The sequence below is a fragment of the Streptomyces sp. NPDC007164 genome (assembly GCF_040634135.1).
GTDB classification, from domain to species: Bacteria; Actinomycetota; Actinomycetes; order Streptomycetales; family Streptomycetaceae; genus Streptomyces; species Streptomyces sanglieri.
In genome coordinates, this window is sequence record NZ_JBEYFB010000001.1 from 480,414 (window position 1) to 591,364 (window position 110,951).

Genomic DNA, 110,951 nt, shown 5'->3' on the forward strand with positions numbered 1-110,951 from the left:
GCCGGCGGCGGTGCCCCTGGTCCCGCCGTTGCTCCCGCCGTTGGTCTCTGCGCTGTCGTTCGGTGCCATCTGTGCCCTACCTCCGTGGTCGGCGGCTTCCGTCCGGTTGCACTCGTCCACTCCGTGCCGCCATTCTCACCCGGTTTGGTCAGGAGTGGTTGTTCTCCATCTGACCAAACCGGTGGCTCGGAAGCGTCAGCCCCCGGGAGCAACTCCGCGTACCTCTTCGGTATGACACCGCGGGACGGGCCCTACCCCGTTCGTCAGGGGTGGCCACTACGGGGCTCAGCCCGCGCGGTGCACCACCGCGTCGCACAGCTCGCGCAGCGCGGACTTGGCGTAGCCCTCGGGCAGCGGGGTCAGCGTGGCGCGCGCCTCCTCCGCGTAGCGGACGGTGTCCCGCTTGGCCTGCTCCAGCGCCGGGTGGGCGCGCAGCCTGCGCAGCGCCTCGGCGTGCCGGGCGTCGTCGCTGAGGTCGCCGTCGAGCAGTTCGACGAGCTCCAGGTCGTCCGGCTTCCCCTCGGCCAGCGCCTGCGCCCGCAGGTGGAGCACGGGGAGCGTCGGGATGCCCTCGCGCAGGTCGGTGCCCGGGGTCTTGCCGGACTCGTGGGAGTCGGAGGCGATGTCGAGCACGTCGTCGGCGAGCTGGAAGGCGACGCCGAGCCGCTCCCCGTACTGGGTGAGGATGTCGACCGCGGTCTCGTCGGCCCCGGCCATCATCGCGCCGAACCGGCAGGCCACCGCGACCAGCGAGCCGGTCTTGCCACGCAGCACCTCCAGGTAGTGCTCGACCGGGGCGACGCCCTCGGCCGGCCCCGCGGTCTCCAGGATCTGACCGGTGACCAGCCGCTCGAACGCCTCCGCCTGGATGCGTACGGCCTCCGGGCCGAGGTCGGCCAGTATGTGCGAGGCGCGGGCGAAGACGAAGTCGCCGGTCAGCACGGCCACCGAGTTGCCCCAGCGGCTGTTGGCGCTGTCCACGCCGCGGCGCACGTCCGCCTCGTCCATCACGTCGTCGTGGTAGAGCGTCGCGAGATGCGTCAGCTCGACGACGACGGCCGCGGGCACGACGCCCGGCGCGTCCGGGTCGCCGAACTGGGCGGCCAGCATCGCCAGCAGCGGCCGGAATCGCTTGCCCCCGGCGCGTACGAGATGCTGCGCGGCCTCCGTGATGAAGGGCACGCCGCTCTTGGTCGCATCGAGCAGCCCGGACTCGACAGCAGCCAACCCGGCCTGGACATCGGCCTCAAGTGCCTGGTCCCGCGCGCTCAGCCCGAACGGCTCGACGACGGTCACGAGGGGATCTCCTGTCTGCTGACGATCACACGGAATGTCGATGTGTCGCTGTCATCACTCAACTCAGCGTATCCGGTCCCCTTTGGATCACCGTGGGCGCCTTCCCGCCACCGCCGGTATGTTCGGGATCAGCTCATACGATCAGGAGTTCTCCCTTTGTCCCACACGGCCACCGACACCGAACCGAGTCAGCCGCCACCCGAAGACGACCATGCCTTTTTCGGCCAGCCGCGGGGGCTGATGACCCTGTCCGGCCTGGAGGTCTGGGAACGGTTCTCGTTCCTCGGCATGCAGGCGATCCTGGTTCTCTACTTCGCAGACACCGTCGCCCGCGGCGGCATGGGCATGGAGCCGGGCACCGCGGCCTCCGTCTCGGCCGCCTACGGCACCCTGGTCTACCTGGTCTCCGTCGCCGGCGGCTGGCTGGCCGACCGGATCCTCGGCTCCTACCGCGCCGTCCTGTACGGCGGAATCCTCATCGCCTGCGGGCATTACGCCATGGCGGTGCCCACCGACACCATGACGTGGGTCGGCCTCGGTCTGATCAGCGCCGGAACCGGTCTGCTCAAGCCCAATGTGGCCACCATGGTCGGCAAGCTCTACCGCACCGACGACGAGCGCCGCGACGCCGGCTTCGCCCTCTACTACATGGGCATCAACATCGGCGCGTTCCTCGGCCCGCTGGTCACCGGCTGGCTCGGGGACCACGCGAGCTGGCACTGGGGCTTCTCGGCCGCCGCCTTCGGCATGACGCTCGGTCTGATCCAGTACGTACTGGGCCGGCGTCACCTGGCCGGGCGAAAGCACAGCGCCGAATTCGCCCTCGCACCGGCACCCATGCGCCGCGCCATTCGGCTGATCGCCCTCGGCGCCGTCGTGGTCGCCGCCGTCGCCACCGCGCTCGCCCTGGCGGGCTGGCTGACCATGGACCGCTTCGTCGACCTGCTCACCCTGATCTCGGTGATCGCACCGGTCGTCTACTTCGCGGTGATGTTCCGCAGCCCGCAGGTCACCTCGGAGGAGCGCGGCAGGCTGCGCCCGTACGTGGTGCTGTTCCTGGCCTCCGTCGTCTTCAACTTCATCCTCTTCCAGGCGTACTCGACGATGATGCTGCTCGCGTCGACCAACGCCCGTACCGAGATCTTCGGTTTCCATTTCCCGGCGAGCTGGTACGCCTCCGCGCTCGGTGCCTTCGAGGTGGCGCTCGCCCCGGTGGTCGCCACCGTCTGGGCCCGGATGGGCCCGCGCCAGCCGCACGCCTCCAACAAGATCGCGATCGGGGTGATCCTCGGTGGGCTGTCCTTCCTGCTGATGGTGCTGCCGACCTCCGGGCACTCCGGAGACACCTACAAGATGGCCGCCTGGTGGATCGTCGGCTCGTACCTGCTGCTCGGTCTCGGCGACATCCTGCTGGAGACCTCCGGCATGTCCGCGACCACCAAGCTCGCCCCGAAGGCGTTCGCCAGCCAGACGATGGCGCTCTGGTTCCTCTCGCTGGCCCTCGCCAACGGCATCCAGGCCCAGGTCGTGAAGCTGTACGGCGAGGTCTCCAACCCCGCCTACTTCGGTGTCAATGGCGCGATCGCGGTGGTGGCCGGTGTGGCCGTCATCGCCGCCGCACCCTGGCTCAAACGCACCATGCACCCCGTCCACTGAGGTACCCCCATGCACATCCGCACCGCATTCCCGTACGAAACCACCCATGAGGACGTACGCATCCCGCTGCCGGACGGCACCCGGCTGTACGCCCGGATCTGGCGGCCCGTCACCGACGAGCCGGTGCCCGCGCTCCTCGAATACCTGCCCTACCGGCTGAGCGACTGGACGGCGCCGCGGGACTGGCAGCGCCACCCCTGGTACGCGGGCCACGGCTACGCCTCCGTCCGGGTGGACGTGCGCGGACACGGCAACAGCGAGGGCCTTCCGGGTGACGAGTACGACGCGACGGAGCTGGCGGACGGCGTCGCCGTCGTCCACTGGCTGGCCCAGCAGCCCTGGTGCTCCGGCCGGGTCGGCATGTTCGGCATCTCGTGGGGCGGCTTCAACTCGCTCCAGATCGCCGCGCTGGCCCCGGAGCCGCTGAAGGCCGTCGTCACCGTCTGCTCGACCGACGACCGCTACGACAACGACGTCCACTACATGGGCGGCTCGGTGCTCGGCGTCGACATGCACGCCTGGGCGGCCACCATGCTCGCCTTCGTCTCCCGGCCGCCGGACCCGGCGCAGGTCGGCGACAGCTGGAAGGACATGTGGCTGGAGCGGCTGGAGACCGTGGACCCCTTCATCCACACCTGGCTGGCGCACCAGACCCGCGACGACTACTGGAAGCACGGCAGTGTCTGCGAGGACTACTCCGCGATCCGGGCGAACGTCCTCGCGGTGGGCGGCTGGCACGACCCGTACCGCGACACCGTCCTTCGGCTGGTCGAGCACCTGGACCCCGGAAAGGTACGCGGGCTGATCGGGCCGTGGTCGCATCAGTACCCGGACCGCGGGCTGCCGCCGGGGCCGTCGATCGGCTTCCTCCAGGAGACGCTGCGCTGGTGGGACCAGCACCTGAAGGACAAGGACACCGGGGTCATGGCCGAGCCGCTGCTGCGGGCCTGGATCAGCGAGTCGCACCGTCCCGCGACGGTGTACGAGACGCTGCCGGGCCGCTGGGCCGGCGAGAACAGCTGGCCCTCCCCGGACATCGCGCCGGTCGCGTACGCCCTCGGCGGCGGCCCGCAGATCGTCGACTCGCCGCAGCAGACCGGGCTGGACGCCGGCCGGTTCTTCCCGTTCGGCAACGACGCCGACCTGCCGCCCGACCAGCGCGACGAGGACGCCAAGTCGGTCTGCTTCGAGTTCCCGGTCGAGGGCGCGCCCATCGAGATCCTGGGCCGCCCCCGGGTGAAGCTGCGGATCCGGATGGACGTACCGCGCGGCCAGGCGATCGCCCGGCTCTGCGACGTGGCACCGGACGGCTCCTCCACCCTGGTCACCCGGGGCGCGCTCAACCTGTCCGCCCGCCATGGCCGCGACCGCGCGGAGGACTGGCCGGTGGGCGCCACCGAGGACGTGGCCTTCGAGCTGAACGGCATCGGGCACACCTTCCCGCCCGGCCACCGGATCAGGCTCGCGATCTCCTCCTCGTACTGGCCGTGGATCTGGCCGCAGGCCGGTTCGGTGGGCTTCACCCTGGACGCCGACGGCAGCCTCGTCGAACTGCCGGTGCGCCGGCCCGTCCAGGATCCGGCGATCCGGTTCGAGGAGCCGGAGCAGTCGGAGCCGCTCGGCGTCGTGTACCCGGTGACGCTCGACGAACAGCGCCCGGAACGGCTGGTGGTCCGCGATGTCGCCAAGGGCGAATGGCGGCTGGAGGTCGACCCGCGCTATGGCGGCACCCGCGTCTACCCGGACGGCCTGGAGTTCACCGAGGACGCCCTGGAGACGTACACGATCCAGGAGAACGACCCGCTCTCCGCACGCACCCGCTCCGACTGGGCGATCCGGCTGCACCGGCCGGAGATGGCGTGGGACGTACGGGTGGAGACCCGCTCGGAGATCGGTGCGGACGACACCGACTTCATCACCTCCAACGAGGTGGTCTGCAAGGAGGGCGGCGAGGTCGTCTTCCACCGCACCTGGGAGAAGCGGATCCCGCGCACGGCGGGCTGACGACACCCCGCCTCCGCCCACCGCCGTGCCCCGACACCGGGGCACGGCGGAACTTTCCGGGCATCACGGGCAGTTGGGGCTCTCCCGCGAGCAGGCGGCGCCGACGTAACGTGTCCCCCAAGCGACCTGGAAAGCGAGGCAGCAACACATGCCCGAGCAGAGCAGCCCGCTCGATCTGGCCGAGGGCGACCCCTTCGGTCCGCACAACCTTCCCTACGGAGTGTTCTCCACCCCCGATCACCCCGAGGACCGCCGGGTCGGCGTCCGCATCGGCAACCACGTACTGGACGCCGGAGCGGCGGCGTACGCACTCGGCTCGCCCTACGCGCAGCTCCTCGCGCAGCCGGACCTCACCGCGCTGCTGTCGGCCGGCCGCACCGCCTGGCGGGACGTCCGGCGGGCGCTGACCGCGTGGGTGACGGTCCCCGCCCACCGCGCGGACGTCGAACCCCTGCTGCACCCCATCGACGCCGTGACGCTCCACCTGCCGTACGCGGTCGCGGACTACGTCGACTTCTACGCGAGCGAGAACCACGCCACCAACGTCGGACAGATCTTCCGGCCGAACGCCGAGGCGCTGACGCCCAACTGGAAGCACCTCCCGATCGGTTACCACGGCCGGTCCGGCACCGTCGTGGTCTCCGGCACCGACGTGGTGCGCCCGTCCGGCCAGCGCAAGGCACCGGCCGACCCGGCCCCGGTCTTCGGTCCCTCCGTGAAGCTGGACATCGAGGCCGAGGTCGGCTTCGTCGTCGGCGTGGGCTCCGAGCAGGGCCGCCCGGTCCCGCTCGGCGACTTCCGCGACCACGTCTTCGGGCTCTGCCTGCTCAACGACTGGTCGGCGCGGGACATCCAGGCCTGGGAGTACGTGCCGCTCGGCCCGTTCCTCGGCAAGTCCTTCGCCACCTCCGTATCGGCCTGGGTGACACCGCTGGAGGCCCTGGAGTCGGCCCGCATCGCGCCCCCGGCCCGCGACTTCCCGCTGCTCCCCTATCTGGAGGACGCCGACGAGGACGAGGCCGGCGGCCTCGACCTGCGGATCTCCGTCGCGATCAACGGACAGGTGGTCGCCGAGCCGCCGTTCGCCACGATGTACTGGACGGCGGCCCAGATGCTGGCCCAGATGACGGTGAACGGGGCTTCGCTGCGCACCGGCGATCTGTACGGCTCCGGCACGGTCAGCGGCGCCGAGCCCGGACAGCGCGGCTCTCTCCTGGAACTGACCTGGAACGGCCGCGACCCGCTGGACCTCCCGGACGGCAAGCGCACCTTCCTGGAGGACGGCGACACGGTGACGATGACCGCCTGGGCGCCGGGGCCGGACGGCACCCGGGTGGGCCTCGGCGAGGTCACGGGGCGGATCGTGCCCGCGTCATGACCCAGCCCGCCCCGGAACTCACGCTCCCCGAGGAACTGCTGCTGCTCGCCCTGGACCCGCTGCGCGGCAAGCCGCGGTGCTCCGGTCGTTTCCTGGAGTACGGGACGGCCGGCGCGGTCCTGAAGGAACTGGAGTTGCAGGGCCGGGTCACCGGGCAGGGTGGCCGGATACGGGTGCTGAACCCGCTCGCTCCCGCGGACCCGCTGCTCGCCCAGGTCCTGGGGAGCCTGTCGGCCCCGGGCACGGGCTGGCCCGCGGGCGACACCGACACCCGGCGGTGGGTCCGGCAGACCGGCCGGTACGTCCAGGAACTGTGCCTGGAACACCTGGTGCACCGCTCGGTCCTGCGCAGGGAGACCCACCGCTTCCTCGGCCTGCTGCCGTACCACCGGCACCCGGCGGCGGACCCGGCCCTGCCGCTCACCGTCCGCGACCGCTTCACGTCCGCCGAGGCCGCCGGCTTCCCGGACCCGCGCAGCCGCACCCTGGCCGCCCTGGTCTCGGCGATCGGCCTGTCGGGCGAGGTGGCCCGGGGCGGCCTGCGGCAGCGTTGGGCGATGTACAACCTGGTGACCGAGGAGTGGACCGCGGAAGCGGTGCACCGGAACGTCCGCCAGGACCGGGCGAACCGGAGACGCAGAAGCCACCTCAGCAGCGGGGGCGGGTCCTCCGGGGGCGACTGAGGGGGACCGGCGGGCCTGGGATCGCCCCCGGAAACCCGCTGGTCAGCGGCGTGAGGGTCGTTCACACGTTCGGGTGAGCCCGGTCCCGTTCCGGCGGTGGCGCCGGAGAGTCCCGCGAGGCTCGGCGGTGTGAAAGAACCGATGAGCGTCGAGCCCGAGGCCCCCGAGCCCCGGTGGGCGGTCCCGCCCGTGGGCGGCTGGACCGCCGATGACCTGGACACACTCCCGAATCTGCCTCCGCACACGGAGCTGCTCGACGCGAGCCTGGTCTTCCAGTGTCCGCAGGCCGTGTTCCACTCACGGGCGATCAGCTTCTTCAGCGGGTGGCTGCAGTCGCTGGTGCCGCACGGCCTTGAGGTGGCGGCCCGGTTCACCATCGACATCGACCGCTACAACCGGCCCGAGCCCGATGTGGTCGTCGTGGACGGTGAGGTCGTCCAGGACCTGGATCAGACCCGCTTCCCCGCCGAGTCCGTGCAACTGGCCATCGAGGTCGTTTCCCCGGAATCCCTGACCCGGGACCGGGAGACCAAGCCCGTGAAGTACGCGCGGGCGAAGATCCCCCACTTCTGGCGGGTGGAGAACCACGACGACCGGGTGGTGGTCTACGTCTTCGAGCTGGAGCCGTCGACCGGGGCCTACACCTCCACCGGCATCTTCCACGACCGGATGAAGGTCTCCGTCCCCTTCCCGGTCGATCTCGACCTCACCGCGATCACCACTCGCCGCCGGGCGGCGGACCCGCGCAGTAGGTCCGGCCGCCCCAACCCGTACTCACTCGTACTCGGGCGGCTCCTCGTCCCAGCCGAATTCGGGGTCGGCTTCGGGGGCCGCCGGAGCCGGTACGACTTTCAGGGCCGGGGCCGCCGGGGTCTTCTGGGCCGGTGCGGGGCCGGCTTCGGGGGCCGGGGTCTCCGCCACCGGGCCCGCCTCCCCGAGCGAAGCCAGCACCTCCAGCACCCCCTCCCCGTACGTCGCCAGCTTCTTCTCGCCCAGGCCGCTGATCCCGCCCAGCCCGGACACCGAGTCCGGCCGGACCGTGGCGATCTCGCGCAGGGTCGCGTCGTGGAAGATGACGTACGCCGGGACGCCCTGCTCCTTCGCCTGGGCGCCCCGCCAGGCCCGCAGCGCCTCGAAGACCGGGACGGCCTCGGGGGTCAGCTCGGCGACTGCCGCCTGCGACTTCGACTTGCGTTCGGCCTTCGTGGCACGCGACGCGGGCTTCGGCGCCTCCTTGCGCAGCAGCACCTCGCGCTGCCGGCCGAGCACGGAGCCGCTCTCCTCGGTGAGCACCAGCGTGCCGTACTCGCCCTCGACCGCGATCAGCCCCTGGGCGAGCAACTGTCGTACGACGCCCCGCCATTCAGCCTCGGCCAGCTCCTCGCCGATGCCGAAGACCGAGAGCTGGTCGTGGTCGAACTGGATGACCTTGGCCGTCTTGCGGCCGAGCAGGATGTCGATGATCTGGCCCGCGCCGAACTTCTGCCCGCGCTCCCGCTTCAGCCGCACCACGGTCGACAGCAGCTTCTGCGCGGCCACCGTGCCGTCCCAGCTCTCGGGCGGGGTGAGGCAGGTGTCGCAGTTGCCGCAGTCCGTCGTGGCGGGCTCCTGGCCGAAGTACGTCAGGAGCTGGGCGCGGCGGCAGCGCACCGTCTCGCACAGGGCAAGCATCGAGTCCAGGTGGGAGGCGGCGCGGCGGCGGAACGCCTCGTCGCCCTCGCCGCCCTGGATGAGCTTGCGCTGCTGGACGACGTCCTGGAGTCCGTAAGCCATCCAGGCCGTGGACGGCTGCCCGTCACGGCCGGCGCGGCCGGTCTCCTGGTAGTAGCCCTCGACGGACTTCGGCAGGTCGAGGTGGGCGACAAAGCGTACGTCGGGCTTGTCGATGCCCATGCCGAAGGCGATGGTCGCGACGACGACCAGGCCCTCCTCGCGCAGGAACCGGGACTGGTGGACGGCGCGGGTGCCCGCGTCGAGCCCCGCATGGTACGGGACGGCCTCGATGCCGTTGCGGCAGAGGTACTCGGCGGTCTTCTCCGTCGAGTTGCGCGAGAGGCAGTAGACGATGCCCGCGTCCCCGGCGTGCTCGTCCTTGAGGAAGGAGAGCAGCTGCTTCTTCGGGTCGGCCTTCGGCACGATCCGGTACTGGATGTTGGGCCGGTCGAAACTGGCGACGAAGTGCTTGGCGTCGGGCATGCCCAGACGCTGGGTGATCTCCTGGTGCGTCGCGTCGGTCGCGGTCGCCGTCAGGGCGATGCGCGGCACGTCGGGCCAGCGCTCGCCGAGGACGGAGAGGGTCAGATAGTCCGGGCGGAAGTCGTGGCCCCACTGGGCGACACAGTGCGCCTCGTCGATCGCGAAGACGGAGATCTCGGCGCGCGAGAGCAGTGCGAGCGTGGAGTCCAGGCGGAGCCGCTCCGGGGCCAGGTAGAGCAGGTCGAGCTCACCGGCGACGAACTGGGCCTCCATCGAGCGGCGCTCGTCGAAGTCCTGCGTGGAGTTGATGAAGCCGGCCCGGACGCCGAGCGCCCGCAGCGCGTCCACCTGGTCCTGCATCAGGGCGATCAGGGGCGAGACGACGATGCCCGTACCCGCTCTGACCAGGGCGGGGATCTGGTAGCAGAGGGACTTGCCGCCGCCGGTCGGCATGAGCACGACGGCGTCGCCGCCGGCCACCACATGGTCGACGATCGCTTCCTGCTCGCCGCGGAACGCGTCGTACCCGAATACCTTGTGCAGCGTCCGCCGTGCGTCGCTCTCGGTCACATCCATGGTCCCGCCCGTCGTGCCCATCTGCTCTGTCCCCCGGGTCCGTCCCGCTCTGGTCCGTGTTGCCGCCGTCCCCTGCCACGATAGGCGCCGCGTACGACAACGCCGGACGGGCTTGACTTCTCAAGCCCGTCCGGCGGCGGTCGCTGCTGTGCGTCAGTGCGCTACCTCACAAAGACTCCCGCCTGGCTCGCCAGGTCCAGGAAGTACTGCGGGGCCAGCCCCAGCACCAGCGTGACCGCGACACCCACCGCGATCGTCGTCATCGTCAGCGGCGACGGGACGGCGACCGTGGGGCCGTCCGCCTTCGGCTCGCTGAAGAACATCAGCACGATGACCCGGATGTAGAAGAACGCGGCGATCGCCGAGGAGATCACACCGACCACGACCAGTCCGCCCGCGCCGCCGTCCGCCGCCGCCTTGAACACGGCGAACTTTCCGGAGAACCCGGAGGTGAGCGGGATACCGGCGAAGGCCAGCAGGAACACCGCGAAGACCGCGGCGACCAGCGGCGAGCGCCGGCCGAGTCCGGCCCACTTCGACAGATGCGTCGCCTCGCCGCCCGCGTCGCGCACCAGGGTGACGACGGCGAACGCGCCGACCGTCACGAAGGAGTACGCGCCCAGGTAGAAGAGGACCGACGAGATGCCGTCCGGGGTCGTGGCGATCACACCGGCGAGGATGAATCCGGCGTGGGCGATCGAGGAGTAGGCCAGCAGCCGCTTGATGTCGGTCTGGGTGATGGCGACGATCGCACCGCCCAGCATCGTGACGATCGCGACGGCCCACATGACCGGACGCCAGTCCCAGGCGAGGCCCGGCAGCACCACGTACAGCAGACGCAGCAGCGCGCCGAACGCGGCGACCTTGGTGGCCGCGGCCATGAAGCCGGTGACCGGGGTCGGGGCGCCCTGGTAGACGTCCGGGGTCCACATGTGGAACGGGACGGCGCCGACCTTGAAGAGCAGCCCGGTCAGGATCATCGCGCCGCCGATCAGGAGCAGCGCGTCGTTGCCCATGGTGTCGGCGAGCGCGGGATCGATCTTCGTGACGGCGCCGTCGACCACGTCGGCGATGGCCGCGTACGAGACGGAGCCCGCGTACCCGTAGAGCAGGGCGATCCCGAAGAGCAGGAACGCCGAGGAGAAGGCACCGAGCAGGAAGTACTTCACCGCGGCCTCCTGCGACATCAGCCGCTTGCGGCGGGCGACGGCGCACAGGAGGTAGAGCGGGAGGGAGAAGACCTCCAGGGCCACGAAGAGCGTCAGCAGATCGTTGGCCGCGGGGAAGACCAGCATGCCGGCCACCGAGAAGAGGACCAGCGGAAAGACCTCGGTGGTGGTGAAGCCGGCCTTGACCGCGGCCTTCTCGCTGTCGCTGCCGGGGACCGAGGCGGCCTGGGCGGCGAAGGAGTCGACATGCTTGCCGTGCGCGGCGGGGTCGAGCCGACGTTCGGCGAAAGTGAAGACAGCGACCAGTGAGGTCAGCAGGATGGTGCCCTGCAGGAAGAGCGTCGGCCCGTCGATCGCGATGGCGCCCATCGCGGCGATGTGCGCCTTCGTCGTGCCGTATCCGCCGGCCGCCAGTCCGACGACTGCGGCGAACGCGGCGGCCAGGGCGACGACCGTGAGGAAGACCTGCGTGTAATAACGGGCCCGGCGCGGCACGAAGGCCTCGACGAGTACGCCCACGACGGCGACACCGATCACAATGAGGACCGGGGCCAGCTGGGTGTACTCGATGACCGGTGCCTTGAACTTCTCGACCGGGGCGGCCGATGTCACCCCGCCCGCCATTGTCCACAGGCTGTGGACAGCTGTTGCGCTCACTTGGCGGCCTCCACCTCAGGCTGGGGGTCCTTCTTCTGGACGTCCGACATGGTGTGCTGCACCGCCGGGTTGACGATCTCCGTCAGCGGCTTCGGATAGACCCCCAGGAAGAGCAGCAGCGCGATCAGCGGGAGGACCACCACCAGCTCCCGGACCTTGAGGTCCGCCATGCCCTGGACCTCGGCCTTCACCGGGCCGGTCATCGTCCGCTGGTAGAGGACGAGGACGTAGAGCGCGGCGAGCACGATGCCGGTCGTGGCGACGATGCCCGCCGCCGGGTACGCGCTGAACGCGCCGACCAGGACCAGGAACTCACTGACGAACGGGGCGAGTCCGGGCAGCGACAGGGTGGCCAGACCGCCGATCAGGAAGGTGCCGGCCAGGATCGGCGCCACCTTCTGCACCCCGCCGTAGTCGGCGATGAGCCGCGAACCGCGCCGGGTGATCAGGAAGCCCGCCACCAGCATCAGCGCGGCGGTCGAGATCCCGTGGTTGACCATGTAGAGCGTGGCGCCGGACTGGCCCTGGCTGGTCATCGCGAAGATGCCCAGGATGATGAAGCCGAAGTGCGAGATCGACGCGTAGGCGATCAGGCGCTTGATGTCGCGCTGGCCGACGGCGAGCAGCGCCCCGTACACGATGCTGATCAGCGCCAGGACGATGATCACCGGCGTCGCCCACTTGCTGGCCTCCGGGAAGAGCTGGAGGCAGAAGCGGAGCATCGCGAACGTGCCGACCTTGTCGACGACCGCGGTGATCAGGACGGCGACCGGGGAGGTCGCCTCGCCCATCGCGTTGGGCAGCCAGGTGTGCAGCGGCCACAGCGGGGCCTTCACCGCGAAGGCGAAGAAGAACCCGAGGAATAGCCAGCGCTCGGTGCCGGTCGCCATGGAGAGCGAGCCGTTGGCGCGGGCCTCGGCGATCTCGGAGAGCGAGAACGTCCCCGCGACCACATAGAGCCCGATCACTGCGGCCAGCATGATGAGCCCGCCGACCAGGTTGTAGAGCAGGAACTTCACCGCGGCGTAGGAGCGTTGCGCCGCCGCGTTCTCGTCGCTGCCGGCGTGCGCCCGGTCCCCGAAGCCGCCGATGAGGAAGTACATCGGGATGAGCATGGCTTCGAAGAGGATGTAGAAGAGGAAGACGTCGGTGGCCTCGAAGGAGAGGATCACCATCGCCTCGACCATCAGGATCAGGGCGAAGAAGCCCTGGGTCGGGCGCCAGCGCGAGGACTTCGTCTCCAGGGGGTCGGCGTCGTGCCAGCCGGCCAGGATGACGAAGGGGATCAGCAGGGCGGTGAGCGCCATGAGCGCCACCCCGATGCCGTCCACGCCCAGTTCGTACCGGACGCCGAAGTCCTTGATCCAGGCGTGCGATTCGGTGAGCTGGTAGCGGTCGCCGCCGGGCTCGAAGCGGGCGAGCGCGATGCCCGCCAGGACGAGGGTGGCGAGCGAGAAGACCAGCGCCAGCCATTTGGCGGTGGTGCGCCGGGCGGCCGGGACGGCGGCGGTGGCGACCGCGCCGATCGCCGGGAGCGCCGCCGTCGCTGTCAGGAGGGGAAAGGACATGGTGATCAGACCGCCCTCATCAGCAGGGTCGCGGCGATGACAATCGCTGTACCGCCGAACATCGAGACCGCGTAGGAGCGGGCGTAGCCGTTCTGCAGCTTGCGCAGCCGGCCGGAGAGTCCGCCCATCGAGGCCGCCGTGCCGTTGACGACGCCGTCGACCAGGGTGTGGTCGACGTACACCAGGGAGCGGGTGAGGTGCTCGCCGCCGCGGACCAGGACCACGTGGTTGAAGTCGTCCTGGAGGAGATCGCGGCGGGCGGCCCGGGTGAGCAGCGAGCCGCGCGGGGCGACGACGGGCACGGGCTTGCGTCCGTACATCGCCCAGGCGATGGCGACGCCGATGACGAGCACCACCATGGTGGCGGCGGTGACGGTCGTGGCGCTGACCGGGGCGTGTCCGTGGCTGTGGCCGGTGACCGGCTCCAGCCAGTTGAGGAAGCGGTCACCGATGGAGAAGAAGCCTCCGGCGAAGACCGAACCGAACGCCAGGATGATCATGGGGATGGTCATCGACTTCGGGGACTCGTGCGGATGCGGCTCGTGGCCCGACCCCGCGGCGGAGCCGCTATCAGACGCTGTGGGCTGCCAGCGCTTCTCGCCGAAGAACGTCAGCAGCATCACCCGCGTCATGTAGAACGCGGTGATCGCGGCGCCCAGCAGGGCCACCGAGCCGAGGATCCAGCCCTCGGTGCCGCCCTTGGCGAAGGCCGCCTCGATGATCTTGTCCTTGGAGAAGAAGCCGGACAGACCGGGGAAGCCGATGATCGCCAGGTAGCCGAGGCCGAAGGTGATGAAGGTGACCGGCATGTACTTCCGCAGGCCGCCGAACTTCCGCATGTCGACCTCGTCGTTCATGCCGTGCATGACCGAACCGGCGCCGAGGAAGAGCCCGGCCTTGAAGAAGCCGTGCGTCACCAGGTGCATGATCGCGAAGACATAGCCGATCGGGCCGAGCCCGGCGGCCAGGATCATGTAGCCGATCTGCGACATCGTCGACCCGGCGAGGGCCTTCTTGATGTCGTCCTTCGCGCAACCGACGATCGCACCGAAGAGCAGTGTGACCGCTCCGACGATCACGACGACCAGTTGCGCGTCCGGCGCGGCGTTGAAGATCGCGCCGGACCTGACGATGAGGTAGACGCCCGCGGTCACCATGGTCGCGGCGTGGATGAGGGCCGAGACCGGGGTCGGGCCCTCCATCGCGTCACCGAGCCAGGACTGCAGCGGCACCTGGGCCGACTTGCCGCAGGCCGCGAGCAGCAGCATCAGGCCGATCGCCGTCAGCTTGCCCTCGCTCGTCTCCCCCGTCGCTTCGAGGACCGGGCCGAAGGCGAAGGTGCCGAAGGTGGTGAACATCAGCATGATCGCGATCGACAGGCCCATGTCGCCGACGCGGTTGACCAGGAACGCCTTCTTGGCGGCGGTGGCCGCGCTGGGCTTGTGCTGCCAGAAGCCGATGAGCAGGTACGACGCCAGACCGACGCCCTCCCACCCGACGTACAGCAGCAGGTAGTTGTCGGCGATGACCAGGATCAGCATCGCCGCGAGGAACAGGTTCAGATAGCCGAAGAAACGGCGCCGGCGCTCGTCGTGCTCCATGTAGCCGATCGAGTAGATGTGGATCAGGGTGCCCACACCGGTGATCAGCAGCACGAACGTCATCGACAACTGGTCCAGTTGGAAGGCCACATCGGCCTGGAAGCCCTCGACCGGGATCCAGCTGAACAGCTTCTGGTGCAGCGCCCGGTCCTCCGCGCCCTTCCCCAGCATGTCGAGGAAGAGCACGACACCGATGACGAACGACGCGGCGGCGAGCAGGGTGCCGACCCAGTGTCCGGCGCGGTCCAGCCGTCGGCCGCCGCAGAGCAGGACCGCCGCTCCGAGCAGGGGCGCCGCGACGAGCAGCGCGATCAGGTTCTCCACGATTCAACGTCCCCTTACAGCTTCATCAGGCTGGCGTCGTCGACCGAGGCCGAGTGGCGGGAACGGAACACCGACACGATGATCGCGAGCCCGACCACGACCTCCGCCGCGGCGACGACCATCGTGAAGAAGGCGATGATCTGGCCGTCGAGATTGCCGTGCATCCGGGAGAAGGTCACGAACGCGAGGTTGCAGGCGTTGAGCATCAGCTCCACGCACATGAACACCACGATCGCGTTCCGCCGGATCAGCACCCCGGCCGCGCCGATGGTGAACAGCAGGGCTGCGAGATAGAGGTAGTTGACCGGATTCACTTGGCGACCTCCTCTTCTTCGTTGTCACGGCCGAGCCGTTCCCCGGAGCGCTGCTCCAGCGCCTTGAGCTGGTCCAGCGACTCGTTCGAGACATCGCGGATCTGACCGCGGTTGCGCAGCGTCTGCATGACGGTGAGCTCGGAAGGCGTGCCGTCCGGGAGCAGACCCGGGATGTCCACGGCGTTGTGCCGGGCGTAGACACCGGGCGCGGGCAGCGGCGGGAGCTGCTTGCCGCGTACGCGCTCCTCGGACATCTCCCGCTGGTTCTTGGCCCGTTCGGTGCGCTCCCGGTGGGTGAGCACCATCGCGCCGACCGTCGCCGTGATCAGCAGGGCGCCGGTGATCTCGAAGGCGAAGACGTACTTGGTGAAGATGAGGCTGGCCAGCCCCTCCACGTTTCCGCCGTGCTCGGTGTTGGCGGTGCCGAGCCCGTTGAAGCTGGTGAGCGAGGCGTTGCCGATGCCGGCGATCAACAGGACGCCGAAGCCGAGCCCGCAGCCCGCGGCCAGCCAGCGCTGGCCCTTCAGGGTCTCCTTCAGCGAGTCGGCCGCGGTGACACCGACGAGCATGACCACGAAGAGGAACAGCATCATGATCGCGCCGGTGTAGACGACGATCTGGACGATGCCCAGGAAATAGGCGCCGTTGGCGAGGTAGAACACCGCCAGGACGATCATGGTCCCGGCGAGGCTCAGCGCGCTGTGCACGGCCTTCTTCATCAGTACGGTGGACAGCGCGCCGATCACGGCGACGATGCCGAGCACCCAGAACTGGACGGCCTCGCCGGTCGAGGTCTGGAAGGCCGCGGCGGCCAGGCCGGTCATGCGCCCACCTCCTGCGCCGAGCCGTTGTTCTCGCTGTGCCCGTCGGCCGGCTTCTCACCCTTGGAGACGGCGATCTGGGGCTCCGTACCGGGCGCCGCCTCGGTGACGAGGCCCCGGTAGTAGTCCTGTTCGTCCATCCCGGGGAAGATCGCGTGCGGGGTGTCGACCATGCCCTCCTCCAGGCCCGCGAGCAGCTCGTCCTTGGTGTAGATGAGGCTCTCGCGAGTGGTGTTGGCGAGCTCGAACTCATTGGTCATCGTCAGCGCCCGGGTCGGGCAGGCCTCGATGCACAGTCCGCAGAGAATGCAGCGCGCGTAGTTGATCTGGTAGACGCGGCCGTAGCGCTCACCCGGGGAGTAGCGCTCCTCCTCGGTGTTGTCCGCGCCCTCGACGTAGATCGCGTCCGCCGGGCAGGCCCAGGCGCACAGCTCGCAGCCGACGCACTTCTCCAGACCGTCCGGGTGACGGTTGAGCTGGTGCCGGCCGTGGAAGCGCGGCGCCGTCACCTTCGGCGTTTCCGGATACTGCTCGGTCAGCCGCTTCTTGAACATGGCCTTGAAGGTCACGCCGAAGCCGGCGACGGGGTTCTGGAACTTCTCCTCCGAGGACCCCGAGGACCCCGAGGCTCCCGAAGTCCCCGAGGACTCTGGTGACTCAGACACCGTCGGCCTCCTTTCCGTCACTCGAATTTCCGTCACTCTGAGTATCCGACCCGCCACTGACAACGAGCTCCCGCTCGCCCCGCGGCCTGCGGCGCGGCACCGGCGGCAGGGTCTGTCCGGGCAGCGGCGGCACCGGGAATCCGCCCGCCATCGGGTCGAACGCCGGCTCCGGTCCGGCCTCCGCCTCGACGGCCCGGCCCTTCTTGTCGCGGAAGATGTCGACGACGAAGGAGATCAGCAGGATCGCGATCACGGCCCCGGCCACGTACAGCACGATCTTCGAGAAGTCGTAGCCCTCGTTGCGCAGCGCCCGCACCGTCGCGACCAGCATCAGCCAGACCACGGAGACCGGGATCAGGACCTTCCAGCCGAGCTTCATCAGCTGGTCGTAACGGACCCGGGGCAGCGTGCCGCGCAGCCAGATGAAGAAGAACAGCAGCAGCTGGACCTTGACGACGAACCAGAGCATCGGCCACCAGCCGTGGTTCGCGCCCTCCCAGAAGGTGCTGATCGGCCACGGGGCCCGCCAGCCGCCCAGGAACAGGGTCGTGGCGACCGCGGAGACGGTGACCATGTTGACGTACTCGGCGAGCATGAACATCGCGAACTTGATCGAGGAGTACTCGGTGTTGAAGCCGCCGACCAGGTCGCCCTCGGACTCCGGCATGTCGAACGGGGCGCGGTTGGTCTCGCCGACCATCGTGACGATGTAGATGATGAACGAGACCGGCAGCAGCAGGATGAACCAGCGGTCCTGCTGCGCCTCCACGATCTTCGATGTCGACATCGACCCGGAGTAGAGGAAGACCGAGGCGAACGCGGCGCCCATGGCGATCTCGTAGCTGATCATCTGCGCGCAGGAGCGCAGACCGCCCAGGAGCGGGTACGTCGATCCGGACGACCAGCCGGCCAGCACGATGCCGTAGATCCCGACCGAGGCGACCGCGAGGATGTAGAGCATCGCGATCGGCAGGTCGGTGAGCTGCATCGTGGTGCGGTGGCCGAAGATCGAGACCTCGTTGCCGGACGGGCCGAACGGGATCACGGCGATCGCCATGAAGGCCGGGATGGCCGCGACGATCGGCGCGAGCACGTACACGACCTTGTCGGCCCGCTTGACGACCAGGTCCTCCTTCAGCATCAGCTTGATGCCGTCGGCGAGCGACTGGAGCATGCCCCAGGGACCGTGCCGGTTGGGTCCGATGCGCAGCTGCATCCAGGCGACGACCTTGCGCTCCCACACGATGGAGAAGAGCACGGTCACCATCAGGAACGCGAAACAGAACACCGCCTTGATGACGACGAGCCACCACGGGTCGGTGCCGAACATCGACAGATCCTCGGCGGCGAGTACGGCACTGTGCGGTGCCGCGGCCAGTTGAGCGAAGGCAGTCACGCCCCCACCTCCGGTGTGACGTCGGGAGTACCCGGTGCGGCGGGGCCGATCCGGACCAGACCGCCGGGCCGGGCACCGGTGTCGGCCGGCACTCCCCGCCCGGCGGAGTTCAGCGGCACCCAGACCACCCGGTCCGGCATGTCCGTGACCTTCAGCGGGAATGCGGCGCTGCCCGCCGGGCCGGTGACGGCCAGCAGATCGCCGTCCTTCACACCCGTCTCGGCGGCGGTCGCGGCGGACAGCCGGGCGACCGCGGCGTGCCGGGTGCCGGCCAGCGCCTCGTCGCCCTCCTGGAGCCGGCCCAGGTCGAGCAGCATCCGGTGGCCCGCGAGGACCGCCTCGCCGTCGCCGGGCCTGGGCAGCGGCCGGGCCGGCTCGTTCGGGTCGGTGGCGTGCGTACCGCTCCAGCCGCCGAGCCGGTCCAGCTCACGCCGTACGGACTTCAGGTCCGGCAGCGCGAAGTGGACGTCCATGGTGTCGGCCAGCATGTGCAGCACCCGGGCGTCGCCCGGCGCGAGCGCGCGCGTCATCTGCTCGGGCTTCAGCGCGGCCTCGAACATCCGCGCCCGGCCCTCCCAGTTGAGGAAGGTGCCGGACTTCTCGGCCACCGCGGCGACCGGGAACACCACGTCGGCGCGCTCGGTGACCTCGTTGGGCCGCTGCTCCAGGGAGACCAGGAAGCCGACCTGGTCCAGGGCCTCCAGGGCCCGTGCCGGGTCCGGCAGGTCCACGGTCTGGACCCCGGCGACGACCAGCGCGGCCAGTTCGCCGGTGGCCGCGGCCTCGACCATCTGGTCGGTGTCGCGGCCGAAGCGGGACGGGAGTTCGGCGACGCCCCAGACAGCCGCCACCTCGTCCCTGGCCCGCGGGTCGGTCGCCGGACGGCCGCCGGGCAGCAGCGACGGGAGCGCGCCCGCCTCCACCGCGCCGCGCTCGCCGGCCCGGCGCGGGATCCACACCAGCGCGGCCCCGGTCGCGGTGGCCGTGCGTACCGCGGCGGTGAGCCCGCCCGGCACCGCGGCCAGCCGCTCACCGACCACGATCACGGCGCCCTCGCTCCGCAGCGCCTCGGCCGCCGCGGCGCCGTCGCCGTCGAGGCCGACACCGCCCGCGATCGCGTCCAGCCACTCGGTCTCGGTGCCGGGGGCAGCGGGCAGCAGCGTGCCGCCCGCCTTGTCGAGACCGCGGGTGGCGTGCGAGGCGACGGCGAACGTGCGCTGCCCGTGCTTGCGGTTGGCCTTGCGCAGCCGCAGGAAGACGCCGGGCGCCTCCTCCTCCGACTCGAACCCGACCAGCAGCACCGTCGGGGCCTTCTCCAGCGAGGTGTACGTGACTCCCGTGCCGTCCAGGTCCCGGCCGCGCCCGGCCACGCGGGCGGCCAGGAAGTCGGCCTCCTCGCTGCTGTGGACCCGGGCCCGGAAGTCGATGTCGTTGGTGTCCAGGGCGATCCGGGCGAACTTGCTGTACGCGTAGGCGTCCTCGACGGTCAGCCGGCCGCCGGTGAGCACCCCGGTCCGGCCGCGCGCGGCGGACAGACCCGCGGCCGCGGCGGCCAGCGCCTCGGGCCAGCCCGCGGGCTCCAGGACGCCGTCCGCGTTGCGTACCAGAGGAGTGGTGAGCCGGTCCCGCTGCTGCGCGTAACGGAAGCCGAAGCGGCCCTTGTCGCAGACCCACTCCTCGTTGACCTCGGGGTCGTCGGCGGCGAGCCGCCGCATGACCTTGCCGCGCCGGTGGTCGGTGCGGGTCGCGCAGCCGCCCGCGCAGTGCTCGCACACCGACGGCGACGAGACCAGGTCGAAGGGGCGGGAGCGGAATCGGTACGCCGCCGAGGTCAGCGCCCCGACCGGGCAGATCTGGATGGTGTTCCCGGAGAAGTACGACTCGAACGGGTCGCCCTCGCCGGTACCGACCTGCTGGAGCGCGCCGCGCTCGATCAGCTCGATCATCGGGTCGCCCGCCACCTGGTTGGAGAACCGGGTGCAGCGCGCGCAGAGCACGCAGCGCTCACGGTCCAGCAGCACCTGGGTGGAGATCGCGACGGGCTTCTCGTAGGTCCGCTTCTTGCCGTCGAAACGGGAGTCCGCGTCGCCGTGCGACATCGCCTGGTTCTGCAGCGGGCACTCGCCGCCCTTGTCGCAGACCGGGCAGTCCAGCGGGTGGTTGATGAGCAGCAGCTCCATCACACCCTTCTGGGCCTTCTCGGCGACCGGCGAGGTGAGCTGCGACCTGACGACCATGCCGTCGGTGCAGGTGATGGTGCAGGACGCCATCGGCTTGCGCTGGCCCTCGACCTCGACGATGCACTGGCGGCAGGCGCCGGCCGGGTCGAGGAGCGGGTGGTCGCAGAAGCGCGGGATCTCGATGCCGAGGAGTTCGGCGGCCCGGATGACCAGGGTGCCCTTGGGCACGCTGATCTCGATGCCGTCGATGGTCAGCGTGACCAGGTCCTCGGGCGGGATGGCCGCCTCGCCGCCCCCGGAGGGCGCACTCGTGGTGACTGTCATGCGTTCACCCCCTGGTGAGCGTTCTTGTCGTCGGCCCAGACGGTCGACCTGGCGGGATCGAAGGGGCAGCCCTTGCCCGTGATGTGCTGCTCGTACTCCTCGCGGAAGTACTTCAGCGAGGAGAAGATCGGCGAGGCGGCGCCGTCGCCGAGGGCGCAGAAGGACTTGCCGTTGATGTTGTCGGCGATGTCGTTCAGCTTGTCGAGGTCGGACATCTGTCCCTTGCCCGCCTCGATGTCGCGGAGCAACTGGACGAGCCAGTAGGTGCCTTCACGGCAGGGCGTGCACTTGCCGCAGGACTCGTGGGCGTAGAACTCGGTCCAGCGGGTGACGGCCCGCACCACGCAGGTGGTCTCGTCGAAGCACTGGAGCGCCTTGGTGCCGAGCATGGATCCGGCGGCGCCGACGCCCTCGTAGTCGAGCGGTACGTCGAGGTGCTCGTCGGTGAACATCGGGGTCGACGAGCCGCCCGGGGTCCAGAACTTCAGCCGGTGGCCGGGGCGCATGCCGCCGCTCATGTCGAGCAGCTGGCGCAGGGTGATGCCGAGCGGCGCCTCGTACTGGCCGGGGCCGGCGACGTGCCCGCTGAGCGAATACAGCGTGAAGCCCGGGGACTTCTCGCTGCCCATCGACTTGAACCAGTCCTTGCCCCGGTTCAGGATCGCGGGAACCGAGGCGATGGACTCGACGTTGTTCACCACAGTGGGGCAGGCGTACAGACCGGCGACCGCGGGGAAGGGAGGTCGCAGCCGGGGCTGGCCACGCCGTCCTTCGAGAGAGTCGAGCAGCGCGGTTTCCTCACCACAGATGTACGCGCCGGCACCGGCGTGCACCGTGAGTTCCAGATCGAGCCCCGAGCCCAGGATGTTCGTCCCCAGATAGCCCGCCTCGTACGCCTCTCGTACGGCCTCGTGCAGACGTCGCAGCACGGGGACGACCTCACCGCGCAAGTAGATGAACGCGTGCGACGAACGGATCGCGTAACAGGCGATCACGATGCCCTCGATGAGGCTGTGCGGGTTGGCGAACAGGAGCGGGATGTCCTTGCAGGTGCCCGGTTCCGATTCGTCGGCGTTGACAACCAGATAGTGCGGTTTGCCGTCGCCCTGCGGGATGAACTGCCACTTCATCCCGGTGGGGAAGCCCGCGCCGCCGCGGCCGCGCAGGCCGGAGTCCTTGACGTAGGCGATGAGGTCGTCCGGAGCCATGGCGAGGGCCTTGCGCAGGCCCTCGTATCCGTCGTGGCGGCGGTAGGTGTCCAGGGTCCAGGATTCCGGCTCGTCCCAGAAGGCGGAGAGGACGGGGGCGAGCAGCTTCTCGGGGCTGCCCCCGTTCCCGTTGCCGCTTCCGTTGTCGTTGATCTCGGTCGCCAACGTCATCACTCCCCCTCCTCGGCTGTCGGGCCGGCCGGGTGGTCCGGGTCGGAGGCCGAGGTCTGCTGCGGTGCGTCGTGCGAGCTGAGGTGCTCGGACGGCGACGGGTCGTGGGGCTGGGAGCCGCCAGGGCGCTCGCCGCGCGGGGCGACGACGCGCGGGTGCGGCTCCTCGCCCTTGGCGAGGCGGAGGCCGATCAGCGAGGCGGGGCCCGCGCCGCCGGACGCCTCGACGGCGCCGGGGCGCTCGTCGGGGAAGCCGGCCAGGATCCGGGCGGTCTCCTTGTACGAGCAGATCGGGGCGCCGCGGGTGGGTTCGACGGTGCGCCCGGCGATCAGGTCGTCGACCATGCGGGTCGCGCTCTCGGGCGTCTGGTTGTCGAAGAACTCCCAGTTGACCATCACCACGGGGGCGAAGTCGCAGGCCGCGTTGCACTCGATGTGTTCGAGGGTGATCTTGCCGTCCTCGGTCGTCTCGTCGTTGCCGACGCCGAGGTGCTCCTTGAGCCGGTCGAAGATCGCGTCGCCGCCCATCACCGCGCACAGCGTGTTGGTGCAGACGCCGACCTGGTATTCACCGCTCGGCCTGCGCCGGTACATCGTGTAGAAGGTGGCGACCGCGGTGACCTCGGCGGTGGTGAGGCCGAGCAGCTCGGCGCAGAACGCCATGCCGGTACGGGATACGTAGCCCTCCTCGGACTGCACCAGGTGCAGCAGGGGAAGCAGGGCGGAGCGGCTGCCGGGGTAGCGGGCGATCACCTCCTTCGCGTCCGCTTCGAGCCTGGCGCGCACCTCGGCCGGGTAGGCGGGGGCGGGGAGCTGCGGCATCCCCAGACTGACTTCCTGACGTGCTTCGGTCACCGGTCGACGCCTCCCATCACGGGGTCGATGGACGCGACGGCGACGATGACGTCGGCGACCTGGCCGCCCTCGCACATCGCCGCCATGGCCTGGAGGTTGGTGAAGGACGGGTCGCGGAAGTGGACCCGGTAGGGGCGGGTGCCGCCGTCCGAGACGACGTGCACGCCGAGTTCGCCCTTGGGCGACTCGACCGCGGTGTACACCTGCCCGGCCGGGACCCGGAAGCCCTCGGTCACCAGCTTGAAGTGGTGGATCAGGGCCTCCATGGAGGTGCCCATGATCTTCTTGATGTGGTCGAGCGAGTTGCCGAGTCCGTCCGGGCCGAGCGCGAGCTGGGCCGGCCAGGCGATCTTCTTGTCGGCGACCATCACGGGACCGGGGGCGAGCCGGTCGATGCACTGCTCGACGATCCGCAGCGACTGGCGCATCTCTTCCAGGCGGACGAGGAAGCGGCCGTAGGCGTCGCAGCTGTCGGCGGTGGGGACGTCGAACTCGTAGTTCTCGTACCCGCAGTAGGGATCGGTCTTGCGCAGGTCGTGCGGGAGTCCGGCGGAGCGCAGCATCGGGCCGGTGACACCGAGTGCCATGCAGCCGGTCAGGTCGAGATAGCCGACGTCCTGCATGCGGGCCTTGAAGATGGGGTTGCCGGTGGCGAGCTTGTCGTACTCCGGCAGGTTCTTCTTCATGGTCTTCACGAACTCGCGGAGCTGGTCGATCGCGCCGGGCGGCAGGTCCTGGGCGAGTCCGCCGGGGCGGATGAACGCGTGGTTCATGCGCAGGCCGGTGATCAGCTCGAAGAGGTCGAGAACGAGTTCACGATCGCGGAAGCCGTAGATCATGATCGTGGTGGCGCCGAGCTCCATGCCGCCGGTGGCGATGCACACCAGGTGCGAGGAGATCCGGTTGAGCTCCATCAGGAGCACGCGCAGGACGCTGGCCCGGTCGGGGATCTGGTCCTCGATGCCGAGGAGCTTCTCGACGCCCAGGCAGTACGCCGCCTCGTTGAAGAAGGGCGTCAGGTAGTCCATGCGCGTGACGAAGGTGGTGCCCTGCGTCCAGTTCCGGAATTCGAGGTTCTTCTCGATGCCGGTGTGGAGGTAGCCGATGCCGCAGCGGGCCTCGGTGACGGTCTCGCCGTCGATCTCCAGGATCAGCCGCAGAACACCGTGCGTGGACGGGTGCTGGGGGCCCATATTGACAATGATGCGCTCGTCGTCGGACTTGACGGCGGACTCGACGACCTCGTCCCAGTCGCCGCCGGTGACTGTATATACAGTCCCCTCGGTCGTGGCCCGGGGCGTTGCGTGGGGAGTAGACATCAGGAGTACGACCTCCGCTGGTCCGGAGCCGGGATCTGGGCGCCCTTGTACTCGACGGCGATGCCGCCGAGCGGGTAGTCCTTGCGCTGCGGGAAGCCCTGCCAGTCGTCCGGCATCATGATCCGGGTGAGAGCGGGGTGCCCGTCGAAGACGAGCCCGAAGAAGTCGTAGGCCTCGCGCTCGTGCCAGTCGTTGGTCGGGTAGACCTCGACGAGGGACGGGATGTGCGGATCGCTGTCCGGGGCCGACACCTCCAGCCGGATGAGCCGGCCGTGCGTGATCGAGCGCAGGTGGTAGACGGCGTGCAGCTCGCGGCCCTTGTCGCCGAGGAAGTGGACGCCGCTCACCCCCGTGCAGAGCTCGAAGCGCAGCGCCGGGTCGTCGCGCAGGGTGCGGGCGACCCGGACGAGGTGTTCGCGGGCGATGTGGAAGGTGAGCTCGCCGCGGTCGACGACGGTCTTCTCGATGGCGTTCCCGGGAAGCAGGTCCTGCTCCTCCAGGGCCCCTTCGAGCTCGTCGGCGACTTCGTCGAACCAGCCGCCGTACGGGCGGGAGGTGGCGCCCGGCAGGGTCACGGTGCGGACGAGGCCGCCGTAGCCGGAGGTGTCACCGCCGTTGTCGGCGCCGAACATGCCCTTGCGTACGCCGATGGCCTCGCCGGTGTCCGCGCGCGGCGCGGGCACACCGTTGTTGTCGCTCTGTTCGTCGTGGTTGTCGTTCCCGCTCATCGCAGCAGCCCCTTCATCTCGATCAGGGGCAGTGCCTTGAGTGCCGCGTCCTCCGCCTCGCGGGCGGCCTCCTCCGCGTTGACCCCGAGCTTGGAGCCCTGGATCTTCTGGTGGAGCTTGAGGATCGCGTCCATCAGCATCTCGGGCCGCGGCGGGCAGCCCGGCAAATAGATATCAACCGGGACAATGTGATCAACACCCTGAACAATGGCGTAATTGTTGAACATCCCGCCCGATGATGCGCAAACCCCCATGGAGATCACCCACTTGGGGTTGGGCATCTGGTCGTAGACCTGACGCAGGACGGGAGCCATCTTCTGGCTGACCCGTCCTGCGACGATCATCAGATCCGCCTGTCGCGGCGATCCGCGGAAGACCTCCATGCCGAAACGGGCCAGGTCGTAGCGCCCGGCCCCGGTCGTCATCATCTCGATGGCGCAACAGGCGAGGCCGAAGGTGGCGGGGAAGACGGAGGACTTCCGCACCCAGCCGGCGGCCTGCTCGACAGTGGTCAGCACGAAGCCGCTGGGCAGCTTCTCTTCGAGTCCCATGGTGTGCCCCTCAGCCCCTCAGTCCCATTCCAGGCCGCCGCGACGCCACACATACGCGTAGGCGACGAAGACGGTGAGCACGAAGAGCAGCATCTCCACGAGCCCGAAGATCCCCAGGGCGTCGAAGGTGACCGCCCAGGGATAGAGGAAGACGATCTCGATGTCGAAGACGATGAAGAGCATCGCCGTCAGGTAGTACTTGATGGGGAAGCGGCCGCCTCCGGCCGGCGTGGGTGTGGGTTCGATACCGCACTCGTACGCTTCGAGCTTTGCCCGGTTGTAGCGCTTGGGGCCGATAAGCGTGGCCATGACCACGGAGAAGATCGCAAACCCTGCCCCGAGGGCGCCGAGCACGAGGATGGGCGCGTAGGCATTCACGCTCCTCGCTCCTTCCAGTCGTCCTTGACCGTTGGACCGCATCGGGCGACCGGCTCACCGCCTCACCAAGATCGTGCACATGTGAGGCAGTTCACAAGCCCGACTGCCCCGCATCCTATGCCCGCCATCCTGTGATCTGCGACACGGGGTACGACAACGCCTTTGTGATCTCCACCACCTGACGAAGGATCATGAAGTCGGATGAGCGGTGATCTTCACACGCGAAGCGGCCGAGTGATCACGAGACGTGACATCTGATGCTGTTACCGCTGGTCAAACGGCTGCCGCCCTATCAAGAGATGGCCGTGCCAAGCAAATTGGCGATGGACAATCCGGGGTGATAGAGGAATCCACTCGATCTTGATCCCTCCGGGCCGGCCCCCTGCGGATTCCACCCCTCCCCCGACGGACCCGCGCCCTCCCGGCCGCTCGAACCTCACCCGGGAGAGGGAGCCGAGGGGCGCAAAGTGGACGCACATGACCATTTCTGGTCTTCGTTACGAACGAGACATCTCCCTTCACCCGGCGCCACTTTGAGCGCGTGGCGCATATCCGCCCCTCACCCCGCAGCCACGCTGTGACCTGCGTCACTCCGTCAAGGTCCCGACAAAAGCGGGCTTGGCCATCGGTGTGAACGGATGGTAAGTGGCGGGCAATTCGGGCGTATTGCCGAAAGCCCGTGATCACAGCCATGATCAGGTGTGCCCGCTTTGCCCGTTACGGCGTCAATAAGGGCCCACGGAAAGCGGATTCACAGATTCCGTACGTAACTGTGTCGCAACACACGTTTCTTGATGGGAGCCCCAAGGCCCTGATAGCGCTAGTACTCATGTCCCACACCGCTCACATACCCAGCCACCGGAAGCCCCGCCGAAACGCCTCGAAGACGGCGCTGCGGGCCGGAGTTGCCGGTGGCGTCCTCAGCACCATCGCGGTCGCAGGCGCTGCCGGTCCGGCCCAGGCCGAGCCGGTGACCCAGACCATCGAGATGCCCACCATCACCTCCGGGCTCTCCACCGCCGTCGCCGCGTCCGCCCAGGCCACGCAGCAGGTCGCCCAGGACCTGCAGACGCAGGCCCAGGAGGACGCCGCAGCCGCCACCGCGGCCAAGACCGCCAAGAAGGCCAAGGCCGAGGCGGTCCGCAAGGCAGAGGCCAAGAAGAAGGCCGAGGCGGCCGCCAAGGCCAAGGCGGAGGCCGCCGAGCGCGCCTCCCGCTCCACCGCCCGCACGACGCTCAGCGCGACCTCCGGCTCCAACACCGGTACCGCCGCGTCCACGTCGTCCTCTTCCTCCTCGTCCTCCTCGTCGAACGCGACCGGCTCCGCCGCCGCTGTCATCGCCTTCGCGCAGGCCCAGGTCGGCGACGCGTACGTGCCGGGCGGCACCGGCCCCAACTCGTGGGACTGCTCCGGCCTCGTCCAGGCCGCGTTCCGCTCGGTCAACATCGACCTGCCGCGCGTCTCGCAGTCCCAGTCCACCGCCGGCACCCAGGTCTCGCTGAGCAACCTCCAGCCGGGCGACATCCTGTACTGGGGCGGCGCGGGCAGCGCGTACCACGTCGGGATCTACGTGGGCAACGGCCAGTTCGTCGGCGCGCAGAACTCCAGCACCGGTGTGGTGCAGCGTCCGCTGTCCTACGACCCGCCGTCGGGCGCGGTCCGCGTTCTCTGATTCGGCGCGACCTTCTGGGTTCACGGATTCACAAGCGCCTGCGCGGTGCGCGGTGAAGGGCCGTCACTCCCCCGCTCGGGAGCGACGGCCCTCACCGTTTCCGCCCTCCGGCGAGAAGTGCCCGGCCACCAGCGCCCAGCTTCCAACACCCGGCCACCAGCGCCCGGCCTCCAGCGCCTGGCCTCCAGCGAAAAACCGACGTCGACCCCGGCCGACGCCGTTGACGTCGCGAACCTGCCGGACACCGTCCACCGCCGCTTGTGAACTGGGGCGAACAGCCCCCGCGTCACCGAGCACAGGACGGCACCCGCCATGCCCCCCACCGCGGCCACCACCCCCTCCGAAAACACCGCCCCCTCCGAACAGACCGCCACCCCGGCCCGCACCCCTTTACGCGGCCGGCTCGCCGTCCTCTCCGTCATGCTGGGCATCTTCGCGATCGTCACCACCGAGATCCTGCCCATCGGCCTGCTCACGTCGATCGGGTCCGACTTCGCCGTCTCGGACGGCACGGCGGGCCTGATGATGACCGTGCCCGGACTCCTCGCCGCCGTCTCCGCGCCCTTGGTCACGGTGGCGACGGCGCGCGTCGACCGGCGCCTGATGCTCGGTGCCTTCATGCTCCTGCTGGCCCTGGCCGACTTCCTCGTCGCCGCCGCGACCGACTACCGCCTCGTCCTGGTCTCCCGGGTGCTGGTCGGGATCACCATCGGCGGCTTCTGGTCCATCGGGGCCGGACTGGCGGGCCGGCTGGTCCGCCCGGCGTCGGCCGGCCGCGCGACAGCGGTGATCTTCTCGGCCGTCCCGCTGGGCTCCGTACTCGGTGTCCCCGCCGGTACGTTCGTCGGCGGCCTGGCCGGCTGGCGGACGGCCTTCGTGGTCCTGGGGGCGCTCGGCGTGGGCGTACTGGCCCTGATGCTCCTGGTAGTTCCGCCCTTGCCGCCGGTACGGGTCACCCGTGCGAGCCTGCTGCGCGCCGTGCTCGCCCGCCCCGGCACCCGGTTCGCCCTGCTCCTCACCTTTCTCATGGTTCTGTCCCACTTCGCGACGTACACCTATGTCACCCCCTTCCTGGAACGGGTCACGCACGCCGGTCCGGCGCTGATCACGGTGTTCCTGTTGATCTACGGCGCCGCCGGGATCGTCGGCAACTTCGTCGGCGGCGCACTCGTGACGCGCCGCCCGCGCCTCGCGGTCTCCCTCGCCGCGGGCCTGATCGCCACCGCGACCGCGCTGCTCCCGGTCCTGGGCAGGTGGGAGGCCGGAGCCGTCGCGCTGCTGATCGTCTGGGGTGTCGCCTACGGTGCGGTGCCGGTCTGCTCGCAGGCCTGGTACGCCGGGGCCGCCCCCGACGCCCCCGAAGCGGCGTCCGTCCTGTTCACCGCGTCCTTCCAGGCGACCTTCGCCCTCGGCGCCCTGGCGGGCGGAGCCGTCCTCGACCGCGTGTCCGTGTCGGCGGTCATGGTGCTCGGCGGCGCGGTCGCGGCTCTCGCGGTTGTCACGGTGGCCGTAGCGGGACCACGCTCCGAGAGCCTCGGTGTCCGGGAGTGGCGATGAACGCACCGTCCTCAAGCGGAGGCCGTGCGCCGTACGTGGTAGGGAGAACCCCACCACCGCGTGCAGTGCTGGCACCCCGATGGATTCGGGGGGCCGCTTTACTGTGCGTATCACCCGCTGACGCCACGATGTTTACATGCAGCAAACCCACGCTCATTCGCCCGGTCGCGGTCGCGATTCATTCATAGACGTCATCAGAGCGCTATGCGTGCTGGCCGTGATTTCCCAGCACTGGCTCATGCCCGTACTGGCCTATGAGAATGGGCATTTGAGCACCGGGAATGCGCTGGCGAGCCCCGGCTGGTGGATTGTCACCTGGCTGACGCAGGTCATGCCGATGGTGTTCTTCGCCGGCGGCGCCGCCAATTTCTTCTCGTTCCGATCTGTGAAATCGGTGAACACCTGGCTCCGGAGCAGAATTGCGCGGCTCCTGGTGCCGGTCGTCCCCCTGGCAGCCGTGTGGCTGTTGCTGCCCCACGTGTTGATCGGAGCGGGGTTGCCGGAGCAGCCGGTGCTGATGGCGGGCAAGATAGCCGGCCAACTGCTCTGGTTCCTCGCCGTCTATGTGCTCGTGGTCGCGCTCACCCCGGTGATGTTCAAGTTGTACGGCCGGTACGGCTGGCGCGTGATCGCAGTCCTCGGCGCCTGCGCCCTGCTCGTCGATGTGCTGCGCTTCGAGTTCAGCCCCGCGATCGGTTTCCTGAACGCCCTGTTCGTCTGGCTGGCGGCCCACCAGTTCGGGTTCCACTACGCCGACGGCGGCCTGCGCATGCGGAACGCGTGGGTGTCGTCGGGTCTGGCCGCGGTCGGCTTCGGACTCACCGCGGCCGCCGTGTTCTTCGGCCCGTACCCGGCGTCCATGATCGGGATGCCCGGGGCCCCGGTCTCCAACATGAGCCCGCCGACCGCGTTGATGATGTCGCTGACCATCGGCCAGCTCGGACTCTGGCTGACGCTCAAGCCGGCGATAACCCGATTCGCGGAACGCCCCATGGCCACCGCCGTACTTCAGTGGTGCGGAGCCCGTTTCATGACGCTGTATCTCTGGCACATGCCCGCGCTCGTGATGACGGCGGGAATCGCAATTGTCGGACTCGGATTCGCGACGCCGACGCCCGGCAGCCCGATGTGGTTCGCGGTGGCACCGCTGTGGGTCGGCGTTTCGGGATTCTTCCTGGTCAGCTTCACTCGAATTTTCGGCCGGTTCGAATTCCGTCGCCCCTCCGGTGTGGCATCGGAAATGAACCTCGGCAAGGTCATTCTCGCGGCCGTGCTTTCCGCCGGCGGTCTCCTCGGACTTGCCGCGCAGGGGTTCATTTCCCCCGGAAACCCGCTCGGCCCGGTGCTCTGCGTGGCGCTGGTGCTGACCGGACTGCTCGTCGTACGGGAGAAGAGCGCCCCGAAGGCCGTTGTCGCGCAGGGCTCCCGCACCGTCCCCGTTCAGTTGGCGGTGCGCCATGAAGGTGCCCGGGTTCTCTCCCGGCAGGGCAGCTGATGAGGGCCGCCTCGCGTACGGCGCCCGCCCGCCCCGTACGCGAGGCGGCCCTCGCGCTTCCGCGTCTCATGAGCCGTCGGCTGCGAGCTGCTGCCGGACCAGGCCGACCAGTCCCTCGATGAGGGGACCGGGCTCGACGGACGGGTCGAGCGACCGCTGGAGCAGATAACCGTCGATCGCCGCCGTGAGGGTGACGGCGACAGTGAGCGGGCGCGCGACCCCCCGCTCCGCGAACCAGTCGCACAACCGCTGCCGCAACTCGGCCAGCAAGCCGGCGATTTCGGCGCGCAGCTCGTCATCCCGGCTCGCGGCGACGAGGGACTCGTACAGCAGCAGCAGTTCCGGATCACGGGGATCATTGGCGGACAGCGCACGGAGCATGGTTTCCACGGCCACGGCCGGATCCGTCTGCGACAGGGCTTCCTCGATCCGGTCGAGGAAGAAGGTGCGGATCTTCCGTACCGCGGCGATGCGCCGGAGTTCACCGATGCTCCCCACGTGGTAGTGGATCACTCCGGTGTTCACCCCCGCGCGCTCCGCCACCCGCCGACTGCTCACATCGCCCCAGCCCAGCTCGGGAATGAGGGAAGCGGCGGCTTCGATGATCTTCTCGCGCGTATCCGTCCGTCGCGAAGCGCCCGTGGCCTCGTCGCTCACAGCCCTACCCCCTGGATCGCGACCACGGCGATCACACCGGCCGAGGCCAGCGCGATCGCTTCGAGGACGAGCAGCTGCACCGGCAGGGGGTCGGGCACGACAGGGAAGACCGCGCCGAGGTCGGCCGCGAATACCGCGATGTAGCCGAGGCTCAGCACCAGCGCCGCCACGAAGGCCCAGTGCTGCCCGGCCATGGCGAACCCGGCCACCACGAAGCTGGCGAGCCCGAGGGAAGTCAGATACACGTTGAAGCTGTTGTACTGCCACCGCGGAAGCGGGAAGAAGTCCCTCGTGTCGATCAGCTTCCCCGGAACCATGGGAATCAGCAGAAGCGCCTCCCAGACCAGCAGTGCCGCGATCACGGTCCCCAACAAGGATTGGTTCATCACGCTCTCCGATACGTGTACGTGCGGAAATCGACCGCCTATTTGGACGATAGTCCTGGACGGTCGTCCAAATCAGTGGAGAGGTGAGCCACGCTCGCGGGTCACCCCGCTCCGGCCCCACCCCCGGGCACCTCAGCGTCCGGCGGCGGAGAGGGTGAACCACACGGTCTTCGAGTGCGGTGACCGTGCCCCGTACGCGGTGGTCCCCCACCGGGCGGCGAGAGTGTCGACAAGGAGCAGCCCCCGCCCGCCCTCGTCCGCGCCGGCGTCCGCGCCGGGGGTGCTCGGGGGCGGCACAGGCAGGCGGCCGGGTTCGTCGTCCGTCACGTACACCGTCACCTGCCGGTGGTTGACGGTGACCTCCACCCGGACCTGCGGCGAGTCCGTATGGCAGTACGTGTTGGAGACGACCTCGCTCACACAGAGCCGGGCGTCGTCGACGAGGGGGGCGTGCCCGACGGCCCACAGCACCGTCCCTACGAAGTCCCGCACGATCCTGGGGGCGGTGGGGGCGTTCGGTGCGACGAGCCGGTAGCGCTCGCCGCGCTGGGGGAGGTAGGAGGCGGGTGACGGAGGAGCGGTTACGGGGGTCATGGCGCGGTCTCCCTGTGTGAGGCGGTCTCCGGGGCGTCGTGCGGTGGGCGTGGTCCGTGGCATTGGCCGATCCCGGGGGCGTTCAACTCGCTTGCCGGTGGCTGCACTTCGGACGATGACGCCTTTGAGCGTCGCCCACTGGGACCATAGGGCGCCAGAATGCCCCGTAGCAAGGTTGCCCCTGTCACTTCACGCGATCGGGTGGACCGGAACAGTCGCACCGCGCGAGACTGCGCGGAAGCGAAGGATGGTGACATGCCACAGAGGGACAACCCGACCGCACGCCAAGCACGCTTGGGCTGCGAACTGAGGAAGCTCCGCGAGCAGGCCGGCCGAACCGCTCGCGAGGCCGCCGGACTCATCTCGACCGACCAGGCGAAGATCAGCCACATGGAAGCGGGCCGCATCGGCGTCAGCGAGGCACGAATCCGCCGCCTGGCCAGCTTCTACGCATGCGACGACGCCGCGTTGATCGATGCGCTGTGCGCCATATCGCGGGAGCACCGGGGCCAGTTTTGGTGGGACGAGTACCGAGGCGTCCTCGCGCCGGGCTTCCTGAACATCGCGGAGCTCGAACACCACGCGGGTTACATGCGCTGCCTCCAGTCCGTGACGCTGCCCGGGCTGATCCAGACGCCGGAGTACGCGCGGGCGCTGTTCGAGGGAGTACTGCCCAAACTGCCCGAGGACGAGGTGGAGGCGAGGGTCGAGCACCGCATGCGCAGGCAGGCCGTGCTCGACCGCGAGGAGCCGCCGAAGTTCGACGTCATCATCCACGAGGCCGGTCTCCGCATGCGGGTCGGCGGCCGTGAGGTCGCGCGGGGTCAGTTGCTGCGCCTCCTGGAGGCGACCGACAGGCCGGACGTGTCCGTACGCGTGATCCCGTTCGCCAGCGAGAGGTTCGTCGAGGTGACACAGACCGTGCTGTACGCGGGCGGGGTCGTGCCACAGCTGGACACCGTCCACATCGACGCTCCATTCGGAGGCGTTCAGCTGGATTCGGTGGCCGACCTGAACCGGTACCGCATGCAACTCGACTTCGCCCAGCGAGTCAGCCTCGCCCCTGAGGAGTCACGGAGCTTCATTCACCACCTCGCACGAGACCTGTGATAATCCGCAGCATGAGCGCAGACATCGAGTGGCAGAAGTCGTCGTTCTCCGGCGGTGGCGGAGAGCAGTGTGTCGAGGTGGCGCGGCAGGCCGAGGACATCCTGGTGCGCGAGAGCGACGACCCGAGCACGGTGACCAGGACGAGCCGCAGCAAGTTCGCGGCGTTCATCCAGGGCGTCAAGGCCGGCGAGTTCGACCACTTCGTCCAGTAGCGCCTTCCAGTCCTCCGCAGGAGAGCCTCCGCCCGGCCCGGGCGGAGGCTCTCCTGTTTCAGCGACAACCCTGCCCCGGGGCATGGTTGCGCCACACCCTTTCGTAACGCTACCGTCGCTCTACGTTGCCATGACAGGCGGGGCCACCCACCCCCGCCTCCCGTGCCGCGCAACAACTACCCCCTGCCCGCACGCCATTTGGCGCGCCCGCTTGCGATCGGACGGTCGACGATGCGTACGCCCCTCACCCCCTTACAGCCGGTCGTCGAGCACGGTTACCGGTTCGAGGTCCTCCGCCACGGCCCCGCCACCGGCTTCGTCCCCGAGCCGGTCGACCTGCGCATCATGGCCACGCCCCAGGAGGCCGTCCGCGCCGTCCGCGTACAGCTCCGGGCGAACCACCTCTTCGGCCTCCCCCCGCGCGAACTGATCCGCGCCCACCACTGGGCGGACCAGGGCGGCTGGGTGCAGGCGCTGGGGGCGCTCCATCGCGGCGAACCCTGCGGGTTCACGCTCCTGCTGCGGGGTGGTCGGCACATCGAGTGGCACATCCGCCCACTGACGTACGTATCGCTCGACGCCCGCACCCACCACCGCCCCGCCCCACGCCCCGTCGCACAGAAATCCGCATGAGTTAGGCTCGCCGGGGCGCAGCGAGGGCATCGATCGGGCTCAGGTATCGGCCCGCTGGGCCGGATTGTGAGGCCGCCCGTGCGGGACTACTTGCTGATGCTGTTCGTCACGGCGGCCGTGACCCATATCCTGACCGGCCCCGTAAGAAAGTTCGCGATCTCCATCGGGGTGGTCCCCGAGGTCCGGGCGCGCGACGTCCACCGCGAGCCCACTCCGCGTCTGGGCGGCATGGCCATGTTCGGCGGTCTGCTGGCCGGACTGCTGGTCGCCTCGCACCTGCCGCATCTGGAAGAGATCTTCACCGAGAGCTCGACGCCACGGGCGCTGCTGTCCGGCGCGGCACTGATCTGCCTGCTCGGCGTGCTCGACGACAAATGGGGTGTCGACGCGCTGGTCAAGCTCGGCGGCCAGGTGCTCGCCGCCGGAGTGATGGTCTTCCAGGGGCTGACGATCCTCTGGCTCCCGGTGCCGGGCACCGACGGGATCTACCTCTCCGACTGGCAGGGCACGCTGCTGACCGTGGGACTGATCGTCGTCTCCATCAACGCGGTCAACTTCGTCGACGGCCTCGACGGACTGGCCGCCGGCACGGTGGGCATCGCGGCGACGGCGTTCTTCCTGTACGCGTACCGGCTCTGGTATGGCTACGGCATCGAGGCCGCCGCGTCCACCACGCTGATCTCCGCGATCCTGGCGGGCATGTGCCTGGGGTTCCTGGTCCACAACTCCCACCCGGCCCGGATCTTCATGGGCGACTCGGGCTCGATGCTGCTCGGTCTGCTCATAGCCGGATGCGCGGTCTCGGTGACGGGTGAGGTCGACCCGAGCCTCCTCAACCAGTCGGTGGACGGCAGGTCCGGTTCGGCCGCGATGGTTCCGGTCTACATTCCGTTGCTGCTGCCGCTGTCCGTCATCGCGCTGCCGCTCGCGGACCTGGTGCTGGCCGTCATCAGGCGCACCTGGAACGGGATGTCCCCCTTCGCCGCCGACAAGGGGCACCTCCACCACCGCCTGCTCCAGCTCGGCCACTCGCACCGTCGGGCCGTGCTGCTCATGTACTTCTGGTCGGCGCTGTTCTCGTTCGGGATCGTGGCCTACTCGGCGCGGGGCGCCAAGTCCTGGATGCTCTTCGGCGTCGCGTTCGTCTGCGCGGTGGGCCTGGTCCTGCTGCTCCAGCCCCGCTACGAGTCCCGCCTCATCCGCCGGCTGCTGCCGCGCGGGTCCAGGGGGCGCGTGGTCGCCTCCGGCGGAAGGCGCGCCGAGGCCGACGAGGAACGCCGGGTGCCGACCAGGTGACCGGGTGACCGGGTGCTCCGCTTTCCGCCCGGGCGAAACCCCCTGGCAAGACAGGGCACTTAGCGGCGAGCATGGGGCACATGAGTGATCAACCCGCACGATGGACCCAGGCCACCGTCCACCCCGACATGTGGGCCGACCCGGACGACGACCCCCGCAACAGCGAGGGAACCGGTCCGGACGGTGAGCTCGCGACGCTCCAGGGCTTTCTGACGGACTACCGCCTGACCCTGCGGATGAAGTGCGAGGGCCTGGACGCGGAGCAACTGGCCCGTCGTTCGGTTCCGCCGTCGACGATGTCGCTGCTCGGCCTGGTCCGGCACCTCGCCATGGCGGAACGGGACTGGCGCAACTGGATCAGCGACGACGAGCCGCTGCCGAGGCTGTACGGCAGGCGCGACGCGGACTTCGACGAAGCCGTCGCCGATCCGGCCCTGGTCGACGCCGCGTACGCCGACCTGGAGCGCGAGCAGGCCGCGACCGACGCCGCGCTGGCCGAGCACCCGGACCTGGGCGAGCGGCTCGGGACGGACCGGACCTCAGTCCGGGAGCTGATGGTGCACCGGGTCGAGGAGTACGCCCGCCACTGCGGGCACGCCGACCTGCTGCGCGAGTGCGTCGACGGAAGAGTGGGCCAGTGACGAGCCCCGGACTCCCGCGGCGGGCGGTGCGCGAGACCGGTCCGTCGACCTGAGAGATTCCGCGGGTAGAGGACAAGGCGTCGTGGTCGGCGGGCTGGCCGTGTGTCCCAGCGTTGGTTGGTCCAGGCTTCGCGGATGAGGCGTCGGATCACGATGATCGCGGTCATCATCAACACGAGCAGTGCGTTGATGACGACCGCTCGACGTTCCGTGCAGGACAGGGTGAAGTTGAAGCCGCGGCTGTACCAGGAGTTGGTGCGCTCGACGACCCAGCGGCGAGTGTGGTTGATCGGGATCACGGTGCCCTTGGGCTGGATCCGCCACTCACAGCCGAGATCGGTCAGCAGTCTGCGGGTGACCGTGGAGTCGTAGCCCGCGTCAAGGTGCACCGTGATCTGCTCAGGCAACGCGAGCTCGAAACGCCCGAGCTTCTCCAGCGTCGGGCACAGCAACGGGGAGTCGTGCCGGTTCGCGCCCGTCACGACACAGCCCAGCGGGACCCCGCGTCCGTCGGTCATCCGCGACCACTTGATCCCGAGTTTTCCTCGGTCAATCGGTGATTTCCCGGCGACCTCGCCACCGCAGGGCGATTTGGTGATCTGCCCGTCGACGGTGATGTCGGCCAGGTCCAGGCCCACGACACGGTCGTAGGTCTCCAGCACGATCTGCTCCAGCCCTGCGAAGACACCGGCCGCGATCCACTCGTTGCGTCGGGTTCTCATCGTGGTTGCCGAGCACGATTGATCGGCGTGCTTCTCGTACGAGCCGCCGAAGACGAGTTTCGCGACGAGCTTGTCGAACACGATCCGGTCCGGGATCCGTGGGTTGTGGCAGCCCCACGGATGTGTCTCGAGATGCGGTGGCAGGAGGGCCTCGAACTGGACCCACAAGGGCTCGATCGCCCATGCTTCGACGGCGGGCACCGGTGCTCCGTTTTCAGATGTGGAAATGTAGGAGTACGTCAAAACGGATCCCGGTGCCTGCGTCACATCACCTGACGCCTCTACCCGCGAAATCTCTTACCGATTGACCAACTCAGGAGCAGTTGGGGGACGTCAGCTACTTCGGTGACCACGGCCACGTTCCGCTGCGCGTGGCCCTGCTGCTGGCCGCGGTGGCGGGCATCCTGCTCACCGCGCCGGCGGGCAGCGCGCAGATCATGCAGTTGCGCGCGACCGCCCGCAAGTACCGCCGGGCCCACCACAGGGCTGTGAAGGCCGAGGCCAAGGACTCGTCGAAGGCCGGCGGTAGCCCGGACTACCGGGAGCCCGCCACAGGGCGCGACTTGTAGAAGGACTCCTCCAGGTAGGCGACCTCGTGCGGCTGGTAGGGCTCCTCCAAGTAGGCGGCCTCGTCCTCGTCGAGTGCGACGTCCACCGCAGCGAGCGCGTCGGCCAACTGGGCCGGCTTGGTGACTCCGACGACGGGCGAGGTCACCGCCGGGTTGCGCACGACCCAGGCCAGGGCGACCTGGGCCGGGGACAGACCCCGCTTGCCCGCGATCTCGTGGACGCGCTCGGCCACCGCCTGGTCCCCGTCGCGGTAGAGGATCTTGCCGCCCTCGTCGGTATCGGCACGCGCCGTGGCGGTGTCCCGGACCCGCGTCAGCCTGCCCCGCGCCAGCGGGCTCCACGGGATCACGCCGATGCCCTGGTCGGCGCAGAGCGGGAGCATCTCCCGCTCTGCTTCTCGGTGGATGAGGTTGTAGTGGTCCTGCATCGACACGAACCGGGTCCAGCCGTTCAGATCGGCCAGGTACAGGGCCTTGGCGAACTGCCAGGCGTACATGGAAGAGGCTCCGATGTAGCGGACCTTCCCGGACTTGACCGCGTCGTGCAGCGCCTCGAGGGTTTCCTCGATCGGGGTGTCGTAGTCCCAGCGGTGGATCTGGTACAGGTCGATGTAGTCGGTCCCCAGCCGCTTCAGGGAGGCGTCGAGCTCGGCGAAGATCGCCTTGCGGGACAGCCCGGCGCCGTTCGGGCCGGGACGCATCCGCATCCAGACCTTGGTGGAGAGAACGACCTCCTCGCGCCGGGTGAAGTCCTTGACCGCCTGGCCGACGATCTCCTCGCTGCTTCCGGCGCTGTACCCATTGGCCGTGTCGAGGAAGTTGACGCCGCCCTCGAGGGCCTGCTTGATGATGTCCCGGCCGGCGTCCGCGTCCAGCGACCAGGGCTCGCCGCCCCGGTCCGGCTCGCCGAAGCTCATGCAGCCGAGGGCGATGGCGGAGACTTCCAGTCCCGTCGTTCCGAGTTTGATGTATCGCATGCGCCGAAACTAGGAGTTGGAGTGCGCTCCAACGCAAACTCGGAGGCGTAGGGCATGCTCCGCTGGTCCGGGCGGCGGAATCGCAGCACTCGCGACCGCGCCCCTACTCGCGAAATCCCTAAGTCGCTGTTTCGGGCGCGCGGTTCATCCCTTGGTCGCGCGCCCGGAGACTTTCGGCGGACGCCCGCCCCCGTACCCGCTCGGCAGACTGGCGGCGACACGTGAACCGCCGAACATCCGGGGAGTCAGGGTGCATCGCGACGTACGCAGTGAGGGAATCAGCCGGGCAAGGTTTCTGGCCGGGGCGGGGGCGATCGGGGCCACGGCAGGCCGACGGAGCGAGCGCGGGAAGGGGCGCGGGAACGGAAGCGGCAAGGGGCTGACGCATCGAGGGGTCTGCTACACGGTCGGTGCGGGCGAGACCCCCGGCGCCGCGTGGAGCACCGCCCGTATGCGCCGGGACCTCCGCGCCATCCGCCACAACATGCACGCCACGTCGATCGAGGTGACGGGCGACGGCGTCGACCGTCTCAACGCCACTGCGTCGGAAGCCGCCGAGCTGGGCCTGCACATCTGGCTCCAGCCGACCCTGGGCGACCGCCCCGCGTCGGAGATCCTCGATCACCTCGCGGAGACCGGCAGGCACTTGGAGCGGCTGCGCCGCCAGGGGGCGCGGGCCGATCTGAGTGTGGGGTGCGAGTTCTGGCTGTTCGTACCGGGCATCGTGCCCGGCGACAACGCGCAGGAGCGGATCCGCAACCTGATGGAGGGCAACTTCGACGCGGAGCAGATGATGCGCCGCCTGTCCGAGTTCACGGCGCGGGCCGCCGCGGTCGGACGGTCGGTCTTCGGCGGCAAGCTCTCGTACGCGGCCGCGCAGGACGACGAGGTCGACTGGAACCTCTTCGACATCGTGGGCATCGACTACTACTCGTACTTCCCCGACCGCGCGGACTACGTGCGCGAGCTGCGCCGCTATCTGCGCTGGGGCAAGCCGCTCGCGATCACGGAGTTCGGCACGTGCACGTACGCGGGGGCACCCGAGCAGGGCGGCATGGGATGGGACACCATCGACTACAGCAAGCAACCGCCCGAGATCAAGGGCGATCTGGTACGCAGCGAACGCACCCAGGCCGCCTATCTCACCGAACTCCTGGGCGTCTTCGAGGAGATGGGCCTGTACGCCGCGATGGCCTTCGAGTTCGTCACCGCCGACGCCCCGCACTCCCCCGTCCCGCGCTACGACCTGGACATGGCGAGCTACTCGGTCGTGAAGCCGGTCAAGGACCGGTTCGAGGACCCGGAGTCCGACTGGCACTGGGAGCCGAAGCAGGCATTCCACGCCCTGGCGCGGTGCTACGGGCGGGCGGGGCGCCGCTGAGGGGCGTCGGCGGGCGGGACGCCCTGGCGACGGGTCACGTCCGGGAAGAGGGAGCGCTCTTCGCAGACCAGAAATCCGACTTGACGTCAGGGAAAGGGATCCTCTTTTCCGCATAGTTCGGGCCAACCGTCTCCGCCTTCGGCGGAGACACCTTGGAAGGGTTCACACAAGGCGTCGCGACTTCGAAAAAGGCTTGCCCGTTGCTGCCGAAAAGAACACGCACATTGAATTCGTCAGGTGTCCTGTAATACATGGCCGGGCTCTTCGAGTTGTTCACCGAGAGCTGCTTGTACCCCTGACTCTCCCAGTATCGCGCGATCAACCCCAGGAAGCTCCCCCGACGTTCCTCCGAGATGATCGTCATGACCGCCCGGCGCCTCTGCACGTCACAATTACCCTCAGTCGACTGCCCGTGGGTCCAGTGCACTGGCGGCTTGATGGTGGCGAATGTCCCGTCGAGGATTTCGTCCGCACGCACCGCCGCCTCCTGCATGTTCATCTTTACCTCCTGTTCAGCCGGATTACCCGATACCCCACATCCAGCCAGCAACAGCGCTCCAGCCATCAGCACCACGGTCCTCAAAACCCTCATCGAGGCGCCTCCAACTTGATCTCTTCGGACTTCCCAACCACAATCCTGGCAATATTGTCGGCCGAGTCCTGATCTTTCGTCGGGTTGAAATAATTCGAATGTGCCGACAGCTCTCCGCGGTCTTCCAGGACGGTTGCCCCGTCGGCCACCAAGAACCGTGTGGCTCCAAAATCCTTACTTGCAGGGTCGGTGCCGAACCAACGCTCATCGGGGTCGGTTTGTGCGTCTTGGGCTCTGTAACCGACAATGCCTCCGACCAGGGCCCCGGCACCGCCACCGACAAGCGCTCCCGGCGGGCCGGCCATACCTGCTCCCAGAACAAATCCGGTCGACCCTCCGCCGACGGCACCCGAAGCCATGCCAGATGCTTCCTGATGGTTGGGGAGTTTGGTGACGATGTCATTGTCAGCTGCGCCCACGTACACATGGCCTTTGCCCACGTTGAGGTCCTGAGCGTTGTCCGCGCCGGTGCCGGGGCTTCCGACCAGGATGATGTCATCGGCGCCGGGGATGCCACCTTTCTCCTGAGCAGCGAGCCCGACCGTGAGGGATCCGTAGGAGTGTCCAATGGCGGTGACATGCGGGTTGCCACCCTCGTGCGTTGCGGAGATCCCCGCCATGAAGGCGTTGTAGTCAGGGGCTCCCGCCTCGGCATCGTTCGTGAACATCACGCTCTTGCCGCTGGCCAGATCGCCAGGTGTCGTCTGCGGCGCATCGTATCCGAGCCACACGATCGACGAGGTTCTGCTCGACGGGTCGGCTTCACTCGCGCCGAGGGCGGTTTGCATCGCCCGGTTGACTGTTCCACCGGCGAAGTCCGCGTCCAGCTTGGTGTCGAGCCCAGGGACGTACGCCGAGACGTTGTCGGCGGTATCGGGGTTGCCGTAGGCGATGATCGCGCGACCGTTTCCCTCATCGCCGATGCCCAGCAAGTACATCGGCGGCTCACTGCCCTTCCCCAGCTTCTCCTGGATCCCCTTCAGACCACCCAGCATCTCTCGGGAAGCGTCATCGTGCTTCACACCGAGTTGCCCGATGAGCAGCTGAAGATTCTCGCGGTTCGCCTCATCGCGCGCCGGCGCCGGAATCCCGTCCAAGTTCCCGATCACCCCTGGAAACGCAGACAAATACTCCTCACGCTGCTCCTGGCTCAGGTGGTCCCACCACTCCTTGCGTTCCGCAGGAGACTTGTCGAGCGGAAGCTGTTTCTCCAGGTAGTTCTGGGCGGCCTGGCTCACCGCGTCGGTATCCGAGCCCACGTCCGCCCACGTCCTGGTGTCGACCGTGAGGCCCGGAGCCGCCTTGAGCTTGTGGAGTGCCGAGCTGTACCGGGCGTCGATCTCGTGTGCTTCCCGCATGGCATGGGCGAGGCGGTCTGCGACGTCCTGGGCCTTGGCGCGGTGCGGATTGGGACTCTTCAGCGCGGGTGTGCCCGGAGCCAGTGCGGGGTCCAACATGCCGTTGGCGTCGCGGTACAGCCCCGGATTCCCAGCACCGATGAGGCCGTTGTTGCCCACCACGGAGCCGCCGGGGTGCGGGTCGCCGGTCAGGTCGTTCTTACCGCCGGCTGGGTAGTCGATGCTGCCGCTGTCGTTGACGGTGTATCCGAGCGAGGCAGCGTCATCGAGGGCGTCGCGCAACCGGCGCTGTGGGGAGCCGAGTTCGGTGGCGAGCCCGTCGAGGGCGCCTCGGACAAGGCCCGTCTCGGTGCGGATGTAGTGGTAGTTCGCGCTCAGCCGCTTCAGTCTCTTGACCGCTGCTCGGGCGGACTCGCTGTCCTGGGTCTTGGTGAGCCTGCCGCTCATGTCGCCGTCGACGCGTTCGCGAGCGGCATCGGCGAACGCGGATGCGGCACGCCAGCCGTCGGCGGCGTCGGTCAGTTCCGACAGCTTGAGGTCGCGGAACCGCTGCCATGTCAGCCCGGGTTCTGTGGCCATGGTCTACTCCCCCCTCCTCGTGCCCGGCACCACGACCGCCTTCGTTCTCTCCCCCACCTCGGCGTCCACTCCGGCGAAGTCCACAGCCACCTGTCGCAGTTTCGGCTCCAGAGAACTGCACTCCTCACGGACACGACCGAGGCGTTCGTCCCACGAGGTGAGCACGGACTTGAGTGCCCCGAGGCTGGACAACCCGGCCAAACCGCCGGAAATGCCGTCATGAGCCTTGCGCAGGTCGACCTTCGCAGTGATCGTGCTGGTCTGGAGGCCATCCGCCGTGCCGGCCGCCTTCGTCCACGGGCCGCCCTTGTGCCTGAGCGTTCCGGCACCGCCACCGCCACCGCCGCCGGACGGATCGGCGTGGCCGCCCTCCCCCGGAAGGCTGTTGAGCTGTAACCGAGCGGTGTGCCGCTCGGCCACCTGCGCCTTTACCTGTTCCCACTCGTCCCACGCCATGCACACGCCTTCCCCCGCGACCCGGGCCACCGCCCGGGTGAATTCTCCGGCCGTGTCTGCTGTACTCGCCGGAGGTGGTCGCCATAGAAGTTACCGACGCGGCGCTCAGCGTCACGTCCGTACGGTCACCCAAATGGGCCCTGAGTATCCGTACCTACCAGCCACAGCTACAGGGAGCCATTGGCGCGACACCGCACTCATCCACCCTCACACCAGGGGTTGTTGAGGCTTCCGCAGAATATTGAACAATGATTCAATCCTTGATGAGCCGGTTGGAGCGCCACCCAGGAGTCGCGGCAGGACCGCGCTTCGTCGCGCCACGGCCGCGACGGGATGTGGAGAATCCTGCAGTGAACCTGACGTGGATGCTGGAGAAGTCGGCTCGTACCTCTGGCGCGAAGCCCGCCGTGGTCTCCGACCTGGGCTCGATGACCTACGCCGAGTTGCTCTCGGCCTCGAAGCGCGCGGCTGCCGTACTGCGTGACCGCGGTGTGCGGCCGGGCGACCGCGTGGGCGTGATGATGTACAACACTCCCGCCTTCGCCGTGGCGGCGTTCGGCATCTGGCGGGCCGGTGCGGCCCTGGTGCCCATCAACCACAAGCTCACCGCGCACGAGGTGGCGTACGTCGTCGGGCACGCGAAGGTGCGCGTGGCGGTCGTGGCGGAGGAACTGGCCGGGCGCATGGGCGAAGGGGCCCCCGACGTCGTCGCTCTCACCACGAGCGACACCGGCGGTGGTGAGTTCGACCTGGGGGTCGCGCAGGCCCAGGAGTGGCACGGCGTGGACGTCGGACCCGACGACGTCGCACAGGTGCTGTACACCTCCGGGACGACCAGTGCGCCCAAGGGATGTCTCCACTCGCACCGCGGCCTGTCCAGTGTGCCCGCGTACACCACCGCGGCCACGGGTCTGCGCCGCGACGACCGGTTCCTCATCGCGATGCCGATCTGGCACGCGGCGCCCTTGAACAACTGGTTCCTGTCCATGATCTACCTGGGCGGCACCGCGGTCCTGCTCAAGGAGTACCAGCCCGTCGCCTTCCTCGAAGCCGTCCAGAAGCACCGGGCCACGGCGTTCTTCGGCGCCCCCATCGCCTACCTCGCCCCGCTGAAGACACTGGAGGCGGCGGGACGTGACCTGTCCGGCTTCGATCTGTCGAGCATGCGGCTGTGGGCCTACGGCGGTGCGCCGCTGGGAGCGCGGACCGTACGCATGCTCCAGGACGCCTACGGATCCGACCGCTTCTACCAGGTGTACGGGATGACCGAGATGGGCCCCGTCGGTTCCGCTCTCTACCCCGAGGATCAGGTCACCAAGGCCGGGTCCATCGGCGCGGGGGGAATGCCCGGCGTGGACATCCGTGTGGTCGGGGCCGACGGCTCCGATGCCCGCGCCGGCCAGACCGGGGAGCTGTGGCTGCGTTCGGGCACGCGGATGATCGGCTACCTCGACGACCCGGTGGCGACGGAGCGCGCGTTCGACGGCGACTGGTACAGGTCCGGGGATCTGGCACGCGTCGACGAGGACGGTTACCTGTTCATCGTCGACCGGCTCAAGGATGTCGTCATCACCGGCGGCGAGAACGTCTTCTCCCCCGAGGTGGAGGAGGCGCTGCGCCAGCATCCGGCGGTCCAGGACTGCGCCGTCATCGGCCGGCCCCACGAGGAGTGGGGAGAGACCGTCGTGGCCGTCGTGGAGGCGAACGCGGCCGTGACACTCGATGAGTTGCGCGGGTTCCTCGCCACGACACTGGCCAAGTACAAGATCCCGCGGGAACTGGTGGTGCTGCCGTCCCTCCCCCGCACACCCTCCGGCAAGGTGATGAAACACGTCCTGCGCGAGCAGGCGCTACCGGGTGCGCACTGACCGCACTGCTCAGCACCGCACAGCAACGCGCAGCACCGCACGCAGGTGCGCAGGGCGGCCCCTGACGCGAGGACGGAGATCCTCTCGCCAGGGGCCTCTCAAGTGGGCCTTGCAAGTGGCCTCGCCAGGGGCCGGGGAGACGGCGGTGGCCAGCCGTCCGCCGTCAGCCCTGCTGCGCCGGGCGCTCGCCCGCCGTCACGATCGTCCCTTGCGCCACAGCGACCAGGCGCTCGGCCCCCTCCGAGGACGTGACATAGATGGAGCACTGGCACACGGCCTGCCGCCGGGTGGTGGCCGTTGCCTGCGCACGGGCGATGACGATGTCACCGACCGCCGGCTTGATGTAGTTGATCTTGTATTCGGCGGTGAGCGCATCGCCCCCGAGGGCGAGTCCTCCCGCGAAGGTCAGCGCGTTGTCCGCGAGGTAGCTGAGGACGCCTCCGTGCACGAAGCCGTGCTGCTGCTGGATCTCGGGCCGGTTGGAGATGCGGATCTCGGCCGAGCCGGGCCCCACCGAGGTGAGTTCGGCGCCCAGGAACATGCTGAAGGGCTGGGCCTTGAAGATGCCGTGCGCGAAATCGCTGATGTCCGTGGTCATGAGTGCTGTCCTGTCGTCGCGCGGGTGGCGGCCGGGGCACCGGTGGCCTCGCCCGGGCCGGTGAGCCGCTCATCTATGTTGCTCTGGAATATCGCGAGCAGCCCCTCCGCGAGTCCCAGGACGTGGTGATCGCTGCCGCCGTGGCGGAGGTGGCGCTGCACGTCCTCGGCAATGGCGAAGTCCTCCTGGTCGAACACGGTGTCATTGGTGAACCGGAACCGCTTCTCCAGGGAGCTCTGCCCGGCGGAACCGGCGAAGTCCTCGGCCCGGTAGAGCATCTCGTGGGTCCAGATCGTCCGGTCGGGGCTCAGCGGCCAGAACGTGTTGATGGACACGTAGTCGGGATGCAGGATGAAGAAGGTGTTGGGGAAGAGCGTGTAGTACACGGAGGCGTAGTCGAGGATGCGCCACTCCTCCTCCGGCTTGAGGGCGGCCTCGGCGACGTTGGTCCGCGCCGCGGACAGCCGGATGTGCGGCCCGTCGCTGTCGTGGGCGATCACGCCCCTCTTGAAGGCGGCCGCGAGCGTCTCCCGGTGGAGGTAGGGGACGTGGTAGCCCTCCAGGTACGTCTTGATCAGCAGCTTCCAGTTGGCTTCCTTGACGACCTTCGTCTTCTTGTACTGGACCAGCGAGGCCACGTCGAAGTTCACAAGGTCCTCGAAGAACGTCCCCAGGAAGCCAGGGATGTCGAGCTCCGCCCCGGGCGTCCGGCCCACCCAGACCAGGCCTCCCGCCTCCGTGGCCGGCAGCTCCACCAGCCCGTAGTCGCACGGGTTCACGCCCGGAAAGTCGTGTGCCCGGGTGATGCCCTTCAGCGCGCCGTCGAGCCCGTAGACCCAGCCGTGGAAGGGGCAGACGAAGTTCTTCACCGTGCCGGCGGGCGCCTCTGCGATCCGGGCGCCGCGATGGCGGCACTGGTTGTAGAAGGCGCGCACCCGGCCGTCCTCACCCTTGACGACGAAGTACGGGAACTGGTCCCAGTCACTGGTCAGATAGGCCCCGGGCTCGGCCAGCGCCGACGCGTGACCCGCGATCAGCGGGTACTGGGAGAAGGCCGAGGCGATCTCCTGCTCCAGGAGCCCCTCGTCCGTGTACTTGGTGACCGGAAGCCTGACGACCTCATCGAGCATCTTCTCGTCGCGGCGCGTCTCGCGCAGCGCGAGAAGGCGCTTGAGCATGTCTACCTGTTCCCCGTGTTGCATCTGTCCCCCACGTCCAGATCAAGCCATGAATCAACGTTCAAATCATGGTACGGACGATACAGAAGCGGGGCAACGATCCTCCGAGGCAGGTCCGGACGGTCCGCCCGGCGCATAACCCAGCGCCCGGAAGCAGAAGTTGCGGATCTCGGCCAACAGCTGCCCGTCCGGAAGATCCGTGCCCGCCCCGCCGGAGACGACCGGCGAGAGCCGCCCGACCAGTGCTTCGGCGATGGCACCGATCGCGGCAGAGGCCGCGACATAGGCGTTCTGCTGTGCGAACAGCTTCGCCGCGACACCCTCGCCGATGACGCTCTCCCCCAGCGCGACATACTCCCGCCGGTAGCGAAGCCGCTCCGCCTCGACCAACGGGGAGACCGGCTCGAAGAGCAATGACCACGCCAGCCGGCGCCCCAGCAGCGCCCGCCGCGTGAAGGTGCTGACGAGCGCGTCCAGACGCGCCGGCGCAGTGGCAGGAGCTTCGGACACCGCGGCCCGTACAGCGGCCAGTTCACGGTCGGCAGCGCGCCGGAAGACCTGGGCGAGCAGTTCGTCCCGGCTGCCGAAGTACGAGTAGAGGGAGCCGACACTCGCTCCGCAGGCACCGGCCACCGCGGTCACTTTCGCCCCGGCGAAGCCGTGGCGGGCCACCAGGTCGTGCGCCGCGCGCAGGAATGCCTCCTCCTTCTCCTGGGCATTGCGCCTCGTACGTTCCGTATGCCGATACACCATCGCTGCAGCCCCGGGCCTTCCCATGTCCTGGTCGAACACCACTCAGTGAACCAGGACCACAGGCAGGCACCGCGCCGGCGACGTCGATCGGGAACGGGACGGAGCGACCGCGGGCCCGGGGTAGCCGCCCGTCGCGGAGGGTCAGGCCTTCGGGGCCACCTTGGACAGCCCGGCCAGACCGACGGCAGTCCCGTCATGAGCCCTGCGCAGGCCAACCCTTTGCGGTGCCCGTGCCGGCCCGGAAACCATCCGCCGTGCCGGCTGCCTTCGTTCTTCCGGGTCAGCGCACCTCACCTACCGGGTAGGCGATCACACACCCAGGAAGGCCACGCGAGAACCTCAGCCTCCCAAGGCGTCAGTGCGCGGTGGAGAGGTCGGTTCCGTCGGGTGCTCTGTAGCAGCGAGAACCGACATCGATACTGATCAACTGCTTCAGGTCGCCGGACCTGTTCTTGGCCCACTCGATCGTCACGGTGTGATGGCTCTTGGTGTCGACAGCCACGATCTCAGGGTTCTTGGCGATCGACTTCGTCTCACCATCCTTCGTGATCTTCCACCCCATCTTGGGGAGTTGATCCCGCAGGTTCTGCATGGCCTCTTCGAACGTCCCCTCCTTGAGGTCGTAGATCGACCAGGGGTGAGCCACCGTGTAGTACTTCTCCATGTCGGGGTCGACGGCTTCGCACTGGGCGATCATGGCTCCCGACCCCTTTGTCTTTCCCTTTACGTTCATCGCGTCAAGCAGCCTGCTGGAAATGTCGTTCACCTCCTGCTCCGCCGCCTCGACGTCTCGCACCTGGGGCTTGTAACCGAGCTTCTCGTCGTCAGTCTTCATGGATGAACAACCTGCCAAGGGAAGAGCGAGGGCAACTGCGCACAGGAGCAAAGGAACCCGTCGAAGGTTCGACAGTGACGTCGATTGAGCACTAGTCAAGGGTCACACTTTCATAGTCGCCGACGATTACACGGGCCTGATTCTTCAGGCTGACCGACGGCTTCGAGCCGTCGTCGCTGCCATTCCAGTACGCGCCGTGGTCAGCAGCATCCGATTGCATGATATTTGCACCGAAATCAGGGTCCGTCGGGATAGTCCAATTGTCCCCGAGTCCGACAACTCTTCCTCCACCCGTCACGAAGTTGTCACTGCCGCCGCCCTGCTCCGCCCACATGTGGCCGTGTTTGATGCCAAGGTCTGCGGCGCGGTCGGCTTGCATACCCGGACTGCCAACGACGACCACGTCATCAGCGGCCAAGGGACCATCGTGGAAGGTTCCGGACTTGGCAGCGTCACCAATGACGGTGCTGCCGTAGCTGTGTCCGATCAGCGTCGTGTGACCGAGGTTGCCTGCTCCGGATTCGCCCTGGTGGGCGACGCGGTTCCCGTCCATGAACTCTCGCAGGGTCGGACCGGCTTTCTCGGCGTACCGATCGTGCATCGCTTCGGGGATGGCGTCGCCCTTGTCACCTGGGTAAGCAGAACGTGGGGCGTCGTAGTCGAACCAAGTGATCGTCGAGATGTTCTGTCCGGGAGCGAGCTTGTCACTCGTCGCCCACAGGATGTCGCCGCGGTGGAGGTCCTTGCCGATGCCTTCCAGATTCGAGCCTGTTCCGGGGACGTAGACGCCTGTGTGGTCAGCTGTGTCAGGATTCCCGTTTGCCAGGATGACCTTGCCGTCTCCCTCGCCGACAGGGTCGAAGCCGAGCAGGTAGGCCTCGGGCAGCCCGTTCTCGCCGGTTCTGTCGAAGCGCCCCTGGATGGCAGCCATACCCCTCATAGCGCCCTGTAGTTGAGACCTCTGGTCGCCGTACTTCTCGTTCCACGCCTTCCACTCGTCGGAATGCACTTGAAAGGGACCGTTGATGGTGTTGATCGTCTTGAACTTGTTGGCCGGCTCGGCAGGGATGGAGTCGAGATCCATCTGATACTTGGCCTTGGTCTCGGAGAAGAGCGTGCGGTTTGCCTCGTCGCGCACCTCTGCCGGAAGGCCATCGAGAGCACCGACTACGCCGGGGTGAAGCGAGAGGTATGCTTCACGCTCCTGCGGGCTGAGGTCCTTCCACCATTGAGCGTTGTCCTCTGAATCTCCCTCCTCGGGCGGATGCTTGATGCTGTCGAGGTAGTACTCAGCGGCCTTGCTCACACCGGCCATGTCCGACTTTGCGTCGGCCCAATCGTGGTCCGAAACCGTCAGGTCATCGTCAGCTTTCAGCGCACGCAGCTTTGGGGCCCACTTCTCGTCCGCCTCGGTGGCTTCCTTGACTGCCTCGGCAATGCGGTCCGCACACTCCTGCGCGGCTCGGTGATGAGGATTGGGGTCGAGGTTCGCGGCCTGACGTCCCACTCCCCGGGCGCTGGAATCCGTCAGCCCACTCGCAGTACCGCCTTCCGGGACCTTGCCGTCGACTTCGTCTCCGCCGGCCGGGTAGCTGACCGATCCGTCCGAGTTGACCGTGCACTTCGCACCCCCCGCATCGGCGACTGCGGCGTCCAGTTTCTTCTTGGCCGACTCGACGTCGTAGGCGAATCCGTTGAGCGCGGTACTGATCAGACCGCACTCCGTCCGGACGTAGTGGAAGTTGTCGGACAACGCCTTGAGTGCGCCCTGCGCAGAGTCGGCTGCTTCTCCTTCGAGGATCTTGCGCATGCCGACGGCCACACGGTTGTCGATGTCGTCCTTGGATGTGCTGGCACTGTCGCTCAACGACCGGTAGCCGTCGGCGGCCTCCGTGAACTCGGACAACTTGAGTGCCCTGAGGGTCGCGTAGTCCATGGCGCCCGATCACCGTCCCTCTGCCTGGCCACCCGCGGCGGGGGTGTCCTGGTACTTGGTCTTGAGCTTGATCAACTCGTCCTTGACCGCCTCGTCGGCGGTATGGAGCTCGTGGCCGGTCTTCTCCAAGATCTGTTGCAGTCCCTGGCACTTCTCGTCCAGCGTCTTGACGTAGGTGTGCCAGGAGGTGTGCACAGTGCCCTGGGCCGCAGCGGTCTTGCAGCCTTCGTTCCCACCGATCCCCTTCTGCCCGGTGGCCAGCGCGGTGAGTGCTTTGCCCAAGCGCTTGCGCTGATCGGCGACGCCTTCACCGGCGGCAACCCAGGCCGCCTTCTCGGACTTGAGATCGCCGGTGGCAGTGGCGCCGCCCGCTGCTTCGGAATAGCCGCCATCGGGCGACGCACTGTTGATCTGCATGTGCGTGGTGTGACGCTGGACCGCGTCGGCTTTCAGCTGTTCCCACTCGTCCCACGCCATGTGCGTTCGACCTCTCCGTGTCCCGAGCCCGGCTCGGGAGAGCCCTGTACAGTTTCTGGTTGCGCTATGTAAGGCTGCCGCGACAGACGTTACGAGAACAGTGCGATAGCGGCGTCCGCGAGGCTGCTCAGACCGGCCTGAATTTGCGTGTCTGGGCCCCCTGTGTCCGAGCCCACCACAAGGCACGACCTGAAGCGATCGCCGGGTACCCTGCGGATTCTGGACCGGTGCGCTGGGTGTTGCCGAAGAATTGGGCGAGCCGAAGGCCGGGGCTGACAAGGAAATTGGCTTGAAGAGCCGGTTGGCGCGGGCGGCGTTGCTGCAACTCGGCGTCGCCTTGGCGATCACCTCATCGCTTCGGCACCGGCAAGCTCGTCGACTCGCGGCAGCCGTGCGGAATGGCTCTTCGCCTCAGGGGCCGGTACCGATGTCAGCGAACGAATCGTTGCCCGCCTCCGGTCCCTCCTGCGGTCTCGCCACCCGACGCCTCCACCCACGATGTGCTGCTCTGCCCATCTTGCCGACGACCGCCTGCTGCTTGGGCAGGTGAAGTGCGTACTGCCCACCCAAGCTCTTCGTAGTCTCGGCGCTGATGGCGTGCAGCCCGGTCGCGGACATCGGCGTCAACGCTCTCGTAGCCCTTGTTCGAGGCGAGCACCGCCAACCCCATGCCCTCGATCGAGTCGGACAGCAGCTTGGACAGCTTCTCCATATCGCCGATCACCTTCTTGTGCGCGGAACTGAGAGCATCGGCCAAACCCCACGCACCCTCACCACCACCGAAATGCCCACAGGCGGCTGGTCCGTCCCGACCTGGTGCATGTCGGGAGGCGACTGTTTCGAGGTCATGGACGAGTGCGTCGATACGCTGCTGGAACTTCGTGAACGAGGCAGGCTCCGTCATCACGTCCGCGGCAGCGTTCATGTACGACGACTCGACAGGCCGTAGCAACGCTGTGGGGTAACCCCCGAACGCAGCATGCCTACGGAACAACGCTTGTTGTTCCGTAGGCACAAAGTCCATCGGTGCTGGGCAGCTCAGCGAAGCACGGCCAGGACCGGGAGCAGGGAGACTTGAATCATCAGGCCTTCGGGGCCACCTTGGACAGCCCGTTGATGATGCGGTCCATCGCGTCGCCGCCCGTGGGGTCGGTCAGGTTGGCGAGCATCTTCAGGGTGAACTTCATCAGCAGCGGGTGGGTCAGGCCGCGCTGGGTGGCGACCTTCATGACCTTCGGGTTGCCGATCAGCTTCACGAAGGCGCGGCCCATCGTGTAGTAGCCGCCGTAGGTCTCCTTGAGCACCTTCGGGTAGTTGTTCAGGGCCAGTTCGCGCTGGGCGGGGGTCGAGCGGGCGTGGGCCTGGACGATGACGTCCGCGGCGATCTGGCCCGACTCCATGGCGTACGCGATGCCTTCGCCGTTGAACGGGTTGACCATGCCGCCCGCGTCACCGACGAGCAGCAGGCCCTTGGTGTAGTGCGGCTGGCGGTTGAAAGCCATCGGGAGGGCGGCACCGCGGATCGGCGTCGTCATGTTCTCGGGGGTGTAGCCCCAGTCCTCCGGCATTGAGGCGCACCATGCCTTGAGGACCTCGCGCCAGTCCAGCTCCTTGAACGCGGAGGAGGAGTTGAGGATGCCGAGGCCGACGTTGGACGTGCCGTCGCCCATGCCGAAGATCCAGCCGTAGCCGGGCAGCAGCCGGTCCTGGGGGCCGCGGCGGTCCCACAGCTCCAGCCAGGACTCCAGGTAGTCGTCGTCGTGGCGGGGCGAGGTGAAGTACGTACGGACGGCGACGCCCATCGGGCGGTCCTCGCGGCGGTGCAGGCCCATGGCGAGCGACAGCCGGGTGGAGTTGCCGTCGGCGGCGACGACAAGGGGGGCGTGGAAGGTGACTTCGCGCTTCTCCTCGCCGAGCTTCGCGTTGACGCCGGTGATGCGGCCGGTGCGGTCGTCGACGATCGGGGCGCCGACGTTGCAGCGCTCGTACAGCCGCGCGCCCGCCTTCTGCGCCTGGCGGGCCAGTTGCTCGTCGAAGTCGTCGCGCTTGCGGACCAGTCCGTAGTCCGGGTACGAGGCGAGGTCGGGCCAGTCCAGCTGGAGGCGGACGCCGCCGCCGATGATGCGCAGGCCCTTGTTGCGCAGCCAGCCGGCCTCTTCGGAGATGTCGATGCCCATGGAGACGAGCTGCTTGGTGGCGCGCGGGGTGAGGCCGTCGCCGCAGACCTTCTCGCGGGGGAAGGCCGTCTTCTCCAGGAGCAGGACGTCCAGTCCGGCCTTGGCCAGGTAGTACGCGGTGGTGGAGCCGGCCGGGCCTGCCCCGACGACGATCACATCCGCGCTGTGCTCGGAGAGGGGCTGCTCGGTCACGGTCGGATCTCCCGAGGACTCGAAATCACGTGCCGCGCGGCACCTGTCCCATGCAGTCTATTGGGGTCCGCCGATCAACGTTCCGAAGGGCTCCCAGATGTCGACCGTGCTTCCCGGTGCTCCCTCCGTACAACTGCGCGTTCCGATCGACGAGGACGCGCTGTCCTGGCATCGCGCGTTCGACGATCCCGAAGTGATGGAGTTCTTCGGCGGTACGTCGGAGGAGCTCTCGATGTACGAGGAGTGGACCGCCCGGCAGCGCAGGTTCGACGCCGAACTCGGCTACTGCCTGTGGACGGTGCTGGACGAAGGCGGCGAGGTGGCCGGCTTCACGGGCGCGCAGCCCTGGCCGCGCCCCGATTGCGGGCCGGTCGGCGAGATCGAGATCGGCTGGCGGCTGGCCCGGAGCGCCTGGGGCCGGGGTTACGCCACCGCCGCCGCGCGCCTCGCGCTGGAGCGGCTGCGCGCGGCCGGGGTGGCGCGGGTGGTGGCGACGATCGACGCGGGGAACGAGCGGTCCATGGCCGTGGCCCGGCGGCTGGGGATGGAGCGGGCGGAGAGCTTCACGGCGCCGGGGACCGGCCGGGAGGCGGTGTGCTTCCGGCTGGCCCTGGCGCCGTGAACGCGGACGTCAGTCGATGTCGTTGAGCGTCCATGTGGACAGGGCGGTGTCGAAGATCCGCCGGGCGTCCGGCCACTGGGTGTCGCGCTCGGTGGTGTAGACGGCGTACTCGGTGCCGTCGTCCGCGATGTAGCTCTGGTCGATCGCGTGGATCGTCTCGCCGCTCTCCCGGTCCTCGTACGTGTACTCCCAGATCGCGCCGGGCCGCCCCTGGAAGGAATTGGCCGACAGTCCGATGCGTCGGTAGTTCTTCTGGTTGGCGTCGGCGGTCCGCTCCAGCGTCACGAAGTTCTCGTACGAGCTGTACGGGGCGTCGCGGATCACGCCGACCTTGAGCGCGGCCCGGCCGGTGGAACCCGCGTAGGTGATCTGGTGGTTCTTCTCGCTCCGCCGGTCCCAGACCGTGGGGACGGCGAAGGAGAAGCCGGCGGTGTCGGAGACGAGCCGGAAGCCCTCGGGGACGGTGGGAGCGGCGGGGACCGACGGGGTGGCGGAGACCGTGGAGGCGGGCGGGCTGGTGGTGGGGGTGGTGGGGGTCTGTTGCTGCGTCGGCTCGGCCGAGGGTGCCTGGCTGTTCCTGGCCTCGGCGGTGGGCCTGTCGTCCTCGACCGCTCCGGCCCCGGCCCCGCCTCCGCCCCCGCTGTCCGTCAGGGCCAGCACCCCGACCGTCGCGCCACCACCGACGAGCAGCGCCGCGACGAGAGTGCCGGTCCAGACGAGGGCGGAGCGCTTCCGGGAGCCGGGCGGGGCGGTGGTCGCGGGCGAGGCGGCGGTCACGGACAGGGTTGTAGTGGTCGCGGGCGAGGCGGCGGTCACGGACAGGGCTGTGGTCGCGGACGGGGTAGTGGTCGCGGGCGGGGTAGTGGTCGCGGGCGAGGCGGCGGTCGCGGGTGCGGGCGCGGGATCGGTGGGCGGTGCGACGGTCTGCATGTCGTACGAGGTCGGAGTCGGGGGCGGGGGCGGCTCCGCCGCAGAAACGGCGTACGGGACCACCGCCGTCCGGGCCTCCGGCGCCGCACCCGGCAGCGGCGGCACAGGCGTCGGCGCGGGCATGGGTGCGGGCGCGGGCACCGGCACCCGCGGCGCGACCGTAGTCGCCCGTCCCGTCAGCCGCAGCAGATGCGGTGCCACGAGCACCGCGCCGCCCACCCACAACAGGCCGAACAGCAGCGCGTCCGACACACTCGTCGCCAGCTCCGCCGTGCCCTGGCCGCCCATGTCCCCGAAGCCGCCGCCCGACAGCTCGACGGACACTCCGCCGATGCCGCTCAGCACCAGGAACATCGCGAGGAACAGCGCGCCCGCGGTGGCCTGTTCGCGGCGGTCCGCCGAGCGTCGGGCGGCCCAGATCCCCACGGTCAGCGCACAGACGACGCCGATGGCCAGCGCGCCGGTCACCGCCCAGCCGTTCACTTCCCGGCCCAGTTCGGACAGCCCGACGGAGCCGTGCTCCATGCCCGAGCCGAAGAGGTTCACCTGTCCGCGCATGTCGTACTCGACCGGGGCGCCCCAGCTCAGCCCGAGCACCGCCAGGCCGATGTTCGGCAGCAGCGGCAGTGCGATCAGCATGGCCTCGCCGTCCACGCCGTCGGCGTTGGCGTACGTGATGTACCCGACCAGGCCGCAGAGCAGGAGCACCGCGCCCAGGGCCCGTACGGCCGTTCCCAGCGCCCGCGCCGTGGTGAGCGCCGCCGGGCGCGCGGCCAGCCACTGTGCCGCGGCGTCGCGCTGGAGTACGCCGCCGGTGACGAGCAGCGAGATGACCAGCGCCCCGAGCGTGGCGAGGAGTGGCGCGGACGAGACCGACACGCCCGCGACATCGGGCTGGGCGAACAGTCCGAGGACCAGCACGGCGGCGGAGGCCACCAGGCCGATCCTCACCGCCGCCTCCAGTCCGTCGCCCTGCGCACGGGCCCGGCGGGCGCCTAGGATCAGCGCGCCCACCCACAGCACGGTGACCGTCAGCGGGACCACGGACAGCGAGGCGCCGCCCTGCGACATGCCGTCGCCGTCGCCGTCGCCGTAGTAACCGCCGCCCTCGAAACCGCCGCCGACCGGGCCGGCGGACCGCAGGTCGAAGCCGCCGCCGAACGCCTGGAGCAGCATCGCCAGCGCGATCCGCAGCCGGTCGCCCCAGCCGACGACGATGTCGTCGCCCTGCCCGTACGAGGGGATGGCGAGCGCCACCGCGAGGGCCAGGATCAGTCCGGTGGGCCAGGCGGCCGCCTTCGCCGAACCCGCCCAGTCGCCCCGGAAGGTCCGGCCGAAGAACGCGCCGAGGGGCGACGGAACCACCTGGCCCGGCGGGACCGGCGGCGGTGGAGCGGCAGGCATCGGCACATGACCGGGCGGCGGGGGCTGGTGAGGCGGCGGCCCGAGCGGCTCGGGCCTGGGCTGCGATCCGAGCGGCTCGGGCCGGGGCGGTACGTCCGGCATCGCCGACGGTACGTCCGGCATCGCCGGTGGGGCGGCGGCCGGTGCCGTATCGGCGGCCGTCGGGCGTTCGCGCCCGCACTTCATACAGAAGCGCGCCCCGTCCGGGGCCGGTGTTCCACAGAAGGGGCAGTACAGCGGCATGCGGGCTCCGGCGGCAGGAACGGGGAGGGGGACGACGTCGGGGAAGACATGTGCGTTTCAACGGACACGTCTACCCCGCCGCCCGGTTCCCTGCGCCGGAATTCGCCGAAGTGTTGCCTACGGAACCAGCCTCAGGGGCGTACGCCCCGGTGCAGCGCCACCACACCGCCGGTCAGGTTGCGCCAGGCGACCTTCGACCAGCCGGCCCGCTGGAGCGCGGCCGCGAGTCCGGGCTGGTCGGGCCAGGCACGGATGGATTCGGCGAGGTAGACGTACGCGTCGGGGTTGGAGGACACCGCGCGGGCGACCGGCGGCAGCGCCCGCATCAGGTACTCGGTGTAGACCGTGCGGAACGGCGCCCAGGTCGGCTGCGAGAACTCGCAGATCACCACCCGGCCGCCCGGCTTGGTCACCCGGTGCAGCTCGCGCAGCGCCGCGTCCGTGTCCTGGACGTTGCGCAGCCCGAAGGAGATCGTCACCGCGTCGAAGGTCTCGTCGCGGAACGGCAGCCTGGTGGCGTCGCCCGCGGTGAAGGGCAGCCAGGAGTTGCGCTTCTTGCCCTCCTGGAGCATCCCGAGGGAGAAGTCGCACGGCACGACGTACGCGCCCGTCGCGGCGAACGGCAGCGACGACGTCGCCGTACCCGCGGCGAGGTCGAGGATCTTCTCGGCCGGCCGGGCGTGCACCGCCTTCGCGACCTCCTTGCGCCACAGCCGGGCCTGGCCGAGCGACAGCACGTCGTTGGTGAGGTCGTAGTTCGCCGCCACGCCGTCGAACATCGTGGCGACTTCGTGCGGCTGCTTGTCCAGGGATGCTCGGGTCACCCACCCATTCAAGCAGCCCGGTCCCGGCCGCTCCGCGCCGGTCGCAAGTCGTTACCCGAGTGGACTGAACCAATCCGCTCTGCCGACGGTCAGTACTGGAGGGGGCACCGAGCCACCGGGATCCAGGGGGAGCCCAGATGTCCGTACGAGACGCACGCCTCCGGTCACGGCCGGAACGCCGCCGAGGGCGCCTGCTCGTCGCCGCCGCCGTCCCGGTGGCGCTGCTCTGTGCCGCCGCCGTGCTGGGGCCGCGGGAGAGCACCGGCGCCGAGGGGAAGGCGTCCGCGCCGTCCGCGTCCGGGAGTTCGCCGGGCACCGGCACGTTCACCGTCGCCGCTGCTCCCGACGCCGGCGGGCACAAGGGGAAGGGCGCGGGGGCGGGCGGGAGCAAGGACTTGGCGTACCGGGTCGAGGTGGAGGACGGATCGGGCGTCGACCCGGACCGGGCCGCCGCCGAGATCGCCCGGATCCTGGCCGCGCCACGCGGCTGGTCGCACCACGGCGAGCACACCTTCCGCCGGGTCTCCGAAGGACCGGCCGGGCTCGTCGTCCGGATCGCCACGCCGGAGACCACCGACGCCATCTGCGGCAAGAGCGGCCTCGACACCCACGGCGAGGTCAACTGCCGGGTCGGCGCCGACGTCATGGTCAACCTCAAGCGCTGGCAGCGGGGATCGCCCGAGTTCCACGGCCCGCTCGCCGAGTACCGGGCCCTGATCATCAATCACGAGGTCGGCCACTGGCTGGGCCACGGCCACGAGACCTGCCCGGGCAAGGGCCGCCCCGCCCCCGCGATGATGCAGCAGATATACGGGCTGAAGGGGTGCGTCTCCAACGCCTGGCCGTACGACGCCGAGGGCCGATATCTGAGCGGCCCGCAGGTGCCGTGAGCCTGCCAGGTGCCGTGGGTCAGCCAGGTGCCGTGGGTCAGCCAGGTGCCGTGAGCCTGCCAGGTGCCGTGAGCCTGCCAGGTGCCGTGACGCGACCCGCCGTGCGTACGTATCAGCCGTACGCCCCGGCCCTGCGCGCCAGCCGTACGTAACAGCCGTACGTAACAGCCGTACGTAACAGCCGTACGTATCAGCTGCGGCGGAAGACCAGGCGCCCGCCGAGCACCGTCGCCGTGCAGCGCCCGGCGCCCTCGGTCCGCAGCGCCGCCAGGTCCGGTACGTCGAACACCGCCAGGTCCGCGGGCCCGCCGACGGTCAGCGCCGCCGCGAACGCGTCGGCCGGCTCAGGTACGGACGCCAGCGGGTCGAGCGACGCCGCTTCCGGCGCCGGGCCGGGGGCGTGGACGCGCAGCCCCGAGCGGGCGACCGCGGTACGGACGGCGGGGCGGGTGAACGGGCCCCGCACGGCGGTCGTGCCGTGCCGCAGCATCCGTTGCAGTCCGCGCCGGGCGCTCGCGCCCCAGCGGGCGTCGTCCATGCCGAGTGCGGTGAGCGCGTCGCCGGTGAGCGGTTCGGTGCCGTGCTCGTCGGCCTCGCGCGGGTCCGGGTGGTAGGCGGCCTCCAGCAGCGCCGGGGCCGCCGCGTTCAGCAGCCCGGGAGTGATCAGCCCGGACCAGCGCCTGACCCTGGCCCGCGGGCGGGCGGCGGTCAGCTCCGCGTACCGGCCGACGGCGACGACCGCGCCGCCGTCCACGGCCACGGAGTCCGCCCCGTCCGGGGCACCGATGACCGCGTCGGCGGCATGAACCGTCAGCAAGGCGGCCTCAGTTGGTGCTGAGGAGCTTCAGCTCCGGGTGGGCCGTGCCGCCGTCGATCGCCGTGGACGAGATGTGCGAGACCACGCGCTCGTCGACCGGGTCGTTCGCCGGGTCGTCGTGGACGATGAGGTGCTCGTACGTGGTGGCGCGCTGGGCCGGCACCCGGTCCGCCTTGCGGATCAGGTCGATGATCTCCAGGCGGTTGGAGCGGTGCTTGGCACCGGCCGAGGAGACGACGTTCTCCTCCAGCATGATCGAGCCGAGGTCGTCGGCGCCGTAGTGCAGCGACAGCTGGCCGACCTCCTTGCCGGTGGTCAGCCAGGAGCCCTGGATGTGGGCGACGTTGTCCAGGAAGATCCGGGCGATGGCGATCATCCGCAGGTACTCGAAGAGCGTGGCCTGCGTCTGGCCCTTCAGCTTGTTGTTCTCCGGCTGGTACGTGTACGGGATGAACGCGCGGAAGCCGCCCGTCCGGTCCTGTACGTCGCGGATCATCCGCAGGTGCTCGATGCGCTCGGCGTTGGTCTCGCCGGTGCCCATCAGCATGGTGGAGGTGGACTCGACACCGAGGCGGTGCGCCGCCTCCATGATCTCCAGCCAGCGCTCGCCGGACTCCTTGAGCGGGGCGATCGCCTTGCGCGGCCGGGCCGGCAGCAGCTCGGCGCCGGCCCCCGCGAAGGAGTCGAGACCGGCGGTGTGGATGCGCTGGATGGCCTCCTCTGCGGAGACCTTGGAGATCCGGGCCATGTGCTCGATCTCGGAGGCGCCCAGCGAGTGGATGACCAGCTGCGGGAACGCCTTCTTGATCGCGGAGAAGTGCTCCTCGTAGTACTCGACGCCGTAGTCCGGGTGGTGCCCGCCCTGGAACATGATCTGCGTGCCGCCGAGCTCGACGGTCTCCGCGCAGCGGCGCAGGATGTCGTCGAGGTCGCGCGTCCAGCCCTTGGCGGTGTCCTTCGGCGCGGCGTAGAAGGCGCAGAACTTGCAGGCCGTGACACAGACGTTCGTGTAGTTGATGTTGCGCTCGATGATGTACGTCGCGATGTGCTCCGTACCGGCGTAACGGCGTCGGCGTACGGCGTCGGCGGCCGCGCCCAGTGCGTGCAGCGGCGCCGAACGGTAGAGGTCGAGCGCCTCCTCCGGAGAGATCCGACCGCCCTCGGCGGCTCGGTCGAGGATGGGCTGAAGGTCGGCCTTCTCGGTCACCGGGCTGTCACCTTTCGGCGGTTTTTCAACGGATCTACGGACCGGTTCAGCGTACGCCAGCCCCTTCCGGGGTCAGCCGCCGGACCTGGTGAGCGTGGCGTACGGCAGGCCCGCGCCCCGCTCCTCGGACCGGAAACTCAGGGTGCCGTCGGAGGTCAGGGTGAAGTGGACGTCGGTGGTGGTGGAGGTGCACAGGGCCGGGGTGCTGGGCCGGTCCGGGTCGACGCGTTCGTGGAGGGTGAGTTCCTCGGCGGTGCCGGAGGTGAGGCTGGCGACGCTGTTGCAGCTGACGGTGGTTCCGAGGCCGCTGATCTCGGTGTTCATCCGGACCACGTCCGTGCCCTTCTTCCCTGCGGTGAAGACGGCGGTGAGGGTGCCGTGCGGCGCCCCGGTGGTCTTCTCGGTGGCCGGGCCCTTCCAGGTGCCGATGAACTCCTTCGGCAGCTCGGCGATCTGCTCCGGGGCCGCGGTCCCGGAGTCCGCGGGCTGCGACGGCCGGCCGGACCCGGTGGCGGCGGGCGGGGTGCTGCCGACGTTGCCGTGGTCGGCGTTGTTCTGACTGCCGCCGCCCGGCATCAGGTCGAAGATGAACGCACTGCCCACGGTCACCGCGGCGAGCGCGCCCGCCACCGCGAGGGCGACGGTGCAGCTGAGCCGCCGGCCGCGGTTCGCGTCCGGCCGGGCCGGGCCGGAGTCCGCGCTGACGGTGACGGAGAAATGCGGGTCGGACGCGCGTTGCCCCGGCAGCCCGAAGGGCCCGGTCCGCGGCGGCGGTCCGAACGCCCCCGATGTCCTGGCCGACTGGGCCGCGCCGGCGGTCGCGGGCCACGAGGGCAGTACGCCCGGGTGGGACAGCCGGGTCGGGTCGTGCGTGGGGAAGGGCTCGGCCGGTGATCCGAACCCACCGCCCAGGCCCCCGGATCCGCTCGGACCGTTGCCCCCGCCGGCCCCGTCCCCACTCCATTCCGCGCCGCTGAACGGCACCGGCCCCGACTGCACCGGTGCGTCCTGCGGCTCCAGGTCCAGGAGCGCGACCGCGGCCCGGCTGACCTCGCGCACCAGCGGCCCGGGCAGCCAGCCGGCCGCCACCAGCGCGGCGGCCCCGCCCGGCGCCAGCCGCCGGGCCAGCTCCATGGGCGTGGGCCGGTCCTCGGGCTCCTTCGCCAGGCACCCGGCGACCAGCTCCCGCAGGTCCCCCTCCAACTCCCCCAGCTCGGGCTCCTCGTGCACCACCTTGTAGAGGAGTACGGCGGAGGAGTCGCCGAGGAAGGGGGCGGTACCGGTCGCCGCGTACGCGAGCACCGCGCCGAGCGAGAAGACGTCGGCCGCGCCCGAGATGTCGACGCCCCGGATCTGCTCCGGCGCCATGTAGCCGGGCGAACCGACCGAGACCCCGGTGGAGGTGAGCGAGGCGGTGGCGCCGATGGCGTGGGCGATGCCGAAGTCGATCAGCCGGGGGCCGTCCAGGGCCAGCAGCACGTTGGACGGCTTCACATCACGGTGGATGAGGCCCTGTCCGTGCACCGCGGCCAGCGCCTCCCCGAGTCCGGCGCCCAGCGTCCGTACCGCGTTCTCGGGCAGCGGGCCGTGCTCGGCGACGGCGGCGGAGAGCGCGGGGCCGGCCACGTAACCGGTGGCGACCCACGGAATGGGCGCGTCCGGGTCGGCGTCCAGCACCGGGGCCGTCCACTGCGCGCCGATCCGCCGGGCCGCGTCCACCTCCCGCCGGAAACGCGCGCGGAACTGCTCGTCCAGCGCGAAATGGGGGTGCACGACCTTGACCGCGACGGTGCGTCCGCCCGCGCTGCGCCCCAGATAGACCCGGCCCATGCCGCCCGCACCGAGCCTGCCGAGCAATCGGTAGGCACCGATGGTCAGCGGTTCGCCGGCTTCCAGCGGCTGCATATGGACACTCCCCCTGTGGACCGGCCTGACCTCCGACCGAAGCCTAGGGGGCGAAGGTCATCGGGTCACAGAGGAAACCATCCGCCTATTTCGCCCCTATGGGAACGAACAACGGCTTTCGACACAACAAAAGGCGTGAATGCGTCGTTCACCCGAGCGATTCCCGGGCCGGCCGGGATGCCCGGGGGCCCCGTCCAGGAATCGGCTATTCGACGCGTATTAACCCGAATCGAGACCTCCCGGCAGAAGCGCATAGCGAGAAGCCGCGGGAGATACGGCGGGGGGATACGGCGGGGGATACGACGGAAGATACGGCGGGAGAAGGCGCGGGAAGGGATAAGCGATCCCGAAAGGTACGGGATTCACCTATCCCGGTCCATTCCCGCGCCGGGCGCACGCCCGGCGCCAGGCGCCCCCGCGACCCGGGACCGGCGACCCGAGCCCGCGCTCCGCACCCCGCGCTCCGCACCCGACGGGCCTCAGCCGCCGAGCAGTTCGACCTTCACGTCGGCCGGGAAGCCGGTCGTCGGACCGATCCGGCGCGCGAACTCCCGCACGCCCGCCAGCTGGTCCGGTCCGAAGCGGAAGTCCAGGGTCGTGAAGTACCGCTCCAGCACCTCCGAGTCGAAGGCCTCCCAGCGCGCCGCCTGCTCCGCGACCTTGGTGACCTCCTCCAGGGAGAGGTCCCGCGAGGCCAGGAACGCCTCGTGCACCTTGCCCACCCGCTCGGGCTCGGCCGCCAGGTAGTCCTTGCGGGCCGCCCAGACCGCGAAGACGAACGGCAGCCCGGTCCATTCCTTCCACATCTGCCCCAGGTCGTGGACCTGGAGGCCGAGCCGGGGCGCGTCGTGCAGGTTGGCGCGCAGCGCGGCGTCGCCGATCAGCACGGCGGCGTCCGCCTCCTGCATCATCAGGCCGAGGTCCGGCGGGCAGGTGTAGTAGTCCGGGCTGACCCCGTACCGCTCGGCGAGCAGCAGTTGGGCGAGCCGGACGGAGGTGCGCGAGGTCGAGCCGAGGGCCACCCGGGCCCGGTCGAGCTGGTCCAGCGGCACCTGCGACACGATCACGCACGACATGACGGGCCCGTCGCAGCCCACCGCGATGTCGGGGAAGGCGACCAGGTCGTCGGCGTTGCGCAGGTACTCGACCAGGGTGACGGGGCCGATGTCCAGATCGCCCCTGATCAGCTGCTCGCTGAGCTTCTCCGGGGAGTCCTTGGAGAGCTCCAGGTCGAGCAGGGTTCCGGTACGCGCCAGTCCCCAGTAGAGGGGAAGGCAGTTCAGGAACTGGATGTGGCCGACGCGCGGCCGGCTGCGACGGTCGTCGCCTGCGGCGGTTGAGACGATTGAATTGTCCACATCGCGAGGCTAGACCCGTGGCGCGATCCGGAGGGCACCGGGGGCGCGAGGCACATCCGATCTCACTCCCGGGGCGCCCCGGAGGAGCCCTCGGGCCCCCTTCGTACGCCCGGAAGTCACCCCCACGACACCGTCCCGTACGCCCACTTCGTCAGCTCATCAGCGCGGCAATCAAACATCCGAGTGAAGTGATCTTTCCCTCTACCCTTCGATACACGCTGCGTGCTAGGCTCGACGCAAGTTGCAGTTTGGTTTCCCTTGCAGTACAGAGCCTGCGGAGCATGTAACCCGCAGGCTTTTGTAGTTTTCAGACTTCTTTGCAGGTTCTGGAGCAGGGCAACCCTTTGGCCCAAGGAGGGCTTATGGCTACCGGAACCGTCAAGTGGTTCAACGCTGAAAAGGGCTTCGGCTTCATCGCCCAGGACGGCGGCGGCCCGGATGTCTTCGTCCACTACTCCGCGATCAACGCGTCCGGGTTCCGCTCCCTCGAGGAGAACCAGGTCGTGAACTTCGACGTCACTCAGGGACCCAAGGGTCCGCAGGCTGAGAACGTCACCCCGGCCTAGTTGCCCGGGTCGGCCGATCGCGGCCGGCTAGTAGTACCCAAGGAGCCCCGCTCCTCCGCTTCGGCGGGGAACGGGGCTCCTGCCATTTCCACCCCCCTTTCCACCCCCTTTTCCGTTCCTCCCCCTCTCCCCCGCTCCCCTTTTCCTTCCGGTGCCGGCCCGCGGGACGGCGGCGCTTGACCTTGACACCGTGTGAGGCGGTGGGCTGGGAGACATCATGTTCACCATCGGAGACTTCGCCCGGTACGGACGGGTATCGGCCCGGATGCTGCGTCACTACGACGCCATCGGGCTGCTGCGCCCGGACCGTACCGACCCCGCCACCGGCTACCGCTTCTACGGAGCCGCCCAACTCGCCCGCCTCAACCGCGTCATCGCCCTCAAGGATCTCGGCTTCACGCTCCAGCAGGTGCGGGCCATCCTCGACAAGCAGGTGGGGCCGGAGGAGCTGCGCGGGATGCTGCGGCTGCGCCGGGCGGAGTTGGAGGAGGCCATGAGGGCGGCGGCCGCGAGGCTGACGCAGGTCGAGGCGAGGCTCCGGTCGATCGAGAGCGAGGGAAGCATGTCCATGGACGATGTCGTCGTCAAGAATGTCGCCGCGGTACGGGTCGCCGAACTGACCGGCACCGCGGCCGGCTTCGAACCGGAGGACATCACTCCGGTGATCGGCCCACTGTACGACCGGCTGTTCCCGCTGCTGGGCGAGGCGGGTGTCGTTCCGAGCGGTCCCGGGATCGCGCACTACGAGGACGCCCCGGAGGGCGGCGGCTCGGTCGTCGTCCACGCGGGGGTCACGGTGTCCGCCCCGGTGGGCCCGCTGGGCGACACCGGAATCACGGTGGTCGAACTGCCCCCCTTCGAGGCGGCGACCGTCGTCCACCGGGGTTCGATGGACAGCGTGCTGCCGACGGCGCAGACCCTGGCCCGCTGGATCGACGCCAACGGCTACCGGTCCGCGGGGTATGCCCGGGAGATCAGCCTGGAGTGCCCCGAGGACCGGGAGCAGTGGGTGACGGAGCTCCAGGAGCCGGTCGCCCAGGTCTGACCCGCTCCGGACACCCGTGGCCGGCGGAGAACGTGACACCCGATACCTGGAGTGTCACGTTCTCCGCCACCCCTGGGCCGGCAGGCCAGCACACCTAGTGCCCTCCGCCGGGCCCCGCCCACAGCCCGTCGTCCGTCAGCCCCAGCAGGTCGATCGCGTTGCGGCGCACGATCCGGTCCACCACATCGGCGTCCAGATGCCCCATCTGCGCCTCGCCGACCTCGCGCGACTTGGGCCAGGTGGAGTCGGAGTGCGGGTAGTCCGTCTCGTAGAGGACGTTCCCGACACCGATGGAGTCCAGGTTCTTCAGCCCGAAGGCGTCGTCGAAGAAGCAGCCGAAGACATGCTCGGAGAACAGCTCCGACGGCGGGCGGTGGACCTTGTCGGCGACGCCGCCCCAGGCCCGGTTCTCCTCCCACACCACGTCGGCGCGCTCCAGGATGTACGGGATCCAGCCGATCTGTCCCTCCGCGTACATGATCCGGAGGTTCGGGAACCTTTCGAACTTGCCGCTCATCAGCCAGTCGACCATCGAGAAGCAGCAGTTGGCGAAGGTGATGGTGGATCCGACAGCGGGCGGGGCGTCCGCCGAGGTGGACGGCATCTTCGAGGACGAGCCGATGTGCATGGCGATCACCGTCCCGGTCTCGTCACAGGCCCGCAGGAACGGATCCCACTCGTCCGTGTGAATCGAGGGCAGTCCGAGGTGCGGGGGTATCTCGGAGAACGCCACCGCGCGCACCCCGCGCGCCGCGTTGCGCCGCACTTCGGCCGCGGCCAGCTCCGCGTCCCAGAGCGGGATCAGGGTGAGCGGGACGAGCCGGCCGTGCGCCTCGGGGCCGCACCACTCCTCGACCATCCAGTCGTTGTACGCGCGCACTCCGAGCAGCCCCAGCTCGCGGTCCTTCGCTTCGGTGAAGGTCTGGCCGCAGAAGCGCGGGAAGGTGGGGAAGCAGAGCGCGGACTGGACGTGGTTGACGTCCATGTCGGCGAGCCGCTCGGGAACCGAGAACGAACCTGGACGCATCCGCTCGTAGGTGATGATCTCCAGCTTGATCTCGTCCCGGTCGTAGCCGACCGCGGTGTCGAGCCGGGTGAGCGGGCGGTGCAGGTCCTCGTACACCCACCAGTCGCCGATCGGCCCGTCGTCACCCTTCGCACCCATCACGGGCGCGAACTTCCCGCCCATGAAGGTCATTTCCTTGAGCGGTGCGCGGACGATCCGGGGGCCGCGGTCGAGGTACCTGGACGGGAGCCGGTCCCGCCAGACATGAGGGGGCTCCACCGTGTGGTCGTCCACCGAGATGATCTTCGGGAAGGTCTCCATGCATACCACCGTAGCGCCGATCTGACGAACCGTCAGCTATCCGGACCGGACCCCGTTCGGTATTCGTTGTCGAGGGCTTGTGCAGAGAGTCACCCACTGCTGACGTGCCACCCAAGACAAGGCAGACTGTTGAGCGCGATACCAGCGGTACCGACCAATCCGGATCCCCCCGCCCCGGACGGCACATGGGCGGGCAATCCAGGCGGGCAGCATCAAGCACGATGGGCAGCACAGGCGGGGCGAGCAGGGCAGGGGGCGGCAATGGACCGTGACATCGGGCCACACGTGCGTGTTCCGGAGCAGCGCGCTCCACAACAGCGGTCGGCGGACGGCGTCGATCTGCGTTTCTCCGTACTCGGTCCGGTACGGGCATGGCGGGACGGCGAAGCGCTGTCGTCCGGCTCGCCGCAGCAGCGCGCCCTGCTGGCGGCACTCCTGCTGCGCGGTGGCCGCACGGCCACCGCCTCGGAGCTCATCGACGCGATCTGGGGCGACGAACCGCCCTCCCAGGCGCTCGCCACGATACGTACGTATGCCTCCCGGCTGCGCAAGGTGCTCGACCCGCAGACGCTGGTCAGCGACGCCGGCGGGTACGCGATCCGGGCCGGCCGGGACGCGCTGGACGTGACGGTGGCCCAGGAGCTGGCGGCCGACGCGGACAAGGCGCGGGCCTCCGGCGACCGCTGCCAGGCCCGGACCCTCCTCAACAAGGCGCTCGGGCTGTGGGACGGCGAGGCGCTGGCCTCGGTGCCCGGTCCGTACGCCGAGAACCAGCGCACCCGCCTGGAGGAATGGCGGCTCCAGCTCACCGAGACCCGTCTGGACCTGGACCTGGAGGTCGGCTGCCACGCCGAGGCGGTCTCCGAGCTGACCGCGCTCACGGCCGCGCACCCGCTGCGGGAGCGGCTGCGCGAGCTGCTGATGGTCGCCCTGTACCGCAGCGGCCGCCAGGCCGAGGCGCTGGCCGTGTACGCCGACACCCGCCGGCTGCTCGCCGACGAGCTGGGCGTGGACCCGCGCCCCGAGCTCGCCCAGCTCCAGCAGCGCATCCTGCGCGCCGACGAGGAGCTCGCCCGCCCCGCGGACGAACCGGCCCCCGCCCCGGCCCCGATGCGCCCCGCCCAGCTCCCGGCCACCGTGCCGGACTTCACCGGCCGCGCCTCCTTCGTACGCGAACTGGGCGACCGGCTGGCGACCGCCGAGGGGTCGGTGATGGCCGTCTCGGCGCTGGCCGGGATCGGCGGCGTCGGCAAGACGACCCTCGCCGTGCACGTCGCCCACCGGGCGCGCCGGCACTTCCCGGACGGTCAGCTGTACGTGGACCTCCAGGGCGCGGGAGCGCGGGCGGCGGAGCCGGAGACGGTCCTGGGCGCGTTCCTGCGCGCCCTGGGCACCGCGGACTCGGCGATCCCGGACTCCCTGGACGAGCGCGCCGCGCTGTACCGGTCCACGCTGGACGGCCGCCGCATCCTGGTGCTCCTCGACAACGCCCACGACGCGGCCCAGATCCGCCCGCTCCTGCCCGGCACCGCGGGCTGCGCGGCCCTGGTCACCAGCCGCGTCCGCATGGTCGACCTGGCCGGCGCCCATCTCGTCGACCTGGACGTGATGTCCCCCGAGGAGGCGCTCCAGCTCTTCACCCGCATCGTGGGCGAAGAACGGATCAACTCCGAGCGGGAGGCCGCCCTCGACGTGGTCGCCGCCTGCGGTTTCCTCCCGCTGGCCATCCGCATCGCCGCCTCCCGACTGGCCGCCCGCCGCACCTGGACGGTCTCCGTCCTGGCCGCCAAGCTCGCCGACGAACGCCGCCGTCTCGACGAGCTCCAGGCCGGCGACCTCGCGGTGAAGGCCACCTTCGAACTCGGCTACGGCCAGCTGGAGCCCGCCCAGGCCCGCGCCTTCCGCCTCCTGGGCCTGGCGGACGGCCCGGACATCTCCCTGGCCGCCGCGGCCGCCCTGCTGAACCTGGACGTGCACGACGCGGAGGACCTCCTGGAGGCGCTGGTCGACACCAGCCTCGTGGAGTCCGCGGCGCCCGGCCGGTACCGCTACCACGACCTGGTGCGCCTCTACGCGCGTTCCTGCGCGGAGCGGGGCGAGGAGCCCCTGGAGGAACGGGAGTCGGCGCTGTCGCGGCTGCTGGACTTCTATCTGGCGACGGCGGCGGGGGTGTACGCGCTGGAGCGGCCGGGTGACCGGCTGGTGGACCACCTGAAGCCGACGGGACACGCGGGACTGTCGTTCACCGACCGGCACGACGCCCAGGACTGGCTCTATTCGGAAGCCGGTCCGTTGCTGGCATGCGTGCGCCAGTCCTCCGGTCCTGAAGTGCTCCGCCGGGCGATCGACCTGCTGTGGGCCGCCCTGGATCTCGCCGAGTCCGGCGCGAACTCCAAGCAGTACGAGGCCGCCGCCTCGTTCATGCTGAGTGCCGCCCGCACATGCGACGACCGCCATGCCGAACGGCGCGCCCTGGTCACATTGAGCAACGCCCACCTGGGTGCCGGCCGGTTCGCCCAGGCCGATCAAGAGGCTCTCCAAGTGGTGGAGTTGTCGCACGACGGGCGCGATCCGCTTCCCAACTGCTGGGCGCTCAACCACCTCGGGGTCATCGCCATCTACCAGAGCCGCCACGAGGACGGCGAGAAGTACCTGACTCAGGCGATCGAGGATTTCCGTACCGGCGAGAACCTCCCGGGAGAGGCTTCGGCGCTGTGCAACCTGTCCCGGGTCCACCTGGCCATGGGCCGGACGGCGAGCGCCGTCGCTCTGGCGCGTGAGGGAATCGAGATCTACGAAGGTCTGGGGCACACGCTGCGCGGGGCCAATGCCCGCTACGCACTCGGAATCGCGTTGACCCGGTGCGGAGAGCTCTCCGAGGCGACCGACAGCTTCCTGGAAGCCCTGAAGGTCTTCCGCGACAGCCGTCAGCGGCTCTGGGAAGGAATGACCTTGTTCCGCCTCGCGGAAGCGGATCTGGTGGGTGACAACGCGGCCCAGGCCGCCTCCAAGGCGGAGATGGCGCTGACCGTCCTGCGCGGCATCGGCGGGGAGTGGCGCCGGGGAAACGTACTCACCGTGCTCGGGCACGCCCTCGACGGGATAGGCCAGTCCGGACGGGCCCTGGTCTGCTGGCGCGAAGCCCTCGCGATCTACGACGACCTCGGTTCCGACGAGGCGGCGGGGATCCGCGACCTGCTTGTCCAGGTCTCCCCCGAGCGGGCATGACGCCGGCCGGGCCCGGTCGTTCATCGTTCGTTTATCGCCGGACGGCAAGCTCGTGTCTGTCGATCCGTCGTGTCGGGGGGCAGACGGGGCGATGAGCGGCCAAACCATTAGGGTGAGCGGCCCTGACAGGGGCCCGTCCGGCAGTCCACGGGGGAACAGCTGGGCGGGCCTCTCCAACGCAGCATGCCAGCTACAACGGAGATGACCATCATGGGCGAAAAGAAGAAGACCGACCCGATCATCAAGCCGCAGGACACCCACGCCACCGGCGCTGAGACCGGGTCGGCGACGACCCAGGACACGCACGCCACCGGCGGCGACATCAAGCTCACGGACACCCACGCCACCGGCGGCGACATCAAGCTCATGGACACCCACGCCACGAGCGAGCCGGCCAACTAGGACTTCCGTCGACGGGGGCACGGGGGGCACGGGGGAACGGCCGCGGCGGCGCGGAGGGGGAGCCGTCGCGGCCGTCGTACGTCTGCGGGCGCACAACAGAGGGGCACGAGCCGCCGGCTCGTGCCCCTCTCCGCGTCCACCGCTACAGCCCCCGGACCAGCACCCGGGCCTCGCACAGCTTGCCCATGTCGTCCTCGTCCGAGGTGAAGACCACCGCCCGGCCCGGCTGCCGCCCCGCGATCACCGCGAGGGCGGCGTCGATGGCGTACTTGTGGCCGTGCAGGCCGGTGTCACCCAGCAGCTGAATCGCCTGGTCCGCGACCTCCCTGGTCACGGGTTCGACGACGATCCGGGACATGGCCCAGCTCCACTCCGAACGCCGGACCCGGCTGTGATACGCCTCGATGAGGGTCATCGAACTGGTTACGACCCGGATTCCCGACTGGTGCGCCTTGGCGAGGATGCCAGTCATCGCCCGGTCCCGCAGTACGGCCATGGACAGGGCTTCGCTGTCCAGCACAAACGTCATGTCCACCATCAGGCCGCTTCCGCTCCACCCTGGATGCCGTTTTCCCGCTCCTCGAACCAGACTTCGATCTCGCGCAGCTTCGCGGCAGCCGCCGCCTGCTCCTCCTCGGTGAGCGGCCCGTCCTTCTCCTGCATCCACCCCACCAGCTCCCCCAGCCGGTCGCGCTCGCGCTGGCGCTCTATGGCCCGCGTGACATACGCACTGAACGCACCGGGACCGACCTCGCTGCGGATCTCCTCCGCGAGCTCCTCCGGGAGCGTGACGGTGTACTTCTTGGTTGCCATACCAATCACCATACCTCCGGGCGGGCCCGCCCGACGACCCTCTTCACTCCATGGGGTGATCACGCCACCCCATGGAGTGACCACGCCGGCACGCCCCGCCCCGTCAGTCCCCCGCCCGCCCGCGCAGCTCCCCCTTCGCCACCTTGCCGCTCGCGTTGCGGGGCAGTTCTTCCATGAACTCCACCGCGCGCGGAACCTTGTAGTTGGCCATCTCCCGGCGGGACCAGGCGATCAGGTCGTCGGCGGTCGTCGTCGCGCCTCGCCGCCGCACCACGTACGCCCTGCCGACCTCGCCGAGGCGGGGGTCGGGGACGCCGATGACCGCCACGTCGGCCACGTCCGGGTGCAGGCCGAGGAGTTGCTCTATCTCGGCCGGGTACGCGTTGAAGCCGCCGACTATGAACATGTCCTTGATCCGGTCGGTGATCCGGAGGTTGCCCGCCCCGTCGAGGACGCCCACGTCGCCGGTGTGGAGCCAGCCGTCGGGGGTGATCGCGGCGGCCGTGGTCTCCGGGTCCTCGAAGTAGCCCTGCATCACGTTGAAGCCGCGGACCAGGACCTCGCCGGGGGTGCCGGGGTCGGCCAGGACGCGGATCTCGGTGCCCGGGATCGCCCGGCCGGACGTCGAGGCGATCGTCTCGGCCGGGTCGCCGCGGCGGCACATCGTGACGATGCCGCTCGCCTCGGAGAGGCCGTACGCGGTGAGTACCGTGGCGATGCCCAGCTCCGTGCGCAGGCGTTCCACCAGTTTCAGCGGGACCACCGCCGCGCCCGTCACCACCAGGCGGAGGGCGGAGAGATCGTGGGCGGAGCGTGCGGGGTGGTCCAGGAGGGACTGGTGGAGGGTGGGCGGGCCGGGCAGCACCGAGATGCGTTCGGCGGCGATGTTGGCCAGGGCCGTGTCCACGTTGAAGACCGGCTGCGGGACCATCGTCGCACCCCGCATCAGGCACGCGACGATGCCGGCCTTGTAGCCGAAGGTGTGGAAGAAGGGGTTCACGATCAGATAGCGGTCGCCCTCGCGCAGATCCGCGAGCTCGCTCCAGATCGCGTAGCCGCGCAGGGTCTGGGCATGGGTGATGACCGCGCCCTTGGGCCGGCCCGTGGTGCCCGAGGTGTAGATGATGTCGGAGGGGGCCGAGGAGGCGATCGCGTCGGCCCGGGTACGCACCTCCGCCCCGGACACCTCCTCCCCCGCCGCCAGGAAGTCCTTCCAGGTGACGTAGTCGTCAGGGGCGGCGTCGGCCAGTACCACCACCCGTTCCAGGTGCGGGAGCCGCACCTGGGCCCGGCGCAGCGACGCCACGTACGACGTGCCGAGGAAGGTGCCGGTGACGAAGAGGAGTTTCGCCCGGCTGCGTTGCAGGATGTACGCCGCTTCGATGCCCTTGAAGCGGGTGTTGAGGGGGACGAGGACCGCGCCGGCCGTCACCGCCCCCAGCGCGGAGACGATCCAGTCCAGGGTGTTCGGCGCCCAGACCGCGACCCGGTCCCCCGGTTCCACGCCCGCGGCCATGCAGGCGGCGGCGGCCCGCTCCACACGGTCGCCGAGTTCGGCGTACGAGACCCGGGTGCGGCCCTCGACGACCGCCTCCCGGTCCCCGTACCGTCGCGCCGCCGCCCGGACCAGCCCCGGGATGGTGCCCCACTCCTCGTCGCCGCGCATCGTTCGCCCTCCTGACGCAGTAGCTGACTATCCGTCAGATTAGCTGTAGCCTCAGCCGCTGTCAGCAGTCATGACGGCCTGGGAGGTGGCGGTGACGGCACTCAAGGACGCGACGGCGATAGCCGGCATAGGACAGACGGCCTTCGCGAAACAACTGCCGGAATCCGAGAAGACCTTGGCCTGCCGGGCCATCGTCGCGGCGCTCGACGACGCGGGCATCGCCGCGTCGGAGGTGGACGGATTCGCCTCGTACACGATGGAGGAGACCGACGAGGTGGAGGTCGCCAAGGCCATCGGAGCCGGCGACGTCACCTTCTTCAGCAAGGTGGGGTACGGCGGCGGCGGCTCCTGTGCGACGGTCGCGCACCTCGCCGCCGCCGTGGCGACCGGTCAGGCGAGCGTCGGTGTCGCCTGGCGGTCGCGGAAGCGCGGCTCGGGGCCCCGGCCCTGGAAGAACACCGCTGTGCAACTGCCCACCCCCGCCCAGTGGACCCGCCCGTACGGACTGCTGCGGCCGGCCGACGAGATCGGGATGCTGGCGCGGCGGTACATGCACGAGTACGGGGCGACCCGCGACCATCTCTTCAACGTCGCCCTCGCCTGCCGCAACCGCGCCAACCAGAACCCGGACGCGGTGATGTACGAACGGCCGCTGACCCGCGACATGTATATGACCTCGCGCTGGATCAGCGAGCCGCTCTGCCTCTTCGACAACTGCCTGGAGACGGACGGGGCGCTGGCCTGCGTCATCGTCTCCGCCGAGCGGGCCCGCGACTGCCGGCAGAAGCCCGTCTACCTCCACTCCGTCGCCCAGGGACTGCCCGCCCAGCACCACGGGATGGTCAACTACTGGAACGAGGACCCGCTCACCGGCCCCGCCTGGACGGCCGCGCGGCAGCTGTGGAAGCAGGCCGACTTCGGCCCGGACGACGTGGACGTCGCGCAGATCTACGACGCGTTCACCCCGCTCATCCCGCTCTCGCTGGAGGGGTACGGCTTCTGCGGGCGCGGCGAGGGCGCCGCGTTCACCGAGGGCGGGGCGCTGGAGAGCGGCGGGCGGCTGCCCATCAACACCGGGGGCGGCGGCCTCAGCGAGGGGTACGTGCACGGCTTCAACCTGATCAACGAGGGCGTCAAGCAGCTGCGCGGCGTCTCCACCGCCCAGGTCCCGGACGCCCGGACGTGCCTGGTCACCGCCGGGGAGGGCGTACCCACGTCCGCCCTGCTGCTGAGGAGTTGAGGAGTTGACCGCAATGGATGCCCTGCTGCTGCCCGTCGTGGACGAGGACGGCGCCCCTTTCTGGGAGTACGCGGCGCGCGGTGAACTCCGCGTCCAGGCGTGCGCCGCGCCGGAGTGCGGGCGGCTCCGCTTTCCGCCGCGGCCGTGCTGCCCGCACTGCCAGTCGTTCGAGAGCGAGTGGCGGCCCATGAGCGGACGCGGCCGCATCTGGTCCTACGTACGGCCGCATCCGCCGCTGCTGCCCGCGTACGCCGCGCAGGCCCCGTACAACGCCGTCGTGGTCGAGCTGGCGGACGCCCCGCAGGTCCGGCTGGTCGGGAACGTGGTGAGCGGTCCGGACGCCCCGCTGGACTCGGTCGATCCGGAGCGGCTGCGGATCGGTGCGCCGGTCCGGGCGGTGTTCTGCCCGGCCGGCCCCGGGGTCACGCTGGTGCGCTGGCTGCTGGAGAGGTGAGCCGACGATGGCGCTGCGCACGGAGACGGACAAGGAGACCGGGGTCGCGCTCGTCACCCTCGACCGGCCCGCGAAGCACAACGCGATCGACCTGGCCACGGCCGCGGAACTGGCCGCCGTCTGGCGGGCGTTCCGCTTCGACGACGGGGTGCGGACCGTGGTCCTCACCGGTGCCGGCGGGCGGGCCTTCTGCACCGGGATCGACCGGGGCGTGGAGGTGCCGCAGCCCTCGTCCCCGTACACGATCGACGATCCGCTGCTCACGATCGGGCCGAAGGCGAACGACCTGTGGAAGCCGGTGATCGCGGCCGTGGAGGGGATGGCCTGCGGCGGGGCGTTCTATCTGCTGGGCGAGGCGGAGTTCGTGATCGCGTCCGAGGAGGCGACGTTCTTCGACCCGCACACGACGTACGGCATGGTCAGCGCGTTCGAGGCGATCTCGATGGCGCAGCGGATGCCGTTCGGCGAGGTGGCCCGGATGGCGCTGATGGGGACGGCGGAGCGGGTCTCGGCCCGTCGTGCGTACGAGACCGGGCTGGTCAGCGAGTTGACGGCGCCGGGCGGCGCGGTGGACGCGGCGCTGCGGGCGGCGGGGGTGATCGCCTCGTATCCGACGGGGGCGGTGCAGGGGACGGTGCGGGCGGTGTGGTCCGCGCGGGAGGCCGCCAGGGCGCAGGCCATGGCCCACGCCCCGCACCTCGTCGCACTCGGCAATCTGCCGCCGGAGCAGCAGGCCGAGCTGTTCCGGGGGCGGGGCGCGGGCGGGTTCCGGACGCGCTGACGGGCCGGACGGTGGCTCAGTAGCTCAGCTCGGCATCCACGCGGCAGTTCTTCACCTTGGAGACCTTGCGCGGGTTGTCCATCCGCACGGAGACGGTCTTGGTCTCGCCGCCCTCGGCGTCCACGGTCGCGTCACCGGTGTCGACGGTGCGGCCGGACGCGTCGAGGAAGGTCACGTCGACCTCGTAGGTGTGGGAACCGGTGGCACCGGCGTCGGCGGTGAGCCTGACGGTGGAGGCGGTGACGGCCTTGCGCTTGCCCTTGCGGGGCTGGGCGCAGCGGGAGACATACGCCTCGGGCTCGTCGGACGCCGTGGCGGTCGGGGTCGGCGTGCCGTAGTCGGTGGAGCCGGACGAGCTGCTCGACGAGTCGTAGTCATCGTCGTCGTAGTCACTGCTGTGGTAACCGTTGTTGCTCTTCTTGGAGTTGGAGCAGCCACCGCCGCTGCCGCTCGACCCGTGGCTCTTGCTCTTGCCGCTGCGGCCGCCGTGGCTGGAGGTCGAGAAACCGGTGAGTGCGAGTACCACCACGACCAGTACCGCGGAAAGCTTTATGTGCTGCCGCATCATCGATGCAGCCCCCCTTGTGTTGTTGTCCGTTTCTGCAGTTGTCGAACGACCGTGCGTCACGGTAGCGCAAGGTGGCGAGGGCCAGAGGCCCGGCGTAGCGTCGAGCCGAGAGCGGTGCAGAGCTGTGACGCCGGTCCGCGCACGCGCAGGAGGCCGATGATGATCCGCAACGTCCTCGGCTCGGTCCTCGCTCTCGCCGGAGCGGCGGCCGCCGTGCTGAGCCCCTTCCGTGACTGGTACGACGGTCGTCTCGGGCGTCACTACCGGGTGGACGAGCTGTTCACCGGCATCACGGCCGGCCGGCCCGGGCCGCTGGGTTCGATCCTGGTCGCGTTCCTCTTCGCCGCCCTGCTGGCGGTGGTCGGTGTGGTGCTGCGGTCGCGACTGCTGGTGGCGGCCGCGGGTGTGGTGGTGCTCGGGTTCACCGTGCTGTGGATGGTGCGCCAGGGGGAGTCGGTGGGCAGTCTGACGGTCGCGGGCGACGGTGCCGGGCTGGGGTGGGGAGTGGCCGGGGCGGCGGCGGGCGGGGTGCTGCTGCTGTTGGGCGCGGTGGTGATGTCAGGGCGGCGCGGTGCCGGGCGCCGGTCCGTACGCAAGGGGCACGACCGGCCGTACACGGCACCCGGCTCGGAGAACCCGGACACCTGGCCGCCGACGCAGGAGCCCGGGCCGTCCGTGCAGACGAGCACCCTGCCGGAGCCCGAGCCCGAGCTGTACACGGGGCCGGATCCGGTGCGCCGCCGCCCGGACGCCGCCCCGGACGACCGGGACACGGCTCCGTACCCGGTCGTGCCGGACGAGGGGCCCGGCGAGGGGCCCGGTGAGAGCCCCGGCGAGGGGCCTGACGCGGACCGGCGCCCGCGCGGCTGAGGCACCGCGCGCCGGGTCCGACGGGTCCGACAGGTTCGACGGGTCCAACGGGTCCGATGCGGTCTACGTCCTGGCCCGGCTGCCCGTGCCCGTTCCCTTCAGCGCGTCCAGCGCGTACACGCAGCGGTCCTTGCTGCACGCGTACACGACACCGCCCTGTGCCACCGGCGAACCCGTGATCTCTCCGCCGGTCGCCAGCTTCCAGCGGAGCTGGCCGCCCGCCGCGTCCAGGGTGTACAGGACGTGGTCGGCGGAGCCGAAGTGGACCCGGCCGTCGGCGACCACCGGGGCGCCCACCACCTCGCCGCCCGCCGCGAACCGCCATTTCGGGGTGCCGGTGACCGCGTCGAGCGTGTACAGCGCGCTGCCGCTGCCGACATGGACGTTCCCGGCCGTCACCAGCACCGGTTCGATCGACTGGCGGGACTCCGTGGCGATGCGCCAGCGGTCCTTGCCGGTCGAGGCGTCGAGCGCGTACACCGTGCCCAGGTAGTCGGCGAGGTACACCCCGCCGCCGGTGACGGCGGGGCCGGGCGCGAACGCGGGCGGGGAGAGGAAGACCGCGGGCGACTCGAAGTGCCAGCGCACATGCCCGGACACGTTGTCCACGGCCAGGACCCGGGCCCCCGCGCTGACGTACACGAAGCCGTCCGGCGCCGCGGTCACCCGGACCGGCACCCCGCCGCAGGAGGCCGCGTCGCCGATGGGGTACGACCAGCGCTCGGTGCCGGTACGGGCGTCGACGGCGCGCAGCCGGGCGTCCTGCCAGAGATAGACCGTGCCGTCGTGGATCGCGGGCCCGGCCTCCGCCGTCTCGAAGTCGGTCTGTACGCCGCCGCTCTCCCAGAGCTTCTCGCCCGTGGACGCCTCCCACGCCTGGACGCCGCCGCCCCGGGTGCCGGTGACGACGGTGCCGCGGTCCGCCTTGAGGGAGTACACCCAGGCGTCCGTCTGGAGCCGCCACCGCTCGGCGCCGGTGGTCGCGTCCAGGGCGTACAGGGACGGCCCGTCGGAGGCGTGGATCCGGCCGCCCTCGACGGCCATCACCCAGGCCACGTCGCGGGTCTTGAACTGGCGCCGTCCGTTGCCGACGTCCAGGGCGTGCACCTCGAACGACGTGACATAGAGGAGGTCCCCGGCGACGACGGGCGTGCCCCAGACGTCGTTGGACATCCGGAACCGCCAGGGCCGCCAGCGGTCCGGGCCGGGCGGCTGCTCGGGCGGCTGCGCGGGGCCGGGTACGGGCGCGGTCGGGGCGGAACCGTTCACTCCGGCGGGCGGGCGCACCCAGCCGGTCGCGGGGCCCGCGTCCGCGGTGGCCGTGGAGGTGGCCCGGACGTCCTGGGCCCGCGGGCCGGGGCCGATCGGCACCTTCGCGCCGGGCAGCCGCACCGGACCGCCCGCGTCGGGGGCGGGCACCGGATCGGGGGACTGGGGGCGCGGGTCGGGGGCCTGGGGGCGCGGGTCGGTGGTGCGGCGCCAGCCGGGGTCGATGCCCGGCGGCGGGCCGGGGGGCGGACCGGCGGGCGGACCCGCGGGTGTGGGCCTCCGGCCGCCGCGGCGCTGCTCGATCATCGCGGTGGCGGAGCCCGGCAGCCAGGCGGAGGCCGTACCGCTGTCGTCGCCGCCGGAGGCGAAGAGGTGCGGGGCGAGCTGGGCCTGGAGGTCGGCGGGGGTGGGCCGCAGTGCGGCGTCCATCTGCATGCAGGACTCGATCAGCGGCCGCAGCTCGTCGGGCAGTCCCTCCAGGTCGGGGCCCTCGCGCAGCAGCATGAAGACCGTCTCGACCGGGTTGCCGCCGTGGAACGGCGCGTGGCCGGTGGCGGCGAAGACCAGCGTGGAGCCGAGCGAGAAGACATCGCTGGCGCCGGTGACGCTGCGGGAGTCCCTGGCCTGTTCGGGCGACATGTAGGCGGGCGTGCCCACGGCGACGTTCGTCATGGTCAGCCGGGTGTTGGAGACGCCGGACGCGATCCCGAAGTCGATCACCCGGGGGCCGTCCTCGACGACGAGCACGTTCGACGGCTTCATGTCGCGGTGGACCAGCCCCGCGCCGTGGATCGACTGGAGCGCCTCGGCGATGCCGGCGGCCAGCCAGCGCACCGCCTGGACGGGCATGGGCCCGCACTCGCTCACTATCTCCTCCAGCGAGGGGGCCGGCACATAGGCGGTGGCCAGCCACGGCACGGCGGCACGCGGATCGGCGTCCACCACCGCCGCGGTGTAGAAGCCGCTGACCGCGCGGGCGGCCTCCACCTCGCGTGTGAACCGGACCCGGAACAGCTGGTCCTCGGCGAGCTCCGTACGGACCGTCTTGATCGCCACGCGCCGGCCCGAAGCCGAGCGGGCGAGATAGACCAGCCCCATGCCGCCGGCACCGAGCCGTCCCAGCACCTCGAACGGGCCGATCCGCCTCGGGTCGTGCTGCGTCAGCTGCTCCACCACTTGCCCTGCCACCTCCCCGTACGAGCCTCAGGAACAGAAGCCCGCGAAAACCCGCCCTGTACGGCGTCTCACCACTGGGCACCACCCGGCGGTGCGCACCCCCGATTCTTCCTGGCTGAGGCCCTGGTTGCGAACCCGGGGGCGGATCGGGGTGTCACAGCTCACTCTGCCCCGTTCTTGGACACAGGGGGCTGAAGTACGGCGAACACGGCGCCCTGATCGTCCTGGAGGACGGCCATCCGCCCGTACGGGATGTCGAAGGGCGGTGCGGAGATCCGGCCGCCGAGGCGTACGGCGTTCCCGGCGGTGCGGTTGCAGTCCTCGACGGCGAAGTAGTTCAGGAAGTAGCTGGGCATCTCCGCCGGGAACGCGTCGGTGATGACGCTGCGGCCGCCGACCGCGGTGTCCGGACCGGGCTCGGTGCCCGCCGGGGACCACATGCGGAAGCCGGCGGGAGGGGAGTCGTCGGGGCCCGTGCGGGCGGCATCGGGACCGGAGGCTTCGAGGTCGGTGGCCTGGAAGCCGAAGACCTTCTCGTAGAAGGGGTCCACCCGGTCCTTCTGCCGGGTGTAGACCTCGGTCCAGCAGAAGGAGCCGGGTTCGTTCTGCTTCTGGAAGCCCTCGCGGTCACCGGCCTGCCAGAGCCCGAAGACCGCTCCGCCGGGGTCGGCCGCCTGGGCGAGCGCTCCGGCCCGGCCGGCCCGGACCGGCTCGGTGATCACCTGGCCGCCCGCCTCCCTGATCCGGGCCACGGACGCGGCGATGTCGTCGGTGGCGAAGTAGATCCCCCAGGTGGTGGGCATCCGGCCGTCCTGCTTGGCGGCGAGCGCGGCGACGAGTCTCCCGTCGCTGAAGGCGTCCGCGTACGGCCCCTCACCGGCCCGGAAGGTCCAGCCGAACAGCTCGCCGTAGAAGCGCTTGCCCGCTTCCAGGTCGGGCAGCTGCACATCCACCCAGCACGGCGCGGATCGCGCGAATGCGGCCATGGGCCCGGGTCCTTCCGTTTGCGGCGGTCGTACGGTGCACGCGGCGTTCGAAGTTCGTGGCAGTGACACTCGTCACAGCAAACGTAACCGCGGGTCGCGCGCATCGCGCCCCGACCCGTCTGCATCGAACTCATTTTCGAAAGAAGAGTTCCATGCTCACGGCATCACGGAAAGTTATCCACGGAAGTTATCCACAGGCTGTTGATAACACTTATCGCTTCGTGGTGCGCATACGTCGAAATCCGGCCACTCCCCCCACCGCGTCTGCGCTGATCCCCATTTGCAGTCGGCCGAATCGCGCTCCGATCACCCCTCGGTAAGCTGACGGCATGACAGGACAAGTGCGCACCGTCGACGGCCGCGTGGCCGGTCGACGAGGGCAGGCGACGCGACAGAAGCTGCTCGACTGCCTCAGTGAGATGCTCAGCTCCTCGCCGTACCGGGACGTCAAAGTCATCGACGTCGCCCGGAAGGCGGGGACTTCACCCGCGACCTTCTACCAATACTTCCCCGACGTCGAGGGCGCCGTCCTCGAAATCGCCGAGGAGATGGCCAAGGAGGGCGCCGAGTTGACCGAACTGGTCGCCGGCCGCTCCTGGGTCGGCAAGGCCGGCCGGCAGACGGCCGAGGAACTCGTCGAAGGGTTCCTCGACTTCTGGCGCCATCACGACGCGATCCTGCGCGTGGTCGACCTCGGTGCGGCCGAGGGCGACAAGCGGTTCTACAAGATCCGCATGAAGATCCTGAACTCGGTCACCAACTCCCTCACCGATTCGGTGAAGGAGCTCCAGGCCAAGGGCAAGGTCGACAAGGAGGTCAGCGCCGCCGCGATGGCGGGCTCGCTGGTCGCGATGCTGGCCGCCGTCGCATCGCACCAGAAGGGCTTCACGACCTGGGGCGTGAAGCAGGCCGAACTCAAGCCGAACCTCGCCCTGTTGGTGCATCTGGGCATCACCGGAAAGAAGCCCACGAGGTAGCACAGGCGCCGACGGCCCTTCCCCACCGGGTTTCGCACGGCCGTCCCGGGCGCCCCAGGTCCTGTCACACCGACGGCGGGCCACGCATTGTGGCCCGCCGTCGGTGCACCCGGACCATGTCCACGGCGCACGGTTCCTTCCCCGCGCTCCGCCTTCCCTCCGCCCCTCCGCTCTGCCGGCTCAGGACGCGGTGTCGTCCCGCCCGCGCAGCCTGAAGAGCCGGATCTCCCGCTCCACCCGCGCCTGGTAAGTCGCGTAGGGCGGCCAGAACTTCAGCGCGGCCCGCCACACCTCTTCCCGCTCCTCGCCCTCCAGCAGCGTGGCGTGCACCGGGATGTCCCGGCCCTGCCAGTTCACGACCGCCTTGTCGGGACCGGCCAGCAGATTCGCGGTCCAGGCCGGGTGCCCGGACCGGCCGAAGTTGCTGCCGACCAGGATCCAGCTCTGCTCCACCCCCTTCTCCGGCATGCCCGCCCCCTTCTTCGCCATGCCCGCCCCCTTTTCCTGCATGTCCGTCCCGCTCTCCGGTGTGTCCGTCCCGCTCTCCGGCATGCAGGCCAGCGGGGTGGTTCTGAGCCGTCCGCTCCGCGCCCCCGGCACCGTCAGGATCAGCCCCGGCAGCATCCGGGCGCTGAGCAGCACCTTTCCGCGCGTGAGCCGGTGCACCGTGCGGTCCATGACGGGAACCACGTGCGGGGCGACCTTCGCGAACGCGCGGGTGGAGGAGATCTTCTGGACCAGCCGGACGCCGGGCGCCATCAGACCGCCACCCGCTCGGCCGCTGCGGTCGTGGCCGCTCCCGCGAACAGCCCGGCCAGCTGCGCCGCCCGGTCCCGGAGCCGGTGAACGGGGCCGAAGAGCAGTTCGTCGGCCGCGGCCCGCTTGAAGTACAGATGCGCCTCGTGTTCCCAGGTGAAGCCGAGCCCGCCGTGCAGCTGGACGGCCTCGGCGGTGGTGATCCGGAGGGCCTCCAGCGCCTGGGCCAGGGCGAGTCCCCCGGCGTCGGCCGGATCCCAGGCCGCGTAGTACGCGGCGGAGCGGGCCGCCTGCACCTGTACGTACAGGTCCGCCAGCCGGTGTTTCACGGCCTGGAAGGAGCCGATCGCCCGGCCGAACTGCTCGCGCGCCTTGACGTATTCGACCGTCCGCTCCAGCGCGCCGCTCGCCGCCCCCACCGCCTGGGCGGCGAGCAGCGCGGCCACCTGGTGCCCGGCCGTGGCGAGCGCGCCGGTGACGTCGGCGCTGTCGTCGGCGCCGAGAAGTTCGGCCTCGGTGTCGCGGAGTTCGATCCGGGCCAGCGGGCGGGTCTCGTCGAGCGAGGTCCGGCGGGTGCGGACGACCCCGGCCGCCGCGTCGGGACGGACCAGGAAGAGGAGCGTACGGCTGCGCGGGAAGCCCCCGGCGTGGGCCGCGACCAGCAGCAGCTCGGCGCTGTGCCCGTCGAGGACCTGAGCGGCCTCCCCGTACAGCCGCCAGCCCCCTTCGCCGGCGCCCGGCCCGGCCTGTACGCCGCCCGCCCGGCCGCCGCCCGCCCAGGCGCCGTCGGTGGGGTCGCCGGTCAGGCCGAGGGCGGTGGCGAGCGAGCCGCCGGGGACGGCCAGGGTCGCGGTCAGCTCACCGGCCGCGATGCGCGGCAGCAGAGCGGTGCGCTGGGCGTCGGTGCCGAGCGCGGCGATCAGGGGCGAGGCGAGCACGGCGGTGGCGATCAGCGGCGAGGGCAGCAGGGCGCGGCCCGTCTCCTCGCAGGCGACGGCGAGCTCGGTGCGGCCGCAGCCGACGCCCCCGTACTCCTGCGGGAGGGCGAGTCCGGGCAGCCCGAGGTCCTGGGCGAGCCGTCGCCACAGGTCCACGTCGTACCCGTCGGCGGTGCGCACGGCGCTCCTGATGTCGTCGGGTGCGCAGTGTTCGGCCAGCAGTTCGCGCAAGGTGCGGCGGATCTCGTCCTGTTCCGCGGTGAAGGCGGCATCCATCGTCGGACTCCTTCCCCTCAGGGGCCTCCGGCCCCTGATCTGACGGTGCGTCATGTTAGGGGCGAATCCACCAGATGCCCAGAGCCTCGCACCGGCGGGAGCGGAAGATCCACGCCCGGCCGGACGAGAGATCCGCACGCCGCCGGCCGAGGCATCCGCGCCGCACGGGACGGGAGATCCACGCCGCACCGGGCGGTCCACCCCACCCGATCTGATGTACCGTCAGATTCATGCCTTCTCCCCACCGCAAGGTCGCTGTCGTCGGCATATCCCTCGCCGACTGCGGACGCGTCGACACGGCCACGCCGTACGCCCTGCACGCCCAGGCCGCCCGCCGGGCGCTGGCCGACTCGGGGCTGGACCGGTCCGTCGTCGACGGTTTCGCCTCCGCCGGGCTCGGTACGCTCGCCCCGGTCGAGGTCGCCGAGTACCTGGGGCTGAAACCCACCTGGGTGGACTCCACCTCGGTCGGCGGCTCGACCTGGGAGGTGATGGCGGCGCACGCGGCGGACGCCATCGCGGCGGGGCGCGCCAATGCCGTACTGCTGGTCTACGGGTCGACGGCGCGCGCGGACATCAAGGCCGGCCGGCGGACCTCCAACCTCTCCTTCGGCGCGCGCGGCCCGCTCCAGTTCGAGGTGCCGTACGGGCACTCGCTGATCGCCAAGTACGCGATGGCCGCCCGCCGGCACATGCACGAGTACGGGACGACCCTGGAGCAGCTCGCCGAGGTCGCGGTCCAGGCACGGGCGAACGCGGCGGCCAACCCGGACGCGATGTTCCGTGACCCGGTCACGGTGGACGACGTCCTGTCGGGGCCGATGATCGCGGACCCGTTCACCAAACTGCACTGCTGCATCCGCAGCGACGGCGGCTGCGCGGTGCTGCTGGCCGCCGAGGAGCACGTACCGGAAACGGCGAAGGCGCCGGTATGGATCCTCGGCACGGGCGAGCACGTCTCGCACTCCACCATGTCCGAGTGGGGCGACTTCACGGTCTCCCCCGCGGCGGTCTCGGGACGCCTGGCGTTCGAGCGGGCCGGGGTGCGGCCCTCGGACATCGACCTCGCCGAGATCTACGACGCGTTCACCTACATGACCCTGGTGACGCTGGAGGACCTGGGTTTCTGCGCGAAGGGCGAGGGCGGCGCGTTCGTGGAGAAGGGCCGGACCGGGCTGACCGGCGAGCTCCCGGTGAACACCGACGGCGGCGGCCTGTCCGCCTGCCACCCCGGGATGCGCGGGCTGTTCCTGCTGGTGGAGGCGGTACGCCAACTCCGCGGCGAGGCGGGCGAACGCCAGGTGCACCGCCCGGGCGGCCGGCTCCCGGAACTGGCGGTGGCATCGGGCACCGGCGGCTGGTTCTGCTCGTCGGGGACGGTGGTGCTGGGGCGGGGGTGAGGAACGGGGCGAGGCGGGGCCGGGGAGCGGGGCGCGTCCGGGCCGGAGAGCGGGGCCGGGCCGGGCCGACGAGCGGGGCGCGTCCCGGTGCGGCGGGCCGGTCACACCGGGACGACGGTGAGCGCCCCTTCCAGTCCCTTGAAGTCGTCCGCGTTGCGCGTGTAGAGCGGCAGCCCCCTGACCGAGGCGATGGACGCGATCATCAGGTCCATGCGCCGGGGCCGGGGATCACGCCGGGCAGCGACCACCAGAGCCACCAGGCTCCCGTAGCGGGCGGCGGCGTCCCCGTCGAAGGGCAGCGGCTCGAAGTCGGCCACGGCGGCGCCGAGTTTCTCCATCCGGGCCACCCGCACGCCCGGGTCCTTCGCCATCGCCACACCCTGCTGGAGCTCGGCCATCGTCACGGCGGTGAGCGCCGGGAGAACGGGCAGATCCTCGGCCCGCAGCAGATCGAGGTCGATGTACGTGCAGGTGTCGAGCACTCCCACTGCATGTCGCTCAGCCACGCTCGCGCTCCCACGGATCGTCGTCGCCCACCCGGTCCTCGGCCCCGAAGAACTCATCGGCCTCGCGGCGCATCAGCGCACCGTCCACGCGGGGCAGCCGTCGGTGCCTGGCCACCAGCTCCTCCGAGCTCAACTGCCGTTTCCGGGTGAGCGGCCGCAGCTCGGCAACCTCTATTCCGTTGCGGGTGATGTGAAAGACCTCGCCCGCCTCCACGGCGTTCATGACTTCGGCGGAGTTGTTCCGGAACTCCCGCTGGGTGATGGTCTTCATGCCACCAGCGTAGCCCAGCGTGTCCCGCTGCGCTACAGCGATCACCCCGCCCGCCCCGCCCGGCCCGTGCCGCCCCATGCGCTGCAATGGGGGCATGACCGACGCACACCAGAGCTTCCTGGACCTGCTCCACGCCCAGCGCGTCTGGGACGTGGAGCTTCCCGGTTTCGACGCGGCCGCCGCGCCGCCGGCTCCGCTCCCCCTCTTCCGCAGCTGGTTCGCCGAGGCGGTGGCCGCCGGGCAGGTGGAGCCGCACACCATGTCGCTGGCCACCGTGGACGCCGAGGGGCGTCCCGACGTACGGACGGTGATGTTGCACGACGCGGACGAGCGGGGCTGGCACTTCGCCACCCACCGCACCAGCGCGAAGGGCCGCCAGCTCGCCGGCCGGCCGTACGCGGCGCTCGGTTTCTACTGGCCGGCGCAGGGCCGGCAGGTACGGGTGCGGGGTCCGGTCACCGAATGCGCGCCCGCCGAGAGCCGGGCCGATCTGCGCGCCCGCTCGACCGGGGCGCTCGCCTCCGCGCTGACCGGCTCGCAGAGCGAGGTGCTGGGCTCGCGGGAGGAGCTGGTCCGTACCGCCGACGCCGCCTGGGAGCGGGCCCGGACCGAGCCGGACGCGGAGGTGGCGAGCTGGACCCGGTACGTCGCCGAGCCGCGGGAGGTCGAGTTCTTCCAGGGCGACGCGGCGCGCAGGCACGTACGGCTGCGCTACCGCAGGACGGACGCGGCCGGGTGCGACGCGGCGTGGGTCCGGGAACTGCTCTGGCCGTAGCCGCAGGCCCCGGCCGGGTCGCCTCCGTGCGTACGCGGACACGGACACGGACAACGTGCGCGTACGCGGATGACATGCGGGTACGCGGACGACGTCCATGTACCCGCATGCGGACGGACACGACCCGGCGGGGCCGGCCGGTCACTCGATGGTGATCGCCTGTACCGGGCAGACGCGGACGGCCACCTTCACCGTTTCCGTCACCGCCGCGCCGTCGAGGGCGTCCTCGTGGCCGGGCAGCAGTTCGCTGAAACCGTCGTCGTCCTGGGTGAACACCTTCGGGGCCGTGAGCGCGCACTGACCCGCACCGATGCACCGGTCCTTGTCGATATTGATCTTCATCGTGGCGGGGCCTTCCGGTCGGATTCCGGTCACCAGGTCACGGGCATTTCGAGCAGGCCCTGAATGGTGTCACCGGGCTTGAACGGGACTTCTTCGGCGGGGACCGCCAGCCGCAATTCCGGAAGGCGGTCGAAGAGTGCGGGCAGTGCGATCTCCAGCTCGGCCCGAGCCAGATTCTGCCCCAGGCACTGGTGAATTCCGAAGCCGAACGCGACGTGATTGCGCGCGTTCCGGCCGAGGTCCAGCTCGTCCGGTGAGGGGTACACGGTCTCGTCCCGGTTGATCACCGACGTGGTCAGGAGGACGCCGTCCCCCGCCCGGATGGTCACCCCGCCCACTTCGATGTCGTCGACGGCGACCCGCGAGATCCCGTCGGCGATGGACAGGAAGCGCAGCAGTTCCTCGACCGCGGAAGGCATCAGGCCGTCGGACTCGCGCATCCGGGCCAGCTGGTCGGGGTGCTGGAGCAGGGTGAACGTGCCGAGCGAGATCATGTTCGCGGTCGTCTCGTGCCCGGCGATGAGCAGGATCTGGGCCAGCCGTACCAGCTCCTGCCGGTCCACGGCCCCGGTCTCCAGCTGCTTGGCGATGAGCTCGTCGAGCAGCCCTTCGCCGGGGGTGGCCTGCTTCTGCTCGATGAGCACCCGGAAGTACTCGTCGAGCGCGTCCCGCGCGGACTCGACGTCCGCGGCCGCCGGGCCGCGGAGCAGCTTGCGCGACTGCGCCTCGAAGAACTCGTGGTCGTCGTACGGCACCCCGAGCAGCGCGCAGATGACCATGGAGGGCACCGGCAGGGCGAACGAGTCGACCAGGTCGGCCGGCGGCCCCTGCTTGACCATCGCGTCGAGCAGCCGGTCCACGGTCGCCCGGATCTGCGGCCGGAGCGAGGCCGTCCGCCTGACCGTGAAGCTCGGGATCAGCATCCGGCGCTGGACGTTGTGCTCCGGGTCGTCGACGCCGAGCAGCTCGACGCGCCGCAGGGTGCTGGCGGCCAGCCGCTCGGCGAAGATCGGGAAGGCGGGGTTCTCCCGGTCGGACGAAAGCCGCTGGTCCACCAGGAGCGAACGCGCCTCGGCGTGCCCGGTCACCAGCCACACCGTGCGGCCGTCGAAGAGCCGGGCCCGGGAAACCGGTTGCGGTCCCCGATGCTCATTGCGGTATCCCGTCGGCGGGTTGTAGGGGCAGGTGCGGTTCTGCGGGAAAGAGACGGTCTCGGCGTCTGCCATGGCGGACCTCGCAAGAGATGGGGGAGTCCTACCGATCTCCACCCACTAGATGCCTCAGGCACCTAATGGGTCCAGGTGTAGTTCGGCCAAATGTCTTCGGAATTGCCCTCGGGCAGATCCATTGAAAGATCAATCAGATCCATTGAGGAATCAATTTGCCGTCCACCCGCCCAGGCAGACGTTTCGAGCCAGGGTCGTTCTTCGAGCCCGGATCAATTGTCTCCGATTTCCAGGTGAAAGGGGCAGTATGGAAGGCACCGAGGGCTGTCCCTCAGGGCGACTGGAGGCAACGATGAGCCAGACCCGCTCCCGCTCGCGCTACGCCCCGGACAGCGGGTTGACCACGCGCATGGTCGGCACCATGTTCCTGATCGGCCTGCTGTACGTGGTCCTGGTCGGCGTGCTGCTCGCCGTGCTGCGCGGCGCCTGGCCGATCATCCTGATCCTCGTCGGCGGCATGTTCATCGCCCAGTTCTGGTTCAGCGACCGCATCGCGGCGTTCAGCATGGGGGCCCGTGAGGTCACCCCGGAGGAGGCGCCCGAGCTGCACGGCGCCGTCGACCGGATCTGCGCTCTTGCCGACATGCCGAAACCGCGCGTGGCCATCGCGCGGAGCGACGTACCGAACGCCTTCGCGACCGGCCGCAGCGAAAAGACCGCTCTCGTCTGCGCCACCACCGGGCTGCTGCGCAGACTGGACCCCCCGGAGCTGGAGGGCGTGCTCGCGCACGAGATGTCGCATGTCGCGCACCGCGACGTCGCCGTCATGACGATCGCCTCGTTCCTCGGCGTGCTCGCCGGCGTCATCACCCGGGTCGCCCTGTGGGGCGGGCTCTCCCGCAACAGCCGCAGCAATGACCCCGTCGGCATCGCGATCATGCTGATCCCGCTGGTCAGCGCGGTCGTCTACGCCCTGAGCTTCCTGCTGACCCGGCTGCTCTCCCGCTACCGCGAGCTCTCCGCCGACCGCACCGCCGCCCTGCTGACCGGCCGCCCCTCCGCACTCGCCTCCGCCCTCACCAAGGTGAGCGGCCAGATGGCCCGCATCCCGACCGAGGACCTGCGGAAGGCGGAGCCGTACAACGCCTTCTACTTCGTCCCCGCGTTCTCCTCCAAGGAGAGCCTGAGCCGGCTGCTCTCCTCCCACCCGACCCTCGAACAGCGCCTCGACCAGCTGGCCCGGATCTCCGCCGACCTCGCCCGTCCGTAAGGAACGCCCATGGGCCTTCTCGACACCATCCTCGGCCGCAGCAAGCCGGTCCGCCCCGACCTCGACCAGCTCTTCGCCGTACCCTCCGCCGCCCTCACCCTCCAGGCGGGCGCGGGCTTCACCCCGACCGGTCTCGGCTCGGTCTGCTTCGCGGGGGTCGAGGGCGGCACCTTCGCCCGCATCCAGCAGGACGTACGGGAACTGCTCGACGCCGACACCGGCCGCGACGGAATCCCGGTGGAGTTCAGCCAGGACGCGTACGGCTACACCTGGCTGCTCTCCCGCCGCCCGGCCGAGGACACCGCCGCCCTGGTCAACGACCTGCACGCGGTCAACACCCTGCTCCAGGACGGCGGGTTCGGGCCGCATCTGCTCTGCTCCCTGATCGGTTTCCGCGACGCGCGGGACCGTCCGCTGGCCCTGGTCTACCTCTACAAGCGCGGCACGTTCTACCCGTTCGCGCCCCTGCCCGGCGGCGCGGAGAAGCGGGACAACCAGCTGGAGTTGCAGGTCAGAGCGGTGCTCGGGGACGACCTGCGGGTGGAGAAGGACCTGTCCCGGTGGTTCCCCGTGTGGGGGGCGCCGGGGCTGTGACGGCAGCGGCGGCCCCGGGTCCGTCCGGCCCTGATCCGCCGGGCAGAACCTAGCCGAACAGGCCGTCCAGACCCTGCGCCCGCGACACCACGTCCGCGATCAGCCGCGCGTCGTCTCCCCCGCTTCCCTGCCACCGCACCCGTGCCCCCGGTGTGAGCGCCAGCAGGCTCTGCCGCCCCGGCAGCGCACCATGACACGCCTCGCGCAGATCCCCGCAGACCAGCATGATCCCGTACCCGTCCGTCATGCCCTGCCAGGCGTCCCGCGCCATGAACGTGACGAAGCAGGCCGCCTCCGCGCCCTGCGGACTCAGCAGGCTCAGCCTGACGCCGACGAACGAGGCACCGTACCGGTGCTTGAGCGCCGCGCGCTGCGGGCCAGACAGGCTCGTGGCCCTGACCTCCTGACCTCGCACGGGCCACGACTGCCAGGGCTGCTCGCGCAGTTGCCGCAGCTGTTCCTCCCAGAGCCGACGCCCCTGCCCACGTACGTACACGAAGAGGAACGCCCCGATCACCGGAATGGCGAGGATCAGCCAAGCCCAGCCCGGCGCGGAATCGGCGTCGACGACGAAACTGGCCACGAGCACGGCCATTGCGATCCCACCGAACCACGCCGTCTTGTGCGCACTGCGCTCACCCCGCTCCCGCTGAGCGAGGAACTGCCCCTCCGCCCACGGCGTGGCTCTCGCCGCCGCGGCCTCGGACACGCTGTACCCGTACTGTCTCGCGAGCATCGTCGACTCCCCCTGTCGGCAGGGTCCGCAACTCCCCGTGGCAGCGCATGACGACGGCGGCCACACAGCCGACAGGTACCTGGTTCCCCCACCGGGCCGCCTCAACCGCCCGGGGCTCCAGCGCTGGGAACCGGAACTCCCCCGCCCGTATCATCGCTCCCATGACTGCTGAGCCCGCCCGTTCCGCCGCCCGTATGCGCGCTTCGGATGCCGATCGCGAGGCGGTGGTCGAGCAGTTGCGCGAGGCGGCGGCCGAGGGCCGTATCGACATGGACGAGCTGGACACCCGGCTCGGGCAGGCACTGTCCGCCAAGACCTACGCCGAACTGGCGCCCCTCACCGAGGACCTGGTCCCGATCGAGGTGGCCAAGGGCCAACCGCTGGTCCTCAAGGGCGGCCTGCACGGCATGACCCGCGCGGGCGTCTGGAAGGTCCCCCCGGTGATCCGTGCCCAGGGCGGCATCGGCGGCGTCCGGATCGACTTCACCCGCGCCGAGTGCCGGCTGCGCGAGATCGATCTGGAGGTGCGCGGCGAGATGGCCGGGGTGAAGATCGTGGTCCCGGAGGGCTGGACCGTGGAGAGCGACAACCTGGACCGGGGCATCGGCGGCCTGAAGGACAAGACCACCGACGCACGGACCCCCGGCGCCCCGCTCCTCCGGCTGACGGGCTCCTGCGGCATGGGCGGCGTGGTCGTGCGCCACCCGAACTTCCGCGAACGCCGCAAGCTGCGCGGCATCGAGTCCTGAGCCGCACCGGCAGTCGCCGCCTGTCGGACACCTGAGCGCGGATCGAACGAGTACGGACCGCATGAGTACGGACCGCATGAGTACGCGTACGCACTCCCTGCCGGGTGACCGGGCCCGTCCACCGCACTCCACCGCACCCCACCGGCCGCATACCGTCCCCGTACGCCCGAGGTGACCGAGCCCAGCGACACCGCCCCGAGCCGACCGGCCCCAGATCCCCCTCATCCTTCTTCGGGGCTCTCGGAGAACGGGCCCGCCCGCCGAAGCGCGCTCAGCAGTCCCCGGGCCGGAAGACCGGAACCGCCTCCTCCCCGTCCTCCCGCCGGAAGGCCACCCGCAGCGCCATGCCGATGGCGAGAGCGGACTCCTCGCAGTCCACGATCTCCGTCATCATCCGTGGCCCCTCCGCCAGGTCGACCACGGCGGCGACGTACGGGACGCGGGCGCCGAACGGCGGCAGGTCGTTGCGGTGGACGACGGACCAGGTGTAGAGCGTGGCGTCCCCGCCCGCCCGCTCCCAGGCGACGTCCTCGCTCCAGCAGTGCGGGCAGAACTCGCGCGGATAGTGGTGCGCGCGCCCGCAGTCGCGGCAGCGGCGCAGCAGCAACCGCCCCCGGGCGGCGGCGTCCCAGTACGGGCGGGTGAAGGCGTCGGGTTCGGGACGGTCGAAACGTACGGCGGCCGAGGTCACAGGAAGAGTCCGATCGCTTCGTCGAGGGACCAGGTCTGCCAGGACATCGCGAACAGCGCGACGAGCGAGATGAGCGCCATCATCGCGTTCTGCCCCTGCTCGGCCCAGTCGTGGATCATCAGCACGAGGTAGAGCAGATTGAGCAGCAGCCCGGCGACGAGCGCGACGGGCGTGAGGAATCCGGTGATCAGGCCCAGCCCCAGGGCGAGTTCGGCGTACACGACGAGGTACGCCATGGCCTTGGGGCGCGGCGCGACGATCTTCCGGAAGCCGGTGCGTACGGCCGGCCAGCGGTGCTTGCCCGCGACGTCCGAGGCCCAGGCGATGCCGGTGCCCCGCTCGAACCAGCCCTTCTTGTCCTTGTGCCGCCAGCTCTCCAGCCACCACAGGCCGAGGCCTATCCGGAGAACGGCGAGCCACTCGGCTCCACCGAGCCAGATCGTCTGCATGGGGCCTCCCGTGGCCTCCCGTTCACTGAATCTGACGGTACGTCAGTTCACCTGATGGCGGGCAACTCGCGCAAGGGGCGCGCACGGAGTGCACCGGAGATGAGTGAGAAGCGAACAGAAAGCGCACACCCGTGATCAATTCGCAATCGATTCCGGTCTTGACCGAGACCCATCAACCGGGTGCGCGATTACGCTCCGAACCATGTCCGACAGCGCACTTACCGCCGGTATCCCCATATCGGCCCCCACCGACCTCACCGAGGACCGTCCCGTTTACGTCATCGGCGGCGGGCCGGGCGGTCTCGCCGCAGCGGCGGCCCTGCGCGAGCTGGGCGTACGGGCGGTGGTGCTGGAGAAGTCCGGGAACGTGGGCGCGTCCTGGCGCCGTCACTACGACCGGCTGCACCTCCACACGACCCGGAGCCGGTCCGCGCTGCCGGGGCTCGCGATGCCGCGCCGGTTCGGGCGCTGGGTGTCCAGGGACGATGTGGTGCGCTATCTGGACAAGTACGCCGAGCACCATGAGCTGGAGGTGGTGACGGGGGTCGAGGTGTCCCGGATCGACCGCGCCCCGGACGGCAAGGACTGGCAGCTGACCGCGACCGGCGGCCGGGTGCTGACCGGGCGGGCGGTCGTCGTCGCCACCGGCTTCAACCACACCCCGCGCGTCCCCGACTGGCCCGGCCTCGACACCTTCACCGGCGATCTGGTGCACGCCTCCGACTACCGCAACCCCGCCCCGTACGCGGGCAAGGACGTCCTGGTCGTCGGCATCGGCAACACGGGTGCGGAGCTCGCCGTGGACCTGGTCGAGGGCGGGGCGTCCCGGGTACGGATCGCCGTGCGCACCGTGCCGCACATCGTGCGCCGCTCCACGGCGGGCTGGCCCGCGCAGCTGACCGGCATCCTGGTCCGCAGACTGCCGGTCCGGCTGGTCGACCGGGCCGGGCGCCTGATGGCCAGGGCCGCCGTGCCCGACCTCGCCGCGCAGGGCCTCCCCCGCCCGGACACCGGTCTGTACTCACGGGTCAAGGACGGTGCGATCCCGGTGCAGGACGTGGGACTGATCGACGCGGTGAAGGGCGGCCGGGTGGTGCCGGTGGCGGCCGTCGAGTCGTTCGACGGGGACGCGGTGGTACTGGCCGGCGGCGACCGGATCACCCCGGACGCGGTGATCGCGGCGACCGGCTACCGGCGCGCCCTGGAGGGCCTGGTCGGCCATCTCGGCGTACTGGACGCCCGGGGCCGCCCGGTCGTCCACGGCGCCCGCGCCCCCAAGCAGGCCCCCGGCCTGTACTTCACCGGCTTCACCAACCCGATCAGCGGCATGCTGCGCGAACTGGCCCTGGACGCCCGCAAGATCGCCAAGAAGGCGGCACGCAGGCGCTGAGCCCGCGCGGGGCGGGGCTGCCGGTTCCGCCCGTGGGCTCAGGCGTACAGCGGCAGCCCGTCGGTCGAGATCGTCCACTCGCCGATGGTGACGTCCTCGCCGTACACGAAGTCCTTGCGGATCGCGTACCTCGGGCCTTCCGGCGTCGCGTGGATCTCGGAGAGGACGGCGCCCGTGCCCGTACGGGGGTCGAAGATCGCGTAGACGGGGACGCCGAGCAGTGGGTAGTCCCGCAGCTTGCTCACCCAGTCGTTGTCCGGATTGGACTGGGAGACCACTTCGACGGCGGCGATGAGAGTACGGGGGTCGAAGGACCCTTGTCCCTCCATGTCGGCCTCGGCGATCACCATGATGTCGGGGTGTCGCATGATGCCTTCCAGCGCCCCTTCGACATCAGGCGTCCCGGTATGCGCCACGATGTCGTCCGGCATCGACTTCTCCAAGCGGCGGCTCACCCGGGCGGCGGTCAGCTCATGGGGACGTCCCGGGGCCATCATGTCGTGCACGATCCCTTCTTTGGTGATCTCGAACTTTCCGGGAACGTCGTCCTGCATCTGCTCGACGATGTCGCGCATGGCCCGGTAGTGGAGCGAATCCCGCTGTGCGTGGTCCGGGGCGTCGGCCATGGCGTGCGCTCCTCGTCTGCGCCTGGGGGCAAGGGTCGTCACGTTCATGCTAGGCGGCCTCCTTCAGGTCGGTTCGGCACTCGCGGCAGTGGCCCGGCTCGGGGGCACGGAAGGCCCGGTCGCAGCCGTCGCAGTTCTGGAGGGGGTCACGGCGCGGCGCGGCCTCGTCGGCCGGGGCGGTGGGCAGGGGTGGAGGCAGGAGCGCGGTGAGGCGGTGGGCGAGGAGGCCCGCCGGGCGGGTCAGCGATTCGGGCAGGTCCGCGACGAGGGTGCGGCGTACGGCGTCGGGCCGCGCGTCCCGTTCGAGCCAGGCGGCCACGGCGGGGGCCAGCCGGCGGATGTCGGCCTCGCCCAGCAGCAGCCGGGATTCGTGGCGCCGAAGGTCCGCGAGGAGTTCGACGGCCACGCGATGCCGGTCTAGGTCGTGAGCCTGCGGGCGGGGAAGCGGAGGGCGCGGCGGCGCGGGGGCCGGGGCGGGTTCACCCGTTTCCGGAGCCTTGGGCGTCTCCGGCGCGGGAACGGGCGTGGGAGCCGAGGGCGCGGGGGCGGGCGTGACCGTTTCCGGGCGGGGCGCGGGGACCGGGCGGACGGGCCTTGGTCGCGGCCCGGACTCCGGCGTCGGCCGGGTCTGCGGCTGCGGCGCTGCGGCGGACCTCGTACCGGTGAGGGGCTGGTTGTACGAGACCGTGCGGGTGACGACCCGGCCGCTGGGCAGTCGCTCCCGGGTCCGCTTCAGGTAGCCGTGGGCCTCCAGTTCGCGCAGGGCGGCGGCGATCCGGGCCTCGCTCTCCGGGAAGCGGTCGGCGAGGGGCTTGATGCCGATCCTGGCGCCGTCGGGCAGCGACTGGATGTGGGCGGCGAGCCCGATCGCGACGAGGGACAGCTCGCGGTGCTGGGCGAGGTGGTTGCCCACGACCGTGAAGCGACCGGTGTGCCGGGTGTCGATGTGTACGACACCGGATGACGGGGCGCGCGAGGGCGCGCTAATCTGCGGGGTATCCATCAGGAAGGTGCTTCTTCCTCGTTGGTCAGGCCCTCGTTTCAGGATTGCCGTCCTGGCGAGGGCCGTCGCGCGTCTGGGGTTGTGTGGCGAGCATATGCCCGACAACCGGCCTCGCTTCCAGCCGAGTTGGGGAAGCTCACCCGTGTGAGTGACGGGCGTGGAGTGGGAGGCGGCGGGGCGGGGTGGGGTTGGGTTGGGAAGGGTTTTCTCCCCGGTTCTTAAATCTTTTGACGTCGCGCACGACCACGTCGCGGTCCCCCGCGTCGTCGTTCACCGGATCACGGTCCACCGGGTCGCGGCTGTCACGATCCGGTGCGGCCGCTCACCGTACGAGGTCGAGCTCGGCCCAGACCGTCTTGCGCGGGAACGGGCCGGGGACGATGCCCCAACGGTCCGCGAGCGCCTCGACGATGAGCAGACCGCGCCCGTGCTCGGCGTCGGCGGCGGGGACGGCGGTTGCGCCGGGACCGGGCGGCAGGCGCTCGCCCCGGGCGTCACTCACCTCGATCCGCAGCAACACGTCACCGTGCACAGCGAGGCCCAACCGGAAGTCCCGCCCGGCCACTCGTCCGTGGACCGTGGCGTTCACTGCCAGTTCGGCGACGATGTGCGCGGCCGATTCGCAGGCGATCCCCCAGTCCCCCAGATGCGCCGTGGCCAGCAGCCGGGCAAGGCGGGCGCCCCGGCGCGTGGGCGAGAGCAGCACGGTGAACGCACGGGTCGGGGCGGCCGGTTGAAGTTGAGCGATTTCTCGATTCACGTCACTCAGCGTGGCCGGACCCGCATACCGTGAACAGTGACAAAGCCCTTGCGTACGGTAACTGTCCGGGGCTTGTCCAGCGCTGTCCTGGCTGTCCGGGGTGACGGGCCGGGGACAGAAGGGGTTGAGGAAGAGAACGGCACGCACAGCGGAAATGGGGCACGGATGAGCGTGGATGGGGCCGGTACGGAACGCGCTGACGGCGGAGCGGACGAGTCCGGCTGGGACGTGGACCCCGATGACGAGTCGGGCCTCGCCGTGCTCGCCGCAGTGGGCCGCCAGCTCAAGGCATGGCGGGAGTCGGCGGGCCTGCGGGCCTGCGAGTTCGGCACGGCGATCGGGTACGGGGAGGACCTGGTCTACAAGGTCGAGAGCGGCCGTCGCATCCCCCGGCCGGAGCTCCTGGACAGAGCGGACAGGGTACTGGGGGCCAGCGGGAAGCTCTCCGCGATGAAGCAGGACGTGGCGGAGGTCCGGTACCCGAAGAAGATCCGGGCGCTGGCCAAGCTGGAATCCCGAGCTGTGGAGCTCGCGTCGTACGGAAGCCAGAACCTGCACGGTTTGTTGCAGACCGAGGAATACGCCCGAGCGTTGCTCGGCACTCGGCGCCCCGTGTTGTCCGGGGATGAGTTGGAGCGGGCAGTGGCCGCGCGCATGGCGCGGCAATCGATCTTCGAACGGGAGCCCTCTCCGGAGCTCAGCTTCGTACAGGAGGAGACATCGCTGCGACGCCCGACCGGAGGTCTGGCGGTGTGGCGCCAGCAGCTCGAAAACCTGCTCAAGGTCGGCAGGTTGCCCTCCGTGGAGATCCAGGTGACGCCGACATCTCAATGGGACCACCCAGGAACGGGCGGACGCATTCAGATCCTGAAGTTCGCTGACGGTTCGGCGATCGGACGGACCGACGACGAGTTCGCGGGCCGCCCGGTTTCCAACCCGCGACAGCTCCGTATTCTTGAGTTGCGGTATGGCATCATCCGGGCTCGGGCTCTCTCGCCAGAAGAGTCACTGGCCTTCATCGAGCGAGTGCTGGGAGAAACATGATCCACGAGCAATCCGCCGGGGATGGCCCCGAGCTGGAGTGGTTCAAGAGCACCTACAGCGACAGCAGCAACCCCAGTGATTGCGTCGAGGTCGCGGCCACCCCGGGCACGGTCCACGTCCGTGACTCGAAGAACGCTCCGGGCCCCCGATTCGCCGTCACGCCCACGGCATGGGCGGACTTCGTGAACTACGCGTCCACGAACTGACCGACATCATCCGCGCCCGCGACGCAAGCGCTGGGAGACACATGATCCGCAAGCCCTCCGCCCGGGACACTTCCGAGCTGAAGTGGTTCAAGAGCAGCTACAGCGACAGCAGCAGCGGAAACGACTGCGTCGAGGTCGCGGCCACCCCGGGCACGGTCCACGTCCGCGACTCGAAGAACGTGCCCGGCCCCCGATTCGCCGTCACGCCCACGGCATGGGCGGACTTCGTGAACTACGCGTCCACGAACTGACGGGCGTCGGTGGCTGACCCGCGCGGGGCGCGGCCGGGAGGACCGGTCGCGTCCCGCGCTCGTGTTGAGGGGGACGTGGGTCAGGCTGCGGGCGTGGCGTTCAGCACGAGCTGGGCCGTGTTGTTGGCCGACTGCGGGTCGAACGGGAAGGTCGCGGGGCTGGAGCCACCGGTGGTGAGCATGACGCGGCCGGTCGCGTCGGGGACCAGTCGGTCGATACGCAGCTGGAAGGGGAGCGAGCGCGTCGTGTCCTCCACGGCCCAGTAAGGCAATTCACAGCTGTAACGCGGGGCGCCGGTCCGCTGTGGGTAGTAGCCGCCGCTCAGGGTGCGCGGCTCGCAGTCGGCGGGGGCGGAGGTGACGGTGGCGCCGTCGGGGACGGTGAAGTCGACGGCCGCGACCGGGTCGCCGGAGCCGAGGTTGCCGATCCAGGCCGGGCCGTTGTTGCGGAAGCCGAGTTCGGCGGTGACGGTCTCGCCGACGCCGCCCGTGACCTGGGCGCCCCGGGCCGCGAAGTCCGCCGTGTTCACCGCGCCGAAGGCGGCGATGGTGTAGTTGTCCTCGTCCGAGAGGTCCGTGGCTCCGTTGCCGGGCTCGACGCTGATGTCGAGGCGTTCGGCGTACGCGTGCGCGGTGAGGGCGACCCGCAGCGGCGACGGCAGGGTGAAGGCGTCACCCGGCTCGATGACCTGGTCGAAGGAGCAGGTGGCGTGGGACATCGGGGCGTCGTCGCCGCCGGTCGTCCGGTAGGTGCACTCGGGGTACTCGGTGAGGAAGTCGAGCCCGTACGAGGCGGAGAAGGTGGCGGTGAGGCCCTCGGACCGTTCGCTGCCCTTGTTGGTCACCGCGAACGGCACGGTCCGGGCGGTGCCCGGCTGGAGGTTCTTGGCCGGGGCGATCTCGCCGAGGGACAGGTCGGGGCCCGAACCGACCGAGACCGTGGTGTCGAACGAATCGCGCGGGGCCTCCAGCGTGCCGTCGGGGCCGCCGGTGGCCACGGCGGTGTAGGTGATCCGCCCCCGGGCCCCGATCGCGGCGCCGTCGGCGGCACGGACCGTGAGGTGGACCTGCGGGCTGTAGGCGTCACCGATGACGGGCACTTCGGAGACGGTGCAGACGGCCGTGGTCCCGGTCGGGGCGCAGTTGTCGGGCCAGGTCACCTCGGCCACCCCGGCGATTCCGGAGATGTCGACCGAGAGCCGGCCGTCGGTGACGGCGAAGTTGTCGTTGTCGTGGTAGAGCCCGATGTCCAGCGGGCTGCCCTCCGACGTGCTGCCGCCGGGGATCAGCTTCTGCTCGCTCGGTGCCTGTATCCAGAGCTGGTCGGTCTGCTCCTCGGCGAACGCGGGGGCCGCGAGGCCGGCGGTCAGCAGTCCGGCGGCTGCGGCTGCGCAGACACCGAGACGCACGGTGCGCCGGGCGGAGACGGGTCTCATGTTTCTCCCAGGGGTGGGCCATGAATGGCGGGCGAGTGGCGGGCGGCGGCCGGTGAGTCCGGCCCGATCGTTGGACGTTCAAGATCACTCGGGGGTTGTACGGCTCCGGCTGCCGCCGCCCCCGCTCTCTCAGGCTTTGCCTGCACACCCATTCCTGACGCGCCGTCAGTTCAGTAACCTGACAGGGCGTCAGCTTTTGGGAGCTGGCCGGGCACGATCACCCGACGGACCCCGAGCAGGAGTGGGCGGAACGATGCTTGGATCGACTCATGGCACCCTCACCACCGACTTCCGCGCCAGGGTGGTGGCCTGCGGCGAGGAGCCGCACGCCGCCGTCCACAGCATGACGGTCGCCGCCGCCACGGAAGGCGTGCTGGACGTCAGCGGCCGGCCGTTGTACGCGGCCGTGCCGGATCTGGACCGGTTCTTCCGGCCCGGGTCCGTGGCCGTCATCGGCGCGTCCGACACCGAGGGACGGCCCAACACCGGCATCACCCGGCAGCTGATCCGCTGGGCCGAGCGGGTCGGGGCGCGGCTGTATCCCGTGCATCCCACCAGGAAGTCCGTGTTCGGGCTGGCCTGTTCTCCTTCCGTCGCTCAGCTGCCGGAGCAGGTCGATCTGGCCGTGCTGCTGGTCGGCGACCCGCTCCCGGTGATCGAGGAACTCGCGCAGGCCAAGGTGCGGTTCGCCGTCGCCTTCGCCTCCGGGTTCGCCGAGACCGGCGAGGAGGGGGCCGCCGCCCAGGCGCGGCTGGCCGCGGCGGTGGAGCGGTCCGGGCTGCGGCTGCTCGGGCCGAACACCAACCTCAACGCCTTCGAGGAGTTCCGGGACGATCTGGACGGGCCGGCCATCGCGCTGATCACCCAGTCCGGCCACCAAGGCCGCCCCGTCTACACCCTCCAGGAACTGGGCGTGCGGCTCTCGCACTGGGCGCCCACGGGCAACGAGGCGGATCTGGAGACCGCCGACTTCATCTCGTACTTCTCGCAGCGCCCCGAGGTCGGGGCCATCGCCTGCTACGTGGAGGGGCTCAAGGACGGGCGCTCCTTCCTGCTGGCCGCGGACCGGGCGGCGCGGGCCGGCGTTCCGGTGGTGGCGGTCAAGGTGGGACGTACCGAGACGGGGGCCAGGATGGCCGCGTCACACACCGGCAAGCTGACCGGCGCCGACCAGGTGGTGGACGCGGCGATGCGGCAGTTCGGTGTGATCCGGGTGGACGGGCTCGACGAGCTCCAGGACACCGCGGCGCTGCTCGCGCGGGCCCGGAAGCCGCAGGCCGAGGGGGTCGTGGTGTATTCGATCTCGGGCGGCACGGGCGCGCACTTCTCGGACCTGGCGACCGGCGCGGGGCTGAACCTGCCCACCCTGTCCGAGGCGAAACAGCGTGAGCTGCACGAATGGATCCCGGACTATCTGAACGTGGCGAACCCGGTCGACAACGGCGGCCATCCGGTCGGCGACTGGCGCGGCCGGAAGATCATCGACGCGATACTCGCCGACCCCGACGTCGGGGTGCTGATCTGTCCGATCACCGGCCCCTTCCCGCCGATGAGCGACAAGCTCGCGCAGGACCTGGTGGACGCGGCGGAGAGCACGGACAAGCTGGTGTGCGTGGTGTGGGGCTCGCCCGTCGGTACGGAGGAGGCGTACCGCACGACGCTGCTCGGCTCGTCCCGCGTCGCCACCTTCCGTACCTTCGGCAATTGCATCACCGCCGTGAAGGCCTATCTGGACCACCACCGGTTCGCCGCTTCCTACCGCTCCCCCTTCGACGAGGCGCCGCGCACGCCCTCGCCCTCGTTCCGCAAGGCGCAGGCGCTGATGCGTCCGGGCCAGCAGCTGAGCGAGCACGCGGCGAAGCAGCTGCTGCGGGCGTACGGGATCCGGGTGCCGCGCGAGCAGTTGGTGACCAGCGCCGCGGCGTCCGTCCGGGCCGCGGCCCTGGTCGGCTACCCGGTCGTCATGAAGGCCTCGGGCGCCCGGCTCGCCCACAAGACCGAGCTGGGCCTGGTCAAGGTCGGGCTCACCTCCGCGAGCCAGGTGCGGGACGCGTATCGCGAACTGACCGACATCGCGCGGTTCGAGGGCGTCGAGCTGGACGGGATCCTGGTCTGCCAGATGGTCGAGCGGGGCGTCGAGATGATGGTCGGCGTCACACAGGACGCGCTTTTCGGGCCGACGGTGACGGTCGGGCTCGGGGGCGTACTCGTCGAGGTGCTGCACGACGCGGCGGTGCGGGTGCCGCCGTTCGGCGAGGACCAGGCGCGCTCGATGCTGGGCGAACTGCGCGGCCGGGCCCTGCTGGAGGGCGTGCGCGGCGGTCCGCCGGTGGATGTGGACGCGCTCGTCGAGGTCGTGCTGCGGGTGCAGCGGATGGCGCTGGAACTGGGCGACGATCTCGCCGAGCTGGACATCAACCCGCTGATGGTGCTCGGGCGGGGGCAGGGCGCGGTGGCGCTGGACGCGCTCGCCGTCTGCCGCTGACCGCCGCTCCCCCGACCCGCCCCACCACCACCGCCCGCGCCAACGGGCGCACGACCGGCCGAGCCACCACCCGCGCCATCGCCCGAACCGCCCGCCACCACGACCGCCACCGCGCCCACCCAGGAGCTGCCCCATGCCGTCCTCCCCCGAAGACATCACCGAGTCCACCGGGCCCGCCGAATCCGCCGAATCCGCCGACCCGCTCCATTCATTGGTACTCCACACCACTGACAACGGCGTCTCCTGGATCACGCTCAACCGCCCCGAAGCGATGAACGCCGTCACCTGGGAGCAGCGGGAGCGCGTCATCGGCCTGCTCGCCAAGGCCTCCGCCGACCCGGCGGTCCGGGCCGTGGTGCTCACCGCCACCGGCCGCGGTTTCTGCGCGGGCGCCGACCTGCGCGGCGCCCCGGCGACCGGCGAGCGGGTGCCGGGCGATGTCGCCCGTACGATCCGGCTCGGCGCTCAGCGTCTGATCGCCGCGGTCCTGGACTGCGAGAAGCCCGTCATCGCGGCCGTCAACGGCACCGCGGCCGGCATCGGCGCCCATCTCGCGTTCGCCTGCGATCTGGTGCTGGCCGCCGAATCGGCGAAGTTCATCGAGGTGTTCGTACGCCGCGGCCTCGTACCCGACGGCGGCGGCGCGTATCTGCTGCCCCGGCTGATCGGCCCGCAGCGCGCCAAGGAGCTGATGTTCTTCGGCGACTCGCTCCCGGCGGCGGAGGCGGAACGTCTGGGGCTGGTCAACCGGGTCGTCCCGGACGAGGAGTTGGCGGCGACGGCACGGGCGTGGGCCCAGCGGCTGGCCGAGGGACCGACCCGGTCGATCGCCCTCACCAAGCAGCTCGTCAACGCGTCGATGGACGCCGACCGCTCGACCGCGTTCGCCGCCGAGGCCATGGCCCAGGAGATCAACATGACCACGCAGGACGCCAACGAGGGCGTGGCGAGCTTCATCGAACGGCGGGCGCCGAAGTACCGGGGGGTCTAGAGACCGTCAAGAAGTACCGGGGGTCCGGAACCGTCAGGTGGGTGACAGAGCACCGGTGTCCAGGTCCAGATCGAACGGATGCGGCAGCCTCAGAACCGCGCCGAACGGGTGCGGGCCGTCCACATGGGTGTAGCCCAGGTGTCCGGGCTCGGAGAACAGGGTCACGCTGCCCTCGATCCGGTCGACGAGGAGGTACAACGGGGCCCGGTACTCGGCGTAGCGACGCCGCTTCACAACACGGTCGGTCTCCGCGTTCGACTCCGACGTGACCTCCACGACGAGCAGTGTCTGATCGGGGAGAAGGGCCCCGCCCCCCTTCGCCAGCGTCTCGGGCACGACGGCGATGTCGGGGACGTACCAGTTCGACGAACCGGGCAGGTCCAGGTTGCCCGAGCCCTCGACGCAGCCGAGTTCGTCGACACGGTCCTCGATCTGCCTGCGGACGATCCGGGCCGCCCGTTCGCGGTCCCAGGTCGGCGTCACGGGCTCGATGATCCCTTCGAGGATCTGAGCACGGTCCCCGCGGATCCGCTGTACCGCGAATTTCAGAGCGCGTTCGGAATCGATGCCCTGGCTGTAGTCGGGCGCACTGGTCATTCAGTGTCTCCTCCCGCCCAGCCGGTCCGACGACTCAGAGTAGCGGCCCGCAACCGGGTGCGGTCGCCATCCGGTGCGGTCAGCCCGGTGCCATGCGGCTGAGGGATTCCCAGGCGCGGTACTGCTCCGCGCGTTCGCGGCCCATCTCCTGGACGATGTCGTACGACCGGCCGCCGAGGATCAGGCGGCGCGGCGGGTCGGGCAGGGCGGCCAGTTCCAGGAGTACGGGGGCCGCCTCGCTCGGGTCCGGGCCCGCGTCGTCGCCCCACATCTCCTCCAGCCGGGTGCGCAGTCCGGCGTAGGCGGGGTCGGGTGCGGTCGCCGTGGTGCCGGAGGTGAACAGGCCCGTCGCATAGCCGCCCATCTGGACGATGGTGACCTTGACGCCGAACTGCTCGACCTCCATCGCCAGCGCCTCACTGACCGAGTCGAGCGCCGCCTTGCCCGCCGCGTAGAAGCCGACGGAGGCCATGCCGCCGCCGCTGCCCATCGACGTGACCTGGAGCAGGCGCCCGGAGCCGCGCGCACGCAGGTGGGGAAGTACGGCCTGGGCGACCCAGACCGCGCCGAAGAAGTTGACGTCGAGGTGGTCCCGAATCTGTTTCTCGGTGGCCTCCTCCACCATGCCGTACAGCAGACCGCCGGCGTTGTTGACCACGATGTCGAGGCCGCCGAAGGCCGCCGCCGCGCGTTCCACGGTCTCGAACACGGCCTGCCGGTCGGAGACGTCGAGGGACAGCGCGAGGAGCCGGTCCGGGTACTTCTCCGTCAGGACGGCGAGCGGGCCGACGTCGCGGGCCGCCGCCACCACCCGGTCCCCGGCGGACAGCGCGGCCTCCGCGAAGGCGCGTCCCAGGCCACGGGAGGCGCCGGTGATGAACCAGGTTCTGGTGCTCGGCACGGGATGCCACTCCTTCGTGAGTACGGTTACGAGACGAGACGCCCCGTCTCGCTTTGGACTCTAGCCGTCCCCGCCCGCCCCGCGCCAGGCAATTGGCAACGGTGACTTTCGGCAGTGTCGGGGCGCTTCCCTGCTGCGTACGGTCGTACGGGTGGAGCGGCGGAGAGGTGGAGGGGCCGAGCGAGTGAGGTCGAGCGGTGCGGTGCGGCGGGCGCTCGTCGCCCCGGGGAATCTGCTGGCGGTCGGGGCGGCGGTCTGTGTCGGGCTGAGCGCGGTCAGCATGTGGTGGGCGCTGCCCGCCGCCGTGGCGGCGTTCTTCGCGGGGCGGGAGCCCGGGAGGACCGGGCCCACGGTGCTGGTGCTCGTGGCGGTGCTGGCCGGCGGCGTGGGGGCGGTGGCCCTGGTGCCGTCCTGGCTGTTGATGGCGGGGCGGTTCGTCGCGGTGGTGGCGGTGGCCGCGATGCTGCCGTGGTTCGCGGGGCGCTTCTGGCGCCAGTACCAGGAACTCGTCCGGGCCGGCTGGGAGCGGGCGGGCCGGCTGGAGCGCGAACAGCGGCTCGTCGCCGAGCAGGCGCGGTCCCGCGAACGGGCCAGGATCGCCCAGGACATGCACGACGTACTCGGGCACGACCTCAGCCTCATCGCCCTGTCGGCCGGTGCCCTCAAACTGGCCCCCGGTCTCGACGAGGCGCACCGCGCCGCGGCCGGGGAGATCCGGGCCAGGGCGGCCGCCTCGGTGGAGCGGCTCGGCGAGGTGATCGGCCTGCTGCGCGAGGAGGCGGACGAGGAGGCACCGCAGCCGTCGCAGCCGTCCGGCACCGGTATCGCCCGGCTCGTCGAGGAGGCCGCGGCCGCCGGGCTGCCGGTCGTCCTGCGGGTCGAGGGGGAGGCCGGCGCCATCTCCCCGGCGGCCGCGCGGGCCGCCCAGCGGGTGGTCCAGGAGGCCCTGACCAACGCGGCCAAGCACGCGCCGGGGGCGCGGGTGGACGTACGGGTGACGCATGCGGCCGGGGAGACGACGGTCCGGGTGGAGAACGGGCCCTCGCCCGCACCGGCCCGCGCCGAGGACGTCCCGGGCACCGGGCGGGGACTGATCGGGCTCGACGAACGGGTACGGCTGACGGGCGGCGAGTTCGCGTACGGACCGTGCGGGGGCGACGGACAGTACGGGGACGACGGACCATGCCGGGGCGACGGACCGTACGGGGGCGGCTTCGCGGTCACCGCACGGATACCGCACGCCCCGCACGCCCTGCCCGCCGCACTGGTCCACCGAGCGCCCGCCGCGCTCCCCCACCGAGCACCCGCGGCTCCCCGGGCAGCTCCTGCGGCCGCGCCCCCGGCGCTTCCGCCGGAACACCGGCACGCCCGCAGCCGGGCCCGCCGGGCGCTGGCCGTCGCGGTCGTGCTGCCCCTGGTGGCCTGGGCGGTACTGAGTGCGGCGCTGATGGCCTGGGACATCCGCTCGGCCCGGCTGTCCGTACTGGACCCGGGCGACTACGCCCGGCTGCGGGTGGGTCAGGATCGGGAGGGCGTCGGGCGGCTGCTGCCCGACCGCGAGACCACGCAGCGGCCGGTGGCCGGGGAACCGAAGGGAGAAGGCATCACATGCAGGTACTACGCGATGACCGCGGACCGCTTCGACGACCGGTCCGGGGACGCCTACCGGCTCTGTTTCCGGGACGGCCGGCTGATGTCCAAGGAGGCGTTGACGCCATGAGACCGGGCGGCCCCGCGGGTACTGCCCACCCCGGGGAGGTGAGCGGACTGTGATCCGGGTACTGATCGCGGACGACGAGCCGATGATCCGCGCGGGGGTGCGCTCCGTGCTGTCCACCGATCCGGACATCGACGTCGTCGCCGAGGCCGCCGACGGGCGCGACGCGGTGGAGCTGGTACGCCGCCACCGCCCGGCCGTCGCCGTGCTCGACATCCGGATGCCCGGGACGAACGGCATCGACGCGGCGGCCGAGATCCGGCGCACCGTGCCGGAGACGGGGGTCGTGATGCTCACGACCTTCGGGGAGGACGACTACATCCTCCAGGCGCTGGGAGGCGGCGCCGCCGGTTTCCTGATCAAGTCGGGCGAGCCCGAGGAGCTGATCGCGGGGGTCCGCGCGGTGGCCGACGGGGCCGCCTATCTGTCACCGAAGGTCGCGGCCCGGGTCGTCGCCCACCTCTCGGCGACGGGCGCGGGCGCCCTGGCCGGCCGCCGGACCGCCGCCCGGGAACGGGTCGGTGCGCTCACCGGCCGGGAACGCGACGTACTGGCCTACCTCGGCAGCGGGCTGTCCAACGGGCAGATCGCCCGCCGACTCCACGTGGTGGAAGGGACGGTCAAGGCGCATGTGAGCTCCATCCTGGCCCGGCTGGGCGTGGACAACCGGGCCGCCGCGGCCGTCGTCGCCCACGAGGCCGGAATCGTCGCGCCCGCGCAGCCGCCGCTCGATCGCTGACGCGGCACGCCGGGCGAGCGGCAGGAACGCCAGCAGCACGGCCGCCACCACCGAGGCCCCGAGGACCGCGCCGGCCAGCACGTCGTGCGGGTAGTGCGCGCCGACCACGACCCGCAGCAGCGCCGCCGCCGCACCCACCGGCAGGGTGACGGCGGCGAGGCGCGGGCGCAGCACGGCCAGGCCCACGGCGAGGCCGACGGCGAGGGTGGCGTGGTTGCTCGGGAAGGACCAGTCGCCGGGCGGCGGGCACTCGGCGGCCGTCTCCGCGATGGAGTGCAGGGCCCGGCAGGGGCGTTCCTCGTCCACCACCAGCTTCACGGCCTCGCTCACCGCGTACGCCAGCACCGTGCCGATGCCGGTGAGCACCGTGCCCGCGGAGACCCGGGTGTCCCCGCGTCGTACGGCGCTCCACCAGACCCACGCAAGCAGCAGGCCCAAGACGACCAGGGTGCCGTCGGTGGCCGCCTCCAGCAGCGGTCCCGCCCAGGAGGGCGCGTCGGCCACCGCCCCGGTCACCGAGCGGTACGCGGACGCCGACGCACCGCCCGTCACCTCCACGGCACCGGCCGCGCCCAGCCCGCCCGGGGCGAGCCCCACGACGGCCGCTGCTCCGGCCCCCAGTACGACGCAGGCCGACAGCGGCCGTGCGGTCCGGGTAAGGGTGCGGGTCCTGCTTCCGGTTTCTCGTCTCATGAACGTGACCCTAGGAGCGGCGAGGGGTCGCGGACCCGGGCCGAACGGCAGGGCCCACCCCCGACGATCGTCGGGGGTGGGCCCTGCCGGGGAACCACGCAGCTGTGACGTCCGCGCGCACCGGCAGGTTCAAGCTGCCGGTCCTGCGCCCTTCCCATCTGACGACACGTCAGTTCTAATCGAGGGGTGATGGGACACGCAGGCATGGCCGCCATCGCCGTCCGGTACCTCAGGTCCGTCGGCGCCGCCACGACCGCCGGACCGGCGCCGGTCGATCCACTGCCGCGCCCGCATCTGCGAGCGGTCTCCGACAGCGAGCGGGCACCCGTGGAGCCGGGCGAATTCCGCCGCGTACTGGGGCACTTCGCCAGCGGGGTCACCATCGTGACCGCGCACGACCCGGACGACGCGGCGGGCCCGGTGGGCTTCGCCTGCCAGTCGTTCGCCTCGCTCTCCCTCGATCCGCCGCTGGTCACGTTCATGGTCGCCCGTACGTCGACGACCTGGCCGCGCATCGCACGCGCCGGGGCCTTCTGCGTCAACATCCTCGGCGCGGACCAGGGCGCGCTGTGCCGGAGCTTCGCGGTGAGCGGCGCGGACAAGTTCGCGGGGGTGGCGTACGAGGCGGCCCCGGCGACCGGTTCGCCGCTGCTGGACTCCGTACCGGCCTGGATCGACTGCCGCGTCCAGACCGTCCACACCGGGGGCGACCATCTGATCGTCGTCGGCCGGGTGGCGGCGATGGGGGCGGTGGACGGGGCCGATCCGCTGCTGTTCCACCGGGGGACGTTCGGACGGTTCGGGCCGCTCGACGGGTGAGCGCGTCGGCCGCTCAGCCGACGATGCCGCCCGGGACCGCGTCGCGCAGCAGGTCCCGGAGCTCCAGTGCCGACGGGAGCGGCGCGGTGGCAGGCAGTGCGACATACACGGTCCGGTGCGGGGCGAGGTCGCCGAGCCGGCATACGGCGAGTTCGGCGGGGACCGCCCAGGCGGCCAGCGAGGGGACCAGCGCGACCCCCAGTCCGGCCGCCGCGTAGCCGAACTTGCCGGACCACTCGCCGATCCTGGTGATCCGCCTCGGCCGGAAGCCGGCCCGGCCGCAGACCTCGGCGAGCATCATGGGCCGGTCGGCGGAGACGTCCTGCAGCCAGGTCTCGTCGCGCAGTTCGCGCAGATCGATCGTCCCGGCCCCGGCCAGGCGGTGGTCGCGGGGAAGGACGACGAACAGCTCGTCCTCCAGCAGGACCTCGGTCGTGACGCCGTCCACCGGCGGCAGACCGGACGGGTAGTCGCTGACCACGGCCAGGTCGAGCGCCCCCTCCGCCAGGCGCCGCATCGACTCACCGGTCCGGCCCTCCACCGCGACGATCTCGGCCTCCGGCCTGGACCGGGCGAACGCCCGCAGCGCGGCGGGCACCAGCGAGACATTGGCCGTGGCGAACGCGCCCACCCTCAGCCGGCCGCCCCGCCCGGCCCGGATCGCGGCCAGCTCGTCCTGCGCACCCGCCAGCCGCGCGAGCACCTCCACCGCGTGCCGGTGCAGGGCGCGGCCGGCCGGATTCAGCCGTACGCCCCGGGCCAGCCGTTCGAAGAGCGGCCCGCCCGTCTCCTTCTCCAGCGAGGCGATCCGCCGGGACACCGCCGACTGCGTGTAGTCGAGCCGGACCGCGGCCTTCGTGAACGATCCGGTCTCGGCCACGGTCACCAGCAGACGCAGCGCGTCGATCTCGAACACATTCCCCCCATGCATGGCTCACATGCAATCTAGTCGCTGGTGGAATGCCTTGTCCGGCCCTAGTTTCAGAACGAGTTGGCGAGCTTCGAGACGAGGGACACGTCCATGGCAGCACCACCGAACATCCTGTCGCCCGAGGCCGCCGAGCTGGCCGCCGCCCATCAACTCGGTTCTCTGCACGGCACTTTCACTCCCAAACGTCTGAACAGGCTGCTCTTCGCCCTCTACATCTTCACGACGATCCATCTTCTGGCGATATTCGTGATCCCCGGCGTGCTGTTCTTCTGGTGGCTGCGCCGGACCCCGGACTTCAGCCGAAGACAGGCCGCCAAGCGTCTCCACCTGTTCGAGCACGGACTGATGGTGCACCCGCAGTCCGGCGACGGCGTGGTCGTCATCCGCTGGGACTCCGTACGGCTCTACCAGAACATCACCCGGAAGATCATCAACGGCATCCCGTCGACCACCGAGTACGTCTACTCCGCGGTGGGACCGGGCCGGGACCACGCGACGATCACTCACTTCTACGAGGGCCCCGAGACCTGGGGACCCCATATGCAGCAGGCCGTTCTCCAGGCCCAGGGGCAGACGGCCCTGGAGTCGGTCCTGGCGGGCGAGACGGTGAACTTCGGGGACCTCTCGCTCTCCGCCACCGGCCTGAGTGCCCGGATGAAGGGCCTGCTGCCCTGGTCCGAAGTCCGGGAGATCCAGGTCAGGGCGGGCCGGATCCTCGTCGCGGGGACCGGCGGCTCCGGCGCCTGGTGCAGCTCCGCGGTCAGCGACATCGCGAACCTGCACGTCTTCCTGGCCGTCGCCGAGCACCTCCACACCCACCGCCCGGCAGCCTGACCACAGCCCACAACCCACTGCCCGGCAGCCCGGCCACGCTCCGCCGCCCCCGCGCCCTCAGCCGAGTCCGGCGACCGCGTCCGAAGGTTCCCTGACCCGCCGGATCACCAGCGCCATCAGCGCCGCCATCGCGCACAGCGCCCCGGACGCGTACCAGACCACGTCGTACGAACCGAACACGTCGCGCGCCACCCCGCCCAGGAACGCCACCAGCGCCGCGCCCACCTGATGCGACGCCAGCACCCAGCCGAAGACGATGGCGCTGTCCTCCCCGTACTGCTCGCGGCACAGGGCCAGGGTCGGCGGGACGGTGGCGACCCAGTCCAGTCCGTAGAAGACGATGAAGAACACCATCGGCGGGTGCACCGTCGGCGCCATCAGCATCGGCAGGAACAACAGCGAGACGCCGCGCAGCGCGTAGTAGACGGCGAGCAGGCGGCGGGCGTCGAAGCGGTCGGTCAGCCAGCCGGAGAAGACGGTGCCGACGATGTCGAAGATCCCGATGACGGCGAGCAGCGAGGCCGCGGCGGTGATGGGCATGCCGTGGTCGTGGGCCGAAGGCACGAAGTGCGTGCGGATCAGGCCGTTGGTCGAGGCCCCGCAGATCGCGAACGTACCGGCCAGCAGCCAGAACGGTCCGGTGCGGGCCGCGTCGGTCAGGACGCGTACGGTCCGCCTCGCCGCCCCGCGCGCGGGTGCGGGCTTCTCCGCGTACTCCCCGCCGTACGGGGCGAGGCCCGCATCGGCCGGGTGGTCGCGGAGCAGCAGCCAGACGAACGGGACGACGGCCAGGGCGGCGAGGGCGACGGTCACCGACGCCGGGCGCCAGCCGTGCCGGTCGACGATCCAGGCGCACAGCGGCAGGAAGACGAGCTGCCCCGACGCGCCCGCCGCGGTGAGGATGCCGGTGACCAGGCCGCGACGGGCCACGAACCAGCGGTTGGTGACCGTCGCGGAGAAGGACATCGCCATCGCGCCGGTGCCGAGGCCGACGAGCAGCCCCCAGTAGATCATCAGCTGCCAGGCAGCGGTCATCCATACGCTGGCCAGCGCCCCGGCGGCCACAGTGCTGAGTGCCACGACGACGACCCGGCGGATGCCGAACCGGTCCATCAGCGCGGCGGCGAAGGGCGCGGTGAGCCCGTACAGCGCCATGTCGATGGAGACGGCGAGGCCGATCTCCCCGCGCGACCAGCCGAACTCCGTGTTGAGCGGGTCGATGAGGAGGCCGGGGAGGGAGTTGAAGGCGGCGCCGCCGATGATCGTCACGAACGTGACGGCGGCGACGATCCAGGCGCGGTGGATTCGTCGGCGGGAGGGACGCCCGGGGGCGGCGGGGGCCGCCGTCCGGTCGTCGTCCCGGGCGGCGGCGCTTTCGGTTGTCTGGGTCACGTCACTCAGCATCGGGGCGCGACGCACCTCCCCACGAGTGGCCGGAGGGACACTGTTCGCAGGAATCGGGCCATGAGGGATCGGCGGACTCCGGGCCGGACGGGCCCGGATGCGCGTACGATCGCCTGTCGGCCGACGGCCGGGCGCCCGCCCTTCGACTCCGTCGCGTACCGAACCGGGGATGCCATGCAGTGGGCAGCACGCCAGCACTTCCACCACCGTTCCGCGCTGATGCAGGGCTGGGGCGCCGTACTGCTGCTCGTCGCCAGTGCGCTGTGGGTCTGGCTGGGCTTCCTGCTGGCGGACCAGCAGGACATGTACTGCTACCGCGGCATGTCGTCGGCGTGCGAGGTGGACACCGGCCTGCCGAAGCAGTTGACCGTGCTGGGGATCTCCGCTCCCCTGTCCGTCGCCGGCGCGGGCCTGCTCGTCGCCGGGACGGTGCGCAGGCAGACCAGCGCCCATGTCTTCGAGGTCATCGAGATGCAGAAGTCCGAGGAGCGCAGCCGGGAGAAGGAGAAGTAGCCAGGGCCGCCACCGCCCAGGCGAAGCCCGCGCCGACCACGTACCAGAACAGGTCGGGGGCGTTGAAGGTCGAGCCGAGCACCAGCCGGGCCACCGCGCTGTGCCGGGAGAGGTCCGCGGGCACCCCGGTCAGTTGCAGCAGTTCCACCGCCCAGCTGAACGCCAGCCCCGCCCCGGCCCTGACCACCGGGCGTGCGCCGGGCGCG

At 70.3% G+C, this 110,951-nt stretch carries 105 protein-coding genes and 4 pseudogenes (2 of these 109 cut by a window edge); 43 read left to right on the plus strand and 66 right to left on the minus strand.

Going from position 1 to position 110,951, the window contains the following annotated elements; genetic code table 11:
- Positions 1-69, minus strand: the start of a protein-coding gene (locus ABZ622_RS02135; RefSeq protein ID WP_360539418.1) for a DUF2092 domain-containing protein. It extends 1,212 nt beyond the left edge of the window; only the first 69 of its 1,281 coding nucleotides appear in the window; its start codon is at positions 67-69; its stop codon lies beyond the left edge, outside the window.
- 216 nt (positions 70-285) lie between these two features.
- Entirely contained in the window at positions 286-1,296 is a 1,011-nt protein-coding gene (locus ABZ622_RS02140) for a polyprenyl synthetase family protein (protein WP_360539420.1), read from the minus strand.
- Positions 1,297-1,452: 156 nt separating this feature from the next.
- On the opposite strand from ABZ622_RS02140, the gene ABZ622_RS02145 reads away from it, so the two are divergent.
- The 5 genes and pseudogenes from ABZ622_RS02145 to ABZ622_RS02165 all read left to right on the plus strand — a co-directional run.
- A complete protein-coding gene (locus ABZ622_RS02145) occupies positions 1,453-2,952 on the plus strand; it encodes a peptide MFS transporter (protein ID WP_360539422.1) in 1,500 nt (499 codons plus the stop codon).
- 9 nt (positions 2,953-2,961) lie between these two features.
- On the plus strand, positions 2,962-4,956 hold the full coding sequence (locus ABZ622_RS02150) for a CocE/NonD family hydrolase (RefSeq protein ID WP_360539424.1): 1,995 nt from the start codon (positions 2,962-2,964) through the stop codon (positions 4,954-4,956).
- Positions 4,957-5,104: 148 nt separating this feature from the next.
- Complete coding sequence (fahA, locus tag ABZ622_RS02155) at positions 5,105-6,334, plus strand: fumarylacetoacetase (RefSeq protein ID WP_360539426.1); 1,230 nt, start codon at positions 5,105-5,107, stop codon at positions 6,332-6,334.
- Entirely contained in the window at positions 6,331-7,017 is a 687-nt protein-coding gene (locus ABZ622_RS02160; protein WP_360539428.1) for a GPP34 family phosphoprotein, read from the plus strand. Before fahA ends, ABZ622_RS02160 begins: the two co-directional genes overlap by 4 nt.
- A 141-nt stretch (positions 7,018-7,158) precedes the next feature.
- Positions 7,159-7,761, plus strand: a pseudogene (locus ABZ622_RS02165) (Uma2 family endonuclease); the annotation flags it as partial.
- Positions 7,762-7,791: 30 nt separating this feature from the next.
- Here ABZ622_RS02165 and recQ read toward each other — a convergent pair.
- The 15 genes from recQ to ABZ622_RS02240 all read right to left on the minus strand — a co-directional run bounded on the left by recQ (position 7,792) and on the right by ABZ622_RS02240 (position 26,017).
- Positions 7,792-9,789, minus strand: a complete 1,998-nt coding sequence (recQ, locus tag ABZ622_RS02170) for a DNA helicase RecQ (protein ID WP_360540236.1) — start codon at positions 9,787-9,789, stop codon at positions 7,792-7,794.
- A 161-nt stretch (positions 9,790-9,950) separates the two neighbouring features.
- Positions 9,951-11,615, minus strand: a complete 1,665-nt coding sequence (gene nuoN, locus ABZ622_RS02175) for an NADH-quinone oxidoreductase subunit NuoN (protein ID WP_360539430.1) — start codon at positions 11,613-11,615, stop codon at positions 9,951-9,953.
- Positions 11,612-13,183, minus strand: a complete 1,572-nt coding sequence (locus tag ABZ622_RS02180) for an NADH-quinone oxidoreductase subunit M (RefSeq protein ID WP_360539432.1) — start codon at positions 13,181-13,183, stop codon at positions 11,612-11,614. Before ABZ622_RS02180 ends, nuoN begins: the two co-directional genes overlap by 4 nt.
- A gap of 5 nt (positions 13,184-13,188) precedes the next feature.
- The gene (gene nuoL, locus ABZ622_RS02185; RefSeq protein ID WP_360539434.1) at positions 13,189-15,108 is read right to left on the minus strand and encodes an NADH-quinone oxidoreductase subunit L; all 1,920 of its coding nucleotides are present in this window, start codon (positions 15,106-15,108) and stop codon (positions 13,189-13,191) included.
- Positions 15,109-15,122: 14 nt separating this feature from the next.
- Positions 15,123-15,422: an NADH-quinone oxidoreductase subunit NuoK gene (nuoK, locus tag ABZ622_RS02190; protein WP_093543641.1), complete on the minus strand. Its 300-nt coding sequence runs from the start codon at positions 15,420-15,422 to the stop codon at positions 15,123-15,125.
- Positions 15,419-16,246: an NADH-quinone oxidoreductase subunit J gene (locus tag ABZ622_RS02195; protein ID WP_360539436.1), complete on the minus strand. Its 828-nt coding sequence runs from the start codon at positions 16,244-16,246 to the stop codon at positions 15,419-15,421. The genes nuoK and ABZ622_RS02195 overlap by 4 nt, the downstream gene beginning before the upstream one ends.
- Positions 16,243-16,908: an NADH-quinone oxidoreductase subunit NuoI gene (gene nuoI, locus ABZ622_RS02200; RefSeq protein WP_360539438.1), complete on the minus strand. Its 666-nt coding sequence runs from the start codon at positions 16,906-16,908 to the stop codon at positions 16,243-16,245. The genes ABZ622_RS02195 and nuoI overlap by 4 nt, the downstream gene beginning before the upstream one ends.
- Positions 16,901-18,304, minus strand: coding sequence for an NADH-quinone oxidoreductase subunit NuoH (nuoH, locus tag ABZ622_RS02205; protein ID WP_360539440.1), 1,404 nt, complete (start codon positions 18,302-18,304; stop codon positions 16,901-16,903). Before nuoH ends, nuoI begins: the two co-directional genes overlap by 8 nt.
- Complete coding sequence (locus tag ABZ622_RS02210; RefSeq protein WP_360539442.1) at positions 18,301-20,808, minus strand: NADH-quinone oxidoreductase subunit G; 2,508 nt, start codon at positions 20,806-20,808, stop codon at positions 18,301-18,303. Before ABZ622_RS02210 ends, nuoH begins: the two co-directional genes overlap by 4 nt.
- The gene (gene nuoF / locus ABZ622_RS02215) at positions 20,805-22,187 is read right to left on the minus strand and encodes an NADH-quinone oxidoreductase subunit NuoF (RefSeq protein WP_350983100.1); all 1,383 of its coding nucleotides are present in this window, start codon (positions 22,185-22,187) and stop codon (positions 20,805-20,807) included. The genes ABZ622_RS02210 and nuoF overlap by 4 nt, the downstream gene beginning before the upstream one ends.
- Positions 22,187-23,008 (minus strand): NADH-quinone oxidoreductase subunit NuoE, encoded by an 822-nt coding sequence (gene nuoE / locus ABZ622_RS02220; RefSeq protein WP_360540238.1) that lies wholly within the window; start codon positions 23,006-23,008, stop codon positions 22,187-22,189. Before nuoE ends, nuoF begins: the two co-directional genes overlap by 1 nt.
- A 29-nt stretch (positions 23,009-23,037) precedes the next feature.
- Positions 23,038-24,360 (minus strand): NADH-quinone oxidoreductase subunit D, encoded by a 1,323-nt coding sequence (locus ABZ622_RS02225; RefSeq protein WP_360539444.1) that lies wholly within the window; start codon positions 24,358-24,360, stop codon positions 23,038-23,040.
- Positions 24,360-25,088, minus strand: coding sequence for an NADH-quinone oxidoreductase subunit C (locus ABZ622_RS02230; RefSeq protein WP_360539446.1), 729 nt, complete (start codon positions 25,086-25,088; stop codon positions 24,360-24,362). The genes ABZ622_RS02225 and ABZ622_RS02230 overlap by 1 nt, the downstream gene beginning before the upstream one ends.
- On the minus strand, positions 25,085-25,639 hold the full coding sequence (locus tag ABZ622_RS02235) for an NADH-quinone oxidoreductase subunit B (protein ID WP_030926341.1): 555 nt from the start codon (positions 25,637-25,639) through the stop codon (positions 25,085-25,087). The genes ABZ622_RS02230 and ABZ622_RS02235 overlap by 4 nt, the downstream gene beginning before the upstream one ends.
- Positions 25,640-25,657: 18 nt before the next feature.
- Positions 25,658-26,017 (minus strand): NADH-quinone oxidoreductase subunit A, encoded by a 360-nt coding sequence (locus ABZ622_RS02240; RefSeq protein WP_003992243.1) that lies wholly within the window; start codon positions 26,015-26,017, stop codon positions 25,658-25,660.
- A gap of 829 nt (positions 26,018-26,846) precedes the next feature.
- On the opposite strand from ABZ622_RS02240, the gene ABZ622_RS02245 reads away from it, so the two are divergent.
- From ABZ622_RS02245 to ABZ622_RS02255, 3 genes are all read left to right on the plus strand, one after another.
- The gene (locus ABZ622_RS02245; RefSeq protein ID WP_360539448.1) at positions 26,847-27,689 is read left to right on the plus strand and encodes a C40 family peptidase; all 843 of its coding nucleotides are present in this window, start codon (positions 26,847-26,849) and stop codon (positions 27,687-27,689) included.
- Between the two features lie 420 nt (positions 27,690-28,109).
- Positions 28,110-29,246: an MFS transporter gene (locus ABZ622_RS02250; RefSeq protein WP_360540240.1), complete on the plus strand. Its 1,137-nt coding sequence runs from the start codon at positions 28,110-28,112 to the stop codon at positions 29,244-29,246.
- 136 nt (positions 29,247-29,382) lie between these two features.
- Positions 29,383-30,741 carry an acyltransferase gene (locus ABZ622_RS02255; RefSeq protein WP_360539450.1) on the plus strand — a complete coding sequence of 453 codons (1,359 nt, stop codon included), beginning with the start codon at positions 29,383-29,385 and terminating at the stop codon, positions 30,739-30,741.
- 66 nt (positions 30,742-30,807) lie between these two features.
- Here ABZ622_RS02255 and ABZ622_RS02260 read toward each other — a convergent pair whose 3' ends face one another.
- The 3 genes from ABZ622_RS02260 to ABZ622_RS02270 all read right to left on the minus strand — a co-directional run bounded on the left by ABZ622_RS02260 (position 30,808) and on the right by ABZ622_RS02270 (position 32,378).
- Positions 30,808-31,398 carry a TetR family transcriptional regulator gene (locus tag ABZ622_RS02260; protein ID WP_360539452.1) on the minus strand — a complete coding sequence of 197 codons (591 nt, stop codon included), beginning with the start codon at positions 31,396-31,398 and terminating at the stop codon, positions 30,808-30,810.
- Positions 31,395-31,784 carry a hypothetical protein gene (locus ABZ622_RS02265; RefSeq protein ID WP_360539454.1) on the minus strand — a complete coding sequence of 130 codons (390 nt, stop codon included), beginning with the start codon at positions 31,782-31,784 and terminating at the stop codon, positions 31,395-31,397. Before ABZ622_RS02265 ends, ABZ622_RS02260 begins: the two co-directional genes overlap by 4 nt.
- Before the next feature lie 132 nt (positions 31,785-31,916).
- Entirely contained in the window at positions 31,917-32,378 is a 462-nt protein-coding gene (locus ABZ622_RS02270; RefSeq protein ID WP_360539456.1) for an ATP-binding protein, read from the minus strand.
- A gap of 255 nt (positions 32,379-32,633) precedes the next feature.
- On the opposite strand from ABZ622_RS02270, the gene ABZ622_RS02275 reads away from it, so the two are divergent.
- The 5 genes from ABZ622_RS02275 to ABZ622_RS02295 all read left to right on the plus strand — a co-directional run bounded on the left by ABZ622_RS02275 (position 32,634) and on the right by ABZ622_RS02295 (position 36,270).
- On the plus strand, positions 32,634-33,488 hold the full coding sequence (locus tag ABZ622_RS02275; RefSeq protein WP_360539458.1) for a helix-turn-helix transcriptional regulator: 855 nt from the start codon (positions 32,634-32,636) through the stop codon (positions 33,486-33,488).
- 11 nt (positions 33,489-33,499) lie between these two features.
- On the plus strand, positions 33,500-33,700 hold the full coding sequence (locus ABZ622_RS02280) for a DUF397 domain-containing protein (protein WP_360539460.1): 201 nt from the start codon (positions 33,500-33,502) through the stop codon (positions 33,698-33,700).
- A 231-nt stretch (positions 33,701-33,931) separates the two neighbouring features.
- Complete coding sequence (locus ABZ622_RS02285) at positions 33,932-34,333, plus strand: hypothetical protein (protein WP_360539462.1); 402 nt, start codon at positions 33,932-33,934, stop codon at positions 34,331-34,333.
- 66 nt (positions 34,334-34,399) lie between these two features.
- Positions 34,400-35,629 carry an MraY family glycosyltransferase gene (locus ABZ622_RS02290; protein ID WP_360539464.1) on the plus strand — a complete coding sequence of 410 codons (1,230 nt, stop codon included), beginning with the start codon at positions 34,400-34,402 and terminating at the stop codon, positions 35,627-35,629.
- A gap of 71 nt (positions 35,630-35,700) precedes the next feature.
- The gene (locus tag ABZ622_RS02295) at positions 35,701-36,270 is read left to right on the plus strand and encodes a DinB family protein (RefSeq protein ID WP_360539466.1); all 570 of its coding nucleotides are present in this window, start codon (positions 35,701-35,703) and stop codon (positions 36,268-36,270) included.
- 83 nt (positions 36,271-36,353) lie between these two features.
- Here ABZ622_RS02295 and ABZ622_RS02300 read toward each other — a convergent pair.
- A pseudogene (locus ABZ622_RS02300) lies at positions 36,354-37,193 on the minus strand (IS5 family transposase); the annotation flags it as partial.
- A 122-nt stretch (positions 37,194-37,315) separates the two neighbouring features.
- On the opposite strand from ABZ622_RS02300, the gene ABZ622_RS02305 reads away from it, so the two are divergent.
- Entirely contained in the window at positions 37,316-37,561 is a 246-nt protein-coding gene (locus ABZ622_RS02305; RefSeq protein ID WP_360539468.1) for a hypothetical protein, read from the plus strand.
- On the opposite strand, the gene ABZ622_RS02310 is transcribed toward ABZ622_RS02305, so the two are convergent.
- Positions 37,528-38,538: an aldo/keto reductase gene (locus ABZ622_RS02310; RefSeq protein WP_360539470.1), complete on the minus strand. Its 1,011-nt coding sequence runs from the start codon at positions 38,536-38,538 to the stop codon at positions 37,528-37,530. The genes ABZ622_RS02305 and ABZ622_RS02310 overlap by 34 nt on opposite strands.
- Positions 38,539-38,788: 250 nt before the next feature.
- Here ABZ622_RS02310 and ABZ622_RS02315 point away from each other — a divergent pair, with 250 nt between their 5' ends.
- Complete coding sequence (locus tag ABZ622_RS02315; RefSeq protein ID WP_360539472.1) at positions 38,789-39,919, plus strand: abortive phage infection protein; 1,131 nt, start codon at positions 38,789-38,791, stop codon at positions 39,917-39,919.
- A 34-nt stretch (positions 39,920-39,953) separates the two neighbouring features.
- Here ABZ622_RS02315 and ABZ622_RS02320 read toward each other — a convergent pair whose 3' ends face one another.
- From ABZ622_RS02320 to ABZ622_RS02330, 3 genes are all read right to left on the minus strand, one after another.
- Positions 39,954-40,418 (minus strand): hypothetical protein, encoded by a 465-nt coding sequence (locus tag ABZ622_RS02320; RefSeq protein ID WP_360539474.1) that lies wholly within the window; start codon positions 40,416-40,418, stop codon positions 39,954-39,956.
- Between the two features lie 89 nt (positions 40,419-40,507).
- The gene (locus ABZ622_RS02325) at positions 40,508-42,448 is read right to left on the minus strand and encodes an alpha/beta hydrolase (RefSeq protein ID WP_360539476.1); all 1,941 of its coding nucleotides are present in this window, start codon (positions 42,446-42,448) and stop codon (positions 40,508-40,510) included.
- A gap of 3 nt (positions 42,449-42,451) precedes the next feature.
- Positions 42,452-42,904: an amino acid ABC transporter permease gene (locus ABZ622_RS02330; protein WP_360539478.1), complete on the minus strand. Its 453-nt coding sequence runs from the start codon at positions 42,902-42,904 to the stop codon at positions 42,452-42,454.
- Between the two features lie 350 nt (positions 42,905-43,254).
- Between ABZ622_RS02330 and ABZ622_RS02335 the strand changes: the two genes are divergently transcribed.
- Positions 43,255-44,772: an AMP-binding protein gene (locus ABZ622_RS02335; RefSeq protein WP_360539480.1), complete on the plus strand. Its 1,518-nt coding sequence runs from the start codon at positions 43,255-43,257 to the stop codon at positions 44,770-44,772.
- Positions 44,773-44,935: 163 nt separating this feature from the next.
- Here ABZ622_RS02335 and ABZ622_RS02340 read toward each other — a convergent pair whose 3' ends face one another.
- The 8 genes from ABZ622_RS02340 to ABZ622_RS02375 form a co-directional block, all read right to left on the minus strand.
- A complete protein-coding gene (locus ABZ622_RS02340) occupies positions 44,936-45,370 on the minus strand; it encodes a PaaI family thioesterase (protein WP_360539482.1) in 435 nt (144 codons plus the stop codon).
- Positions 45,367-46,548, minus strand: coding sequence for an aromatic ring-hydroxylating dioxygenase subunit alpha (locus ABZ622_RS02345; protein WP_360539484.1), 1,182 nt, complete (start codon positions 46,546-46,548; stop codon positions 45,367-45,369). Before ABZ622_RS02345 ends, ABZ622_RS02340 begins: the two co-directional genes overlap by 4 nt.
- 66 nt (positions 46,549-46,614) lie before the next feature.
- On the minus strand, positions 46,615-47,301 hold the full coding sequence (locus ABZ622_RS02350) for a TetR/AcrR family transcriptional regulator (RefSeq protein ID WP_360539486.1): 687 nt from the start codon (positions 47,299-47,301) through the stop codon (positions 46,615-46,617).
- A 355-nt stretch (positions 47,302-47,656) separates the two neighbouring features.
- Entirely contained in the window at positions 47,657-48,136 is a 480-nt protein-coding gene (locus ABZ622_RS02355; protein ID WP_360539488.1) for a hypothetical protein, read from the minus strand.
- Positions 48,137-48,227: 91 nt separating this feature from the next.
- Positions 48,228-50,072, minus strand: coding sequence for an alpha/beta hydrolase (locus ABZ622_RS02360; RefSeq protein ID WP_360539490.1), 1,845 nt, complete (start codon positions 50,070-50,072; stop codon positions 48,228-48,230).
- 9 nt (positions 50,073-50,081) lie between these two features.
- Positions 50,082-50,549: a hypothetical protein gene (locus ABZ622_RS02365; protein ID WP_360539492.1), complete on the minus strand. Its 468-nt coding sequence runs from the start codon at positions 50,547-50,549 to the stop codon at positions 50,082-50,084.
- A gap of 430 nt (positions 50,550-50,979) precedes the next feature.
- Positions 50,980-51,474, minus strand: coding sequence for a hypothetical protein (locus tag ABZ622_RS02370; protein ID WP_360539494.1), 495 nt, complete (start codon positions 51,472-51,474; stop codon positions 50,980-50,982).
- A gap of 157 nt (positions 51,475-51,631) precedes the next feature.
- Complete coding sequence (locus tag ABZ622_RS02375) at positions 51,632-52,918, minus strand: geranylgeranyl reductase family protein (protein WP_266913498.1); 1,287 nt, start codon at positions 52,916-52,918, stop codon at positions 51,632-51,634.
- A 97-nt stretch (positions 52,919-53,015) separates the two neighbouring features.
- On the opposite strand from ABZ622_RS02375, the gene ABZ622_RS02380 reads away from it, so the two are divergent.
- Positions 53,016-53,540: a GNAT family N-acetyltransferase gene (locus ABZ622_RS02380; RefSeq protein WP_360539496.1), complete on the plus strand. Its 525-nt coding sequence runs from the start codon at positions 53,016-53,018 to the stop codon at positions 53,538-53,540.
- Between the two features lie 9 nt (positions 53,541-53,549).
- Here the strand turns inward: ABZ622_RS02380 and ABZ622_RS02385 are convergent, their stop codons facing one another.
- The 3 genes and pseudogenes from ABZ622_RS02385 to ABZ622_RS02395 form a co-directional block, all read right to left on the minus strand.
- Positions 53,550-55,874: a hypothetical protein gene (locus ABZ622_RS02385; RefSeq protein ID WP_360540295.1), complete on the minus strand. Its 2,325-nt coding sequence runs from the start codon at positions 55,872-55,874 to the stop codon at positions 53,550-53,552.
- Between the two features lie 174 nt (positions 55,875-56,048).
- Positions 56,049-56,117, minus strand: a pseudogene (locus ABZ622_RS02390) (zinc-ribbon domain-containing protein); the annotation flags it as partial.
- Between the two features lie 131 nt (positions 56,118-56,248).
- A complete protein-coding gene (locus ABZ622_RS02395; protein ID WP_360539498.1) occupies positions 56,249-56,941 on the minus strand; it encodes a demethylmenaquinone methyltransferase in 693 nt (230 codons plus the stop codon).
- Positions 56,942-57,078: 137 nt separating this feature from the next.
- On the opposite strand from ABZ622_RS02395, the gene ABZ622_RS02400 reads away from it, so the two are divergent.
- On the plus strand, positions 57,079-57,831 hold the full coding sequence (locus ABZ622_RS02400) for a DUF3152 domain-containing protein (RefSeq protein WP_360539500.1): 753 nt from the start codon (positions 57,079-57,081) through the stop codon (positions 57,829-57,831).
- A gap of 190 nt (positions 57,832-58,021) precedes the next feature.
- Here ABZ622_RS02400 and ABZ622_RS02405 read toward each other — a convergent pair whose 3' ends face one another.
- The 4 genes from ABZ622_RS02405 to ABZ622_RS02420 form a co-directional block, all read right to left on the minus strand.
- Positions 58,022-58,648 (minus strand): hypothetical protein, encoded by a 627-nt coding sequence (locus ABZ622_RS02405; RefSeq protein ID WP_360539502.1) that lies wholly within the window; start codon positions 58,646-58,648, stop codon positions 58,022-58,024.
- Between the two features lie 7 nt (positions 58,649-58,655).
- Positions 58,656-59,855 (minus strand): cyclic dehypoxanthinyl futalosine synthase, encoded by a 1,200-nt coding sequence (gene mqnC, locus ABZ622_RS02410; RefSeq protein ID WP_360539504.1) that lies wholly within the window; start codon positions 59,853-59,855, stop codon positions 58,656-58,658.
- A 72-nt stretch (positions 59,856-59,927) separates the two neighbouring features.
- On the minus strand, positions 59,928-61,760 hold the full coding sequence (locus tag ABZ622_RS02415) for a serine/threonine-protein kinase (protein WP_360539506.1): 1,833 nt from the start codon (positions 61,758-61,760) through the stop codon (positions 59,928-59,930).
- Positions 61,761-62,239: 479 nt separating this feature from the next.
- Positions 62,240-63,118: a menaquinone biosynthesis protein gene (locus tag ABZ622_RS02420; RefSeq protein ID WP_360539507.1), complete on the minus strand. Its 879-nt coding sequence runs from the start codon at positions 63,116-63,118 to the stop codon at positions 62,240-62,242.
- Positions 63,119-63,480: 362 nt separating this feature from the next.
- Here ABZ622_RS02420 and ABZ622_RS02425 point away from each other — a divergent pair, with 362 nt between their 5' ends.
- Both ABZ622_RS02425 and ABZ622_RS02430 read left to right on the plus strand, forming a co-directional pair.
- Positions 63,481-63,684, plus strand: a complete 204-nt coding sequence (locus ABZ622_RS02425) for a cold-shock protein (protein WP_003967102.1) — start codon at positions 63,481-63,483, stop codon at positions 63,682-63,684.
- 217 nt (positions 63,685-63,901) lie between these two features.
- On the plus strand, positions 63,902-64,729 hold the full coding sequence (locus ABZ622_RS02430; RefSeq protein WP_360539509.1) for a MerR family transcriptional regulator: 828 nt from the start codon (positions 63,902-63,904) through the stop codon (positions 64,727-64,729).
- Positions 64,730-64,823: 94 nt separating this feature from the next.
- On the opposite strand, the gene ABZ622_RS02435 is transcribed toward ABZ622_RS02430, so the two are convergent.
- Positions 64,824-66,056 carry an amidohydrolase family protein gene (locus tag ABZ622_RS02435; RefSeq protein WP_360539511.1) on the minus strand — a complete coding sequence of 411 codons (1,233 nt, stop codon included), beginning with the start codon at positions 66,054-66,056 and terminating at the stop codon, positions 64,824-64,826.
- A 261-nt stretch (positions 66,057-66,317) separates the two neighbouring features.
- On the opposite strand from ABZ622_RS02435, the gene ABZ622_RS02440 reads away from it, so the two are divergent.
- Positions 66,318-69,284, plus strand: coding sequence for a BTAD domain-containing putative transcriptional regulator (locus tag ABZ622_RS02440; protein WP_360539513.1), 2,967 nt, complete (start codon positions 66,318-66,320; stop codon positions 69,282-69,284).
- Between the two features lie 210 nt (positions 69,285-69,494).
- Complete coding sequence (locus ABZ622_RS02445; protein WP_360539515.1) at positions 69,495-69,686, plus strand: hypothetical protein; 192 nt, start codon at positions 69,495-69,497, stop codon at positions 69,684-69,686.
- A 142-nt stretch (positions 69,687-69,828) separates the two neighbouring features.
- On the opposite strand, the gene ABZ622_RS02450 is transcribed toward ABZ622_RS02445, so the two are convergent.
- The 3 genes from ABZ622_RS02450 to ABZ622_RS02460 all read right to left on the minus strand — a co-directional run bounded on the left by ABZ622_RS02450 (position 69,829) and on the right by ABZ622_RS02460 (position 72,165).
- Positions 69,829-70,224: a hypothetical protein gene (locus ABZ622_RS02450; protein WP_360539517.1), complete on the minus strand. Its 396-nt coding sequence runs from the start codon at positions 70,222-70,224 to the stop codon at positions 69,829-69,831.
- The gene (locus ABZ622_RS02455; RefSeq protein WP_360539519.1) at positions 70,224-70,499 is read right to left on the minus strand and encodes a hypothetical protein; all 276 of its coding nucleotides are present in this window, start codon (positions 70,497-70,499) and stop codon (positions 70,224-70,226) included. Before ABZ622_RS02455 ends, ABZ622_RS02450 begins: the two co-directional genes overlap by 1 nt.
- Positions 70,500-70,602: 103 nt before the next feature.
- Positions 70,603-72,165: a FadD3 family acyl-CoA ligase gene (locus tag ABZ622_RS02460; protein WP_360539521.1), complete on the minus strand. Its 1,563-nt coding sequence runs from the start codon at positions 72,163-72,165 to the stop codon at positions 70,603-70,605.
- Positions 72,166-72,256: 91 nt separating this feature from the next.
- Between ABZ622_RS02460 and ABZ622_RS02465 the strand changes: the two genes are divergently transcribed.
- The 3 genes from ABZ622_RS02465 to ABZ622_RS02475 are packed head-to-tail and all read left to right on the plus strand — an operon-like array spanning position 72,257 to position 74,640.
- On the plus strand, positions 72,257-73,405 hold the full coding sequence (locus ABZ622_RS02465) for a lipid-transfer protein (protein WP_360539523.1): 1,149 nt from the start codon (positions 72,257-72,259) through the stop codon (positions 73,403-73,405).
- Between the two features lie 13 nt (positions 73,406-73,418).
- Positions 73,419-73,859, plus strand: coding sequence for an OB-fold domain-containing protein (locus tag ABZ622_RS02470; RefSeq protein WP_360540241.1), 441 nt, complete (start codon positions 73,419-73,421; stop codon positions 73,857-73,859).
- 7 nt (positions 73,860-73,866) lie between these two features.
- A complete protein-coding gene (locus tag ABZ622_RS02475) occupies positions 73,867-74,640 on the plus strand; it encodes an enoyl-CoA hydratase/isomerase family protein (RefSeq protein WP_360539525.1) in 774 nt (257 codons plus the stop codon).
- A gap of 16 nt (positions 74,641-74,656) precedes the next feature.
- Here the strand turns inward: ABZ622_RS02475 and ABZ622_RS02480 are convergent, their stop codons facing one another.
- The gene (locus tag ABZ622_RS02480; RefSeq protein WP_360539527.1) at positions 74,657-75,208 is read right to left on the minus strand and encodes a hypothetical protein; all 552 of its coding nucleotides are present in this window, start codon (positions 75,206-75,208) and stop codon (positions 74,657-74,659) included.
- A 159-nt stretch (positions 75,209-75,367) separates the two neighbouring features.
- Here ABZ622_RS02480 and ABZ622_RS02485 point away from each other — a divergent pair, with 159 nt between their 5' ends.
- Positions 75,368-76,078, plus strand: a complete 711-nt coding sequence (locus tag ABZ622_RS02485; protein WP_360540243.1) for a hypothetical protein — start codon at positions 75,368-75,370, stop codon at positions 76,076-76,078.
- Between the two features lie 63 nt (positions 76,079-76,141).
- On the opposite strand, the gene ABZ622_RS02490 is transcribed toward ABZ622_RS02485, so the two are convergent.
- Both ABZ622_RS02490 and ABZ622_RS02495 read right to left on the minus strand, forming a co-directional pair.
- Positions 76,142-78,520 carry a PQQ-binding-like beta-propeller repeat protein gene (locus tag ABZ622_RS02490; protein ID WP_360540245.1) on the minus strand — a complete coding sequence of 793 codons (2,379 nt, stop codon included), beginning with the start codon at positions 78,518-78,520 and terminating at the stop codon, positions 76,142-76,144.
- Between the two features lie 164 nt (positions 78,521-78,684).
- The gene (locus ABZ622_RS02495) at positions 78,685-79,509 is read right to left on the minus strand and encodes a VOC family protein (protein ID WP_360539529.1); all 825 of its coding nucleotides are present in this window, start codon (positions 79,507-79,509) and stop codon (positions 78,685-78,687) included.
- 329 nt (positions 79,510-79,838) lie between these two features.
- Between ABZ622_RS02495 and ABZ622_RS02500 the strand changes: the two genes are divergently transcribed.
- Positions 79,839-80,486, plus strand: a complete 648-nt coding sequence (locus ABZ622_RS02500; RefSeq protein WP_360539531.1) for a TetR family transcriptional regulator — start codon at positions 79,839-79,841, stop codon at positions 80,484-80,486.
- A gap of 180 nt (positions 80,487-80,666) precedes the next feature.
- On the opposite strand, the gene ABZ622_RS02505 is transcribed toward ABZ622_RS02500, so the two are convergent.
- Both ABZ622_RS02505 and ABZ622_RS02510 read right to left on the minus strand, forming a co-directional pair.
- Entirely contained in the window at positions 80,667-81,245 is a 579-nt protein-coding gene (locus tag ABZ622_RS02505) for a nitroreductase/quinone reductase family protein (protein ID WP_360539533.1), read from the minus strand.
- Positions 81,245-82,456: an acyl-CoA dehydrogenase family protein gene (locus ABZ622_RS02510; RefSeq protein WP_360539535.1), complete on the minus strand. Its 1,212-nt coding sequence runs from the start codon at positions 82,454-82,456 to the stop codon at positions 81,245-81,247. Before ABZ622_RS02510 ends, ABZ622_RS02505 begins: the two co-directional genes overlap by 1 nt.
- Positions 82,457-82,686: 230 nt before the next feature.
- Between ABZ622_RS02510 and ABZ622_RS02515 the strand changes: the two genes are divergently transcribed.
- Complete coding sequence (locus ABZ622_RS02515; RefSeq protein WP_360539536.1) at positions 82,687-83,856, plus strand: acetyl-CoA acetyltransferase; 1,170 nt, start codon at positions 82,687-82,689, stop codon at positions 83,854-83,856.
- A 101-nt stretch (positions 83,857-83,957) separates the two neighbouring features.
- Here ABZ622_RS02515 and ABZ622_RS02520 read toward each other — a convergent pair whose 3' ends face one another.
- Positions 83,958-84,362: a type II toxin-antitoxin system VapC family toxin gene (locus ABZ622_RS02520; protein ID WP_360539538.1), complete on the minus strand. Its 405-nt coding sequence runs from the start codon at positions 84,360-84,362 to the stop codon at positions 83,958-83,960.
- Positions 84,355-84,633, minus strand: coding sequence for a type II toxin-antitoxin system prevent-host-death family antitoxin (locus ABZ622_RS02525; protein ID WP_317863190.1), 279 nt, complete (start codon positions 84,631-84,633; stop codon positions 84,355-84,357). The genes ABZ622_RS02520 and ABZ622_RS02525 overlap by 8 nt, the downstream gene beginning before the upstream one ends.
- Positions 84,634-84,727: 94 nt before the next feature.
- On the opposite strand from ABZ622_RS02525, the gene ABZ622_RS02530 reads away from it, so the two are divergent.
- The gene (locus ABZ622_RS02530) at positions 84,728-85,408 is read left to right on the plus strand and encodes a pyridoxal 5'-phosphate synthase (RefSeq protein ID WP_360539541.1); all 681 of its coding nucleotides are present in this window, start codon (positions 84,728-84,730) and stop codon (positions 85,406-85,408) included.
- 141 nt (positions 85,409-85,549) lie between these two features.
- Here ABZ622_RS02530 and ABZ622_RS02535 read toward each other — a convergent pair whose 3' ends face one another.
- Both ABZ622_RS02535 and ABZ622_RS02540 read right to left on the minus strand, forming a co-directional pair.
- A complete protein-coding gene (locus tag ABZ622_RS02535; protein ID WP_360539543.1) occupies positions 85,550-85,750 on the minus strand; it encodes a ferredoxin in 201 nt (66 codons plus the stop codon).
- 29 nt (positions 85,751-85,779) lie between these two features.
- Complete coding sequence (locus ABZ622_RS02540) at positions 85,780-86,976, minus strand: cytochrome P450 (RefSeq protein ID WP_360539545.1); 1,197 nt, start codon at positions 86,974-86,976, stop codon at positions 85,780-85,782.
- Between the two features lie 292 nt (positions 86,977-87,268).
- Here ABZ622_RS02540 and htpX point away from each other — a divergent pair, with 292 nt between their 5' ends.
- A complete protein-coding gene (htpX, locus tag ABZ622_RS02545; RefSeq protein WP_360539547.1) occupies positions 87,269-88,186 on the plus strand; it encodes a zinc metalloprotease HtpX in 918 nt (305 codons plus the stop codon).
- A gap of 9 nt (positions 88,187-88,195) precedes the next feature.
- The gene (locus ABZ622_RS02550; protein WP_266913527.1) at positions 88,196-88,780 is read left to right on the plus strand and encodes a hypothetical protein; all 585 of its coding nucleotides are present in this window, start codon (positions 88,196-88,198) and stop codon (positions 88,778-88,780) included.
- A 49-nt stretch (positions 88,781-88,829) separates the two neighbouring features.
- Here ABZ622_RS02550 and ABZ622_RS02555 read toward each other — a convergent pair whose 3' ends face one another.
- The gene (locus ABZ622_RS02555; protein WP_360539550.1) at positions 88,830-89,516 is read right to left on the minus strand and encodes a hypothetical protein; all 687 of its coding nucleotides are present in this window, start codon (positions 89,514-89,516) and stop codon (positions 88,830-88,832) included.
- 161 nt (positions 89,517-89,677) lie between these two features.
- On the opposite strand from ABZ622_RS02555, the gene ABZ622_RS02560 reads away from it, so the two are divergent.
- Positions 89,678-90,265, plus strand: a complete 588-nt coding sequence (locus ABZ622_RS02560; RefSeq protein WP_360539552.1) for a DUF1707 domain-containing protein — start codon at positions 89,678-89,680, stop codon at positions 90,263-90,265.
- Between the two features lie 271 nt (positions 90,266-90,536).
- Here the strand turns inward: ABZ622_RS02560 and ABZ622_RS02565 are convergent, their stop codons facing one another.
- Both ABZ622_RS02565 and ABZ622_RS02570 read right to left on the minus strand, forming a co-directional pair.
- On the minus strand, positions 90,537-90,956 hold the full coding sequence (locus tag ABZ622_RS02565) for an OB-fold domain-containing protein (protein WP_360539554.1): 420 nt from the start codon (positions 90,954-90,956) through the stop codon (positions 90,537-90,539).
- Complete coding sequence (locus tag ABZ622_RS02570) at positions 90,953-91,405, minus strand: DoxX family membrane protein (RefSeq protein WP_360539556.1); 453 nt, start codon at positions 91,403-91,405, stop codon at positions 90,953-90,955. Before ABZ622_RS02570 ends, ABZ622_RS02565 begins: the two co-directional genes overlap by 4 nt.
- A 202-nt stretch (positions 91,406-91,607) precedes the next feature.
- Between ABZ622_RS02570 and ABZ622_RS02575 the strand changes: the two genes are divergently transcribed.
- Complete coding sequence (locus ABZ622_RS02575; RefSeq protein ID WP_360539558.1) at positions 91,608-92,795, plus strand: NAD(P)/FAD-dependent oxidoreductase; 1,188 nt, start codon at positions 91,608-91,610, stop codon at positions 92,793-92,795.
- 38 nt (positions 92,796-92,833) lie between these two features.
- Here the strand turns inward: ABZ622_RS02575 and ABZ622_RS02580 are convergent, their stop codons facing one another.
- The 3 genes from ABZ622_RS02580 to ABZ622_RS02590 form a co-directional block, all read right to left on the minus strand.
- Positions 92,834-93,421 (minus strand): Uma2 family endonuclease, encoded by a 588-nt coding sequence (locus tag ABZ622_RS02580; protein ID WP_360540247.1) that lies wholly within the window; start codon positions 93,419-93,421, stop codon positions 92,834-92,836.
- A 49-nt stretch (positions 93,422-93,470) separates the two neighbouring features.
- Complete coding sequence (locus ABZ622_RS02585; RefSeq protein ID WP_360539560.1) at positions 93,471-94,424, minus strand: helix-turn-helix domain-containing protein; 954 nt, start codon at positions 94,422-94,424, stop codon at positions 93,471-93,473.
- Positions 94,425-94,746: 322 nt separating this feature from the next.
- On the minus strand, positions 94,747-95,184 hold the full coding sequence (locus ABZ622_RS02590) for an ATP-binding protein (RefSeq protein WP_360539562.1): 438 nt from the start codon (positions 95,182-95,184) through the stop codon (positions 94,747-94,749).
- 165 nt (positions 95,185-95,349) lie between these two features.
- Between ABZ622_RS02590 and ABZ622_RS02595 the strand changes: the two genes are divergently transcribed.
- Genes ABZ622_RS02595 through ABZ622_RS02605 form a run of 3 tightly spaced genes read left to right on the plus strand, consistent with a single transcriptional unit; the run spans position 95,350 to position 96,685 of the window.
- Positions 95,350-96,228, plus strand: coding sequence for a helix-turn-helix transcriptional regulator (locus tag ABZ622_RS02595; protein ID WP_360540249.1), 879 nt, complete (start codon positions 95,350-95,352; stop codon positions 96,226-96,228).
- The gene (locus ABZ622_RS02600; protein ID WP_360539564.1) at positions 96,225-96,434 is read left to right on the plus strand and encodes a DUF397 domain-containing protein; all 210 of its coding nucleotides are present in this window, start codon (positions 96,225-96,227) and stop codon (positions 96,432-96,434) included. The genes ABZ622_RS02595 and ABZ622_RS02600 overlap by 4 nt, the downstream gene beginning before the upstream one ends.
- Before the next feature lie 41 nt (positions 96,435-96,475).
- Positions 96,476-96,685 carry a DUF397 domain-containing protein gene (locus ABZ622_RS02605; RefSeq protein WP_360539566.1) on the plus strand — a complete coding sequence of 70 codons (210 nt, stop codon included), beginning with the start codon at positions 96,476-96,478 and terminating at the stop codon, positions 96,683-96,685.
- An 80-nt stretch (positions 96,686-96,765) separates the two neighbouring features.
- Here ABZ622_RS02605 and ABZ622_RS02610 read toward each other — a convergent pair whose 3' ends face one another.
- Entirely contained in the window at positions 96,766-98,121 is a 1,356-nt protein-coding gene (locus tag ABZ622_RS02610) for a hypothetical protein (protein WP_360539568.1), read from the minus strand.
- A 253-nt stretch (positions 98,122-98,374) separates the two neighbouring features.
- Here ABZ622_RS02610 and ABZ622_RS02615 point away from each other — a divergent pair, with 253 nt between their 5' ends.
- Complete coding sequence (locus ABZ622_RS02615; RefSeq protein WP_360539570.1) at positions 98,375-100,606, plus strand: acetate--CoA ligase family protein; 2,232 nt, start codon at positions 98,375-98,377, stop codon at positions 100,604-100,606.
- Between the two features lie 133 nt (positions 100,607-100,739).
- A complete protein-coding gene (locus tag ABZ622_RS02620; RefSeq protein ID WP_360539572.1) occupies positions 100,740-101,597 on the plus strand; it encodes an enoyl-CoA hydratase-related protein in 858 nt (285 codons plus the stop codon).
- Positions 101,598-101,630: 33 nt separating this feature from the next.
- Here ABZ622_RS02620 and ABZ622_RS02625 read toward each other — a convergent pair whose 3' ends face one another.
- Positions 101,631-102,194 carry a Uma2 family endonuclease gene (locus ABZ622_RS02625; RefSeq protein WP_360539574.1) on the minus strand — a complete coding sequence of 188 codons (564 nt, stop codon included), beginning with the start codon at positions 102,192-102,194 and terminating at the stop codon, positions 101,631-101,633.
- Between the two features lie 79 nt (positions 102,195-102,273).
- Positions 102,274-103,095, minus strand: coding sequence for an SDR family NAD(P)-dependent oxidoreductase (locus ABZ622_RS02630; protein ID WP_360539576.1), 822 nt, complete (start codon positions 103,093-103,095; stop codon positions 102,274-102,276).
- Positions 103,096-103,375: 280 nt separating this feature from the next.
- On the opposite strand from ABZ622_RS02630, the gene ABZ622_RS02635 reads away from it, so the two are divergent.
- Together ABZ622_RS02635 and ABZ622_RS02640 are read left to right on the plus strand one after the other, a co-directional pair.
- Entirely contained in the window at positions 103,376-104,815 is a 1,440-nt protein-coding gene (locus ABZ622_RS02635; protein ID WP_360540251.1) for a histidine kinase, read from the plus strand.
- 49 nt (positions 104,816-104,864) lie between these two features.
- Positions 104,865-105,551 (plus strand): response regulator transcription factor, encoded by a 687-nt coding sequence (locus ABZ622_RS02640; protein ID WP_360539578.1) that lies wholly within the window; start codon positions 104,865-104,867, stop codon positions 105,549-105,551.
- A 42-nt stretch (positions 105,552-105,593) separates the two neighbouring features.
- Here the strand turns inward: ABZ622_RS02640 and ABZ622_RS02645 are convergent.
- Positions 105,594-106,244 (minus strand): annotated as a pseudogene (locus ABZ622_RS02645) (phosphatase PAP2 family protein); the annotation flags it as partial.
- Positions 106,245-106,448: 204 nt separating this feature from the next.
- On the opposite strand from ABZ622_RS02645, the gene ABZ622_RS02650 reads away from it, so the two are divergent.
- Positions 106,449-107,063 carry a flavin reductase family protein gene (locus ABZ622_RS02650; RefSeq protein WP_360540252.1) on the plus strand — a complete coding sequence of 205 codons (615 nt, stop codon included), beginning with the start codon at positions 106,449-106,451 and terminating at the stop codon, positions 107,061-107,063.
- A 13-nt stretch (positions 107,064-107,076) separates the two neighbouring features.
- Here the strand turns inward: ABZ622_RS02650 and ABZ622_RS02655 are convergent, their stop codons facing one another.
- The gene (locus ABZ622_RS02655; protein ID WP_360540254.1) at positions 107,077-107,979 is read right to left on the minus strand and encodes a LysR family transcriptional regulator; all 903 of its coding nucleotides are present in this window, start codon (positions 107,977-107,979) and stop codon (positions 107,077-107,079) included.
- A gap of 105 nt (positions 107,980-108,084) precedes the next feature.
- Between ABZ622_RS02655 and ABZ622_RS02660 the strand changes: the two genes are divergently transcribed.
- On the plus strand, positions 108,085-108,828 hold the full coding sequence (locus ABZ622_RS02660) for a DUF6585 family protein (RefSeq protein WP_360539580.1): 744 nt from the start codon (positions 108,085-108,087) through the stop codon (positions 108,826-108,828).
- Between the two features lie 57 nt (positions 108,829-108,885).
- Here ABZ622_RS02660 and ABZ622_RS02665 read toward each other — a convergent pair whose 3' ends face one another.
- Positions 108,886-110,232 carry an MFS transporter gene (locus tag ABZ622_RS02665; protein ID WP_360539582.1) on the minus strand — a complete coding sequence of 449 codons (1,347 nt, stop codon included), beginning with the start codon at positions 110,230-110,232 and terminating at the stop codon, positions 108,886-108,888.
- A 174-nt stretch (positions 110,233-110,406) separates the two neighbouring features.
- Here ABZ622_RS02665 and ABZ622_RS02670 point away from each other — a divergent pair, with 174 nt between their 5' ends.
- A complete protein-coding gene (locus ABZ622_RS02670) occupies positions 110,407-110,745 on the plus strand; it encodes a hypothetical protein (protein ID WP_360539584.1) in 339 nt (112 codons plus the stop codon).
- Here ABZ622_RS02670 and ABZ622_RS02675 read toward each other — a convergent pair.
- On the minus strand, positions 110,696-110,951 hold the 3' portion of the coding sequence (locus ABZ622_RS02675) for a DUF2809 domain-containing protein (RefSeq protein ID WP_360539586.1). The gene runs 206 nt beyond the window's last position; 256 of the gene's 462 nt are visible here — the last part of the coding sequence; its start codon lies beyond the right edge, outside the window — the gene reads right to left on this strand; it ends in the stop codon at positions 110,696-110,698. The genes ABZ622_RS02670 and ABZ622_RS02675 overlap by 50 nt on opposite strands.

Excerpts from the sequence above, each read along its gene's own strand:
- ABZ622_RS02150 (WP_360539424.1), top strand. The coding sequence starts at position 2,962 with ATGCACATCCGCACCGCATTCCCGTACGAAACCACCCATGAGGACGTA.
- fahA (WP_360539426.1), top strand. The coding sequence starts at position 5,105 with ATGCCCGAGCAGAGCAGCCCGCTCGATCTGGCCGAGGGCGACCCCTTC.
- ABZ622_RS02160 (WP_360539428.1), top strand. The coding sequence starts at position 6,331 with ATGACCCAGCCCGCCCCGGAACTCACGCTCCCCGAGGAACTGCTGCTG.
- recQ (WP_360540236.1), bottom strand. The coding sequence starts at position 9,789 with ATGGATGTGACCGAGAGCGACGCACGGCGGACGCTGCACAAGGTATTC.
- ABZ622_RS02180 (WP_360539432.1), bottom strand. The coding sequence starts at position 13,183 with ATGTCCTTTCCCCTCCTGACAGCGACGGCGGCGCTCCCGGCGATCGGC.
- ABZ622_RS02195 (WP_360539436.1), bottom strand. The coding sequence starts at position 16,246 with ATGACCGGCCTGGCCGCCGCGGCCTTCCAGACCTCGACCGGCGAGGCC.
- ABZ622_RS02210 (WP_360539442.1), bottom strand. The coding sequence starts at position 20,808 with ATGACAGTCACCACGAGTGCGCCCTCCGGGGGCGGCGAGGCGGCCATC.
- nuoF (WP_350983100.1), bottom strand. The coding sequence starts at position 22,187 with ATGACGTTGGCGACCGAGATCAACGACAACGGAAGCGGCAACGGGAAC.
- nuoE (WP_360540238.1), bottom strand. The coding sequence starts at position 23,008 with ATGCCGCAGCTCCCCGCCCCCGCCTACCCGGCCGAGGTGCGCGCCAGG.
- ABZ622_RS02225 (WP_360539444.1), bottom strand. The coding sequence starts at position 24,360 with ATGTCTACTCCCCACGCAACGCCCCGGGCCACGACCGAGGGGACTGTA.
- ABZ622_RS02230 (WP_360539446.1), bottom strand. The coding sequence starts at position 25,088 with ATGAGCGGGAACGACAACCACGACGAACAGAGCGACAACAACGGTGTG.
- ABZ622_RS02235 (WP_030926341.1), bottom strand. The coding sequence starts at position 25,639 with ATGGGACTCGAAGAGAAGCTGCCCAGCGGCTTCGTGCTGACCACTGTC.
- ABZ622_RS02245 (WP_360539448.1), top strand. The coding sequence starts at position 26,847 with ATGTCCCACACCGCTCACATACCCAGCCACCGGAAGCCCCGCCGAAAC.
- ABZ622_RS02250 (WP_360540240.1), top strand. The coding sequence starts at position 28,110 with ATGCTGGGCATCTTCGCGATCGTCACCACCGAGATCCTGCCCATCGGC.
- ABZ622_RS02255 (WP_360539450.1), top strand. The coding sequence starts at position 29,383 with ATGCAGCAAACCCACGCTCATTCGCCCGGTCGCGGTCGCGATTCATTC.
- ABZ622_RS02265 (WP_360539454.1), bottom strand. The coding sequence starts at position 31,784 with ATGAACCAATCCTTGTTGGGGACCGTGATCGCGGCACTGCTGGTCTGG.
- ABZ622_RS02270 (WP_360539456.1), bottom strand. The coding sequence starts at position 32,378 with ATGACCCCCGTAACCGCTCCTCCGTCACCCGCCTCCTACCTCCCCCAG.
- ABZ622_RS02275 (WP_360539458.1), top strand. The coding sequence starts at position 32,634 with ATGCCACAGAGGGACAACCCGACCGCACGCCAAGCACGCTTGGGCTGC.
- ABZ622_RS02280 (WP_360539460.1), top strand. The coding sequence starts at position 33,500 with ATGAGCGCAGACATCGAGTGGCAGAAGTCGTCGTTCTCCGGCGGTGGC.
- ABZ622_RS02285 (WP_360539462.1), top strand. The coding sequence starts at position 33,932 with ATGCGTACGCCCCTCACCCCCTTACAGCCGGTCGTCGAGCACGGTTAC.
- ABZ622_RS02295 (WP_360539466.1), top strand. The coding sequence starts at position 35,701 with ATGGGGCACATGAGTGATCAACCCGCACGATGGACCCAGGCCACCGTC.
- ABZ622_RS02310 (WP_360539470.1), bottom strand. The coding sequence starts at position 38,538 with ATGCGATACATCAAACTCGGAACGACGGGACTGGAAGTCTCCGCCATC.
- ABZ622_RS02320 (WP_360539474.1), bottom strand. The coding sequence starts at position 40,418 with ATGAACATGCAGGAGGCGGCGGTGCGTGCGGACGAAATCCTCGACGGG.
- ABZ622_RS02325 (WP_360539476.1), bottom strand. The coding sequence starts at position 42,448 with ATGGCCACAGAACCCGGGCTGACATGGCAGCGGTTCCGCGACCTCAAG.
- ABZ622_RS02330 (WP_360539478.1), bottom strand. The coding sequence starts at position 42,904 with ATGGCGTGGGACGAGTGGGAACAGGTAAAGGCGCAGGTGGCCGAGCGG.
- ABZ622_RS02340 (WP_360539482.1), bottom strand. The coding sequence starts at position 45,370 with ATGACCACGGACATCAGCGATTTCGCGCACGGCATCTTCAAGGCCCAG.
- ABZ622_RS02345 (WP_360539484.1), bottom strand. The coding sequence starts at position 46,548 with ATGCTCAAGCGCCTTCTCGCGCTGCGCGAGACGCGCCGCGACGAGAAG.
- ABZ622_RS02350 (WP_360539486.1), bottom strand. The coding sequence starts at position 47,301 with ATGGTGTATCGGCATACGGAACGTACGAGGCGCAATGCCCAGGAGAAG.
- ABZ622_RS02355 (WP_360539488.1), bottom strand. The coding sequence starts at position 48,136 with ATGAAGACTGACGACGAGAAGCTCGGTTACAAGCCCCAGGTGCGAGAC.
- ABZ622_RS02360 (WP_360539490.1), bottom strand. The coding sequence starts at position 50,072 with ATGGACTACGCGACCCTCAGGGCACTCAAGTTGTCCGAGTTCACGGAG.
- ABZ622_RS02365 (WP_360539492.1), bottom strand. The coding sequence starts at position 50,549 with ATGGCGTGGGACGAGTGGGAACAGCTGAAAGCCGACGCGGTCCAGCGT.
- ABZ622_RS02370 (WP_360539494.1), bottom strand. The coding sequence starts at position 51,474 with ATGAACGCTGCCGCGGACGTGATGACGGAGCCTGCCTCGTTCACGAAG.
- ABZ622_RS02380 (WP_360539496.1), top strand. The coding sequence starts at position 53,016 with ATGTCGACCGTGCTTCCCGGTGCTCCCTCCGTACAACTGCGCGTTCCG.
- ABZ622_RS02385 (WP_360540295.1), bottom strand. The coding sequence starts at position 55,874 with ATGCCTGCCGCTCCACCGCCGCCGGTCCCGCCGGGCCAGGTGGTTCCG.
- ABZ622_RS02400 (WP_360539500.1), top strand. The coding sequence starts at position 57,079 with ATGTCCGTACGAGACGCACGCCTCCGGTCACGGCCGGAACGCCGCCGA.
- ABZ622_RS02415 (WP_360539506.1), bottom strand. The coding sequence starts at position 61,760 with ATGCAGCCGCTGGAAGCCGGCGAACCGCTGACCATCGGTGCCTACCGA.
- ABZ622_RS02425 (WP_003967102.1), top strand. The coding sequence starts at position 63,481 with ATGGCTACCGGAACCGTCAAGTGGTTCAACGCTGAAAAGGGCTTCGGC.
- ABZ622_RS02430 (WP_360539509.1), top strand. The coding sequence starts at position 63,902 with ATGTTCACCATCGGAGACTTCGCCCGGTACGGACGGGTATCGGCCCGG.
- ABZ622_RS02435 (WP_360539511.1), bottom strand. The coding sequence starts at position 66,056 with ATGGAGACCTTCCCGAAGATCATCTCGGTGGACGACCACACGGTGGAG.
- ABZ622_RS02440 (WP_360539513.1), top strand. The coding sequence starts at position 66,318 with ATGGACCGTGACATCGGGCCACACGTGCGTGTTCCGGAGCAGCGCGCT.
- ABZ622_RS02445 (WP_360539515.1), top strand. The coding sequence starts at position 69,495 with ATGGGCGAAAAGAAGAAGACCGACCCGATCATCAAGCCGCAGGACACC.
- ABZ622_RS02450 (WP_360539517.1), bottom strand. The coding sequence starts at position 70,224 with ATGGTGGACATGACGTTTGTGCTGGACAGCGAAGCCCTGTCCATGGCC.
- ABZ622_RS02455 (WP_360539519.1), bottom strand. The coding sequence starts at position 70,499 with ATGGCAACCAAGAAGTACACCGTCACGCTCCCGGAGGAGCTCGCGGAG.
- ABZ622_RS02460 (WP_360539521.1), bottom strand. The coding sequence starts at position 72,165 with ATGCGCGGCGACGAGGAGTGGGGCACCATCCCGGGGCTGGTCCGGGCG.
- ABZ622_RS02470 (WP_360540241.1), top strand. The coding sequence starts at position 73,419 with ATGGATGCCCTGCTGCTGCCCGTCGTGGACGAGGACGGCGCCCCTTTC.
- ABZ622_RS02475 (WP_360539525.1), top strand. The coding sequence starts at position 73,867 with ATGGCGCTGCGCACGGAGACGGACAAGGAGACCGGGGTCGCGCTCGTC.
- ABZ622_RS02480 (WP_360539527.1), bottom strand. The coding sequence starts at position 75,208 with ATGATGCGGCAGCACATAAAGCTTTCCGCGGTACTGGTCGTGGTGGTA.
- ABZ622_RS02485 (WP_360540243.1), top strand. The coding sequence starts at position 75,368 with ATGATCCGCAACGTCCTCGGCTCGGTCCTCGCTCTCGCCGGAGCGGCG.
- ABZ622_RS02495 (WP_360539529.1), bottom strand. The coding sequence starts at position 79,509 with ATGGCCGCATTCGCGCGATCCGCGCCGTGCTGGGTGGATGTGCAGCTG.
- ABZ622_RS02500 (WP_360539531.1), top strand. The coding sequence starts at position 79,839 with ATGACAGGACAAGTGCGCACCGTCGACGGCCGCGTGGCCGGTCGACGA.
- ABZ622_RS02505 (WP_360539533.1), bottom strand. The coding sequence starts at position 81,245 with ATGGCGCCCGGCGTCCGGCTGGTCCAGAAGATCTCCTCCACCCGCGCG.
- ABZ622_RS02510 (WP_360539535.1), bottom strand. The coding sequence starts at position 82,456 with ATGGATGCCGCCTTCACCGCGGAACAGGACGAGATCCGCCGCACCTTG.
- ABZ622_RS02515 (WP_360539536.1), top strand. The coding sequence starts at position 82,687 with ATGCCTTCTCCCCACCGCAAGGTCGCTGTCGTCGGCATATCCCTCGCC.
- ABZ622_RS02525 (WP_317863190.1), bottom strand. The coding sequence starts at position 84,633 with ATGAAGACCATCACCCAGCGGGAGTTCCGGAACAACTCCGCCGAAGTC.
- ABZ622_RS02530 (WP_360539541.1), top strand. The coding sequence starts at position 84,728 with ATGACCGACGCACACCAGAGCTTCCTGGACCTGCTCCACGCCCAGCGC.
- ABZ622_RS02535 (WP_360539543.1), bottom strand. The coding sequence starts at position 85,750 with ATGAAGATCAATATCGACAAGGACCGGTGCATCGGTGCGGGTCAGTGC.
- ABZ622_RS02540 (WP_360539545.1), bottom strand. The coding sequence starts at position 86,976 with ATGGCAGACGCCGAGACCGTCTCTTTCCCGCAGAACCGCACCTGCCCC.
- htpX (WP_360539547.1), top strand. The coding sequence starts at position 87,269 with ATGAGCCAGACCCGCTCCCGCTCGCGCTACGCCCCGGACAGCGGGTTG.
- ABZ622_RS02550 (WP_266913527.1), top strand. The coding sequence starts at position 88,196 with ATGGGCCTTCTCGACACCATCCTCGGCCGCAGCAAGCCGGTCCGCCCC.
- ABZ622_RS02555 (WP_360539550.1), bottom strand. The coding sequence starts at position 89,516 with ATGCTCGCGAGACAGTACGGGTACAGCGTGTCCGAGGCCGCGGCGGCG.
- ABZ622_RS02560 (WP_360539552.1), top strand. The coding sequence starts at position 89,678 with ATGACTGCTGAGCCCGCCCGTTCCGCCGCCCGTATGCGCGCTTCGGAT.
- ABZ622_RS02570 (WP_360539556.1), bottom strand. The coding sequence starts at position 91,405 with ATGCAGACGATCTGGCTCGGTGGAGCCGAGTGGCTCGCCGTTCTCCGG.
- ABZ622_RS02575 (WP_360539558.1), top strand. The coding sequence starts at position 91,608 with ATGTCCGACAGCGCACTTACCGCCGGTATCCCCATATCGGCCCCCACC.
- ABZ622_RS02580 (WP_360540247.1), bottom strand. The coding sequence starts at position 93,421 with ATGGCCGACGCCCCGGACCACGCACAGCGGGATTCGCTCCACTACCGG.
- ABZ622_RS02585 (WP_360539560.1), bottom strand. The coding sequence starts at position 94,424 with ATGGATACCCCGCAGATTAGCGCGCCCTCGCGCGCCCCGTCATCCGGT.
- ABZ622_RS02595 (WP_360540249.1), top strand. The coding sequence starts at position 95,350 with ATGAGCGTGGATGGGGCCGGTACGGAACGCGCTGACGGCGGAGCGGAC.
- ABZ622_RS02600 (WP_360539564.1), top strand. The coding sequence starts at position 96,225 with ATGATCCACGAGCAATCCGCCGGGGATGGCCCCGAGCTGGAGTGGTTC.
- ABZ622_RS02605 (WP_360539566.1), top strand. The coding sequence starts at position 96,476 with ATGATCCGCAAGCCCTCCGCCCGGGACACTTCCGAGCTGAAGTGGTTC.
- ABZ622_RS02610 (WP_360539568.1), bottom strand. The coding sequence starts at position 98,121 with ATGAGACCCGTCTCCGCCCGGCGCACCGTGCGTCTCGGTGTCTGCGCA.
- ABZ622_RS02615 (WP_360539570.1), top strand. The coding sequence starts at position 98,375 with ATGCTTGGATCGACTCATGGCACCCTCACCACCGACTTCCGCGCCAGG.
- ABZ622_RS02620 (WP_360539572.1), top strand. The coding sequence starts at position 100,740 with ATGCCGTCCTCCCCCGAAGACATCACCGAGTCCACCGGGCCCGCCGAA.
- ABZ622_RS02625 (WP_360539574.1), bottom strand. The coding sequence starts at position 102,194 with ATGACCAGTGCGCCCGACTACAGCCAGGGCATCGATTCCGAACGCGCT.
- ABZ622_RS02635 (WP_360540251.1), top strand. The coding sequence starts at position 103,376 with ATGTGGTGGGCGCTGCCCGCCGCCGTGGCGGCGTTCTTCGCGGGGCGG.
- ABZ622_RS02650 (WP_360540252.1), top strand. The coding sequence starts at position 106,449 with ATGGCCGCCATCGCCGTCCGGTACCTCAGGTCCGTCGGCGCCGCCACG.
- ABZ622_RS02660 (WP_360539580.1), top strand. The coding sequence starts at position 108,085 with ATGGCAGCACCACCGAACATCCTGTCGCCCGAGGCCGCCGAGCTGGCC.
- ABZ622_RS02665 (WP_360539582.1), bottom strand. The coding sequence starts at position 110,232 with ATGCTGAGTGACGTGACCCAGACAACCGAAAGCGCCGCCGCCCGGGAC.
- ABZ622_RS02670 (WP_360539584.1), top strand. The coding sequence starts at position 110,407 with ATGCAGTGGGCAGCACGCCAGCACTTCCACCACCGTTCCGCGCTGATG.